The organism is Chitinophaga varians (assembly GCF_014529945.1).
GTDB lineage: Bacteria > Bacteroidota > Bacteroidia > Chitinophagales > Chitinophagaceae > Chitinophaga > Chitinophaga varians.
Genome location: NZ_JACVFB010000003.1, coordinates 807,399 through 922,741, shown reverse-complemented (window position 1 = coordinate 922,741; position 115,343 = coordinate 807,399). Strand labels below are relative to the sequence as shown.

Genomic DNA, 115,343 nt, shown 5'->3' with positions numbered 1-115,343 from the left:
TGAAGATATGGCAGAACCGCGCCACGCTTCCTGCCGTGCGTAACCTCAATACTTATTTGTACACGGCTGTCCGTAATACCGCTTATAATTACCGCACCAGCGCAGGCAGGATGCCGGAAGTACTCACGGGTGAACATATCCAGGTAGCTGTCAATGCCATGGCTGCCTCCCCGGAAGATATGCTGATCAGCAAGGAAAACCTGCGGAAGATAGAATCGGCCATCAACCTGTTGCCCGCCCGCTGTAAACTGATCTTCCGCCTGGTAAAGGAAGACGGCCTCAAATACCGGGAGGTGGCGGAAATCCTGGAGGTATCCATCAACACGGTGAACACCCAAATGGCGATCGCCCTCAAAAAGCTGGGTGAGGTAATCGATATCCGTCAGCACTTCGGCTGGATGGAATGAGAAAATAAAAAAATAAAAAAAATTTCTCCCCCGCTTCATAGTATTTCTCCAAAATACTGTCTTATCTGTTACATCACCGTAACATGTCAATTTAATGGAACAACACGAAAGGCTTTGGGAACTGATGGCCAAACGGACGGCAGGCATTTTGTCGGCCGCTGAAGAGATGGAGCTGGAAGTCTTGCTGGAAGCTGCCCCTGAGGTGGCCCGGCAACAGGAGCTGTTGGACAAAATATCCCTGCAAAGTACGGGCAAGCCCACGCTGGAAAGGAAAGAAATACTGCTGGACCGCATCATGGGTGATATGGCTGCTGCTGAAAATAATGAAACGCCACGGATACCGGAAGCAACGGAAGACAGTACGCCGGCGCCACGCCGCCGCTGGCGGGCAATGGCGGCAGCAGCATCGCTGTTGCTGTTGCTCGGTGCCGCTACGATGACGTACCTGCGCACCACTACTGCTACGGTGGTATGGAGCACGGTACAAACGCGACCCGGTTCCAAAACACGCATCACGCTTCCGGACGGCACTTTGGTGATGCTCAACGCCGGCAGTACCTTATCCTATCCTAACAATTTCGCTAAATCAGGCAGGCAGGTGAAACTCACCGGGGAGGGGTATTTTGATGTGACTAAAATGGCCAACTATCCATTTGTTATCCATACCAATACGGTCGATATAAAAGTCCTCGGCACCACGTTCAACGTACGGGCTTACGCCGATGAACCACATACAGAAACAGCACTCATCAGTGGCGCGGTAGAAGTAACCGTGAAAGATGCAGGCAAACAACATATCACGCTCAGTCCCCGGCAGAAATTACTGGTGGCCAACTCCATTATGGACACTGCGTCGAAACCACTGCCAGCGGCCCGTCCGGATGATCAGAAACCATTGATTGTGTTGGAAAGTATGGAGAAGGAGCATGCCGGCAGCCTGATAGCCGAAGCTGCCTGGGTGGAAAACAGATTTGTATACCGTAATGAGAATTTTTCACAACTGATAAAAAGAATGGAAAGATGGTATGGCATTACCATAGAATGTCACAACCAGTCATTATTACAGACTTCCTTTACCGGCAACGTACAGGGAGAGTCGCTGGACCAACTGCTGGGCATGTTAAAACAGACCAAACAATTCGAATATAACGTCACCGCGGGAAAAGTCATTATTCATTAATCAAAGTCTAAATCGGTAGTTATGAAAGTACTGTCAGGCTTCACCTGATAACCACCTGTAACATCTTTATGAAAAAAGAACGGGAAATGCGCGCACATTCCCCGTTGTCAAGCATGAGGAGACCTTTTACGTTCGAAGGTTTCAGGGACTCCTATTGTATCAACTCAACAAATCCAAGGTATGAAAAAATTTACTAAGTCGGGATCTCCCACCGTATGGGCAAGGGTCCAGCAGATGTTATTGATTATGAAGTTCACCACGTTGTTGCTGCTACTGGTAGCGCAGGCTTCGGCCAGTGTTTATTCCCAGAAAAAGATCAGTATCCGGGCAGAGGCCACGCTCCTGGATAAAATGCTGATCATGCTGGAGAAGAAATCCAATTATCGTTTTTTCTTTAATAATGATGAGTTGAAAGATGTACCCCCTGTATCTATTGATATGAGTGGGGTGACCGTGACCGAAGCGCTGGACCGCCTGCTGTTGCCCCTTAACCTGCACTATAAAGTGCTGGACAATAACGTAGTGGTGGTAACCCGCGCCGGTAATGAAATCCGCGACAAACATATCAAAGGAAAGGTGGTCAACGCCAAAGGCGAACCGCTGCCAGGCGTTACGGTAAAAGTCTCCGGTGCCAACGCCGGCGCTGTCACCAACGCTCATGGCGAGTACGAACTGAATGCGCCGGACAATGCCACCCTGGTATTTTCCTTTATCGGGCACATCCAGCAAACCGTTGCCGTGGAAGGCCGTACCACGGTGAATATCACCCTGCAGGAAGATACACAGGGCCTCAACGAAGTGGTGGTCGTTGGTTATGGCAGCCAGAAAAAAGGTGACCTCACCGGCGCTGTGGCTACGCTGGACGGTAAAAAACTGGAAAGCCGGCCACTGGTGAACCTCGCACAGGGCCTGCAGGGCATGGTGCCCAACCTCAATGTGAACCTGAACAACGGCGCTCCGGGCAAAGGCGCTACCTTCAATGTGCGCGGCAACACTTCTATCAACGGCGGTGGCCCGCTGGTACTGGTAGATGGTGTGCAGATGGACCCTAACCTCATCAATCCTGCTGACGTGGCCAACGTGACCGTGCTGAAAGATGCGGCGTCTGCGGCGATCTACGGGGTAAGAGGCGCTTACGGCGTTATCCTCATCACTACCAAAAAACCGGGTAAGGATGCGCCGCTGCGGCTGAACTATTCTACGTCTTACACCATCACCCGCCCCACCCGCATGCCCAAATACCTCAATTCGGTAGATTATATCCGCATGCACCGCGAGGCCGACCGCACCGGCCAACTCTCCGGCGGCAATGCTGCTTCAGAACCTTTTACCACAGAAGATTCTGTTCGCGCTGCAGCTTATTTTAAAGATCCGGCCAACAACCTGCCGGTATATGTGGACCCCGCCAACCCTTCCAAATACCGCTATGTAGGCAATACCGACTGGATAAAAGAACTCTATCCCGGATGGGCGCCTATGATGGACCATAACGTGTCTATCTCCGGTGGCCAGGGTAAAACAGGCTACGTGGCCTCCCTCGGTTATTTCGATCAGAAAGGACTGCTGAAAGTAGCCAACGAAGATTTTAAAAGATACAATGCCAGCCTGAAACTGAATACAGAAGCAACTTCCTGGCTGGAGCTGAATATGAAAATGATGCTCAATCGTACGGAGAGCAACAAGCCAACTCCTGCGAGTCACGGCGGCCTTTCATCCGGCTGGATTTCCGGCGACCTACGCCCCATCATGCCTGTTTATCACCCCGATGGCCACTTCTCCGGACAGGGCTCTTTCACCAACATCGTAGCCCTCGCCACCCTCAACGGCCGCACCAAAGAAACCGCCAACGACCTGTGGCTCACCGGCGGATTTGTGCTGAAACCCGTGAAAAACCTGCGTATCGTAGGTGACTATACGTGGAACAGCTATAACCTGAACAACCAGCAACATTACAAAGAGTATCAGGAGTATGGCGCCAATGGCATACTGCTCGGCACTTTCCCATGGAGTAAGCCCAGCAGCGTAAAAGAAAGCAATAACAACGACTACTATATGGCGCTGAATGCCTATGCGGAATACTCCCGCCAGTTTGGTCAGCACTTCCTGAAAGCCATGGTAGGGTACAATCAGGAAAAGAAACAGGTGAAAGGGTTTAACGTAAAAGTGAAAAACCTGATCGATCAGACCATGCCGGCCATCAACCTCAACAACGACAACAGTCCGCTGGCCGATGGTCGCCAGTACAGCTGGGCACTGGCTGGTTCCTTCTTCCGGTTGAACTATGATTACGCCAACAAATACCTGCTGGAAGTAAACGGCCGTTACGATGGTACTTCCCGTTTCCCGGCCAACAGCCGCTACGTGTTCCTGCCTTCTGTATCTGCCGGCTGGCGCGTATCTGAAGAAGGATTCTTTAAACCATTGCTGGATGTGGTCAATGACCTGAAGCTGCGTGCTTCCTACGGTACTTTGGGCAACCAGGCGCTGAACCCGGATCAGAATGCCAATACGGACATTTATCCTTACATCCCTACGATGCCAGGCGGTAAGGTCGATTATATCTTCGATGATCAGAAAGGCGTATATGTAGGCGTGCCCGGTCTGGTAAGCCAGCATTTCACCTGGGAAAAAGTGAGCACGCGCAACTTCGGTTTGGATGTAACCCTGCTGAAAAACCGTCTCAGCGCCACTTTCGACTGGTATATCCGTGATACCAAAGACATGTTGCTGAATGGTTATCCGCTGCCTGGTATCCTCGGCACGTCCGCTCCCAAAGTGAATACCGGCGAAATGCGCACCAAAGGCTGGGAACTGGGCGTGAATTGGAGAGATAAGATCAACGATGATCTTTCCTATGAAGTGAATCTGGCTTTGTCTGATTACTCCGCCACCATCACCCGCTACGATCTCAATCCCACCAAAACACTCGGCAGCAATACCTACTACGTCGGGCAGAAGCTGGACGAGATCTGGGGATATGTGACCGACGGATTTTTCCAGTCAGACGCAGAAGCAGCGGGCGCAGATCAGTCCAACCTCTGGAACGGCAAATGGCTGGCCGGCGATATCCGGTTCAAAGACCTGAACGGCGACAAAAAAATCACCAGCGGCCAGAATACCGCCGTGGACCCGGGTGACCGTAAAGTGATCGGTAACAAAACGCCCCGTTATCAGTTCGGACTGAACCTCTCCGTGCAATACAAAAACTTTGATTTTAACATGCTCATTCAGGGCGTGGGCAAACGCGACGTGATGCTGGACGGCAACACCTTCTGGGGTTTCAAAAGCGAATGGGACGTACCGATGGTATACCAGCTCGATTACTGGACACCGGAGACCCCCAATGCCTATTATCCGCGCCAGCGCTTTGGTGGCGGCGGCAACTTCCAGGCACAAACGAAATACCTGCAGCATGCAGCGTATGCCCGTATGAAAAATCTGTCGATCGGATACACGTTGCCCGCTACAGCCATGCGCGCTATGCGAATGCAGAAACTGCGTGTATACGTGTCTGCACAGAACCTGTTCGAAGTGACCAGGCTGCACAAAGCTTACGATCCGGAAATATTTGATGCGAAAGACTATCCGCTTAACAGGGCTATCTCTTTCGGTTTGCAACTGGGCTTATAATCCATCCAAAACATGATGATGATGAAAAAAATAAATATCATATATGCGTTGACGTTATCAGTGATGGCATTAGCCGGCTGTAAGCGTGATTCTTTCCTCGACCTGAATCCGGACGATGCTTTCAGTGATCCGACTTTCTTTAAGAACGAGTCTGACCTGAAGTTGTATTGTAACGGTTTTTACAATACCCTGCCCGTGATGGACAATAATTCGGACAATAACTCCGACGATATGGTGCCGCGCAGTAAAGACGCGTTTTTGTCGGGCCAGTACATAGTGCCCATCGTAAAAGATGACGATAAAGGCGAATGGAGCTGGAAGAACGAAAGGAGCGTCAACTACTTCCTGTCCCGCTACCAGCGCGCTGCCGCAGGGGATGATGTGAAAAATAAATATGCAGCCGAAGCGCGTTTCTTCCGGGCATTGTATTTCTGGCAGAAAGTAAAACGTTATGGTGATGTGCCCTGGTTCTCCAAAGACCTGAATGAAAATTCACCGGAGCTGAATCTGCCGCGTACGCCGCACAAGCAGGTGATGGACTCTGTATTGGCAGACCTGAACTTTGCCGTTGATAACCTGCCGGTGCCTGGTAGCGCAGAAAAAGGCCGCCTGCATAAATATGCTGCCGCTGCATTGAAAGCACGTATCTGCCTGTGGGAAGGCACTTACCGCAAGTATCATAACCTGAGCGACGACCAGCCGATGATACGCGAAGCGGCTAACGCCGCGCAGCTGGTAATGGCCAGCGGTATGTATGATCTGTATACTACCGGACATCCTGCTACCGATTATTACAATCTGTTTATACAGGAAGAACTGCTGGGCAATAAAGAAGCGATTATGCCCAAACGTTTTATCAAGGATGTGTTCATGCACAATCTGACCCGTCAGCTGGGAGAAGGTAATACCGGTTTCAGCAAAAGTTTTGTACGCTCTTTCCTGTGTACCGACGGCCTGCCGACTGCCCTCAGTCCGCTGTATAAAGGCGATGATTCCATCCAGGCGGAAATCACCAACCGTGATCCCCGTTTTGGACAGCTGATCGCTACCCCGGGGTTTGTGTTTCAGGTAGATGCCAGCGGCAACAAGGATATTATTACGCTGCCGCGTATAGGCACCAGCGTTACCAGTACCGGATACCAGCGGGTGAAGGGCCGTTCCTCCAGTCTGGAGCAGTGGAACGCCAATCAGTCTACGCTGGACCTGTTTATTTTCCGTTATGCGGAAGTATTGCTGGTATATGCAGAAGCCAAAGCAGAGCTCAATGAGTGTGATCAAAACGTGATCGATCAAACGATCAGCAGACTGCGTGCAAGGGTAGGCATGCCTGCCATGCAGATCGATGCGCTGGTAAAAGACCCGAAGTCCGATTTCCCTGCCTTACCGGTGCTGCTCGATGAAATCCGCCGTGAGAGAAGGGTAGAGCTGGGCGCTGAAGGTTTCCGTTTTGATGACCTGCTACGCTGGAATGCCGGCAAGCTCATCGAAAATCCTGCGTCTGTCCTGGGAATGAAACTGCGCCCTGAAGTAAAAGCCCAGTATCCTAATCAGGGACAGGTGAAAGACATCGTGCTGGATGCCAACGGCTACATCCGGGTATATCCCGACATTATTGCCAGGGTATGGAATGATAAAATGTATCTGTATCCTATTCCCACACAGGAACTGACATTGAATCCTAAGCTGCTGCCGCAGAATAAAGGCTGGTAGTCAATTACGAATGACGAGTTACGAATTTGGGGCATGTATGAACAAATGTTTTGTTCGTGCATGCCCCAAGTGGCTTTTTAAGGTCCTGTATTGCTTTTGTTTGTCCGGTTGCGTATTTTAAAGTTTTTTAAAGATCTTGTTTTATACTTTAAGCGTTTTGTTGGAGGTCATTGAATGAAAGAAAATCTCAATTCGTAATCCGTAATTCGTAATCCGTAATTCCACTTCGTAATTGGGCTAAATGTTATTTAATTATGAAATCCAGCCGCAGCGGGCATTAAAGGAAAGTGATACAAGCATCACCATATTATATTTGTGACCAAAATCTATCTGGATGACCGCCCACGAGCTACATACTGAGAACAACCTGTTCCGGGCGATTGCCAACGGAGATGAGAAAGCATTTGAGACGCTTTTTCATCAGTACCGTAATAAAGTATACACCATCGCCTGGAAGATCACCGGCTCCGAAGCGGTAGCGGAGGAGATCGTGCTGGACGTGTTTCTGAAGGTATGGTTGAAAAGAGAGCAGCTGCCGGAGCTGGAATATTTTACCGCCTGGCTGTTTACGATTACCCGTAACCGTGTGTTCAAAACCATGAAACAGCTGGCGCAGCAAGCCACCAGTCACGCTATTTCTGATCAGGAAGAGTGGTTGTTGCCGCCGGTAGCTTCTTCCAGTGAGCAGTTGCTGGAAAAAGAATACCGTCAGATATTACATGATGCCGTGTCCCGTTTGTCGCCCCAGCAGCAAAAAGTTTACCAGCTGATCAAAGAGCACGGCATGAAAAGGGAGGAGGCGGCCAGGGCGCTGAACCTTTCGCCCGAAACCGTGAAACGCCATCTGGCAGAGGCGATGCACTTCATTCGTACTTATTGTAGTTATCATCTGGGCACCTACACCACCCTGCTGATTATTAAGGAATTGTTATGAAGCAGATTTTTTCTGTTTCCCACTGACCCATTTTTCTTTTTAAGGGATTTCTTTTGATATACCCGGCACAAAACCGGTCTACAGGATGTCCCGATTTGAATCACTATTTCGCAAATCGCTGGAGAAAACCAGCACCGAGGCTGAGCAACAGGAGCTCATGCAGCTTATTGCCCGGTCGCAGCACGACGAAGCGTTGTTGCAGCTGCTGGACGAGGTGATCGCCGCTTCCGGTGACGAGCAGGTTATGCCGGAACATCGTGCCCGGGAAGTGCTGGCCATTATCCTGGAGGCCAGAACGAAGCCTGCAGCTGCCGGCAGGGCCGTGCCTATGCGCTGGTGGGCGGCCGCCGCATCGCTGCTGTTGCTCGCAGGCGCAGCGTGGTATCTGCTTCGCCGTCCCGTTGCTCATACGCCCAATACCGCTCCGGCAATAGCGATGCAGGACATACGGCCCGGTACACAGAGCGCTGTCCTTACGCTCGACGATGGCAGCCAGGTGGTGCTCGACAGCCTGCATCAGGGCAGCATCCGCAACAGCAATGGCGCGGTGGTCCATCTGGGCCGGCATACACTGGCATACAACGATCATAACGACGCCGGTCCGGCTTACAATACCTTGTCCACTCCCCGCGGAAAACTATTCCATCTCATCCTGCCTGACGGTACAGAAGTGTGGCTCAATGCCGCCAGTTCACTGCGTTATCCGGTCAGCTTCAACACCGCCGAGCGGGTGGTAGAGCTGAACGGCGAAGCCTACTTCGAGGTGAAACAAGCTGCCGCAAAGCCTTTCCGTGTGAAAACAGGAGGAGAGAGTGAGATCAGGGTGCTCGGGACTGGCTTTAACGTGAATGCCTATACCAATGAGCCGGCTGTGACCACTACCTTATTACACGGCAGCGTGCAGGTGCTGGCAGCGCGGCAGCAGCAGTTGCTGAAGCCTGGCCAGCAGGCGGCTACGGCAGGTGCCGGCATCAAAGTACAGGTGGCGGACACCAGCCAGGTGACAGCCTGGAAAGAAGGCATGTTCCAGTTCGACAACGCCGGTATTCAACAGGTGATGAACCAACTGGAACGGTGGTACGATATCACGGTCGTTTATGAAGGCGGTGTCCCGGATATCCGTTTCGGTGGTAAAATGGAGCGGGACCTGGACCTACACAGCATACTGAGAATACTGGAAATATCTAACGTACACTATCGTCTGGAGGGAAGAAAACTAGTCATCACGCAATAACGAAAAAAGATTGTCATACCAGCCATTCCTGCGCCCCGGGAGCGCAGCAGGGCATTGTATGCCTGTAATGATCCTTTAAATTCTGAAATCACCATAATGATGTCCAAACAGTTTTACGCAACAAGACCTTCTATTCCGCCGGATCCTATGCCCCGGCAGAACAACAGCCGGCAGGCACGCAACCGTGCGCTGTGGCCATGTATGCTGCTATTGTCTGCGGTGCTGTGCCTTCAGGTGCAGGCGCGCACCCTGGGCCAGTCCATCACCCTGTCGGGTAGAAACCTCTCTTTTAAAGAGATCTTTCATGCACTGGAAAAACAAACCGGCTATGTGGTCTTTTACAACACCGCTATGTTGAGCAGAACAACACCTGTCACCATCACCGTGAAAAATATGAACATCACGGAGTTTCTGCGTGCTGTCATGGCTGATCAACCGATAGATTTCGAGATCAGCGCGAAGACCATTACCATTAAAGAAAAGGCTAAAAACCTCGCGGAGGCTGCCGCAGCACAACCGGAAAACGTACCCGCCAAAGACCCGCCGGTAAAAGGGAAGGTGCTGGATAACGAAGGTAATCCTCTCCCCGGCGCTACAGTGGCTGTTGCCGGGAGTACTCATGGCGTGCAGACCAACGAGAAAGGAGAATTCACCATAACAGCCGGTAAAAATGCTTCGCTGCTCATCACTTATATCGGCTTTGAAAGAAGGGTGGTAGCCCTTGCCCATGAACAGCAACCCCTGACCATACAACTGACGCCTGCCAAAAAAGATATCAACGAGGTAGTAGTGATCGGCTACGGCGCCGTGGCTAAAAAAGATCTTACCGGCGCCGTGTCCACCGTGCGTCCTGCAGATATTGAAGGCCTCCCGGTAACCCGGGTGGACCAGATGTTGCAAGGCCGTATCGCCGGTGCGGAAATTGTTTCTGCCGACGGCGAGCCCGGCTCCGGCACCTCTGTACGCATACGCGGTACACGCTCTATCACCGCCAGCAACGAACCGCTCTACATCGTAGATGGCCTGATGGACGGTATCACCAGCCTCAATGAACTGAATCCTTCAGATATCGCTTCCATCAACGTACTGAAAGACGCTTCTTCCACCGCCATCTACGGTTCCCGCGGCAGCAACGGTGTGATCATCATCACCACCAAATCGGGCGCCAACAGGGCCGGAAAGACCAATTTCACTTTCCGCTCCGACCTGGGCAGCTCCGTATTGCCCCGCTATCTGGACCTCATGAATGCGACAGAGTTCGCGCAGCTGCAAAACGACCGTTTTTATTTCAGCAACGCCACCAATCCTACCCGGCCGCTGGAAGAATACCCGTATCCGGACCCGCTGTCGCTGGGAGAAGGCACCAACTGGACCAAAGAAATTACCCGGACAGCCCCCTATCAGAACTATACGTTATCGGCCAATGGCGGCGATAAAGCCACACAGTACTACTTCTCTGCCAATTACAACGATAACCAGGGCATCATCAAAAACAGCGGCCTTAAACGTTATCAGGTCCGTCTTAACCTCGACAGGACCATTAGCCGCTACGTGAAAGCCGGCGTACGTTTTAACTATTCACAGATTGCGCGTAAACTCAATAACGCCGACGTAGGTACGAGCACGTTATGGTACCGCTCCACCATCTTCCTGTCGCCCACCATGCCGGCTTATAAGCCGGACGGCAGCTTCAATGACTGGAACACCCAATGGTACAGCGGCACCCTGTTCGATTCTCCGCTGGCCAACGTGGAGCTCAAACAAAACGATGCATTGGAAAAAAGCCTGAGCTCCATGGGATATATTGAAATCACCCCGATAAAAAATATCCTGATCAGGTCTACCGTATCGTATACAGACTATAGCAAGAATGACAACCAGTTCACTCCTTCTACCATGCCGTCGCGCGCCAATGCCAATACCGGCGCATATGCGTATAAACGTAGCTACTACGATAACAACATCCTGAACGAGAACACCATTACCTATAAAAATACCTGGAACCGCGTACACAACTTCGATGCGATGTACGGCTTCACCGTGCAGAAGAAAAAATTCAATAACATGTCCGCCAGCGGAAATGGTTATTTTATTGATGACATCGGCACTAACGACCTCGGTGCATTACCTTCCAAAGAGACGATCAATATCGGGTCCTCATTGGAAAACCTCGGCCGTATGTCGCATCTGGCGCGTATTAACTACAACTACCGCAACAAATATTATGTAACGGCTACCGGTCGCGCTGACGGCGCCTCCAACTTCTCACAGGACCATAAGTGGGCTTACTTCCCGTCTGCCGCCGTAAAATGGAATATCGCCAACGAGCCGTTTATGCGCCGTTTCCGTGATATCAGCGAACTATCTGTGCGCCTGAGTGCCGGCACTTCCGGCAACGATGCCATTTCCAGGTACCAGTCGCTTTCCCGCCTCAACTCTACTTCTTCGGGTTATCTCTTCGGGGGCACGCAGCCGGTGGCATACTATCCCGCACGCATCGAGAACGAAGGACTCACCTGGGAGAAGACCACGTCCTACAATGCCGGACTGGATTTGTCTTTCCTCAACAAAAGGGTGGACATCTCCCTGGAAGTATATAAAAGCAACACCTCAGATTTGTTGTTGACCGTGCAACTGCCTACCCACACCGGTTTCGGTTCAAGGCTGGCCAATATCGGAAAGACCTCCAACAAAGGCATAGAGCTGACTGTAAACACGGAAAACATCCGCCGGAAAAATTTCTCGTGGTCTACCACTTTCACCATCGCGCGTAATAAACAGCTGGTGGAAGATATCGGTGGCCTGGACCGGGTATCTGTATATGATAACCCCTATGGCGCACAATACATGATGTACGGTTATGTAAAAGGCCAACCGCTGAATGCCTTGTGGGGCATGGAATACGCCGGTGTCTGGAAAAGTCAGGCAGAGATAGACCAGGATAAGAAAGATAAAAAATATGCCTCCGCAGCGGTGAGTTATTATTCACCTGGCCGTCAGCGTTACATCGATCAGAACCACGATGGCATCCTCGATAACAACGACATGAAATATCTCGGAAACGCTGATCCCGACTTCTATGGCGGTATTCAGAATACAGTGAGCTTTAAAAAGCTGATGATCTCTTTTTATTTCAACTACAGCGTAGGAGGGCAGATTTACAATCCCACCGAACTGTTTATGGGCACCGGTACTTACCTGAGTAACCAATACCGTTATATGGTGAACGCATGGCATCCTGTGCGGAACCCCAATTCCGATTATCCGAGGGCTGATTCGAAAGATGATATTCCCAACGACCGGTTTGTGCATTCCGCCACTTTCCTGCGGTTTAAGAATTTCTCCGTTGCCTATCCTTTTGATCTGAGCAAGATCACCAAAAAGCGGCTACAGTCCCTTTCCCTGTCGCTGGGCGGTAACAACCTCGTGCTGTGGAAATATTACAACGGTTACGATCCGGAAGTATCCACACAGAGTGGTAGTTCCACTATGCGCCGTATGGATAACGGCGCTTATCCATCCAGCCGTACGATCACTTTCGGTGCGGAATTAAAATTTTAAAGTATTGGGTATGAAAAGAAAACTGAATTATATCATTGCCTTGTTGTTGTTGGCCGGTGCTACCGGGTTTACCAGTTGTAAGAAATTGCTGGAAGAAGAGCCCAGCAGTTTTGTGAGCCCCGATGATTTTTTCAAAAATGAAAATCAATGTATCGCTGCGCTGAATGGTTGTTACATGCCGCTCAACAGTATCTATATCTCTGATCTGATTATTCCGCTGGAAGGTTCTACAGACCTGGCTTTTCTCAATTCCTCGCAGCTGGATGCCAAGTTCGAAATATCTCCGGCCAATCCCGGTATGGGCGATAACGTATGGACCGCCTGCTATAACGGCGTGATGTATTGCAACGCCGCTATTGATGGTATTGAAAAGGCCACCATTGCAGCAGATAAGAAGCCGCCGCTGAAAGCAGAAGGCGTGGTGTTACGCGCTTTGTACTATTACATCCTCACCAGCACTTTTAATGATGTGCCCTATTACACGCAGAATGTCAACAGTCTCACCGCCCTCAATGAAGTGATGAAGCTGGGCCGCATGAGTGCCGTGGAAACAAGGGACAAGCTGATAAAAGAACTTCTGGAATATGCGCCGAAACTGCCGCAGGCACGTACTTCCGAAGTGCCGCAGAACCGTATTTCTGCTGCTATGGCGTATATGCTTATCGGTAAGCTGGCCTTGTGGAATAAAGAATACCAGGTATGTGTAGATGCCATGGAAGCCATCCGGAAAGTGTATGGTCAGCTGGCGCAATATCCTTTGCAGGATACCTGGTTCCGTAATAAAAACACGCCGGAATCTATTTTCGAAGTACAATACACCTGGTCTGCCACCGGCCTGAAAAAGACCACCAACGTGGCTGCCTTCTTCACGCCTACCAAAGCGGCCGGTACCAGCACTTATGACGGGGTGAACATCCCCGAGCTGGGCACTAAAGCGAATCCTTTTAACTCCGTGACGCCTACTGAGTATTTCATGAAGCTGTATGATTATGCCGATCCGCGCAGGGAGATGATATTGGCCTATAGCTACAACGGCGCTTATTTCAAACGTCCGATGCAAAATAACGGTACCGGTAAAGCATGGATGGGACCTAAATTCTGGTGCCCTGCCATGGATAACATTGCAGACGGTAACAATCAGAAAGTGTTTCGTTATGCAGATGCGCTGCTCATGCTGGCAGAAGCCGCTAATGAAACCGGTGATGCCGGCCTCGCCCTGCAATGCCTGAACGAAGTAAAAGGTCGGGCTTATGATGCCCTGAAGCTCCCTGCTTATCCCGGCAAGACGGAGTTCCTGGAAGAAGTGAAAAAGGAGCGCGCCCGTGAACTGATGGGCGAATATGGCCGTAAATGGGACCTGGTGAGATGGGGTGTTTTCTACAAAGCCGTCAGCGAAACAGCCGGCGCAGAGTATGAAGTCATCAAAAATAACCTGCGGCCTTATCACGAATATTATCCGATACCGGACAAAGAAGTATTACGTTCCGGTGGTATTCTTACTAATCCAGCTTATAAATAATTGTTATCATGAATCGTTTTTTAGTATCACTGTTTTTATGTCTGTATATCGCCGGCGCACAGGCGCAGGCGCCGCTCCGCGTATTGAGCTACAACATCCTGGAAGGGATGGTGACCGACACCACCAAAGGGAAAGAGGTATTTGTACAATGGGTGAAACAATTTAATCCGGATATCGTGGCCCTGCAGGAGTGTAATAAGTTCACCCAGAAAACGCTGGAAGAGCTGGCCGCCACGTGGGGACATCCTTACGCCGTGATCGTGAAAGAGAACGGTTACCCTACCGGTCTTACCTCCCGGTACCCCATCACCAATATCCGTAAAGTGAACGAGAACATGACGCATGGCTTCATCATGGGCAATATATTGGATTATAATATTGTGGTGCTGCATCTCAATCCGCATAAATTTCGCAAGCGCCGGGAGGAGATCTCCAATATCCTGGCCAACGTAGAACAAACAAAAGATAAACGTGGCTGGATACTCATGGGTGATTTTAACTCCAACACCGCACAGGATATGGCCCGGCTGGACACTAACCGCATCAAGGTGGCACATCTCAATGCTGTGAAGAAAAATCCCAACATCGAAAATCTGGACAACGGCAACATTGATTTTGAGGTGCAACAACGTATGCTGGATGCCGGTTTTGTAGATGCGCTTTTTGAGCACGACCGGCTGGAGCGGGCTACCGGTGGAAAAGACATCATTCGCAGTACATCCCGTATCGATTATATCTACCTCAGCAAAGATCTCGCGAAGAAATTAAAGACCTGTCACTTTATCTATGATGATTTCACCGCCAAATACTCCGATCACAGGCCGGTTTATATGGAGCTGAAAAAATAAAATGTGTCATGAAAAGATATTTATGTAACTGTTATGCACTCATCGCGGCGGCTGTCTTACTGATGGTGGCAGCCTGCCGTAAAAGCGAAGACTATCGCTTTAGCACGCCGCTGGCGATCGACGCCCGTATTATCCGGTTGGGTGCTGCAGCCGATACGACCCGCTTTATCGTTTATGCCGATGGGGACTGGAAACTGGAACTGACCGAAGAGGCGCCGTGGCTGCGGCTGCAAACCACCAACGGACATGGAAAAAGCGACGCGCTGGTGGAAGTAACGGACAACAGTGGTCAGCTGCCCCGCGCGGCCAAACTGGTGGTCAAAGGTGGTGGTAAATCCGATACCATTATACTACAGCAAAAAGGGCTGACACCGGCGCTGGCCATCACGGACGAAACGGCGCAGACCATCGCCAATGGCGGCACCTACAAATCCGGTATCAATACCAACGTGCCGCTGGACCTGATGACCGTTGGCTACGGTTACGACGCTACGGGACCTGTCAACTGGGTATCCGGTCTTCAGGTAAAAGATGGCTATCTGTTCTTTAAAGTAGATACCAATCAGCTGCCAGTCGCGCGTACAGTAATGCTTCGCCTCAGTTACCTCGATGCCTTAGGCACCACCACCAAAGATAGCCTGCTGATCAGGCAGCAGCCCGGGATGAGCTATGAAGGCGCGGTACAGAAGGATTTCGCCTACGTAAAACAGGCGCTGGCCAATGGCGTGGTGAACGAGAATATTTTTGTGGAAGGTATTGTGGTCAGCGACAAAGGGCATCCTAACATGGCCCAGAACCTCAATAAATCTACCGACAAACACAGTCTTGATAAGACAGAAAACAGTATCGCCGTTTACGTACAAAGTCTGGATGGCAGCAGTGGTTTGTATTTCAAGACTAAAACTCCCGGTGATAATATCTTCAACTTCAACGACCGCGTGAAGATATGGCTGAAAGGTGTTACCGTGCAGCAATGGCAGAATCCTTCCCGTACTGTCCTCTCTGGTATTGAAGTGATACACATCATGAAAAAAGATGTGGGCACCGGTGTGCTACAGCCTAAAGAGAAGTATATCTCCGCATTGACCGACAATGATCTTTATACCTATATAAAACTGAAAGATGTGGAAATCTCTGTTCCGAGCGGAGCTTTCACCAATATCAATGAAGGGTACGTAGCGCGCATGGACTGTTATCCTACCCATATCCGTGACATACAGGGGAGTAGTATGAACCTGCTGACCAACCTCGATGTGCTGTACCGTCGTGATGGCAAACGGGTGCCGCAGGGCTCCGGCTCCATCACCGGGATACTGGTGCATGAAGAGTACGATCGTTATGGTGGCGACATCGGCAGATATTCCATCCGCCACCTGAAGCGGGAAGACATTGCGCTTAACGAAGAACGTAACAACGGTTTCTCCAATGTACTGGTAGAATGGAGTCGGTTCAAAACAGAATACGCCGCCACGCCTACCGAGTCGCAGCATCCGTTGACCCCTGATGTGGGTAGCGGCCGTATCTATCAGAGCGGCAAAAAGTACCTCGATTTCACCGCTAACGGTATCACCCCTACGACGGACTATAACGGCCTGTTACAGGAGCCTACCACCAACAAGGGCGCTGTGAGCAACGGTGGCTGGGGCTGCAAAGGCTGGTGGAACGCTACTACCAACACCGGCGAATCCTGGATTATCGAGGTATCTACGACGGGCATCAGTGCTCCGGTATCGGTACAGATAGAAGGTAACAGTGACATCGGCGGCCCACGTAATTTTGTGGCCGAATGGTCGGTGAATAATACTACCTGGAACAGTCTTGGTAATTTTACTTTTCAGGATGTGGCCAACTGGTCCAATACCTTGTTGACACAGGTAGCGGGGCAGAAGGTGCTGAATTTCCAGTTGCCACAGGCCGCATCCGGGCAAGATAAGTTGTATGTCCGGTTACGGGTGGCTAATAAAAATGCGGGTACCACCAATGCCGCAACGGGAGGTACGATATCGGCTACGGCGACGTGTAGGTTGTCGCATGTGTCGGTGAAATATAATAAGTAGGATGATGAGAAAACAAATAAAAGCCCGTCTGTTTAAGACGGGCTTTTGTTTTTGATGTATATTAGGAGACGAAATCCCCGATTACCTATACTTTATGAATGTTATCTCCGAGATACTTTTTTTAATACTGGTCAGTTTCCCCGGCGCCTTCATCCGATGGATTTTTACCGGATTTAAGCGGCCTTTTAAAGAGATTCTGTTTGAGGATGGTAATACCAATGAGAACATCGGTATTCTTATGTTCATCATCATAGTGGTCGTTGTATGCTTTCCTGTCAGGAAGGAATATACGCTTGCAGAAGGGAAAGGTTTGACCGCTCAATACTGTTCATCCTGTCATACCAAATATGAAACCAGGATGATGCATAAGCCTTCACTACAGCAAATGAGCGATATGAAAGCAGCATTTAAACATGCATACAGTCAGGCTTTAGGGGACAGTAATCATTATGTCGCTGCCAAAGAATTAACCGGAAATGAAAAGGAGATTATTTATAAATATATTGCTTCGCTGGAGCGGTCTTATGAAGATAAACGTGTACGATAAAAGTCTTAGTTGATACCTGCAATATGAACACAAACAGTCAATACTCTATGAAATCTTTTTTGCGAATCATCACTGTCTGTATTAAAAATGATAACTTATGAAGATGCGCTGTTAAAAGCGAACGGCTACCTGAATGAAATGGATCTTAATGTGTGTTTGCTTACCGAGCATACTATTGAATTTGAGTATGGATGGTTGTTTTTCTATCAATCGGCGGAATACCTGAGAACTGGTGATTATTCAGAAATACTGCTTGGTAACGCTCCGTTTATTATTAACAAGTATGATGGTAGTTTATATGTAACAGGGACTGCCTATTCTGAGGAGGTGTATATTGAAGAATATATACAAATGATGAAGCAGCAGTAATAGACGTTCAGTACAAGTAATATTTATCCTAAATGGTAAGATACGTAATCCTATGTCTGGTGCTTACTTTTTTTAACAGCGCTTGCTTAGACGCATATATGAGCGATGAAAAAAAGATAGCCGGTAACTTCTATCTCCTGAAAAATGAAAATAATGATCTCTATGTTGGAGCATCAGGTGGTGACGGGTCTTATGCTATATTAAGTAGTATGCAAGTGGTGGAGGTTTTTGTGGCCGATGCTGATCTATATGTGAAAGAGGTTAATAATTGGAACGCCGTCGATACAACCTACTATTCCATCTCAATGAATTATAGCCATGGAAATTTAATGTGCGATGTGAACACTTACGATTCTGTAAAAAATATTGTCGCTTCGCGGCATGGAATTATTATATCCGGATGGCATGTACCTAAATAAGTGCAGCCGTCGCCTCCATCCCCATCCTCCGAACTTTTCTTACCTTCGCACCATGAACGAAGAACAACTGATCTCCTGGGTGAGAAAATGTATACAGCCTATTGGCCCTATCAGCACGCGGCCAATTATGCAGGGACAGGCTATTTATCTGGAAGGTGTTCTCTTCGCTTATGTGGCGGGAGAGCAGCTTTGGTTCCGGACGGATGATGAAAGCGATCTGGTATGGGATGCAGCCGGCAGTGAATGGTTGCGGGGCACAAAGAAAGATGGAACGCCTACGTACGAGCCTTATCGCAGCGCGCCGGAATCGGCCTATACCGATGAGAAGGAGATGCGTAAGTGGGCCAAACAGGGAATGGCTGCCGGAAGACGCGGTAAAACCAAGCTATAAGGCTACAGCGGTACGTTGTAGCTGACCTTCACTTTGTCCATCACCACGTGTGTATAAAAATGTTTGAGGTTTTGATTGTCCATGAGATGTTTTTTGGAGAATGCCTCAAAATGTGCCATATCCCGGGTATGCACGATCAGCACAAAATCATATGTACCGGTAACATAATAACACTGCGCCACCTCGGCGCAGTTTTTCATGGCGGCCTTGAATTTATCTATTGACTTAGAGCTGCCTTCATGCAACACGACATCTACCACGCAGGTAATGCCTACGCCTGCTGCTAAGGGAGATACAATCGCGACATCGGCCTCGATAACTTTTTCATTTCGCAGTTTGGTCAGCCGCCGTTGTACGGCGCTCTGGCTCAGGTTCACCTCATCGGCAAGCTGCTCCGTGGTGAGCCGGTTGTTTTGTTGTAACAGGCGGAGCAACGCTTTATCGTAATCATCCAGTTGAAACATAATTTACCCGTTTATAACAGGAAAATAGGTAAAATATGCCGGTTGTGGGCAGATAATGCGGAAATTAGTCGCGCTAACGCCGGTATTTTTGCATAGAGAAAAACAATCATACCATGACTATCCATACTCCGGCGGCTACTGCGTTTTCAGCAGAAGAGATACGCCGCTTCAGAGACGAAACAACCGGTACCAGGCATGTAGTGCACCTGAACAACGCGGGATCGGGTCTGATGCCCGATGTGGTGACACAGGCGCAGCTGGACCATCTCTCCCTGGAATCCCGCATCGGCGGCTATGAAGCCTCGGCTTTACAGGCGGAGGTCATAAAGGGCTTTTACCAGCAATGTGCGTTGCTGCTGAACTGCCAGCCGTCCAATATCGCTTTTACGGCCAGCGCCACGGATGCCTATACCAGGGCTTTGTCAGCCATTCCTTTTGAAAAAGACGATGTGATACTGACAGACCGCGATGATTTTGTGTCTAACCAAATCCAGTTCCTTTCTTTAGAGAAAAGACTGGGCGTCAAAATCGTTCACATTGACAACGCGGCTATCGGTGGGGTAGACCTGGACGATCTGCAGGGAAAGCTGCATTACTATAAACCCCGGCTGCTGGCGATTACGCATATTCCCACCAACTCAGGACTGGTACAGCCGGTACAGGATATCGCCGCTATTTATGATAGTTACTCAAAAACACACCCCGGTAAAACCTGGTACATACTGGATGCCTGCCAGAGCGCGGGACAAATGAAGCTGGATGTGGAAGCGCTGCAATGCGATTTCTTAAGTATGACCTGCCGCAAGTTCCTGAGAGGGCCCCGTGGCACCGGTGCGCTGTATATCAGCGACCGGGCGCTGGAAGCCGGACTGGAGCCTATGTTCATCGACATGCGGGGCGCAGAGTGGACAACCAAAGACACGTATAAACAACAACCCGATGCGAAGCGGTTTGAGGATTGGGAGTTTGCCTATTCCACGGTAATAGGTACCAAAGCGGCGATTGAGTACTGCCTGCAGGTGGGGGAAGATCGGATCTGGCAACAGGTACAGCTGATGGCGGGCATCACCAGAGAAAAACTAGCGGCGCTGAACAAGGTAAGGGTACTGGACCGGGGACCCGAAAAAGGCGGACTGGTAACTTTTCATGTGGAGGGCGGCGATCCCGTACATATCGTAAAGGAACTGTTACAGAGAAAGATCAACGTGGTACCCAGTTACCGTGCCTTTGGTGTGCTGGACTTTGATGAGAAGGGAGTGAAATGGGCTGTCAGGGCTTCGCCGCATTACTATAATACCGAAGAGGAGATTAATTTTTTCATCGGGTCGTTAAAGGAAATCATATAAACAACAGACGGTGTCTCCACAAAAGAAGACACCGTTCTTTTTATTAAGTGTACATTTTACCCTCCCAGCGAAAAAAGTATGCGTCTTTGTTAAAATCAAATGAACAACCTATCCTATTTTTCTCCATATTTGTTATAAGATTCAACCGAAATTTAACGATCTTAAGCGAACAGAAAACAGACCACCGTGACTCCCGAAATGTGCTGTGAATCCAAAGCAGAACTGTATTTCCACTGACTGAACTAAAGCTGATCCTTGTACTGACGAGCGTTATGAAATCCTGAAGACGACCACGTTTCCACAGATTTTTTACTGACAAATGATGACTGACTGAAGATGTTTTTCCGGCTATTTTAATGCAAACGATTGCATTTCAAATAGTTAACTGCTGCTCATCTGACGGGAAAGATGGCAGTAGTCTTGCCTTTTTCGGCAGTTTTAATGCAAACGATTGCAATAAATGGACAACTATTTATCAACTATAAAACCAGTACGCATGTACGAAAATTTACCAGTACCATAATAAAACCACGACAACACTGACATCAACCAAAGCAGTTTAATTACCAGCAGGAGCTATTACAGTGCCCTGCCTGAGAGACCTATGCCCATGGCCTACGGTCTGCCTAAATAAATTTCACATGAAAAACAGCATCCTCTTTCTCCTATGTTGCATAGGCGTGTCATTGCTGGTACTCCTGCCGGGAAAGACGCCTGCACAGCAGCCAACAACAACCGGCACTGTCACGGAAAAAAGCCTTAAAAAAGAAGTGCGCGGACTGGTAACAGACACCTCCGGTTCACCCATGCCGGGTGTTACCGTACTGGTGAAAAACAGTCCCAACATCGGGACCACCACCGATATGAACGGCCGCTATATCCTCGCGGTACCGGACAACACTACCGTGATCGTCTATACGATGGTAGGCTACACGCCACAGGAAATACCACTCACCAACCGCGGTATCATCAATGTGAAACTGAAAGCGTCTTCCAGTCAGCTGAATGAAACAGTGATCGTAGCCTACGGTAAACAGAAAAAAGCTTCAGTCATCGGCTCCATCACCACCATCAATCCGGGTGAACTGAAAGTGCCGTCCAGCAACCTGACCACAGCACTGGCAGGTCGCCTCGCCGGCGTCATCGCCTACCAGCGTAGCGGCGAGCCAGGCATGGACAACGCGGAATTCTTCATCCGCGGCGCCACCACCTTCGGCTACAAAAAAAGCCCGCTCATCCTCATCGATGGTATCGAATACGATGTGACGGAACTGGCACGCCTCAACACAGACGATATCGCCAGCTTCTCTATCATGAAAGACGCCACGGCCAACGCCCTCTACGGCGCCCGTGGCGCTAACGGCGTTATCCTCGTTACCACAAAGGAAGGCAAGGAAGGTAAAGCCAAATTCAACCTCCGCCTCGAAAACTCCATCTCCGCACCCACCCGCGATGTGGAACTGGCCGACCCCATCACCTATATGGAGCTGAACAACGAAGCGGTGCTCACCCGTAACCCGCTGGCCCCGGTCACCTATCCGCAAAGCAAAATAGACAATACCAAAGCCGGTACCAATAAAGACGTATTTCCTACCACCAACTGGAAAGAAATGCTCTTCAAAAAACAGACGGTCAACAAACGCGCTAACTTCAACCTGGGCGGCGGTGGACAAATAGCTACCTACTTCGTGTCCGGCGGCTATACGAAAGACAACGGTATCCTCAATGTAGACGGCCGCAACAACTTCAACAACAACATCGATCTCACTACCTATACGCTGCGCTCCAACGTCAACATCCGGGTGACCAAATCCACCAGCGCGATGGTACGCTTGCACGGCACCTTCGATGAATATAAAGGCCCGATAGACGGCGGCGAAAAACTCTACCAGAAAATGATCTGGTCCAATCAGGTGCTCTTCCCGGCTTATTATCCCGCAGACGATGCCCACCAGTTCGTTGCCCATCCGCTCTTCGGCAACTTCAACAACGGCGAATACCTAAACCCCTACGCCGACATGGTGAAGGGATATAAACAATATTCCCGCTCCCTCATGCTGGCGCAGTTTGAAATAAAACAGGACCTGTCTTCTTTTATCACTAAAGGACTCTCGGTCCGCGCTATGATGAATACCAACCGGCAGGCTTACTTCGATGTGTCCCGCCAGTATAATCCTTTCTGGTACGCAGCCAACAACTACGATAAGCTTAACAACACCTACGTGCTGCGGGACATCAACCCCGACCAGGGTACCGACTACCTGAACTATGTACCGGGCAAAAGGACAGTAGCATCTACCTTCTATCTGGAATCTGCGGTCGACTATAACCGTACTTTTGATAAACACGGCCTGGCGGGTATGCTCATCTTCATTGCGCGCAATAATCTGCAAACGATCGACGATATCTCCAATCCGTCCGTGAACCTGTTACAGAAATCGCTGCCTTCCCGTAACCTGGGGCTGTCCGGCCGCGCTACCTATTCCTACGACAATCGTTTCTTCGGTGAATTTAACTTCGGCTATAATGGCTCCGAGCGTTTCTACAAAACAGAGCGCTACGGCTTCTTCCCCTCCGCGGGCGCGGCCTGGTACGTTTCCAATGAAAAATTCTTTAAACCGCTGGAAAGGGTGGTCAATAAGCTGAAGGTCAGAGCCAACTATGGCCTCGTAGGTAATGACGCCATCGGTAATGAAGATGACCGCTTCTTCTACCTCTCCAACGTGAACATGAACGATAGCAAGAAAGGCGCTACTTTCGGCGTGAATGGTGGCTACAACCGTTCAGGTATCTCCATCGGCCGCTATGATAACCAGGCCATCACCTGGGAGACGGCCAGAAACTCCACCTTCGGACTGGAGATCAGCCTCTTCAATAAACTGGACATCATCGCGGAATACTTCACCGAACAACGGTACAACATCCTGATGGACCGCGCTTCCACGCCCAAGACAATGGGATTGCAGGCTACGCCCAAAGCCAACGTCGGCAAGGCACAATCCAATGCGTTCGATTTTACGGCTGATTTCAATACCAACATCGGCAAAGAATTTTTCCTGACCATGCGGGGCAACTTCACATTCGCCCGGAATAAATTCCAGGCTTATGAAGAACCCCGCTACGATGAATGGTACCGTTACCATGTAGGCTACCCGATTTCTCAACGCTGGGGATATATCGCAGAACGCCTCTTTATCGATGACGAGGAAGTAAGAAGCTCTCCCCAACAGGCTTTCGGCAACTTCAAAACCATGGGCGGTGATATCAAATTCCGGGATGTGAACGGCGACGGCCAGATCACGCCCAGCGATATGGTGCCCATCGGTTATCCTACCACGCCGGAAATCATCTACGGCTTCGGCTTCAGCGCCAAATACAAAGGTGTTGACTTCTCCGCTTTCTTCCAGGGTTCCGCCCGCTCTTCCTTCTGGATTGACGTCAACGCTACGTCGCCTTTTATCGATGTGGATGATAACAGCGCGGTGACTTCTGAAACACAACTGCTGAAAGCATATGCAGACAGTCACTGGTCGGAAGAAAACCGTGACCTCTACGCGCTCTGGCCCCGCCTCAGCCCTGTGCTCAATACCAACAGCACCCAGAGCAGCACCTGGTTCATGCGTAATGGCGCCTTCCTCCGCCTCAAACAGGTGGAGCTGGGCTACACCGTACCGCAGCGCATTATACAGCGTATCCACATGTCTAATCTGCGGATATACGCGAACGCTACCAACCTGCTCACGTTCTCCAAATTCAAACTGTGGGATATCGAAATGGGCGGTAAAGGCCTTGGTTACCCGATTCAGCGTGTTGTCAACTTCGGGTTGATGGTCGGCTTCTGATAACTTAAAAAAAATCAATCATGAGATATAAAATATTGATCGCACTGGTATGGATAGGCGCTTTCTGCTCCTGCAGCAAGTACCTCGATGTGGTGCCCGACAACGTGCCTACGATCGACAACGCTTTCACCCTGCGTTCTTCCGCGGAGAAGTACCTGTTCACCTGTTTCTCCTATATGCCTAAAAACGGGCATTTCAATGATAATGTGGCTTTCAACGGCGCCGACGAAGTATGGTATGATGATCCCATCCGGGACGTGGACCCGACCAACTTCAACATCGCCAAAGGGCTGCAAAGCATGACCAGCCCGCTGGCCAACTACTGGAGCGGCTCGGCCCGCGGTACTTCCCTGTTTATAGGCATCCGCGACTGTAATACGTTCCTGGCCAATATCGACAAGGTGAGGGAGCTGCGCCAGTATGAGCGGGAGAGATGGATCGCAGAAGTGAAATTCCTGAAAGCCTATTACCATTTCTTCCTGCTGCGCTGCTATGGCCCGATTCCGTTGATCAAAGAAAACCTGCCTGTTTCCGCCGGTTCCGAAGAAGTTCAGGTATACCGTCAACCAGTAGATAGTTGCATCAACTATATCGTTCAGTTGCTGGATGAAGCTGCCGGCAACGAGTTCCTGCCGGCCAAGCTGGAAGGTACCGAGAACACCGAGCTGGGAAGGATCACTAAATGTATTGCGCTGGCACTGAAAGCCAAGGTGCTGGTCACCGCCGCCAGTCCTTTTTTCAACGGTAACCCCGATTACAGCCGGATGGTAGACAACCGGGGCATACAGCTGTTTAACCCCGGCTACAGTGCCGAAAAATGGACCCGCGCGGCACAAGCCTGCAAGGAAGCTATTGAGATGTGTCACGCTAACGGATACACGCTGTATCATTTCCCGGGTAATTTCGGCTATAAGATCAACGATACCTTACAGACGCAGCTGGATATTCGTGCAGCCATGACCGATAAACAGAACAATACCGAAGTGATCTGGCCCAATACCAACAGCACCGCGGGAGACATGCAACGCTGGTCTATGCCGCTGATCGCCAACGGCGCCAGCACCTCCGGACCTAAAGGTATTATCGCGCCTACCCTGAAGATGATAGAAATGTTCTATTCCAAAAACGGGGTGCCCATCACAGAAGATAAGAACTGGGACTATAGCAAGCGTTACACCTTGCGCACCGCTGCCGCAGCCGATAAATATTACATCAAAACCGGCGAACAGACCGTGGAACTGCACTACGACCGTGAGCCACGGTTTTATGCCGATGTGGCTTTTGACCGTGCTGTATGGTTCGGCAACTGGATATTGAATTACAACAAAGACAGCGCTCTGTATTTCGTCAAAGGCCGCGCCACTGAAATCGCTTCCAGAAGAGGTATCAGCAACTACTCCGTAACAGGTTACTGGGTGAAGAAAACAGTGAACATTGAAAGCAGCGCTGCCACGGACGGTAACATCGCCAGCGGGCTGGTAGCTTATCCATGGCCGGAAATGCGGCTCGCCGATCTGTACCTGTTGTACTCAGAAGCACTGAACGAAGTAAATGGCCCCGGCGGCGGCACTACCCAATGGATCAACCAGGTAAGAGCACGGGCAGGACTCAAATCCGTGGAAGAGGCATGGACCAGCTTCTCCAAGAACCCTACGAAATACACCACCAAAGAAGGCATGCGGGAAATTATTCAGCAGGAGAGAGGCATCGAGCTGTGTTTCGAAGGGCAACGTTTCTGGGACCTGAGAAGATGGAAAACTGCACACGTAGCCCTCAATAATCCTATCAAGGGATGGGACATCACACAGAATGCCGCGCCTTCCTACTACAAGGAGGTCCTGCTGTTCAACCAGCGCTTCGGCATGCGTGATTACCTCTGGCCCATAGAAAACGCGGAGATGATCATCAACAAAAACCTGGTGCAGAATCCGGGCTGGTAATCTTTTTCATGATGCTAAAAACTTACTGAAATGAAACGTTTTCATATCCTCTTATGGGTGCTGGCTGCATTTAGCGCCTGCAAACAAGATCACCTGGGGCCTATCTCCGATGACAAAGCGCAGCCCAACCCGGTCATGAATGCAACGGCAGTGGGCATGGCCGGCGCTGCTGAAATCTCCTATTCCCTGCCTGATGATCAGAACCTGTCATACGTGCGGGCGGAGTTTGAAATCAACGGGGTGAAGAAGGAAGCGAAATCCTCTTACTTCAAAAGATCGGTACGGGTGGAAGGTTTCGGCGACACTGCCGAACATACCGTTACCCTGTATACTGTCAGTCGTGCAGAAGTAGCTTCCACGCCGGTGCAGGTAAAGGTGAAACCCCTGCCACCAGCCATCTGGAAGGTATATAAGTCGCTGGACATAGCAGAAGCTTTCGGCGGACTGCAAGTGAAATTCAGTAACGAAGACAAAGGGAAAATCGTGATCGTGACCCTGCTGTATGATCCTGCCGCCAAAGAATGGCGTAATGTGAACAACTTCTATTACGGACTGGATTCCGGCAAATTCACCGTGCGTGGACTGCAGCCGGTAAAACAGCAGTTCGGCATTTATATCAAAGACCGCTGGGACAACAAAAGTGATACCCTCCGGTTTGAACTAACACCCATATACGAAGAAGAGCTGGATAAATCGAAGTTCGCGAGTGCCATGAAGAAAAAGTACCCGATACCACAGGTGGCGCCGCTACCGAAAACACCCGGTGTGCAGATCGTGGAGCCGGGCAATTTGTCGTCCTGGCCTATCGAGAACATGTGGAACGGCATTATCGGCAATGAAGGCTACCATACCACGGAAAATAAAGACGTCCCCATCTGGGTGCCGATTGATCTCGGTGTGAAAGCCGTGATCAGCCGCTATAAGATCTGGCAGCGGCAGGCAGGGTATATCTACAATCACGGTAACCCGCATGAATGGGAGCTGTGGGGCACCAATACCCCCACAGACGTGAACAGCTGGGTGAAGCTGGACCATCAGATCATGGAGAAACCTTCCGGGCTGCCACTGGGCCAGAACTCCAACGAAGACATCGATGCCGCTGCTGCAGGGCAGGAGTATGAGCTGCCGATTGGTTCACCGGCGGTACGGTATATCGCCTGGAAACACATCGACAGCTGGGCCGCTGTGGACGGTATCATCGGGCATCTTCATATCAGTGAGATATCCATCTGGGGACAAATCAAAAAATAATTAAAACAGTTATCATGAAACATATTAAAGACAGATGGCTGTTGGGGGCGATGTTGATATTGCTGGCAGCCTGCAGCAAAATGGACGACACCTACAAGAATTTCCTGAATGGAGGAGAGATCATTTACACCGGTAAGGTGGATTCCCTGAAGGTATTCCCGGGCAAAAACAGGGTGTTGTTGTCCTGGTACCTGATATCAGACCCAAAGATCACCAAATGCCGCGTATACTGGAATCAGCGGGGCGATTCCACCGAAGTGGCCGTAAAACGTACGGGCGGCACCGATACCATCAGGCTCCTGCTGGATAAGCTGCCGGAGAATATCTATACGTTCCAGGTGTATACCTACGACAATGCCGGCCATTCCTCGGTAAGGGAGGAGGTAATCGGTAACGCCTACGGTGACGCCTATGTGGCCACGTTGTCGAACCGGCCGGTGCGCTCCGCCAAATATGACGCCACCAAAAAGGAAACGACCATCTGGTGGTTTGGCGTAAACAGCCAGGTGCAGGCCGTGGAGGTATTGTATACCAATACCGCCGGCGTGGAAACCAGAATTGTCCAGGTAGCAGATAGCGTGCCGGCCGGTCCCCGCGATCCGCTGGAGTTCCGGGCATCCCTGAAACTGCCCAATTATCAGGCAGGCACATCCCTGAAATTCAGGACCGCCTACAAACCGGTAAAAATTGCCATTGACACATTTTATACTGCTTATGAGACGCAGGCGGTGCAATAGGGATTGGAAAAATCGAATGCCGCCGGATTGCGCGGATTATCCCGTTTGCCCGTTTCCCCGGTTCCCAGGGCTTAAGCCCTGGGCTACGATGTTGTTCAGGTTCTTTCAATGATAAGTGCTATTGTTTATGAGGGCATGTATCCGATTTTCGACTTTCCTAGTGTTTCTCCATAGACGAAAAGGACCTTAATATCAAAGAAATTGAACAACATTGTAGCCCAGGGCTTCAGCCCTGGGAACCGGGGTTTATGGATGATGCCCATGTTAATTTTGTTAAACAATTCCGTCCGGATATTGTATTTTGGAAAACCATGCTGACGGAAACCGGGAACGTCATTCGTCGTATAGCTTTTCCCGTTAGAAGCCACTGAAAAAGAAAAACAATCCACAATATGAAAGCAATGATGGCAGGCCTGTTGACACTGCTGGTGATCAACACAGAAATGGCCACAGCACAAAAGAAATCCGGTGATGCGGACCTGACGCATTTCCCCAAAGGCAGTACACCAAAGGAAATCGGCAAAAGAGTGGCCGATCGGTTTGTGGCTACGCCGCATCCCAACTTTGGAAAACCTACGCCGCCGAAGACCATCACCTATCCTGAAGTTTGCGCGTGGTATGGGGCGCTAACGTTTGCACGGGAAAGTGGTGATAAAGCGCTGGCGGGCCAGCTGGCACAGCGTTTTGAGCCGTTTTTTACCACAGAGGCTTCGCTGGTGCCTAAGGCAGACCATGTGGACCATACCGTATTCGGTGCTGTACCGCTGGAGCTGTATATGCAGACAAAAGACAAGCGTTACCTCGAGATGGGTAAAACTATTGCGGATAAACAGTGGGGGACCCCGGAAGGGCCGCATGTGAAGCCGGAATCGCAGGGGTATAAAGACCGCGGGCTTACCTGGCAAACACGTATGTGGATTGACGATATGTTCATGATCACCGCGGTGCAGTCGCAGGCCTACCGTGCTACCGGCGATAAAGAATATATCAACCGCGCTGCGCGCGAGATGGTGGTTTATCTGGATTCCTTACAGCAGCCTAATGGCCTCTTTTACCACGCGCCGGATGTACCGTATTTCTGGGGCCGCGGCGACGGCTGGATGGCTGCGGGCATGAGTGAGCTGCTGCGCTCACTGCCCAAAGATAATCCGGACCGCGGGCGCATCATGAAAGGCTATCAAACGATGATGGCCTCCCTGCTGAAGTACCAGGCGCCGGATGGCATGTGGCGTCAGTTGATCGATGATCCGGAAGCATGGCCTGAAACGTCTGCCACCGGCATGTTTGCCTTCGCGATGATCACCGGCGTGAAGAATGGCTGGCTGGATGCGGCCACCTATGGCCCTGCCGCGCGCAAAGCCTGGCTGGCGCTGGTGAAGTACATCGATGAGAATGCTGATGTGAGGGAAGTTTGTGAGGGCACCAATAAAAAGAATAACCGGCAATATTATCTCGACCGCGGCCGTATTACCGGTGATATGCATGGGCAGGCGCCGGTGTTATGGTGTGCCACGGCACTTTTAACAAAATAAAAATTTACGGATTTACGAATTTTGAGATTTTGGGATTTATTGAGCCATTTACTATTTCAGAAAATATAATCAAATGGCTCAATAAATCCCCAAATCGTAAATCAAAAAATTCGAAAATTCGTTGCCTCATCCGTAACCTCCTCCTCTTCTTTGTCTTTCTCTGCCTGCTCTGCTGCGGCATCCCTTCTGTCTTCTTCCTCCATTAATTCGTCGATTTCAAGATCGTCTTCTTCTTCATTCAGGATATCTTCGGATGTATCTGCGCTGCGTGATTGCTCGTCCTGGTTACCTCGTTGAGGTACCGGTTCCTGTTGATGATTGATGACTTCATCCGGTTGGATATCATCTTCACGCAGGGGGCCTATGGGTGTTTTTCGCGTAGTCATATTGGATAGTTTGCATGGTTACCCCCAAAGGTACGCCGTATTTTCGCAATGGTTTTTTGCTATTAATTCTAACTACGTATATAACAATTTATAATTATAACTAATACGAATTTAATTATTAAATAATAATATTTGTTACTAATTTATACGGTCGAATGAATGGCCATTGTATGAGAAACCTGGCTTTTTCTTAGCCATATAAATTGTATTCCACGGTATGATTTATATAAAAGAAAAGATATGAACATAACAGATGCTGAATTGGTTTTACGGCTCCGGGACAACGACGTGAGCGCTTTTGACAGCCTATATGGGAATTATCATCAGGCCGTATACCGCAATATTCTCAAGTTTGTAAAAGATGTTGCCGTAGCAGAAGACATCTTACAGGAAGTGTTTGCCAGATTGTGGGAAAAGCGCCGCGAAATACAGGCAGACCAGTCGGTTGGTGGCTGGTTGTTTGTGATCAGTTTTAATCTGTCTGTCAGCTGGGTGCGTAGAAAACTGAAAGAACAGGCGCTGCACAAAAATCTGCTGGACCTCGGACCGGACGATCAGCTGATGATCGACCGGAAAAATATGGACGAAGAACAGTACAGCCTGCTCGAACAAGCCATCGCGCAGTTATCTCCCAAAAAGAGGACCATTGTGACCCGCTGTAAGCTGGAAGGCAAAACCTATGATGAAGTAGCCAGCGAGCTCAATATCTCCCGCAATACCGTTAAAGAACATCTCTCTGCCGCTATGGTCAAATTAAATGACTATATGCTCCGCAATGGCGACCACAAATACATCGTCCTCTTTCTTTTTTTCTTTACCTGTCACAACGCTTCCAATTAAGTTTCTGATAAGAAATGAATTAGGATAAAATAAATATGTTTTTTCTGTGGGATTCACCCACCCACTTTTTATCAACCTGCGTATTTAAATTAAACCGTCACGATAGTGCACAACAGAAAGGAATACCTCAGACAACTGCTACATACGGATAACTGGTCTGCCACAGAGCAGGAATGGATGCTACAGTACCTGGAAGAAAACGATCTGTCTGACCTGGAAGCGGTAGCGAAAGAATACTTTCAGGCAGAAGGTCCTGAAATAAAAAATTTACTGGACGAACGGTTGTCGGCACAGCTACTGAAAAAAATACATCGTCGTGCCGGTATTTCGCAGCCAAACGTATTCACGCTCTACGGACGGAGAATAGCGGCCGCCGCCGCCGTAATACTGCTGGCAGGCACCTCCTGGTATTTGCTGGTGCGGCAACAAGTGAAACAACTGGTAATGAACAGTGGCACGCAAAATAAAACAGTGACATTGCCTGATGGCTCTTTGGTATACCTGGAAAAAAGTTCCAGCATCACCTATCCCGAGAACTTTGGAAAAAAAAACAGAACGCTGCAACTCAACGGAGAAGCCTTCTTTGACGTGAAGCAGGACAGCAAACATCCGTTTGTGATTTCTTCTGCACTCATCAACACCACCGTACTGGGCACTTCCTTCAATATGGAAGCCCGTAACAACGGTGTCGCCAAAGTAGTAGTTGTATCCGGCAGCGTACAGGTAAATACCCTTACCGGTGAAACCAACCCGCAGCATCAATTGGTGCTCAGTGCCAACAAGAGTGCCGTCTATCACGCTGCTTCCAAAGGACTGGAACTGATAGACGCTACCGATGATGCCCGCTTTTTCCGGCAGAAACAAACCGGAACATTTACGTACAAAGGACAACCATTGTCCGTGGTGCTCAACGACCTGCAACGCTTTTACGATGTGCCGGTCAGCGCCGATAAAAGAATGGAACACTGCACCTTCTTTGGAGACTTTAATACCACTGATGATCTGCAGAAGACGTTAACAATCATCGCCGTGACCTTGAACGCCAGAATTAAAAAGGATGCTAACGGAAACGGATATGTTATAGTTGATGGCAATTGCCACTGATAACCAATTAAAGAAATACCGTTAACCAAAATCAAATGCAAGATGGAAAACTTGTTTTGTAGCTATTGACCTGACTTACGTAGAGAAATAAAAGTTGTATTGCTGGTAAGCTATCCTGTGTAACTTTTAGCCTGGAAATGGTTCTCATCCCTGGTTATCTGCCATTGATTGAATACGCCTGTATTCTCTCAACAGGGCCCCTATTGCCAATACATTCCCGATATTTTTTCATTTCACAACCAAACTAAATTGCGATTATGGATCATACTGTCTCTTTCTCCTCCGGCTAATAATTGTCACATAGACACTCAAAAATAACACTGCACAGCAGAGGCCCCTCTATTGCCCGGCTTTCCAGCAAAGCCGGATAGGGATTCCTATTACCCGGAATGAAACAAACATTAATTCAATATGCATAGTAAAACCCGATACTACATTTGTTGTCTGACGCTCTTCCTGTCGCTGTTCCATCTACAGGCGGGCGCCGTGGATCTTCAGGATGCGCTCGACAAAAAGATTACGCTTCATCTGCACGATGTGATACTAAAAGATGCACTGGAGAAAATCAGCAACCTCGCTGAAGTATCTTTTGTATACGTAGGCAACGATGTACTGAATGCCAACAAAATCAGCATCTCCGCCCGCAATGAAAAAGTAGGCGATCTGCTGCATAAGATATTAACGCCCTACGCGCTGTCCTACAGCGTGATCTACGACCGTATCGTCATCAAACACGATGCTTCAAAGAAACTCACTTCCCTCACAACAACCACCACGCCACGTCAGGTTACGCCCCGCTTTACCGATGTGAAAGGCATCGTGATCTCTGAAAAGAAAGAACCGCTGCCAGGCGTGACCGTACTGGTGAAAGGATCTTCCAGAGGCGCTACTACCAACGCTAAAGGTGAATTCGAAATCCATAGAGTACCCGGCGACGCCATCCTGGTGTTCAACTTCACCGGCTACAAAATGGAAGAAGTACACTCCAGCGAATTTAAAAACGGCAGCATCACCATCGTGATGAAAGAGAAACCAACACGCCTGCAGGAAGTCGTGGTGACAGGCTTTCAGAGCATCGATAAGAGTAAATTCTCCGGTGCTGCTACCCGCCTCAAAGCCGATGATGTGAAAATGGATGGTATCACAGATGTAAGCCGCATGCTGGAAGGCCGCGTGGCCGGTGTGGCCATACAGAACGTGTCCGGTACTTTCGGCACCGCACCGAAAGTAAGGGTGCGCGGCGCTACCTCTATCAACGGCGACAACAAACCTCTCTGGGTGGTAGATGGTGTGGTACTGGAAGATGTGGTGAATATCTCCAACGACCAGTTGTCCAGCGGCGACCCTACCACCTTGCTGGGCTCAGCGGTGGCCGGCCTCAACGCCAACGATATCGAAAGTTTTGATATCCTCAAAGATGCGGCGGCTACGGCCTTGTATGGCGCCCGCGCCATGAACGGCGTAGTGGTGATCACGACTAAAAAAGGTCGTGCAGGCAAGCCCGTTATCGCCTACAGCGGCAACTTCAGCACACAGCTGAAACCGACCTACAATAATTTTAACATCATGAACTCCGGCCAGCAAATGTCTGTGCTGGCGGAGTTGGAACGTAAAGGCATCCTTACTTCGGATATCCTTTCCCGTGGTGACATAGGCGTTTTCGGTAAACTGTATGAGTCGCTGGACGCAGACGGCAACGGCAACTTCCCCGTGCAGAACGATCCCGTGGCCATGAAAGCTTTCCTGTTGCGCTACGCCAATGCCAATACCGATTGGTTCGGCCTGTTGTTCCGCAACAACTTCGTGCAGGAACACTCGCTGAGCATCTCCTCCGGTACCGACAAATCGCAGTCCTATTTCTCCACCAGTTTCTACAGTGACAACGGCTGGACCCTGGCCGATAAAGTGAACCGCTACACCCTCAATTACCGCAATACCTATAAATTCTCTGACCGGCTCACCGCCGGTTTCTCCGCTTTGGCATCGGTGCGGCAGCAAAAAGCACCGGGAGCACTCACCCGTAGCAGCAATCCGGTAGAAGGACAGTATGACCGCGACTTCGACATCAACCCGTTCAGCTATTCGCTTAATACCAGCCGTACCCTCACTGCATACGACCAGAACGGCAACCTCGAATATTTCCGGAGAAATTTCGCACCGTTCAATATTATCAATGAGCTGCGCAACAACTCCCTCGACCTGAACATGATGGACCTGCGCCTTCAGGGCGACCTGGGCTGGCGCCTCACCCGTAACATCCGTTACGAATTTACCGGCGCTATCCGTTATGTGAAATCTTCCCGCGAACATCAGATCACGGAAAACGCGAACATGGCCAATGCCTACCGCGCCGCCGGAAACGCTACCATCGCACGTAACAACAAGTTCCTCTACCGTAATCCTGATGATCCGGATGCGCAGCCCGTTATCGTGCTGCCCGCCGGCGGTTTCTATAATCGCACGGAAGATCAGCTGATGAACTTCGATTTCCGCAATGGCCTTACCTATACAGACACGTTCGCACAAAAGCATAATATCAACCTGCTGGTAGGTCAGCAGGTAAAATATGCAGACCGCCAGAGCGCCTCCAACACCGGCTACGGCTACCAATATGAAAATGGCGGAACGCCGTTCGTAGATTACCGTATCCTGAAGCAGACCATTGAGTCGAACTTCCCATATTACAGCATGGGCCGCGACTATGACCGCTTTGCGGCCTTTTATGCGTCCGGTACCTATGCTTACAACAACAAGTACAACCTCACCGCTACCGGTCGTTATGACGGCTCCAACAGGCTGGGACAGTCCCGCAAAGCCCGCTGGCTGCCTACCTGGAGCGTAGCAGGTTCATGGAACATGGAACAGGAACCTTTCCTGCAGAAAGTGGGCTGGCTCAACTATCTCACGCTGCGCGCCAGCTACGGCCTCACCGCCAGCATGGGCCCGGCCACCAATTCCAATATCGTTTTTCAGACCATCAATACCCGCAGGCCACACCTCAATGAAGTGGAATCAGTGATCAGTCTCGCGCATCTGCAAAATGATGATCTCACCTGGGAAAAGCTCTACACGACTAACCTTGGACTGGATGCAGGATTCTTTAACAACAGGCTGAACGTTTCTCTCGATCTCTATACACGTAAAAGCTTCGACCTTATCAGTATCATCAAAACATCCGGCATAGGTGGCGAAATGTATAAAGCGGCCAACTATGCTGACATGACATCCAAAGGAGTGGAGCTGCTGATAGGAGGGGATGTGGTGCGTAAAAAAGACTGGGGTTGGAAATCCAACATCACTTTCGGTTACAATACCAACAAGATCACCAATGCCAAAAATATACCGGCCATTTTTGATCTGGTAGTAGCAGAAGGTGGCAACAAAGAAGGATATCCGGTGCATAGCCTGTTTTCCTTACAATACAAAGGCCTTTCTCCGAAAACAGGCATGCCCTCCTTCGTAAATCAGGATGGTGTGGTGAGCCCGGATGTGAACCTGCAGGACCTCAAAACAGCACAGCTGGTGTACGAAGGCGCCGTAGATCCTCCGATAACAGGCGGTTTCTCCAATACTTTCCGTTATAAGGCCCTTTCACTCAATGTCTTCTTTACCTATCAGTGGGGTAATAAAATCCGGCTCTATCCGGCTTTTAAAACCGCTTATTCCGATCTGGACGCGATGCCCAAAGAGTTTTATGACCGTTGGGTAATGCCGGGAGATGAAAATACCACCCGTGTGCCCTCCATTCTGGATGCCTATGAACAGACGCTGATCCGTGGCGCCTATCCGTATAACAACTACAACTATTCCACTGAACGGGTGGCTAAGGGTGATTTTATCCGGTTGAAAACCGTGTCACTGACCTATCAGCTGCCCGTTTCCCTGATCCGGCGTGTAGGCTTCAACAGTATGTCTGTGAGCGGCGCCGCTATCAACCCATGGCTCATCTATGCCGATAAGAAGCTGCATGGCCAGGACCCGGAATTCTTCAACTCCGGTGGCGTGGCGCAGCCTATTCAGAAGCAATTCACCCTGTCAATAAAAGTTGGTATTTAAAAATGGACCTATGGAACTGAGATATATAACTGTTTCGACTACACGTTTTATAAGACCCTTTGTGACAGCCGCACTGACAATAGGCCTGCTCACACTGGGCAGCTGTCGCAAATACCTGGAGCAGGTGCCGGACAGTACCTGGACCGACCTGAGCACACCTGACAAGGTGTCTAAGCTGCTGGGCACCGCTTATCCACAGTCCTCCTACGTGACGATGTGTGAAGCGATGACCGATAATGTGGCCGACAAAGGCGCCGGTGTCATCAGTCGCCCTAATCAGGACGCATACCTCTTCCGGGACATACAATCCATTGAACAGGATTCTCCTGAAGCCTACTGGACAGCCTGTTACGTGGCTATCGCCGCGGCCAATCAGGCGCTGGAAGCCTGCGATAAGGCCACCGATAAGAAAGCATATGCCACCCAGCGGGGAGAAGCACTGGTGGCCCGTGCCTACGCGCACTTTATGCTGGTGAATATTTTTTCCAGAATGTATGATCCCGCAACGGCTGCCAATGATCCGGGCATCCCTTATGTGACCGTTCCTGAAACGGTGGTGATCAAACAATACGATCGTAAAACAGTCGCTTATGTGTATGATATGGTGGAAAAAGACCTGCTGGAAGGATTGCCACTGATCAGCGATGATTCGTATAAGGTGCCCCGTTACCATTTCAACCGCAGCGCCGCCTATGCTTTTGCCACCCGTTTTTATCTCTATAAAAAAGACTATGCAAAGGTAGTATTATACGCAGACCAGGCTTTCGCCAATAACGATGTGGCCAGCAACATGCGCGGCTGGAATACTACTTACAGCAGCCTTTCACCGGAACAGATCTTCGACCTCTATGCCAATGCCAAAGAGAATGCGAACCTGTTGCTGGTAGAAACACAATCGCTCTATGGCCGTAGTGTGGGACAATACCGCTATGACCTGGATAACGCCCGGCAGCTGCAGGTCCTGGGCTATAACGTTACCGGTGGCCGTTGGGCTTATCCAATATACTATTATGGTTCCCAGAACTATTTTGTGCCCAAGCTGACGGAGTATTTCGTGAAATCTTCTGTGAACGCCACGATCGGCCAGCCTTATGTGATGGTGCCGTTGTTCACCACCGAAGAGGTATTGTTCAATCGCGCCGAAGCCAATGCGCAGCTGGGCAAATCCGCCGCTGCCCTGAAAGACCTCAACCTCTTTGCCAGCAAACGTATCCGCAACTACGATCCGTCTGCGCACACGATTACGACTACCTCCATCAGAAATTTTTACGGTATCAGCAATGAAAAGGATGGCCTGATACATACCATCCTGGATTTCAAACGCGCGGAATACCTGCAGGAAGGCATGCGCTGGTTCGACCTGCAGCGCTATAAAATGACGGTAGTGCATACTACCCGTGAAGGAGATGTTCTGGAGCTGAAACCAGGCGATAACCGCTGGGTGTTCCAGATCCCGCAATCCGCCACTACATCAGGCATCGCATTAAATCCGAGATAATTATCAACCAAACAAAATCGCTTCATATGAAACTTTTTCTTCTCGCTTTATCCTTCCTGTTGCTGATGTCGTGCAGCAAGAAGGATGACCTGGGCAAGGTAGACGACATTCCCGGACTGGGAGGCGATACCTGGGTGAAAGGCCCGCTGGACCGGTGGCTCTTCGATACGCTCACCGTGCCCTATAACATAGCCGTGAAATACAAATGGGACCAGTTCGAATTTGAACTGAATAAAACGTTGGTGCCTCCCCGTGAGGAGAAAGTCATCCCGGTGATGAGCGCCATTAAAAAAGTATGGATGAGCACTTACATCGCGGAAGCCGGAGACCTGTTCTTCCGCCGCTACTGCCCTAAGTACTTTATCCTCAGTGGCAGCGCCAGCTGGAATGAGAACGGTACCATCACACTCGGCACCGCAGAAGGCGGCCGCAAAGTAGTGCTGTACCTGGTCAACGATTTCGTGACCCGCGACATGCCCAATTATAAACCCAGCGACTCCGCCAACGTAAAACAGATGTTCCATGTCATTGAACATGAATTTGGCCATATCCTCCACCAGACCGTGATGTATCCGGTGGAATTCAAACGGATATGCGCCGGTCTGTATACGGCCAACTGGAATAATATCGATGATATATCCGCCTACCGCGACGGTTTTGTGACACCCTATGCCATGTCTGGTTACGACGATGATTTTGTGGAGATGATATCCACCATGCTGGTAGAAGGCAGGACCGGATTTGACAAGATCGTGAACAGCATTCCTCCGGGATACAGTATTAACGGCACCCCACAGGCTGAAGCGAAGGCAAGGCTCCGCAGAAAAGAAGCCATGGTGGTCAGCTATTTCCAGACTGTATGGCATATCGATTTTTATAGCCTGCAATCCCGCACCAGAAGAGAAATCAACAAGCTATTGTATTAACTGTTTATGGGTATGAGAAAGAAACTTTTGTATTTATTACTGGTCCTTGCAGGCGTCTATTCCTGTAAGAAAGAATCAGACCCGATGTTTGACAAGTCGCCCGATGAGCGACTCAACGATACATTACAACAATATCAGCAGATACTGACCCACGCGCCTTACGGTTGGAAAGCCATGGTATATCCGGGAGGCTCTCCCAAATCGGTGTACAGCTTTTATTTCCGGTTCAATGATTCCAACCGGGTGCAGATGTACAGCGACTTTGAGCAGTCGTCTACTGTTACTCCGAGGGAAAGCAGCTGGCGTCTGAAAGCGCTGCAGCAGCCCAGCCTGCTGTTTGATACCTACTCTTACCTGCATGTGCTCTGCGATCCTGATGGAGGGCAGAATGGCGGCGACTATGGTAAAGGGCTGGGGTCGGACTTTGAGTTCTCCATTAATGGCATGACCGGCGATACGATGGTCCTGACGGGCCGTTTCAACAGGAGCCGCGCCATATTGGTAAAAGCCTCCCAACAGGAGCAGGCTGATTATTATCAGCAACATATCAACCGTAACATCGACAGTGTCCGGAAAATACTGACCTATTTCCATAAGCTCATTGTCGGCACTACCCGTTACGATGTAGAAGTGAACACGCTGACACACCGTATCACTTTTACCTGGGTGGCGGGCGGACAGGTGAAGACCGCTACTACCGGTTACTACTATACGTCTAAAGGCATTACGCTGTCACCGGCCTTTTCAGATGGTACCAATACCATCAGCAGCTTCGACAATATCAAGTTTGAAGACGGCGCTGTAAAAGGCCTGATCAACGGTCAGCCTGCCAGTATAACCGAAACCGTTAAGCCGCTGGCGATGGATATTGCCGCACCTAAGCGCTGGTACCAGTATGCGTTGGCACAACGCCGTTACTGGGTAGCGCAGGAAGGCTTTCATGTCAACGGGGTAGACGATGCTTACGGTCTGAGCACCCTTCCCGATTTTATGGCAGCCACTTTCTGGCCTGAGGCTGGCGGTCCCGGCTCCGGTATCGATGCCTTCGGCATTATCGTACCGGAAGAAGGCCAGCCGACGTTGATGTATGGCGTGATACATACCGCACCCACTTTCACCAATGATGGTCGGGTTGTCTTTCATGACAACAGGCTGTTTGGGGATCTGCCTCCGGACGCTACGCCGTTACTGCGTACCCGGTCCCTGATGGCAGATCAGACAGGTTTTTTCCTTGTACAGACCAGTGCCACCACTTACGACATGGTGAGCGCCAAAGATGGTAAAGCATGGATTACCTGGGTGTTCTGATAAAAAGATTAACCCCATCTGAAAACCTGCAAATATTTTTTCTATATGAGAAATTATACGCTTTCGTTTATTCACAAAACCATCCTCGTGGCTGGAATGCTGCTGATGCTGGGCAGCCGTCTGCTGGCGCAGACCGATATCAGCATCGGCACCAGTACCACGGGGAACAGTGATATCGGATATCCCTGTCCATTACAGGACTACTACGAGGGTAACAGGGCACAGTACCTGTATACCGCAGCAGAGCTTACCGCTGCCGGTATGGGCCCGGGATTTATCAGCGGTATCAAGTTCGTTGTTAAAAGCCTGAACAATGCCGATGTGATCGAACAATATGGTATCCGCATCGGTGGTACTACCGTGACCACCCTCAGCGAAACCAGCTGGGTGCCTGGTACCGTCTCTGTACGTACGCCGGCAGACTATACCATCCTCAGTGGTGTCAACAGCTTCCCTTTCACCAGTAACTTTTTCTGGAACGGAACAGACAACATTGTGGTGGAAGTATGTAGCGGCGCACTCGTCACCGATCCCGGTACGTTCTATTCCCACAACCCGGAAGTGCCCTATACGACCGGTTTGGCGTTTAACGGTTCACATACCTATCGCAGCGACAACGAAGATAACCTCTGCGGTACCATCGAAACCGATAATACCGGCACCATGACCACCCGTCCGGACATCACCTTCTCCTGGATACCCGCCACTGCCTGCACCGGTACTCCCACCGCCGGCACCGCGGTGTCCAGCATGAGCAGCGTATGTCTTAACGGTACTTTCGACCTCCGGCTCACCGGCGCTACCGTAGCTTCCGGACTGACCTACCAATGGCAGCAGTCGGCCGATAACCTTACCTGGACCAATATCACCGGTGCGGATAAAAGCATGCTGACAACCACGCAGACGGCTACTACCTGGTACCGCTGTATTGTTACCTGTACTGCCAGCACACAGAGCGCTACCTCCACCGCCGTCAGCGTTTCTTCGCCTACACTGGTGTCTGGTACGTTTACCATCAACAAGGCGCTGCCTACTTCAGGTACCAACTTCGCTTCTTTCAATGACGCCTATAATTATCTCAAATGCGGCATCAACGGCCCCGTGGTATTCAACGTGGTGGCCGGCAGCGGTCCCTATACGGAACAGCTCTTGCTGAAACCCGTGCCCGGCGCTTCTGCTACCAACACCATTACCTTTAACGGTAACGGTGATACGCTGAGATTCAATGCTACGTCCGCCAACAGAGGTGTTATTCAGCTGGATGATGCCGACTATTTCACCTTTAATAATCTGGTGATCAAAGCGATGGGCAGCGGCTCTTCCGGTTATGGCTGGGGCGTTTTCCTGACCAACGATGCGGACTTCAATACTATCAGTAACTCCACCATACTGGTAGACTCTACGTCTACCAGCAGCACCAACTATGCTGGTATTGTAATCAGCAGCTCGTATTCTTCACCCACTACCTCCGGTGATGCCAAATGTGATAACAACACTTTCTCCTCCAACAAAATTGTGGGTGGCTATTATGGTGTTGTACTCACCGGTAGCAGCACCATGGCTAATATGAGCAATAAGATCATCAACAATACCATTACTGAATTCTACAACTCCGGGGTAAATGCCAGCGGATCATTTAACACGTTAGTAGAGAATAATATCATCAGCAGGCCGGCGCGTGCTAACGTGTCGACCTTCTATGGTATCAATTTCTCTAATCTGAACACCAAAGCCAATATCACCCGTAACCGCATCAGCAATCCTTTTGGTGGTGCGCCTGCCAGCGTGAGCGCCAGTTACGGGATCTATTTCTCCGGCACAGACGCGTTGTCTCAACTGGAGAACGTGGTGTCCAACAACCTGATCTATAACTTCACCGGTAAAGGCGATGCCTACGGTATTTATAACTCCAGCTCAGACAACGTGTGGTACTTCCACAATACCGTTGCGCTGGATGGAACGTCCACCAGCGCCACCACGTATACGGCGCGTGGTTTCTATCAAACCTCCAAAGCCGACGGTATTGAGTTTATCAACAACCTCATCGCGGTAACGCGCGGTGGCGGCGGCAGCAAATTTGCTGTGTATTTCGGTACCACTACCGGTACCATCCATGCCAATAATAACCTGTACTATATGGCCGCACAGGGCGGTACCAGCTTTACCGGTTATTACAATGCCAATCGCAGCACGCTGCTCGACTGGCAGACGGCCTCCCAGCAGGATACCGCTTCTTTGTCGTCCAACCCGCTGTTTGCCGGTGTTGCCTCCGGCAACTATCAGCCTACCAGCGCTTCTATAGATAACAAAGGCCTGCCTGCCGGCATCCTGGTAGATATTAACAGCAATACCCGTAGCACCACTACACCAGACATCGGCGCGTATGAGTTTACGCCTGGTCCGTGTACCACACCGCCCACACCCGGCGACGCTACCGTGAGCACCACACCGGTATGTATCAACCGTAAGGTGGCCCTCAGCCTGATCAATAACAGCATCGGCCTGGGACAAACCTACCAATGGCAAACCGCTACGGCAGCCGCTGGTCCATATACCAACATCGGCAACCCGATGACCAATCCGGATACTACTGTAACGGCAACGGCTACCCTGTATTACCGCGTAGCGGTGACTTGTACCGGCAATACCGCCTACAGTAACCCGGTATTGCTGACCGTAAACCCCGCTTTCCCGGGAGGTACGTATACCATCAATAAAGGCGCGCCAGCCAGCGCGACTAACTTTGTCAGCTTTAATGCCGCCAAAGCAGCCATGGAATGCGGTATCGCCGGTCCGGTGATATTCAACGTGGTATCCGGCTCCGGTCCTTACGCCGAACAGCTGATACTGGATTCCATCGGCGGCATGTCTGCTACCAATACCATTACCTTTAACGGTAACGGCAACACGATCAAGTTTGCGCCAAACGACGATAACGAAAGAGCGGTGATCAAACTGCGCGGCGCTGACTATGTCACTTTCGACAGCCTCGTGATAGATGCCCGCGGCGGTACCAACGGTTATGGCGTACATCTGCTCGCTAACGCAGACAATAACAGGATCACGCATAACCGCATCCTTACGGACAATACTTCCTCCAGTTCCGGTATGGCCGGCGTTGTCATCAACGGCGCTGATGCCAGCACCAGCAGCGGTTCCAATAATCTCTGCGATAACAACCTGGTGCGTGGTAATAATATCAACGGTGGATATTATGGTGTGGTCCTTTACGGTACGACACCTGGTTCTCCTGCCGGTAACCGTATCGACAGTAATGCGATCAGTGAATTCTATTCCTATGGCGTATATCTGTCTAACGCAGAAAATACGGTAGTAGACCACAATGATATCTTCCGGACAGGACGCAGCAGTGTGTCTTATTCCAACTATGGCATCAGCGTGAACAGCAAAGGTGATGGTACGATTATCAGTGGTAACCGTATCCATGGCCTCTTTAACGCCGCTACCACCACTACCAACAGCTTCTATGGTATTGAGTTCAGCAGTGCTGACGCTATCGTCACCAATCCGGCGAAAGTGATCAACAACGTGATCTATGATATCCGTGGAAGTGGTACGCAGCGTGGTTTCTATAACTACAGCAGTGATTTTGTGCTGTATTACCACAATACGGTGGCACTGAACGATGCCGTTAATACCGGCAGCGCCGAAGCCACTGGTATCTATCAGTCCAGCACTGTGGCCGGCGTGGAATTCCTCGATAATATCCTCGATATCAGCCGTGCAGGTACTGGTAACAGAACAGGTATTTATATCTCCTCTTCTGCGGAATTCAAATCCAACTACAACGACATCTTTGTAAAGAGCAGCCGTAATACCGCCTACACCGGTAATAACGGTACCAACTACATAACCCTGGCCGATTGGCGCGCCGGAGCCAAACTGGACAGCAACTCCCTCGCTATTCAGCCGGTATTTGCGGATCCGTCTGTGGGTAATTTCGCACCGGTAATTTCTCCGCTGGATAACAGCGGTCGCCCGGTCGGCGTCACCATCGACATTCTGGGTACAACCCGTAGCACTACCACTCCGGACATGGGTGCTTTTGAAATCAGTATCCCTGAATGTACCTCTCCGCCGGTTGCAGGCAATGCAACGGTAGATCCTATCACGCCGATTTGTATGGGCACCGCCATTAAGCTGGACCTCGCAGGTAACAGCAAAGGTGGCCATCAGACCTACCAATGGCAGGTATCCGCCACTGCCGCCGGTCCGTGGAAATATGTGAGCGATACCCAATACGTGAGTGTTTACAACACCATCGCCGGCACGGAGAAATACTTCCGTTGCGCCGTGGTGTGTAGCAACCGCGATACCGTGTATTCCACACCGGTAATGGTCAACCTCAACGATCCATTGCTGGCAGGTACTTACACCATCAACCCGGCACAGCCTACCAGCGCTACCAACTTCCAGTCATTCTCCGCTGTGGTGTCCAAACTGGAATGCGGCATCGCAGGACCGGTATGGTTCCTCGCTGCCAATGGCACATATACCGAGCAGCTGACGATGCATCATGTCCCCGGCGCTTCCGCCGTGAACAGGGTGACCTTCAGCAGCGCCTCCGGCAATGCGGCGGACGTAACGATTACTTACGCCGGTACCGCGGCCCTGAACTACGTGTTGAAACTTGACAGCGTAGATTATGTGACCTGGCAAAAAATTACCTTTAAACCAACAGGCACTACTTACACCAGAGCAGTAGAGTTTGCGAAGAAAGCATCCTTCGACAGTCTGTCGCTGTGTGCCATCACGCTGCCTGTATCTACCTCCACCGGCACCAACAGCGCCGGCGTATACGCCAATAACTGTATTGGCCTGGGTAACGTGATCACCGGCAATACCATCACCGAAGGTGGTAATGGCGTGTATTGGGTTAACAGCTATGGCGAATTAATGTCTCCGGGTGTGACTATCGACAGCAACACCATCAACCGTTCTTATAACTATGGTGTTTATGCATCGTATGTCAACAGGCTGACGGCGCGTAAAAATATCATCACGCTGAATGGCGCTCTCGCCTCTACCGCCTATGGCATCTATGCAGGTGATTGTGACACCGCGATTACCATCGCCAGAAATAAAATCAATATCAACAGTACTGCGTCCAAAGGATATGCGATCTACCTCAGTTATTGCGATCCGGGAGCAGCTGCCCCTGGCCTGGTGACCGGCAACGAAATATTTGCCCGCACAGCCAACACCGGTGAGCTGAGAGGTATCACCATGACATCTTCCAACACTACTACTGTAAGTAACAACGTGATCAGCATTCATACGACTGCTACCAATTCGTATGGTCTTTACAGTGAGTATGGCAAGAACCTCAATTATCTTAATAATAGTATCCTGAACACTTCCACCAGCACTAACAACAACTATGCGGCTTACTTCTCGCATACGTCGTCCTCTGCTTCTCCGGTGAAAGTGAGAAATAATATCTTCTCTTCCGACGCCGGCCGTACCATGTATGTCGCTAATCCGAACTTCCTGAACAGCGATTACAATACATTGTATACTACCGGTGCTGTATTGGTAAGGCAGAACACACCGGTAGCGTCTTACGCTACACTGGCCGCCTATCGCACCGGTAGCGGACTGGATGCCAACTCCATCGTTTACAAACCGGCCTTCACAGGTACCAATGACCTGCATCCGGTACTGACCGATCCGGAAGTATGGGCTATCCATGGCCGTGGTGTGCAGGTGCCTGGCAACAATACAGACATCGACGGTAACCCCAGGCCGGTGACATTACAGGAAGGCGTGCCTGATATGGGTGCGTATGAATTCCTGCCTACCTCCGTGCCGCCGGCATTACCAGCCTTCCCGGCAGCTCCGGCAGCAGGTGTTACCCAGACATTTATGTTTGGTACCGATACCGTGACGAAGATCACCTGGAACAATGCCACACTGCCGTCTAATATGACCGTGCGTCGCTATTCCGGCGTGAAACCGCCGAATATCGCACCGGGAACGGACTTCATGTATTTCTATACAGACGTGGACGTTACACCGGCCAGCGGCGTGTACGACTTCAATATCCAGCAGTTCTACCTCGACCCATGGCAGGGTTATATCAAACGCCAGAAAGACATCCGGCTGGCGATGACCGACAGCACGGATAAGTGGAAGACCGATTCGCTGAGTAAAGTAGATGATGTCGCCAACGTGATCGTTGACAGCACCCTGCATTATTTCGACAAATTCACCGGCCTGAATGGCGGTACCAACTCACCGCAGCAGCTGCAACCGGCAGATAGCTCCAACAGAGGTACCCGCTTCTGGGTAGGCTATGGCCATCACCAGTTCTTCACCGGCGATAACAGTCAGGAAATGGTGCTGTACCTGAACGCGAAAGACTCTTCCAATGTAACGGTCCGCGTAAATGGTACCTCCTGGGTACGTACGTACCACATCCCGGCCAATAAAACCATCACGACGGAAACGCTGCCTAAAGGCGGTATGAACGACGCCCGTCTGTTGGAAGAAGGCTGGTCCGACAGAGGTATCAGCATCGAAAGTGATGTGCCCATCGTTGCCTACGCACACATCTATGGCAGTGCCTCTTCCGGCGCCACTATGCTGTTGCCCGTAGGTACGTATGGTTACGATTACTACTCGCTGAACTCCAGACAGAATTATGGTACCGATACTTATTCCTGGTTCTATGTGGTGGCGGACTACGACAATACCACAGTGGAAATTACGCCCAGCGTGCCTACACTGGCCGGCAGACCTGCCAACCAGACGTTTACCGTGACACTGAACAAAGGAGAGGTGTATCAGGTATTAGGTGCATTGATGGCGGGTTCTGAAGGATATGACGTATCCGGCTCCCATGTACGCTCCATCGTGAACAGCGACGGTAAATGTTTCCCGGTGGCCTTCTTCTCCGGCAGTAGCCGTACCGGCATCGGATGTGGTAACAGCACGGGATCTTCCGGTGATAACCTCATCCAGCAAAGCTTCCCGTCACAGGCATGGGGTAAAAAATACCTGACGGCACCTACTTCCATCGATGATGATGCCGCCAGCTTTATGACCAACATCTATCGCGTACTGGTAAAAGACCAGGCTACCATCGTGAAACGTAACGGTGTAGCATTGACCGGCCTGATCAACAACCGCTTCTATCAATATGAAAGCAATACTGCCGATTATATCGAAGCTAATCAGCCGGTGATGGTTGCCCAATACATGTCATCCAGCGGATCCTGTGATAACACCTTTGGTGATGGTGATCCGGAAATGATCTACCTCAGCCCGCTGGAACAAGGTATCAAACAAGTCGGTTTGTACCGCAATACCGTTGAGGCTATCAACACCAACTATCTTACCCTCATTATACCAACAGGCGGATTGAGTTCTTTACAGATCGATGGCAGCAACCTGTTTGACCACACTTATGCGCATCCTAACCATCCCGGCTATACGGTAGTGGTGAAAAGGTGGGATGCCGCCGCAGCACAATGTAATGTTGTTGCTGACTCAGCCTTCACCGCTATTACTTACGGTTTAGGCAGTGTGGAAAGCTATGGTTACAACGCCGGAACATTGGTGAAGAACCTCAATATCCTGCCGGCCTTCAGCAACGTGCTGAACCCGTCCAGCGGCAGCAACAACACGTATACCTGTGCGAAAACACCGTTCCGCTTCTCTATGCTGATACCGGTGAAACCCACCACGCTCACCTGGAAACTGAGCAGCGTGAAGAACCTGACGCCTGCTGTAGACGTGGTACAGAACAATCCGGTGCCTAAAGATTCACTGATAGCCAACGATCGTACTTACTATCGTTTTGTACTGCCGGATGAATATGTGTTCTCTGCACCGGGTACTTATAACATACCCATTCTGATCTCTCATCCGGATATCGAAAGCTGTAACAACAGCTTTGAGGCTATCCTCACCATGAAAGTAATACCCGCGCCGGTGGTGGACTTCACCAGTGCATACTCCGGTTGTGTGGGCGATGTGGCACAGTTCACCGGTAACGCTACTACCAGCAACAATGTGGGTATCAGCAGCTGGAACTGGAATTTCGGTGACACCACTTATGGCTACCGGAAAGACACTACCAAACAATTCAAATATCCGGGTATCCACAAAGTGAAACTCAGCATCGTAGCGGCAGAAGGATGTATCGGTGATACCACGAAAGAAGTGGAAGTATATACACCAGGCGTTGCTGCCATCGTGAAAGACTCCATGACCGTGTGCACCGGCAGTGATGTATCGCTGGCCGTGAAAGATCCGGAAGCAGGCGTGCTGTACAACTGGTACGATGCGGCAACAGGTGGTAACCTGCTCTTTACCGGCAACGTATACACGATCACCGGCGTGACTGTCAGCGGTACCTACTACCTCGAAGCCATCAACCATGGCTGTCCGGGTGCTACCCGCGCCAAAGCAGTAGTGCACGTGCTGCCCTTACTGACAGCACCTGTGGTGAGAGTAGATACCGTCGGCGTAAACCTGATTCGCTTCAGATGGGATAAAGTACCGAATGCTACCGGCTATGAAGTATCTATCGATGGTGGTCTTACCTGGACATTGCCATCATCCGGAAGAGAAGGGCTGGAACATTTGATCACTGGTTTGCAACCTTCCCAGAGCGTGAAACTCCTTGTGAAAGTGAGAGGTTGCGAAGACAAAATATCTGATCCGGCCGAAGGCAAAACCCTGCCGGATGGTATCTACATCCCTAACACGTTCACACCGAACAACGATGGTAAGAACGATGTGCTGAAAGTGTATGGTTATATCATCAACAAAATACACATCGCCATATTTGATCAGTGGGGTGAAAAAGTGTTTGAGTCCAACAGTCAGGATATAGGATGGGACGGTGCTTACAAAGGCAAAGCCATGCCTTCCGGTGTGTACATCTATGTATGTCACCTGGTACTGAAAGACGGTTCAAGTGTAGAGAAAAAAGGTGTGATCAACCTGATCCGATAATCAAAAAAAAGTGAAAGAAGATGAAGTACTTGCTTGCTTTCATAATTACAGCTGCGTTGCTGCATGGGGGAATAACCCATGCAGCAGCCCACAGCTGTCGGCAGGGAATAGACAGCCTGATTAACAGCGCCCGGTCTATCACTGCTTATCCTAATCCGGCCTCGGTAGCTGTGCACGTGAAATCAGTGAAAGACCTGCGTGAGCTGGTCATTTACGGGGTGGACGGCAGGCAGGTGAAGAGGATCGCCACACCTGGAAAAGACCATATGGTGCAGGTTTCCGGACTGGCGCAAGGGCCTTATATGTTACGGGCCTTATTTGAAGATGGGACAAGAACGTCAAAGATGATCATCAAACAATAATCATTTCAAGATGAAAAATTGTACAAGATGTTAACCAAAATCACTCATCATCCTGCCAGCCAACGGCTACAGCGATGTCTCATAACCATATCTGTGTTAGTGTTGCAGTTCGTAGCCTTTAGTTCGCACGCCCAGAATCTTTCCAATAAAGGGAAAGACTTCTGGGTTGGCTACGGACATCACCAGTTCATGGAGCCAGGTGGGGGCAATACACAGGAGATGATCCTGTACCTGAGCGCCGAACAACCCGCGACGGTAACTGTGAACATCACCGGTACCGCCTGGACACGGACTTATAACATCCCTGCCAACACGGTGATTGCTACCGACCTGATACCTAAAACAGGCGCCAACGATGCCCGCTTGTATTCACCACCGCCATCTTTCGGTGGTACGGGCGGTGAAGGCACCTTTACCAACAAATCGATTCATGTTCACAGTAATGTGCCGATTGTAGCCTATGCGCATATTTTCGGCAGTGCCTCTTCCGGCGCTACTATGCTGATGCCGGAAGAAACATGGGGCTATTCCTATATTTCTGTGAATAGCCAGCAGGACTACGCCTCCGATTGTTTTTCCTGGATGTTTGTGGTCGCCAACCAGAACAATACCGTAGTGGAAATCAAACCCTCGGTGCTGACCCGTAATGGCCGTGCTCCGGGCGTTCCATTCACCGTGACGCTTAACCGCGGTGATATCTACCAGTTGGTAGGTGCCTCCCTCGGTGGCTCGCAAGGCCGTGAATTAACGGGCACCACGGTGAAGTCTATCGGTAACTCCGCGGGAGAATGTTACCCCGTAGCGGTATTTTCCGGTAGCAGCCGTACGTCCCAATCATGTACCAATAGCGGTGGCAGCGGTGATAATAATATTCAACAGGTGTTCCCTTTCCAGGCATGGGGGAAACGTTACCTGACGGCGCCTTACTCGCATTCGGCCACCCCTACTTCCAATCAGACCTCGATGTATAAAGTAGTGGTGAAAGACCCGACGACCAATGTAAAACTGAATGGGAGTCCTATACCGGGCGGATTGATTGCGGGTTCTTACTATGCATTTAACAGCAAAACGGCGGATTATATTGAAGCCGACAAACCTGTACTGGTAGCCCAATACATGCCGTCGTCCGGCTCCTGCGGCAACACTGATCCGCTGGGTGATCCGGAGATGGTTTATCTCAGCCCGATTGAACAGGCGGTGAAAAGAACAGGTTTCTATCGTAATAACCGCGAGTTTATCACCGTCAACTACCTGACGCTGATCATCCCTACCGGCGGTCTGGGCTCCCTGTTTATCGACGGCAGTCAGACGTTCAATACCACCTATCCGCATCCCAATATGCCGGGTTATACCGTGGTGGTGAAACGCTGGAATGCCGCGCAGGCACAATGTATCGTGACCAGCGACTCGGCCTTTACCGCTACTACCTATGGACTGGGCAGCGTGGAAAGTTATGGCTACAACGCCGGTACGCTGATCAATAACCTCAACGCAGTGGGTTCTATTCACAACGAACTTGATACTTCCAAAACCAAGAATGATTTTACCTGTACACAAACACCGGTAGAGCTGTCTATCCTCATGGCTTATAAGCCCACCAAAATGGTGTGGAAACTGAGCCTGCTGGGCGCGGCCATTACACCCAACGCTGACGTCACGGTGAATGCACCGGTGCCTGTGGCTACCGTGGTGATCAACGGTATCACCTACTATAAGTATACCTTGCCGGGTTCATATAAATTCACCAACACCGGAGAATTCGATATCACGGTGATGTCTACCCACCCGTCTATTGAGAATTGTACCAATACGGAAAAAGTAGGGTATACGATTTCAGTGAAAACCAAGCCCCGCGCGATATCCAGTTATACCTACAGTGGCTGTACACTGGACAGCGCCATCTTCAAAGGAGAAAACAATCAGCCCGATTATAAGATAGACCGCTGGAAGTGGGAATTCCCCGGTCCGGCGCTGGACAGCGGCATAGAAGTACATCATGCGTTCCAGCCAGGACAAGCCAATGTGAAGCTGACAGTAATTTCTACTGATGGCTGCGTGGGCGATACCGCCTTCCAGGTGACTGCGGCGGCCAAGCCGGTAGCTAATTTTACCAGTGACGTACCAGCTTTGTGTGAAGGCGCTCCTGTGAAGTTGACCGACAATTCTACCTATGGTGGAACAGCTCCGTTAAAAGAGTGGTACTGGGATTTTGGTAACGACTCTGTGAAGAAAGCTACCACCAATGGGTCGGAGTCCATGACCTATCAGGGTTTTAAAACTTATACCGTTAAACATGTGGTGAAAGTGAGCGACCTGTGTATCAGTGATACTGCCACCCAAACCATTACTGTATACGCGAAGCCGCATGCTGCCTTCACTTTCCCCGGCAACTGTTTGCCGGTAGATGGTATCGTGCAGTTTAACAGCACCGCCACTGTGCCCGACGCGCAGACCCTCGCCGGGCACAGCTGGGATTTCGGTGACGCGAACGCTACGCCCACTAATCCAAATACTTCGCTGTTGGCATCACCTACACATGCCTATACGAAGTTTGGCACCTATACCATCAAATATCAGGTAACTACCGATAAAGGCTGTACGAAAGATACCACCGTTACCGCCAGCTTCAAACTGAAGCCTCAACTGGCGTATGCACCGGTGACCGGTGTATGCGTGAACGTGAAGGGAACTATCAAAGTGGCTAATGCCACCGTACAGAACGGCGTGACCGGCAAAGGCTACTATAAAGGCCCGGCCACCGACTCCTCCGGTAACTTTACGCCTTCCGTGGCCGGTGCGGGCACTCACAAGGTGTGGTATGTATTTGACGCCAGCACCGGTTGCTCGGACTCTGTGGCTACAGACATCGTCGTATATCCCAAACCTACGGCTGTCTTTACCGCTACGGCCAACGTCTGCCTCGGCCAGCCTGCCGTCATCACCGACCAGTCCACCATCAGTGGCGGCGTTATCAACACCTGGAAATGGGATGATGGCAAAGGCCAGCAAACACAAGCTACCAACAACAGTCCGTTTAATATCCTCTATACTGCCGATGGGAGCTATACCGTGAAGCTGGTAGCTGTCAGTGATCAAAACTGTATCAGCGATACCGCTGCCATGCCCGTAGCTGTGCATCCGCTGCCGGAAGTGAATTTCCAGTTGCCCGCTTCCGTGTGTATGCCGGAAGGTAGCGCGAAGTTCACCAACCTCACAACGATCAAAGACAACTCAGTGCTCACCTGGCAGTGGAACTTCGGTGACGGCAGCGCTACCTCCGCCTTAAAAGACCCGCTGCATAACTACACCGCTTACGGTCCTTTCGACGTGGTGCTCTCCGCTACTTCCGCCTTCGGTTGTAATGCGCAGGCCACCAAACGGATAGAAGCGTTCTTTGGTCAACCGGTGGCATCCTTTAAAGTTTCTCCGGACACGCTGTGTCAGGGAACGGACAACACATTCACAGACCAGAGCACGGATGCTAAAAGCAATATCACCACCTGGTCATGGGAGTTTGGCGATGGTTCTACCTCCACCGCACAGAACCCGGTGAAGAAATATACCTCGCCCGGCGAATACGGCGTACAGCTGAAAGTGACCAATGCCGCGGGATGTACGTCAGCACCTTTCAGCAGCAAAGTGGTGGTGTACCTGCAACCTGTTATCGATGCAGGCCAGTCGTTTGTTGTGCCGCAGGGAACAGTGATCACTTTCAGGCCTACGGCCAATGATTCCGTGAACCTGAAGTTCCGTTGGGAGCCAGCGGCCGACTTCCCGAATCCGACGTTGCTGTCGCCTTCTATCCCGGCACTGCACGATCAGATTTATACGCTGACGGCGATCGGCAAACACAACTGTACCGCTACCGATCAACTGTCTGTTAAAGTGCTGAAACCAGTGGTGCCGCCCAATGCTTTCTCTCCCAATGGCGATAATATCAACGATAAATGGGTGATCCATAACCTGAGTGATTATCCCGATAGTAAAGTGGAAGTATTTAATCGCTATGGTCAGCGGGTATACGAGTCGAGCGGTTATGCACAGCCCTGGGATGGCAGCTTTAAAGGTAATCCGCTGCCGGTAGGTACTTACTACTATGTCATCACCCTGCGTAACGGATTTGCGCCGCTGTCAGGGTATGTGGCCATCATCAGATAACGAACATTATTCACATAAAACACGGACACAAAATGAGAACTAAAATTGCAACATGGCTCATGTCAGTGACAGCCTTCTTCGCCTGCTCAAAGGTGATGGCCCAGGCTGACCCGCATTTCTCGCAGTACTATACTTACCCGTCGTGGCTTAATCCCGCCCTCACCGGCGCTTTCGACGGAGACTATCGCATCGCCGCGATATATCGCACCCAGTGGGGAAATATCAGCCCTTTTAAAACATACGGTATCACGGCGGAAGTGCCGACCGCCAAAAATATCAATTTCGGGGCCAGCGTCCTGAATCAGGCAGCCGGTGACGGTGGCTATAACTATACCACCGGTTATGTGAGCGCCGCTTATACCGGCGTGAAGCTGGACGCAGCCCATTATCATCAGCTCAATTTTGGCCTGCAACTGGGATTTATCCAACGCCGCTTTGATCCTTCCAAGCTCACCTTCGGTGAGCAATGGAACCCGGTGACGGGTTATAATCCGGGTAACCCGGTAACGGACATACTGACCAGGACTTCTTCGCTTTCTTTTGATGCCGGCGCCGGCGCCCTCTACTACGATGCTACACCGGGCAAGAAGTTCAATATCTATGGCGGCTTCTCCGTGATGCATCTCACCCGTCCGCAGGACCAGTTTGCTGCTAAGGGCGATGCACGTTTCCCGATGCGCTTTAACGTACATGGCGGTGTGAAACTAACGTTGTCGGACATACTGAGTATTACGCCCAACTTCCTGTTTATGGCGCAGGGACCGGCGCAGGAAAAGATGATCGGCGCCTATGGGCAGCTGAAAGCCGCCCCTGAAACAGATTTTCTTCTTGGGCTGAACTACCGTTACAAAGATGCCTTCACTACCCACGCTGGTTTTATTTACAAAACCATGATGCTGGGCGTGAGCTACGATATCAACACATCTGACCTGAGCAAGATGGCCCGCGGTTCGAACAGCTTTGAAGTATCACTCACATTTATCGGACGGAGGAAGGTGAAGACACCGGAAGTGGAATTTGTGTGCCCTCGTTTGTAATTCATCTCTACATGTAACAGACATCTCATGAAAAAAATATTCTTTACCGCATCCGTGTTACTGGCCACTATGACGCTACAGGCGCAGTTTACCTACGATTACCTGAAAGCCGCCGATCAGTACTATAAAAAAGAAGATTACAATTCCGCTGTACAGTATTATGAAAAATACCTCGGCACCAGAACTAAATCCTTCCGGAAGGATTCCTATAAACCTTATGCGGCAGTGAATGCCAGTCGTAAGAACATGGTACCGGTAAGCAGTGAGCAACAGGCAGTATATAAACTGGCAGAAAGCTACCGCAACCTGCATAACTATGAAAAAGCGGCGCCTCACTACGAAAATGTACTGGAAGCAGACAGAAAGAATTTCCCGCTGGCTGCCTACTATTATGCTGTTTCACTGCGTGCCCTCGGCAAATACGAGGAAGCGGAGAAGGCCTTCCATAGCTTCCTCCAGGGCTATGGCTCCAAAGACAGCTACAGTATTTCCGCCGAACGGGAAGTCAATAACCTCGCATTTATCAATGCCCAATTAAAACGGTCTGACCTTTCCCTCTATGAAATACGTAAAGCGCCGGCTGCGCTGAATACCACAGGCGCCAGCTATGCGCCGCTCTGGACAGCTGATGGCGCGTTGCTGTTTACCTCCACCCGTCCGGACCCTGCCAAAAACAAGGGGTTCATTAACAGGGTGTACACCGCTGACTATGCCGACGGGCAGGCTGCCAACATCCGGTTGCTGCCGGTTGCCCAGCCTGAATCGCTGCACCAGGGCGCTGTCAGCATCAGCCCTGATGGACAGCAGTTGTTCATCACCCGCTGGCAAATAGATCACGGGAAAAAAATCACCGCTATCTGGGTATCCCGTAAAGCCGGTAACAGCTGGGGAGAACCTGCGCCCCTGGACGCGGTGATCAATGTGCCGGGCAGCAACACGCAGCAACCTTTTGTATTGCCTGATGGCAAACACCTGCTGTATGCCAGCGACCGTCCCGGCGGACAAGGCGGCTTTGACCTGTGGTGCGCCACACTGGACGAAGCGGGTAAGCCGGTGAGCACCGTCAACCTCGGCGAAGTGATCAATACCGCAGATAATGAGCAGGCGCCTTATTACCATACCGCCACCCGCACGTTGGTGTTTTCCACAGACGGCCGGACCGGCATGGGCGGCTACGATTTTTTCAGCAGCAGGGGAGAAGTAGGCAGCTTTCAGACGCCGGTGAATATGGGATATCCGGTTAATTCTGTGAAAGACGATATCTACTTCGCCAGCCGCAGCAACAACCGCAATCTGCTCGACGACGTGCTGCTAGGCACAGACAGAGCGGCAGAATGCTGCCTCGAACTCTTCTTTCTGCATAAAACCCGTCCGGCGCGGCAGCTCAGCGGTATCGTGGTGGCTTGTAACAGCAACACGCCAGTAGCCGGTGCAGAAGTACGTATCATCGATACCGTTAGCCATCAGGTGATCACCACCCGCAGCACCGGCGCTGATGGCAGCTATGCCTTTACGTTGAACGAATACCAGCCGCTGGTAGCCGTGGCTAACGCTGTCGGTTATACGCAGGGAACACAGCATATCGGTGTGCCACAGAATGAAGATACCGTGGCCATCACAGCACCGGAACTGTGCCTTACCCCGATAGTGCCGCCACCATCACCGGTGACACTGGAGAATGTGTACTACGATTACGACAAAGCGACGCTCAAAGAGGAATCATTTGCTTCCCTGGATAAACTGGTAACCCTGCTGCAGGCCAATCCTGCCATGGAGATAGAACTGAGCGCGCATACCGACGGCAAAGGCAGCAACCGATACAACCAACGTCTCTCCGAAGCCCGTGCCAAGAGCTGCGTAGACTACCTCGTGGAAAAAGGGATAGACCCTCATCGCCTTACCCACAAAGGTTACGGTGCATCCATGCCAATAGAGCCCAACACGCTGCCGGATGGATCAGACAATCCGGAAGGAAGACAGAAGAACAGAAGGACCACTTTCACGATAACGAAGAAATAAATGCGGGCCTGTTTTTAACCTAAAACATTGAGTCATGAAAAAGTTTGTGTTAACTGGTCTGATAGGATTGATGGCGATGTGGGTGCAGGCGCAGCAACAGCCGCACTATACACAGTATATCATGAATCCTTTCATCATCAATCCTGCTGTGGCAGGAATAGAAAATTACTGGGACCTGCGCCTGAGCCACCGGCATCAGTGGGCAGGGTTGAATGGTGCGCCGGTGACTACCTATCTGACGGTGCACGGGCCGTTGCGCAAATCGGACTATAGTAATGCCTCGCCTACCGGCTTTGAAATGCCCGGTGAGAACCCACGGGGCAAAGCTTACTGGCGCGACTATACGACGCCTCCGCCACATCCCGGCGCGGGGTTGACGATCCTGAATGACAAGGCAGGGCCGCTTAACCGCTTCTCCATCAGTGCCGCCTATGCGCATCATATCAACCTGTCGCCCAGGACCAGCCTGAGCGCGGGCCTGTCGCTCGGTATGCAGCAGGTAAGCCTCGATGCCAGCAAAGTAGGGTTCCTGGACCCTAACGATCCGGCCATCGGCGGTACCGGCATCCTCAACCGCTGGCGCCCGGATATCGGCGCCGGCCTGTGGCTGTATTCAGCCGATGTTTTTGCAGGTATCTCTGCCCAGAACATCATCCCGCAGAATATCGGTTACGATAACGGAAAACTGGTCGGCGATAGCGTATACCGCGGTAAGCTGGTGCCACATCTCTTTTTCACGACAGGCTATCGCTTATGGATAAACGATGACATCAACGTGCTGCCCTCTGTGATGGTGAAGTTCATTACCGCGATGCCGGTCAGCGTGGATGTAAATGCCCGTATGATGTACCGCGACCGGCTCTGGGTGGGAGCATCCTACCGGTTGCACGATGGTGTGGCGGGCATGTTTGGGGTGAACATCAACTCCACCTTCAATATCGGTTACTCCTACGACTATACGGCGTCTTCGTTAAATACCGTCAGCAAAGGATCACATGAGATCATGATCGGTTTCCTGCTGGGTAACAAATACGGAGATACCTGTCCGCGGAACGTATGGTAAAAAATCAATCAAAATAAACACTTAAATCCAAACTGTAATGATCAAACAAGTAATGCGTTGCATGCCCTATGCACTGGTTCTTTCTGCTGTAGTATTTTTCATGTCCTGCTCTAAGGATGGTCCTGCCGGCCCTGCCGGTCCTGCTGGTAACAATGGCACGCAAGGTCCGCAAGGCCCTAAAGGTGATCCAGGTGATCCCGGTTCCGCCAATGTTATTTATTCCGGCTGGCTGGATGTTCGTTTTCAGGGGGCTCAGACATCTACGAACCCTGATGGTAGCGTGGATACTATATTGTATGCCGCGGCTATCTCTGCGCCTAAACTGGATTCGGCGGTATTGGCCAACGCCCTGGTAAATGTGTATATCAATCTGGGCACTGCTTCGCAGCAGAGCATTGTGTTGCTGCCTTATACCGATGAATACGGAACGCTGATCCGTTATGTGGCAGCTTCCAAATCCATCAGCCTTATTTCTAATGGTAATCCCAGTACCCAGACAACGTCGACTGGTAAACGTTATCAGTACCGTTATGTGATTGTTCCGGGCGGTGTAACTGCTCGTTCTGCCAGCAGTCTGGACTGGAAAAATTATAGCCAGGTTCGGCAAGCGCTGAATCTGCAAGACTAGGTTATTTACTCATAGCCTCCAGCATATAGAAATAATGGTCTCCCTGTCGAGGGAGACCGTTTCCTGAACTTATTTTTTAACGCTTGAAACCTGTGTATGAACAAGTATTCTGATTTTACCGACCACGAACTCATTCGCTTGTATATAGACGGCGATAACCATGCGTTTACGACGTTGGTGCATCGTCACAAAAACAGATTGTATACAACTATCGTACTGCTGGTACGCAACCGCGATCTGGCAGAAGATATTTTTCAGGAAGTTTTCATCAAGATTGTCAACGCGCTGCACAGTGGACAATATGCTGACAACAACCGCTTCCTGGCCTGGGCCGTACGGATTGCCCACAACTGCTGCATCAGCCATTTCCGTAAAGCCAGCGCCTGGGGTAAAACCATGGTGGCGCCCTATAATGATGAAATGGGAGATAGCCTGGACCTGATGGAACACAGCGCAGAACATCACCTGATCACACATGAAACCAATCAGGAGATAGGCGCCATGCTGGACCAGCTGCCAACGGTGCAGCGCGAAGCGGTGATCTTACGCTATTATGCAGACCTGAGTTACAAAGAGATGGCGCAAACCATCGGTATCAGTATCAATACTGCCCTGGGCAGGGTACGCTACGCGATCATGAACCTGCGGAAACAGATGTTGGTAGAAGAGGCCTGACACCCGGTATTAATTCAGTGTATTTATCAGGTTAACCACTACTTTAATCATCATGTCCATTTCGTCGGCTTTACTTTCTGCAATCATCAGCGTCATGGCTACGAGTGCGTTGTCCGCGATACGTTTGGACCCATCTCTTCGGTAGAGCAAACTATTTCTTCCCATAAACCAGACAAACAGAAAAGCAGCGATACGCTTGTTGCCATCTGAAAAAGAGTGGTTTTTCACCACGAAATATAACAGGTGCGCTGCTTTCTCTTCTACACCGGGATACAACTCCCTGCCGTCGAATGTCTGGTAAATGACCGCCAGTGAACTGCGGAAAGAATCATCTTTTTCGTTGCCAAACAGGCTACTGCCTCCAAATTTGTCCTTCAGTCCATGGATGGCTTCCATGGCTGCCGGATAGGTAATGTGGAAAAGATTGTCCGCTGTAGTGCCGATAGTCTGCAGCCGCTGATGGTCATATTGGTCGAGTATATCTAACGCGTGCGCATAATCGGTCAGCACCTGTTGTAAGGCCGCGGCCTCGTCTTGACCGGTAGGAGCGGATGGTGCCGTCTGCATCAGCCGCGTGCGGATGGTTTTGGTTACCCATGTCCGGAATTCAATGGTGCGCCTGGATCTAATACGATAAGCTACCGCAATGGCGATATCCAGCGCATAATCATCGGCACCACTATTGGTGAGGGCTTCATCGGCTTCCCCTTCCAGATAAATATCATTGATCTGAAGGCGGATATTGTCTTCAGATTGACGAAATAATATCGCTATCTGTCTTGGTGTGAGCCAGATATTGTTGTGTTTTAATTGAATCTCAACGGAAGTGAGCTCTGTGTCTGTTTGATAGACAAGGGCAGGGTTATTACCTGTGGTTGTAATGTGAAACATGGCTTTTCTCTTTTGGGTTAAAAAATATATAGATGATTTGCAAATATATATTAAGAAAATATTTATTTATGGTAGTGTGAAATGAACTGACAAGGATTCCTTGTCGGTTCAATTATGGCGGTTTACTTCATCATTTTCGTGAATCGAACTGTCAAGTATTACTTGACAGTTCGATTTTCCCTGTTTTCGGCAGGTTGAACAGGGCCTCCGCTTTGAATTTTTCGTAATGACATGGTTCGTGAATTAATATATTGTCAAGCGCAGATTTTATGGCCTTTATCAAGCCAACACAAATAAAATATTGATCTTATGCGAAAACCATGTACCCTTTTGGTATGATCAACCCGTAATTCAAATAATTCTACCTCATCACCAAGGGACTTTTTGAATTCGCTGTCGGGATAGTTGTTGCGTGAAATCTTCGTATATCCCAGCCCACTTTTATCGGTTTTACGAGAGGTGTCATAAGCCTGCTGCCAGGTGAACTTATGGAGCTTAGACTGAAAATACCAGAATGCCTTCATATCTGCTTTCCCCCAATCAGAAAAGCATTCATGGTCATGCTGAAGGAACCGTATGGACAGATGTATATGAGCATTGTTGCCTCCTTGCGACCAGTCATGCATCGAAGATGGATTGGGAATGGCATATTGATGCGCTTTTCTATGATCACCAGCCTCCCTTGAAATAATACCGCGATTAAGATGTTTTTTTCCCATTTCTTAATGCTTTATAGTAATCAATCATAGATTCAACCGTAATCACCTCTTCGGAACGCTGATACAAAGGCACCCCTTTTCTCGCCTTGATCCATGGCATCTCACGATGTGTCAGTTGTTCCAGATAACTGGCTGAGTGTTCTCCATAAATTGAATACACTTCGTTTAACAGGTCTTCTGTTTCAGAGGGAAAATTAGTCTTCTCCAGACCATTGGTATTTATCCCGATGAGGCAATCGCGGCAGTTGTCCTTAAAACGCTGATAGAGACTTGGGACAACAGGTCCATGTACCCAGGCCTGAATGGGTTCATTAAAAAGCGGTTGATTAAAAATAGCCAGATGCCATGCCTGTGCGTAATAGACCAGTTTCTGTAACTTCAGCGGTGAAATGGTATCTCCGGCGTTGGTGTCCAGCCTCGCCAGAAACCAATCCGCTATCTGATCGACAGTGTGCACCACCGGGTTTGGCTGATATGGGCTACTTCCTTTAAATCGTTTTTTCATTGAAGCCGTATTAATATGTGTTATTCTTATAAGGGTATTTTTTATGGCCAATCTTCCTCTTTCAAACAATCTGAAAAAGACAGTGGCAGATAGTAGGTTTACAAACATAATCCAGGTGTTTTTTGAGTGAATAGCCTGCAATATCCGCCAATACATCTCTCTAAATGTTAACTACTTGTAAATGATTGAAATTCGATCCAGGTGATAATTTGGGTATCATCTCCTTTACAGGGGATAAATCCATAGAACCCAATACAAACAATGAATTGTGTACCCCCATAACAGTCCATGACAGCCCGGCCCACTGATTTCTCTACTTTAGTAAAAACAGATACAAAAATTCCACATGGCTGTAATCGCAGGTATCATATTCCACTTCATAGGCGGCTTCGCCTCGGGCAGCTTCTACATGCCCTTCAAAAAAGTAAAAGGCTGGCATTGGGAATCTTATTGGCTGGCAGGAGGACTGTTCTCCTGGCTGATAGTACCACCGGTAGCGGCATGGCTTACCCTGCCGGGGTTCGGTGAATTCATCACGCAGGCATCGTGGCGCACGCTGGGGGCGACTTATATCTTCGGCCTGCTATGGGGCATCGGTGGCCTCACCTATGGACTGGGCATACGTTACCTCGGCATGTCACTGGGCAACTCGGTGATGCTGGGCTGCTGCTCCCTGTTCGGGGCACTGGTACCGGCGATATACTACAACATCGTTCCTGCTGCCGGTAAAACATCGCTGTCAGACATGCTCCACACTAGCTGGGGACAGGTAGTCCTGGCAGGTATGCTGGTATGCCTCGCGGGTATCTGCATCTGCGGAAGGGCAGGCATGATGAAAGAAAAGGAACTGCCGGAAGGGGAAAAGAAAAAGACGGTGGCGGAGTTCAATGTAGTAAAAGGACTGATAGTGGGCGTGGTATCAGGCATTCTCAGCTCCTGTTTCGTATATGGCATAGAAGCCGGAAAAAGTATGGCGGAGATGGCCGTATTGCGTGGACTGGACCCATTGTATCAAAACAACGTGACCTACGTGGTGCTGCTCTGGGGTGGCCTGACCACCAATCTGGTCTGGTGTCTGTTCCTGAATCTGCGCAATCGCTCCTACGTGGATTATACCAATAAACAAACGCCGCTGGCAGCGAACTACTTTTTCTCGGCGCTGGCCGGCACCACCTGGTTTCTGCAGTTTTTCTTTTACGGCATGGGCGAAAGCAAACTGGGCAACGGCGCCAGCTCCTGGATACTGCATATGGCTTTTATCATCCTGATCGCCAACATGTGGGGGCTGGTGCTCAAAGAATGGAAGGGCGTCAGCACCAGGGCCAGGGCTACGATCATCGCCGGTAATCTCACTATTCTCCTTTCTGTATTAATCGTTGGTTACGGAAACTCTCTTAAATAAATATTTGTATGTCGCTGGAAAGAACACAGTTTAAAAATGTCAGTTATTTATGGGATGATGCTACCGCCGCGGCCATGGCCGGCGATGAAGTAGCGCTGCTGATATACCGCTCTAATCTGCTGGGCGCCGATCTGCGTCTCACGAACTATGGCGGTGGCAATACTTCCTGTAAAGCCGTGGTGCCGGACCCGCTTACCGGCAGGGAAACGGAAGTCATGTGGGTAAAAGGTTCCGGCGGCGACCTCGGCACCCTGAAACGTAATGGCCTCGCTGCGTTGTACACTGACCGCCTCCGAAACCTGGAAAACGTATACCGCGGTATCGCCTTTGAAGATGAGATGGTGGACCTGTTTAATCTCTGTTTGTATGACCCTGCTTCCCGGCCTCCATCCATCGACACCCCGCTGCATGCGTTTCTGCCGTTTAAACATATTGACCATCTGCATCCGGATGCGGTGATCGCCATTGCTGCGGCAAAAGATGGTGAACAGATCACGAAAGAACTGTTCGGCGGCGCCATCGGCTGGGTGCCCTGGCAACGACCAGGCTTTGATCTGGGGCTGCAACTACGGAAATGCCTGCACGATCATCCGGGTATCAGGGGTATTATCCTCGGCTCCCATGGCCTGTTTACCTGGGGAGACACGGCGTATGAATGTTACCTGAACACATTGGAAGTGATCGATAAAGCGGCGGATTATATCCATGCGAAAGTATCTCAGCAGCCTGCGGTATTTGGCGGCGCGGTGATACCAGACCTGCCTGGGGAGAAACGTCGCCGCCAGGCGGCCGCGCTGGCGCCGGTGCTGCGGGGCTTCGCCTCTTCTTATCAGTCAATGGTAGGACATTTTACGGACGCGCCGGAGGTGATGGCGTTCATCAACGCGAAAGACCTGCACCGCCTGGCGCCCATGGGCACCAGTTGCCCGGACCATTTCCTGCGGACTAAAATCTCCCCGCTGGTGCTGGACATCGCTCCTGAGGAAGACCTGCACGATCTGCCAGCGGTGAAAAGCAGGATAGCGCCGCTGTTTGAAGCCTATCGCCGCATGTATGCGGAATATTATCAGCAGTGCCGGCATGATAACAGCCCGGCTATGCGCGATCCTAACCCGGTAGTGATCCTGTGGCCCGGCATCGGCATGTTTACTTTCGCCAAAGACAAACAGACAGCCCGCGTGGCGGCAGAATTTTATATCAACGCGATCCATGTGATGCGTGGATCTGAAGCAATTTCTGAGTATATTTCGTTACCAAGGCAGGAAGCTTTTAACATCGAATACTGGCTGCTGGAAGAAGCAAAGCTGCAACGGATGCCTAAGCCCAAAGCACTCAGCGGTCGCGTGGCCCTGGTGACAGGCAGCGCCGGCGGCATCGGCAAAGCCATTTCACGGAAGTTTATAGCGGAAGGTGCGGTGGTGGTCATCAGCGATAATGATGAAACACGCCTGCAGAGCGTCAGCCGCGATTTTGAGCAGCAAGTTGGTAAAGACGCTTTCACGGCTGCGTTGTTGGATGTTACCCGCCCGGCTACCATTACACAAGCTTTTGCGCAGGCTGCACTGGTATTCGGTGGGGTAGACCTGATCGTGAATTGTGCCGGCCTCTCCATCTCCAAACCGCTGGAAGCCCATACGGAGGCGGACTGGGACCTGCTCTACGACGTGCTGGTAAAAGGACAGTTCCTCGTAACACAGGCCGGCGTGGAAGTGATGAGAAAACAACAGCTCGGTGGTGATGTGATCAATATCGTCAGCAAAAATGCACTGATGAGCGGCCCGGATAATGCAGCCTATGGCTCAGCTAAAGCAGCACAACTGCATCTTAGCAGGCTCAACGCAGCGGAACTGGGGAAAGATCGTATACGCGTTAACGTTGTTAATCCGGATGCGGTCATCTCTGACAGTAAAATATGGGAAGGCGCCTGGGCGGAAGGCCGCGCTAAAGCTTATGGCATCACCGTAGCCGAATTGCCCGCTTTCTATGCCAAACGCACACTGCTGAATGAAATCATCCTGCCGGAAGATATTGCCAACGCGTGTTTCGCCCTCGCGGGCGGACTCCTCCACAAATCAACCGGTAACGTACTAAACGTGGACGGCGGTATCGCCGCTGCTTTTGTCAGATAATAAAAATTGTTTGTATGCAGATAGACCAACATCGGATCGAGGCGGGTAACGGGTCCCTCACGGCAACGCACCAACGCAGGCTTCAGTTCCTTCGACAGGAAATACCACATACAGAAGACATCATCAGCAAACTGACCGCCTTCCAGGTAGCCATCCCCAGCTGGGCCCTCGGCACCGGTGGTACCCGCTTCGGCCGCTTCCCGGGCGGCGGCGAACCCCGCTCGCTGGAAGAGAAACTGGAAGATATCGGCCTCCTGCATGCACTCAATCGCGGCAGCGGCGCTGTTTCCCTGCACATCCCCTGGGACATCCCCTCCAACGCGGCACATATCCGCGCAGTGGCCTCCCAGCTGGGACTGGCATTCGATGCCATGAACTCCAATACCTTCCAGGACCAGCCCGGCCAGGAACACAGCTATAAATTCGGCTCCCTCGCTCATACGGACAAGCATACACGTCAGCAGGCTATCGCACATAACCTGGAAGTGATACAATACGGCCGCGACCTGGGCTCCAAAGCCCTCACCATATGGCTGAGCGATGGCTCCTGCTTTCCCGGTCAGCTCAATTTCCGCCGCGCTTTTGACCATGCGCTGGAAAGCTTCGGTGAAATTTATCAGGCGCTGCCGGACGACTGGAAACTGCTGATAGAATACAAAGCGTATGAACCTAACTTCTACTCCACGACGGTGGGCGACTGGGGCCAGTCGCTCCTATATACTTCCAAACTGGGGCCGAAAGCTTTCACCCTGGTGGATTTAGGACATCATCTGCCCAACGCCAACATCGAGCAGATCGTGGCCTTATTGCTCCGCGAAGGAAAACTGGGCGGCTTCCATTTCAACGATTCCAGGTACGGCGATGATGATCTGACGGTGGGCAGCATCCGGCCTTATCAGCTGTTTCTCATCTTCAATGAACTGATAGACGGCATGGATGCCAGGCATATGCAACACGCCACAGACATGGGCTGGATGATCGACGCCAGTCATAATGTGAAAGACCCGCTGGAAGACCTGCTGCAGTCAGTGGAAGCAATCCGCATCGCCTACGCGCAGGCCTTGCTGGTAGACCGTGAGCAGCTCACCGCCGCGCAAAATAATCACGATACGGTACTGGCGCAGGAAATACTGCAAAATGCTTTCCGCACCGATGTAAGGCCGCTGATCGCAGAAGCCCGTCTCCGCGCCGGCGGCGCACTGGACCCGCTGGCTGTTTTCAGACAAACAAAAGTGCGCGAACAGCTGGTCCGCGAAAGAGGTAAAACTGCCATCGCCACCGGGTTGTAAAACATCCCGCCGTATAAATAAATTCCACATGCCCGTTCCCGTTATAGCTGTTTTTGATATAGGCAAAACCAATAAAAAACTGTTGCTGCTCAATGAACAATACCACATTGTTTTTGAGCAGCAAACCTGCATGCAGGAAACGACAGATGATACCGGCGATCCCTGTGAAGACCTGCTGTTGCTCATGCGTAATATGCAACAGCAACTGGCAGCGGTACTAGCGATGGAGAACTTTGAAGTCAGGGCGCTGAACATATCTGCCTATGGCGCCAGCCTCGTGTACGTCGATGCAGCAGGTGTGCCGGCAGGCCCTTTGTACAACTACCTGAAACCATATCCGCAAGAATTATCCAATCGCTTTTATGCGGCTTATGGTGGTCGGGAATCGTTCTCCCACCAAACGGCTTCGCCAGCCTTGGGGAGCCTGAATTCAGGTTTGCAACTCTATCGTATACAGCATTGTCAGCCATCACTGTTTAGCCGTACCCGTTACTCACTGCACCTGCCGCAGTTTCTTAGCTATCTGTTTTCCGGACAGCCAGTTTCAGAGATGACCAGCATCGGTTGCCATACAGGCCTGTGGGATTTTACACGGCAACAGTATCATGCATGGGTGGCGCAGGAAGGATGGCTCGATAAGTTACCGCCCATTGCGCCCACCACCCAAACCACTCCCGTACAGATACAACAGCACCCTCTGCGTATAGGCGTGGGCATACATGACAGCTCCGCCGCCCTGGTGCCCTACCTGCTACAGTTCCGGGAGCCGTTTGTATTACTGTCGACCGGCACCTGGTGTATCAGCATGAATCCGTTCAATCATGAACCGCTGACGACGACAGCATTGCAGGAGGACTGTCTTTGTTACGTTCGCTACGACGGGCTTCCCGTAAAAGCTTCCCGTTTGTTTGCAGGTCAGGCCCATGAAACGGCGGTACAGCAGATAGCGGCTTTTTTTAATGAAGATCCGCAGCATTTTAAAGCACTACCCTATGATCCGCAGATCACCACGCTGTTAGCACAGTCACCGGAATTTAGTATTTTGGAAATGTCGCGTTATGAAAACAGTGCGATCGCCTATCACCATCTGATCATGATGCTGGTAAGGCAGCAACAGTATGCCACCCGGTTGGTATTAGGCCATACCACCGTGAAGCGGCTTTTTGTGGATGGTGGCTTTGCCCGTAACAACATCTACATGCAGTTGCTGGCAGCGGCTTTCCCGGAGATGGACGTATATGCTGCCACCGTATCCCAGGCATCTGCCATGGGCGCCGCACTGGTCATACATGACAGCTGGAATACCCAACCCGTGCCTGCCGATCTGGTGCAACTGAAACACTATGCCTGATATGCCGATAAAAAAATATATACTGCTTTTGTTGCTCCTGGTACCGCTGGGTATCCGGGCACAGGAACGATGGACAGCCCACTGGATAGGACTGGACACGATATCCACACCCAATCAATGGATCGCCTATACGCAGAAAGCGGTGCGGAGCACAAAGGAAAAACAGGTGACTGTCCGCATCGCCACCGACAGTAAATACACGCTGGTGGTCAATTCCAGAACAGTTGTCCGGGAGGGGCAACTAAAACGTGGCCCTAATCCGCAAGACACTTATTACGACGAGATAGATATCGGCCCTTTTCTGCAAAAAGGAGAAAACGAAATTACAGTGATCACCTGGTTCTGGGGAAAAGAAGGGTTTGCCCACAAAAACAGCGGTCGTAATGGATTACTGTTTCAATGTGAGGACACTGCCTTCAACAGCAATACGTCCTGGAAAGCCCGCCGGATGACGGAATATTACAATCCGGCAGGAATACAACCCAACTTCCGCCTCGCAGAAACGAATGTGGGCTTTGATGCAGCTAAGGCAGATCATGCAGCCTGGCAGCCGGTAATGGATTTCGGTGTGCCACCGGTGGCGCCGTGGAACAAACTGGTACAACGCGACATTCCCTTCTTCCGGGAAGCTGAATTGAAAAATTATATCGGAGAACCGGTGAGAAAAGGAGATACACTGATCTGCCGTCTGCCTTATAATGCGCAGGTGACACCGGCATTTAGAATCACTGCGCCGGCAGGCGTGAAAATACAACTGCTGACGGATAATTATCTCACGGCCGGAAACCCCGAACTGGCCAGTGTTCGCACGGAATATATCACCCGGGAAGGTGAGCAGTCGTTCGAAACCCCAGCCTGGATGAATGGACATTTCGTGCAATATGTGATGCCGCGGGCCGTGAAAATCATCTCCCTGCAATACCGTGAAAGTGGCTATGATACGAAGCTGACAGGTACCTTTCATTCCAGTGATACAGCATTGAATACACTGTGGCAGAAAGCGCAACGTACGTTGTACGTTAACATGCGGGATAATTATTTCGACTGCCCCGACAGGGAAAGAGCGCTCTGGTGGGGCGATGTGGCCACTGAAATAGGCGAAACGTTCTACGCATTGGATACAAATGCCAATCAGTTATCCCGAAAGGCTATACGAAATCTGGTTGACTGGCAGGCGCCGGACAGCAGCCTCTATGCTCCCATACCGGCTGGCAACTGGCGAGAGGAACTGCCGCAACAAATGCTGGCCGCTATTCATGGCATAGACACCTACTTCCAATACACCGGCGATACCGCGACGATGCGTTACGTATATCCTGCGGTAAAAAAATATCTGTCGCTGTGGAAGACAGATGAACGCGGCATGATCATCCATCGCAAAGGCGGATGGGACCTGCCCGACTGGGGCGCCAATATCGATGCTTCATTGTTGGACAATGCCTGGTATATCGTGGCGGCAAAAGCGCTGGCCACCATGGCAATCCTGTATAACGATAACGCCTATGCTACACAATTGGAGCAGCAGATACTGCGGGTGCGTAACGCCACACGGCGATATTGCCTCCGTGAGGGTGTTTTCCGTTCGCCGGACTACCAGGGGGAAACCGACGACCGTGCCAACGCCATGGCGGTTATCGCCGGCATAGCGTATAAGGCCGATTATCCTGCCATTATCCGGTTGTTGAAGACAGCCCGCCATGCGAGTCCTTATATGGAAAAATATGTGCTGGAAAGTCTGTTTGTTATGGAGGCGCCTGAAGACGCTTTGGAGAGAATGAAGTTGCGCTACCAGGTAATGATCGATAACCACTACACCACACTCAATGAACTGTTTGATGACAATAAAGGCGGAACCAATAACCATGCGTGGTCCGGAGGACCGCTTACTTTACTGTCGCAATACGCAAGTGGTGTAACACCCCTGAAACCCGGATACGAACGGTACCTCGTGAAGCCAATGCCGGGTGGATTGTCTGCTGTCGGCTGCTCTCTTGAAACCATAAAAGGACGTATAGCCGTGCAGTATACGAAAACCGGTTACGGTGTGAAACTGGAGCTGAACACACAGCTCGGAACACAGGTGTTTGTGGCCGTTCCTTACCAGCCGGAGCAGGTAGTGAAGATAAATGGCCAGGAAGCCTTTATTGGTGGCGGTTTTGTACCCATAAGAGGTATATCCTGGATCGGTATCGAGAACGGCTATATGCTTTTTACGACGTTAGCAAAAGGTAAATATGTCTTTGAAACTTATTGAGATATGAAAGTACCCAGACTGATAGACCTGATCGTGATAGATGAGTATTCGGCTACGCCGAAATACCTGCAGCTGGCCAATTCTATTCTGAAAGGATTGGAGAACGGACAGATCAAACCAGCGGACGTGCTGCCTTCTATCAATGAATTGAGCTTTGAACTGGATATCTCCCGGGACACGGCAGAGAAAGGATATCGTTATCTGAAAAAAACAGGTGTGCTCGGCTCCGTACCGGGAAAGGGGTATTTTATTCCTGACAACGAAGTGCCGGCCATACCGCGCATATTTCTGTTGTTCAATAAACTGAGTGCGCACAAAAAAATCGTGTACGACGCTTTCATGGCCGCATTGGGCGATCAGGTGGCAGTAGATTTTTATGTCTACAACAATGATTATGCACTGTTCAAAAAATTATTGACCAATAAAAGGGAAGATTATTCCTACTACGTGATCATCCCCCATTTTACAGAAAGAGGGGAGAAAGCACATGCGATCATCAATACCTTACCCAAAGACAAACTGGTAATCCTGGATAAGAAGGTAGATGGCATCACCGGCGACTTTGGCGCGGTGTTTGAAAATTTTGAGGAAGACATCTACAATGCCCTGCGGGAGGCACGTCCGGCGCTCAGTAAGTATCATACGCTGAAGATCATCTTCCCCGATGACTGTTACATTCCGTCAGAGTTGTTGACCGGATTTACCCGCTTTTGCCAGGATTATGCATTCTCCTATAAGATCCTCCACGATGCGGCAGATGAACCGGTAGATGCCGGCGAAGTATATATTACGCTGATGGAAGATGATCTGGTAAAACTGATAGAAAAGATCAACGCTTTGGAGCTGACGGTAGGGGAGCAGGTAGGGGTGATTTCCTACAATGAAACCCCGCTGAAACGTATTATTCTCAATGGTATCACCACCATCTCCACTGATTTTCAGCAGATGGGAGAACTGGCCGCCAGGCTGGTGCTGGAGCGTTCGGTGGCGCATATGGAAGTCCCTTTCCGGCTCCGGCTAAGGGCCTCTCTCTGATATTATAGTTTGCGTGTATATACGTAATCGAAGAATGCGTATTTACAGAGCGCTTTTTGTGTTGCTGAAGCTGTAATTTCGTATCGCAGTTTCCGGAAAACAGCATACAGTTCACTTTACCCCAAAACTCCAAAAACTACAAGGTACGCCTGTGCATTACCTCGTTGTGCTTAAACCCCAACATCATGAAAAAGTTAGCAGCAAGTCTGGCTGGCGCGATAGGTTCGCGCTACCTGAAAAACAGGAACCAGCTTATCCTCGTCGAATACGGCGGCTTCATTTCCACTATTGATCTTTCTCCGGCCGCCGCTACGGTGGTATCCCAGGGCACTGTTGATATTAAAGGTACCTGGTCGTTTGACTGTGAAACCGGTACCAATGTCGCTTCCGGCGGTAACGCCGATATCTTTTGGGAACAGATCGACGCCGTTAAAAGACAAATGGTGCCTCAGGGCAATGCCCGCATTGTCAATCTGGGCGTTACCGATTTTAATCTGGTGACAGCCGCTGCCTTGCAATCCTACGCCTACAGCAACACTCCGATAATTGGTAACAACGATGCCACGAATAAACTGGTCAACGGTGACGTTTTCTGCGTGCAGACAAAAGAAGGTAACTATTGTAAATTAAAAGTGATCACCTATGGTTATAATCTGAGCGTACAATGGGTCACTTATAAGCTGAATCCCATCTACAGACATATTGGTAGCGGCTACAATCAGCCGGAAGATATCGCGGTGACCGCCAATGAACAAACCGCTTACGTCACAGAACGTACCGGTAATGTGTTAAAGGTGAATCTCGCTACAGCAGATCGTGCTGCCGCAGCGGTGGTATGCGCCGGCCTGAATACGCCACAGCAGCTGTGGCTGGACGAAGCGCATATGCAGGCTTACGTGGTGGAATATGCCAACCCCGGTAACCTGGTACGCGTAGATCTGAACACCGGCACCAAAACAGTGCTGTACAGCGGCCTTAATCTGGCCGTGGGCTTAACCCTTACAGCCGATCTGTCTACCGCCTACGTTACTGAACAGGGCGGAACACCCGGCATCAGCCGCATTACGTTGGCTACCGGTACTAAAACACTCATTGCAGGCGGATTAACAGCCCCGTTCTTCCTGACCTGGGCAGACAACACCGAAAGCCGCCTGCTGGTAGCAGAGCGGGATCCGGCCAACCGTATCTCCGCAGTAGATGTTACCAAAACCAGCGGTAATGTCAACGTATTCATTGGCGGCACTGCCCCGCGTCCGTCCAGCATCGCGGTGATACAGCCGGGCAACTACTGCATCTGTTGCAATGATGAGGTGGACCAATACACGCTGACCGCCACTTCGGGCAACTGGCTGTACAAAGGCATCGGTTATGTGCCCTGGAACCTGATCACTGCTGCCGGAAAGGCCGATACCACTACACAACCTGCTTATCCTTTCCAGTTCCCGAAAGATTCTCCTTTCGGAGGCACGTTGCCGGTGAATATCGATCATTACAATGCCTGGAACAACAACGTACGCTACTACAAAGTGTTGATCGATGGTAGCCCGCGTTTTGATTCCTGGAATGATCTCCGCCTCAATCCGGTGAACGGACATTACGATATCATCGAGCTGCAAAAGCCTGATATCAGTGGGTTCTACAACATCCATAATCCGGCTTTCGTATACTATAATACCGACCTGGGGTGCCTGTTGAACAGTTTATCAGTGCCCAATGGCGCACATACGCTCAAACTGGAATTTTACGACGGGGCACATGTGCTCGTGTCTTCCATGAGCAATGCGCTGCTGGTAAATAATGATCAGTGTATCGCCAGCATGGACATACCGTTGTTGAATATAACACCGGCAGATCCGAATTGCGGTTACCTGAAATACACTAATACGGCAGATATTGTGAAGCTGCATTGGACCGCTTCTCACCCACAGGGATTTGCTACCTGGTCTTTTGGTATCATCAAAGGTGCCCATGGTTATTTTGGCACGTCCGGCGCGTTATTCCCGGCTACCTTCCACACAGAAACGTTTACCAAAAGCGTGGCAGACATGCTGGGCGCCTGTCCTGGTGTAGCAGCATTTGCTGAATCTTTGTATGTGGCGTCCACAGTAATTAACGGTGTGGGCCGTCAGAGCCAGTATGATGCATCTGCATCTATTGCTTTCTGTCTGGCTCCATGAGGATAGGATTGTTTTGATTTAACCAATCCGGCTACGATATTTACCAGTTGAGCTACTTTTTGAAAAGAAGCGTGATGGAACTTTGTATCGTAATTGGATTGGTTAAATCAAATAATCAGGTCACATATGCTCTATCAAATCAAAGGAAAAGTTGTCGTCATTACCGGAGCAAGTAGCGGCATCGGAGAGGCCACCGCACTGACATTAGCCGCCAACGGCGCGAAGGTGGTGCTGGGCGCCCGCAGGACAGCACAACTGAAAACATTGACGGATACCATTAATAATAAAGGTGGCGAGGCGGTGTTTTTAGAAACAGATGTAAAATGCAAAGACGACTTGCAGCGTCTGGTGGATTTCGCAGTAAATGAATATGGAAAATTGGATGTGATGGTGAACAATGCCGGCGTTTGTCACCTTGGCCGGATCGATGAGTTAGACGTAACAGGCTGGGAGGAAATGATCGACATTAACCTGAAAGGTGTTTTATATGGTATGGCGGCCGCCATCCCTGTTTTTACAAAACAACAATCAGGACATATCGTGAATATTATCTCCACTGCGGGAATTAAGATTGTCCCCACACAAGGTGTGTATGCAGCGACCAAAAACGCTGTCCGCACCGTCGCTGAAGCATTCCGCCAGGAATCGGACGGTGCTGTAAGGATCACCGGGATCTCACCCGGCTTTGTCAAAACAGGATTTATCGGAAACATCAGGGATGAAACATTAAAAGCCGCCATGCAGCGGGATATGGAGCAGCGCGCGATTCCGCCGGAAGCTGTTGCCAATGCGGTTATGTATGCTATTAGTCAGCCTCAGGAGGTGGAAATTGGTGACATCATCATTCGTCCTTCAGCACAAAAATAAGTACATTTAGTATGGTGAAAAGATGAAGGATAAATCCGATACATATCATTTTAGCAGCATTTCCCAGTTGATGCGTTACCTGGGACAACCTGCACCGTTACATCCGTTGATTGGATGGGTAGATTATAGTAAAGGAGTAATCAACACTTTTGAAAAAGGAACCAAAATCAGCCTCGATTTTTATAAGATTTCTTTTAAAAAAGAATTCAGCGGACAGGTAAAATATGGGCAGGGATATTATGATTTTGAAGAAGGCGGCCTGGCTTTTCTAAAGCCTAAGCAAATCGTCATTTCTTCCGGTACCACAGATAGTTATGAAGGATGTGTGTTGTATTTTCACCCTGACTTTATCAGAAATTATCCATTGGGCCAGCAGATCAGTCAATACGGCTTTTTCTCCTATGACGTGGCGGAAGCCCTGTTTTTATCTGCAAAAGAAAAAGATATCATCGGGAATTTGTTCGCCACCATCGCCGGTGAGCTGGAAACGAATATCGACCAATTCAGCCAGGATATCCTGGTGGCGCAGATGGAGTTGCTATTGAGCTATAGCAACCGGTTTTATAATCGGCAGTTTATTACCCGAAAGACGGTTAATCACCAGCTGATAGCTTCTTTGGACCAGCTGCTGGATGATTACTTTAACGGAAACAGTGGATTGAAGGAAGGGCTGCCATCAGTGCAGCTCATCAGTGCCCGGCTGAATCTGTCGCCACGGTACTTAAGCGATATGTTACGTTCCCTTACCGGGTTGAATACACAGCAGTATATCCAGAACAAGATCATTGACTACGCGAAGGATTTACTCAGCGCCACTGCGCTTTCCGTAGCGGAGATAGCCTATAGACTGGGTTTTGAGCATCCGCAATCATTTAGTAAGTTATTCAGGACCAAAACCGACCATACACCCCTGGCATACCGGCGTTCATTTAGCTGAAGCGAAGGTTGCTTACTGAATAACAGCCGGAAGCCCTTCATATTCTACCCGTGCAATGACGGTTTCATCATCTGGTTTCACTTTACGAACGGAATTTACCGGCCAGTATTCCAGCTGTGCTGCCGGATATTCATGTTGTATGATATTACGTATATCCGTATCGGTTAGATCTTTTTTGATCCATTGCAGGGCCAGTTCATCCGGCAGCATCAACGGCATTCGGCCGGCATTATCGCCGCCGTTGTGTATCTGTTGCATCACGGAATTAGCCGCCCGGGTGAGCAGGGTAAAAGTGGGGATACGTTCAGGTTTGTCCACATCCCAGGAATTGGAGTAGGCCCACAATCCGGCGATGAAGAAAATATCCTGTTCACGGGAATGGATATAATAAGCTACTTTGTTTTTCCATCCGGGTATCTGCCGGTATTCAAAGAAGCCGGTGACGGGCACCAGGCAGCGCTGGTGACGGATAGCGTTCCACATGGTGCCGCTTTCCGGTACTTTTTCGCTGCGGGCGTTCAGGTACATTTGCCGTTGCCTTTTCACTTTTTCGGCGGTGTCCAGCAGTTTGGGAATAGGGCCCCAGGTGAACCTGTCCAGCTGCAGGCCGTTGTTATCCACGATAACAGGCCACTGTGGAAAAGACATCCCTATTTTATGATAAGTGGCGGCAAAGTCAAAATCCAGGTTGATGCCTGTCTGCAGCAGGGGGATCCGCTTCAGGATCTTTTGCAGGTTGGCATTCAGTGCGATATCGTAACACATTATTTAGTAGCTTTCTATTGCCGGTAAAGGTACTTTTATTTCTTCATCTCCATATTTCAGAGAGAGATATAATTCCCCGTATTGCAGTGCGTATTGAATCAGGATATCTTCCGTTGGCCAGGTGGTGTATTGACTGATGTAATGTTTTACATGCTGCACCAGTTGCGGGGCTGGTGTTTCGTGTTCCGGATCTATCAGTGCCACATATATTTTGTAGCCTGTCGGCTGCGCGGCTGCCTGGCGGAGTTTTTCCACTTCTTCCGCATGAATGGTCTGGTAGATATACTTGCGCCGGTCGAACCGGATATGCTGAAAATGTGCGTTGGCGCTGGCAATGTCTTTATATGGTGTGATCAGAAATGCTTCCCGGATATGGGCATCAGCGGTGGATATGCCCGCAGGATAAGACTGGCGGACAAAAAAATGATATTCTTCCTGTAGCAGCGCGGATAACAGCGCTGCCGACAATAATGTTAACGGATGATGCATAAGTTGTCGTTTCGCTATTTACGCATGTCCACAATTACCGCCGTTACAATGCCCCATACCTGGAAATCCGCGTCGTCCGTGATCACCACCGGTTTATGGAACGGATTCTCCGGATGTAATACCCAGTTACGGCCCGCTTTTACCAGCCGCTTGATGGTGAACTCACCGTTCAGCGTGCCCACGATAATGTCACCGGTAGAAGGCCGGATAGACCGGTCCACTACCGCAAGGCAGCCATCAGGAATATGCGCCTCGCTCATGCTGTCACCTTTCATCCTCACAATAAAGGCATTGCGGGCATCAGTGGGTATGATACGGGAAAGATCAATGGTTTCCTGTTCGTTGTCAAAGGCAGGTGAGGGAAGACCCGCGGCAATACTGGTATCAAAATATGGCAGGGTCATGTTAGGCTCACTCCACTTCAATGCTTCCATACAACTATCGCTTTAAATGAATACTAATATTATTAGCAAATTAACGCTAAATAATTTAGTTTAAAAAATACATTAACAGATCATTTGCAAAGGCCGGAACCCTCATTGGATGCTAACTGCCGGCAAATCAACCGGATGAATAAAGTGATGGCTAAAACAGCCGCATGGAAATTTTTTTCCGCTGAAAACAGGCAGCACCCCGCTGCGAAAGCGTTTCAGAATAGGGGAACTATTTCTATATTTGCTACAACCTAACCAACACCCCATGGCTTATATAATGGTAGATGTAGAATCAGACGGCCCCATCCCCGGAGATTATTCCATGATCTCTTTCGGTGCCGTACTGGTGGAAGAAGGCCTGAACACCACGTTTTACGGACAGTTAAAACCCATTTCAGATAATTATGTCCAGGAAGCGCTGGCCGTGTCCGGCCACACGCGGGAAGAAACCCTGCAATTCGATGATCCCCAAAAAGTGATGTCAGCCTTTGCTGCCTGGATTAGCCAGCACTGTAAAGATAGGCCCGTTTTTATCAGCGATAACAATGGATTCGACTGGATGTTTATCTGTTGGTATTTTCATCATTTCACCGGCAGCAATCCCTTTGGCCACAGTTCCCAGAACCTGGGCAGCCTGTATAAAGGGCTGGTGAACGATACCTTTAAGAATTTCAAACACCTGCGCCGCACCAAACATACCCATCATCCGGTAGATGACGCCATCGGCAACGCGGAAGCCTTGCTGACACTTAAAAAAGAATATGGCCTGAAAATTAAATGGTGATTAACAAAAAAATAAGTTTGATTTCCCGATTTACTTATTATTTTTGTCCCGACATTATGATTAGCAACGTACATATCCATCATCACCATCATTCTTACCGGGCAGGTAGGCTGGGATGATAATGTGTATACAACCATATTAGATTCATCATCAGGGGCTTACCAACCGGTAAGCCCCTTTTTTATTTTTTACACATCATGAAACTAAAGATCGCCATCCAGAAATCCGGCCGCCTGCACGATGATTCCATCAAATTGCTGAAGGAATGCGGCATCGACATTAACAATGGTGTTAACAAACTGAAAACGGAAGCCAGCAACTTCCCGCTGGAAGTGTTCTTCCTCCGTGATGATGATATTCCGCAATACATCGAAGATGGCGTGGCTGATATCGGCATCGTCGGCGAAAACGTAGTGCTGGAGAAGAAAAAACAAGTGAACATTGTTGAGAAATTAAACTTCGGCAAATGCCGCCTGTCCATGGCGGTGCCTAAATCCTTTGAATATAATTCTGTAAAGGATTTGGAGAACACCCGCATCGCTACCAGCTACCCGGTGATCGTACAGGAATTCCTGCAACGCAACGGTATCAAAGCTGAAATCCACGAGATCAGCGGCTCCGTGGAGATAGCCCCCGGCATCGGCCTCGCAGACGCTATCTGCGACCTCGTCAGCAGTGGCTCCACCCTCTTCATGAACGGCCTGAAAGAAGTGGAAACCGTCCTCAAATCTGAAGCGGTACTCGCTGCCTGCCATCACCTGCAACCGGAACAACAACAACTGCTCGATAAACTGGTATTCCGTATTCAGGCGGTGAAAAGAGCGAAGAACACCAAATATATCCTGCTCAACGCACCCAATGAAAAACTCAATGACATCATTGGACTGCTGCCAGGCATGAAAAGCCCTACGGTACTGCCATTGGCCCAGGAAGGATGGAGCTCAGTTCACTCTGTGCTCAATGAAAATGATTTCTGGGATATCATTGAAAGCCTGAAAGCCGCCGGTGCACAGGGTATCCTCGTAGTGCCTATCGAAAAAATGGTGATCTGATAAAAAGCGAAGCAAACATGCAAACAATAAAATTTCCCGATAAAGCTACCTGGAACACTTTGCTGCAACGCCCGGTGATGGATACTACCGCGCTGGAAGCCAAAGTGGAAGCCATTCTCCGCGATGTGCAGGGGAACGGTGACCAGGCGGTAAAAAAATATGCTGCTGAATTTGATAAGGTGCAACTGACCGACCTGGAAGTGAAACCGGAAGCATTCACCGCCGCGGAAGCAGCACTGGAACCTGCGCTGAAAGCCGCTATTCAGCAGGCAGCTAAAAACATTACTACCTTTCACAAAGCGCAACAGGAAAAAACACAGATCATCGAAACGATGCCCGGCGTACAATGCTGGCGCAAACCAGTGGGCATCGAAAAAGTGGGACTGTATATCCCCGGTGGCTCTGCGCCGCTGTTCTCTACCATCCTGATGCTGGGTATCCCCGCTACCATCGCAGGCTGTAAGGAGATCATCCTCTGTACGCCTTCTTTACACCCGGCTATCCTGTATACGGCTCAACTGGTGGGCATCTCCCGGGTATTTACCATCGGCGGGGTACAGGCTATCGGCGCGATGGCCTATGGCACGGAGACCGTGCCCCGGGTATATAAGATCTTCGGTCCGGGCAACCAATACGTGACCTGCGCCAAGCAGCTGGTCAACAAAAGAGGAGTAGCAATCGATATGCCGGCCGGTCCTTCAGAAGTGGCGGTGCTCGCAGACGATAGCTGTGTACCTGATTTTGTGGCGGCCGACCTGCTCTCTCAGGCTGAACACGGTCCGGATAGCCAGGTGGTACTGGTCACCATCAGCGAAAAAGTGATCGCCGACGTGGAAAAAGCCCTGCAGGCACAGCTGGACAAGCTGCCCCGCAAGTCCATTGCCACGGCAGCGCTGGACAACAGCAAGATGATCCTGGTACAGGATATTGATACCGCCATGGAGATGCTCAACGCTTATGCGCCTGAACACCTGATCCTGGCCTGCCGTAACGAACTCAACGTGGCAGAGAAGGTGACCAACGCGGGTTCCGTGTTTCTCGGCAACTATACGCCGGAAAGCGCAGGAGACTATGCCTCCGGCACCAACCATACCCTGCCCACCAACGGCTATGCTACCGCCTACAGCGGCGTGTCTTTGGATAGTTTTGTAAAGAAAATTACCTTCCAGCAGATCACACCGCAGGGCCTGCAGCAAATCGGTCCCACTATTGAGGCGATGGCTGCAGCAGAAGGACTGGATGCACATAAAAATGCCGTTACGGTCAGACTTCAGTAAACTAATATCAAAATATCAAAATATTAAAATGTTTAATTTGGACTCCCTGCTCAGGGAAAATATAAAGAGACTGGTGCCGTATTCATCCGCCAGAGATGAATTCAAAGGACAGGCATCTGTATTTCTGGATGCCAACGAAAACGCCTTCGGATCACCGCTGCCGGTGAATTACAACCGCTACCCCGATCCGATGCAGTGGCCGCTGAAATATAAACTGGCTGAAATCAAAGGCGTGCCGCCGCAGAACATCTTCCTCGGCAATGGCAGCGACGAGCCTATCGATCTGCTGTACCGCGCTTTCTGTAATCCCGGTGGCCGCGATAACGTGGTGCTGTGCCCGCCCACGTACGGCATGTATGAGGTGAGCGCTCACATCAACGATGTGACCATCCGTAAAGTAAGCCTTACACCGGATTTCCAGCTGGACCTCGAAGGGCTGCAACAGGCAGTAGATGAAAATACGAAGCTGGTATTTATCTGCTCTCCTAACAACCCTACTGGTAACTCCATCAATCGCTCCGATATAGAACTGCTGTTGAATAATTTCGACGGTATTGTGGTGATCGATGAGGCGTATATTAATTTCTCCCGCCGGAAATCTTTTATACAGGAGTTGACGGAGTATCCTAATCTGGTAGTGCTGCAAACCCTGTCCAAAGCATGGGGACTGGCCGGCCTCCGCGTAGGGATGGCTTTCGCCGGCGAAGACATCATCAATGTTTTTAATAAGGTAAAACCGCCTTACAATATCAGCCAGGCTACACAGGAACTGGCGCTGCAGGCGCTGGACAATGTGGCGCGCGTCAATGAATGGATACGCGACATCGTGGTAGAACGGGACCTGCTTTCTGCCGGACTGGAACAGCTGCCGCAGGTGCTGAAGGTATATCCCAGCGATGCCAACTTTATCCTGGTACAGACTACAGATGCCAAAGGTATCTATCAGTACCTCACCGAACGGGGCATTGTGGTGCGCGACCGTTCCAAAGTAGAGCTCTGCATGGGCTGCCTCCGCATCACCGTCGGTACGCCGGAAGAAAACGTGCAGCTCCTCGATGCTTTAAAATCTTTTAACCTGAAAACTGAAACACCGGTATCTGCATGAAACGAGTGCTCTTTATAGACCGCGACGGTACCCTCATCAAAGAAGTGCCGCCTACCTACCAGATCGATAGCCTGGATAAAGTAGAGTTTTATCCAAAAGTATTTGTGAACATGGCCCGTATAGCAGCTGAGCTGGACTATGAGCTGGTGATGGTCACCAATCAGGACGGACTGGGTACAGCTTCTTTTCCGGAAGATACTTTCTGGCCGGCACAGAACATGATCCTCAAAGCGTTTGAAAACGAAGGCGTGACGTTCTCTGAAATATTCATTGACCGCAGCTTCCCGGCAGACAATGCGCCTACCCGCAAGCCCGGTACCGGTATGCTCACCCGCTTTTTCTCCGATGGTTATGACCTGGCCAATTCTTTCGTGATCGGTGACCGTATCACCGATGTGCAGCTGGCCAAGAACCTCGGTGCGAAAGCTATCTGGCTCAATGAGGGCAATAACCTCGGTGGCACAGAAATCAGTGATACGCTGCAGGCGCTCGAATCCGTGATCGCACTGGAATCTACTGACTGGGACCGGATCTATGAATTCCTGAAACTGGGTCTTAGAACGGTAACGCACGTACGAAAAACGAACGAAACCGATATCAGCATCAGCCTTAATCTGGATGGCAGCGGTAAAGCCAATGTACACACCGGTCTTGGGTTCTTTGATCACATGCTTGATCAGATCGCCCGCCACGGCTCCATCGACCTCAGCATCACCGCCAAAGGCGATCTGCATATCGACGAACACCATACCATTGAAGATACAGGCATTGCCCTCGGGGAAGCCATCGCCAAAGCACTGGGCGATAAACGCGGCATCGAGCGCTATGGCTTCTACCTGCCGATGGATGACTGTCTGGCGCAGGTGGGCATCGACTTCGGTGGCCGCAACTGGCTGGTATGGGACGCAACATTTAAACGCGAGAAGATAGGAGAGATGCCCACCGAAATGTTCTTTCATTTCTTTAAGTCCTTCTCCGATGGGGCCAAAGCCAATCTTAACATCAAAGCGGAAGGGGAAAACGAACATCATAAGATAGAAGCGATCTTTAAATCTTTCGCCAAAGCGATCCGGATGGCGGTAAAACGTAATCCATATAATATGCAGCTGCCGAGCACCAAGGGTATGTTATAGTCACGCAAAGACGCTAAGCAGCAAAGACGCAAAGGTGATATAATCGAGCTACCTTAAGAACACAATAGACATAAAATTTGATCTTTACATCTTTGCTTTCTTATTTATCTTAAAAAATCTTAGCGCTCTTTGCTGCTTTGCGCCTTGGCGAGAAAAAAAAATTTGCATTTGTTATAAAAATGTTCCAATTTTGTCTCGCTATGAATAATAACATGACAAATAAACATTGGTGGTGGCACGGAATCAATTCCTGATCTGTGTTACAGTGCCATGTTTCGTCTGAAATATACTTGGAAAGGCTCGCTGTTACACAGCGGGCCTTTCGGCTTTTTAGGCACATCCTTTTTCTAACAAACAGCAAACACTTTCACCCTGAATATCATGCGTACCATTCAAGTAAAAACGAGATCCAAACAGATGCTGGCGGACATCTTCACGCCGGTGGGCATCTATCTGCGGTTGCGCGACAAGTTCCCCGGTTCTATCCTCCTGGAAAGTACGGACTACCGCGCCAGCGAAAACAGCTATTCCTATATCTGTATCAAGCCCATTGCAGGCATCGAAGTAACTTCCACCAGCCACTTTGAATTTAAATATCCCAATCTGCCGGTGGAAAAGAAGGAACTGAAAGATACCCAGAAAGTGCTGGACGAATTACAGAAGTTCCTCGGTAGTTTCTCCTTCAACGGCAATCACCCGGTACCTCTTGCCCAGACGCTCTTTGGATACAGCACGTTTGATTCGGTACAGTTCTTTGAAACACTCGAATTCGATAAAAATAAAAGCGGCGGTAATGCACAGATACCCCTGATGCGATACCGGTTTTATCAATATGTGATCGCCATCAACCACTTCAAAGATGAACTTTACCTCTGCGAAAATCAGATAGAAGGCCTCGACAGTGAGTTTGATCTGGTAGAATCACTCATCCGCCACAAAGATTCTCCCGGCTATCCCTTCGCCACCACCGGGGATGAAACCAGTAACATGACGGACGCGGAATATATGCAGATGGTGGAACAGGGCAAACAACACTGTTTTCGCGGAGATGTTTTCCAGGTAGTTCTTTCCCGCGCCTTTAAACGGTCTTTCTCCGGTGATGAATTCAACGTATACCGCGCGCTCCGCTCCATCAATCCCTCCCCCTATCTCTTCTTCTTCGATTACGGCGATTATAAATTAATGGGTTCTTCTCCGGAAGCACAGATTGTGATCAAGGACGGTACTGCTGCTATCCACCCGATTGCAGGCACTTTCCGCCGTACCGGTGACGATAAGCAGGATAAATTGCTCGCAGATAAACTGCTGCAGGACCCGAAAGAAAATGCCGAGCACGTGATGCTGGTAGACCTGGCCCGCAATGACCTCAGCAGAAATGCCACGGATGTGGAAGTGTCTACCTACCGTCAGGTACAGTACTACTCTCACGTCATACACCTGGTGAGCGAAGTGAAAGGGAAAGTAGACCCCGCCACCAATCCTTTTAAATTGCTGGCTTCCTCCTTCCCGGCAGGCACCCTCTCAGGAGCGCCCAAGTACCGCGCCATGCAGATCATTGACCAGCTGGAACCAACGCCCCGTGGCTTCTATGGCGGCTGTATCGGTTGGGTGGGCTTTAACGGCAACTTCAACCACGCTATTATGATCCGATCCATCCTCAGTAAAATGAACACCCTTTACTATCAGGCCGGAGCCGGCGTAGTAGCCAAATCGGTGGCTTCTTCAGAACTGGAAGAGGTCAACAATAAACTCAATGCATTAAAACAAGCCATCCTGCTGGCACAAACCATCTGACATGAACATCCTCGTTTTCGATAATTACGACTCTTTTACCTATAACCTCGTTCACCTCGTGGAGAAGCTGGTCAACGGCAAAGTGACCGTTGTCCGCAACGATGAAATCCCACTGGAGAAAGTGAACGCTTACGACAAGATCATCCTGTCGCCCGGCCCCGGTATTCCGGAAGAAGCCGGCCTGCTGCTGCCGCTGATCAAAGAATACGCGCCGTCTAAATCCATCTTCGGCGTATGCCTCGGCTTACAGGCGATCGGACAGGCATTCGGCGGTTCGCTCATCAATCTCAGTGAAGTATACCACGGCGTAGCGACCAACGTGAAAATCGTGTCCGATCAGGGCCGCCTCTTCAAAGGCATGCCCCGCGAGATACAGGCCGGTCGTTATCACTCCTGGGTGATCGACAAAGCCACCCTCCCCGCTGATTTAACCCTGACGGCAGAAGACGAGGAAGGCTTTATCATGGCGCTGCAACATAACAAGTACGATGTAAGCGGTGTACAGTTCCACCCGGAAAGTGTACTCACGCCACAGGGAGAGCAGATCCTGAAAAACTGGCTGGAACTATAATACCACCGCCGTTTTCCACCTTCTCTTTGATCATTTTAAATACATCATTTTGGTATGAAAAAGATACTTAACTACCTGTTTGAACATAAAACTTTTACCCGCGAAGGGGCTAAAGATATACTCATTAACATCTCCAAAGGCATGTACAACGAGAGTGAGCTCGCTGCTTTCATGACCGTATTCCTCATGCGCAGCATCACCATCGATGAGTTGCTGGGCTTCCGCGACGCCCTGTTGGAGCTGTGTATCCCTGTAAAACTGAACGGCTACGATGTACTGGATATCGTAGGTACCGGCGGGGATGCAAAAAATACCTTTAATATTTCTACCTTGTCGTGCTTTATCGTGGCCGGCGCAGGTGGTAAAGTGGCGAAACACGGCAACTATGGCGTGTCTTCCATCAGCGGCGCTTCCAACCTTATGGAACTGGTAGGCTACAAGTTCAAAGCCGACGATGCCAAACTCCGTACTGAACTGGAAGAAGCAGGCCTCTGTTTCCTGCACGCACCATTGTTCCATCCGGCCCTGAAAAATGTGGCCGGTATCCGCCGCGAACTGGGCATCCGCACGTTCTTTAACATGCTGGGACCATTGGTGAACCCGGCTTTTGCCCAACATCAGCTGATTGGTGTGTATAGCCTCGAAATGGCCCGGGTATATAACTACCTGTTCCAGCAGACCGACAAAAAATTTGTCATTGTACACAGCCTCGATGGTTACGATGAGATATCGCTGACCGCGGATACCAAAGTCATCACCAACCAGGGTGAACAGGACTGGACCCCTGAACAGCTCGGTAAACGTAAAGTACATCCGGAAGATATCTATGGTGGCAACACTGTGGAAGAAGCGGCGAAGATCTTTATGAAAATACTCAAAGGCGAAGGCACATGGGCACAGAACTCTGTGGTGCTGGCCAACGCCGCTATGGGCCTCTACAGCTTAGGTAAACACAGCTCTTACGATGAAGCCTTTACTGCTGCTGTGGAATCCCTCGAATCCGGCAATGCCCACAAAGCATTCAAAAAACTGATTGAATTACAATAACGCTGATGAAAAATATATTAGCAGAAATAGTCGCCCATAAACAGGTGGAAGTAGCGGCCCGCAAGTTACAACGCAGCGCAGCTGAACTGCAACAGACCTCCGTGTTTGATCGTGAGCCGCTGTCGCTCCGCAGTTTCCTGCAAAACCCGGATAAGACCGGTATCATCGCGGAGTTCAAACGGCGCTCTCCCTCCAAAGGACTGATCAACGGCGAAGTAACGGTGCAGCAGGTCACTACGGCCTATACCCGCTACGGCGCCTCCGGCCTCTCCGTACTGACGGACGAGAAATATTTCGGCGGTTCTTCCGATGACCTGCAACAGGCACGCAGCTTCAACCAGATACCTATTCTGCGCAAAGATTTTGTGATCGATGAATACCAGATCCTCGAAGCGAAAGCTATCGGCGCCGATGTGATACTGCTCATCGCGGAATGCCTCGATGCCGCACAGGTAGCGCACCTGTCTCAGTTTGCGCATAACCTCGGCCTCGAAGTGCTGCTGGAAGTACACAGCGAAGCACAACTGGAAAAGGTAACGGACCACACACACCTCGTGGGCGTGAATAACCGTGACCTGATCACTTTTCAGGTAGACTTTAACCGGTCCTGTGAACTGGCGCCGAAAATTCCGGCCGACAAAATCAAGGTGGCGGAAAGCGGTATCAACGACCCCGCAGCGATCGTGACGCTTAAAGCGGCCGGCTTCCAGGGGTTCCTGATCGGTGAACACTTCATGAAACAGGAAGATCCTGCCCGCGCCTTTGAAAATTTTGTACAGACATTAAACGATCTGCAGGCTAAATAATCACATCATGCGTATCAAAGTTTGCGGGATCACCAGAGCGGCCGATTTACAGGGACTGACAGATAACCAGGTGGACTACGCCGGATTTATCTTTTATGAAAAGTCGCCCCGTTTCGCTGCCAATAAAATAGATGCCCGTACCGTGCGGGAAACCGCCGGGATCCGTAAGGTGGGCGTGTTTGTAAATGCCTCGGCAGAACAAATACAACGTACCGTGGCCGACTATGCGCTGGACATGGTGCAGCTGCACGGCGACGAAACACCGGCGTTCTGCGCAACCGTCCGGGAAACAGTGCCGGTGATCAAAGCCTTTCGGATAGGTGACCATGCAGACTGGGAAACGCTGCTGGCGCCTTATATACCGGTAACGGATTATTTCCTCTTCGATACTGCGTCTGCAAAAGGTTATGGCGGCACCGGAGAACGGTTCAACTGGGAGCTGCTGACGCAATATCCTTTTGATCATCCGTTCCTGCTGAGTGGCGGCATTACGCCGGAAGACGCGGAGGTTATCCGTGAACTGGACCTGCCCGCGTTGTTTGCCGTAGATATCAACAGCAAATTTGAAGAGGCTCCCGGCATCAAGAATATGGAAAAGGTGAAGTTGTTCGTTACCGCAATGAAAAAATGAAAAAATAACAAAATAACTAAATAAAAATATTCTCCATGGACATTGCAATTGACACCAGCAAATCCAGGTATCAGGTAGACAAGAATGGCTATTATGGCAGATTTGGTGGCGCCTATGTTCCTGAAATGCTGTTCCCCAATGTGGACGAACTGCAACGCAGGTATATGGAAGTGCTCAGCGATCCCACTTTTCAGCAGGAGTTTGAAGCGCTGCTGCGTGATTATGTAGGTCGCCCTTCACCACTGTACTTCGCTAAACGCCTGTCTGAAAAATACAAGGCGAAGATTTTTCTCAAAAGGGAAGATCTGAACCATACCGGCGCCCATAAGGTGAATAACACCATCGGGCAGATACTGCTGGCAAAGAGACTGGGCAAAAAACGTATCATCGCTGAAACCGGCGCCGGTCAGCATGGTGTGGCCACCGCCACCGTATGCGCGCTGATGGGGATGGAATGTGTGGTATACATGGGTAGCATCGATATCGAAAGACAGGCGCCCAACGTGTCCCGCATGAAAATGCTCGGCGCCACGGTAGTAGCCGCCACCAGCGGCAGTCAAACGTTAAAAGACGCTACCAACGAAGCGATCCGCGACTGGATCAACAATCCGGTAGACACGCATTATATCCTCGGCACCGCCGCTGGTCCGCATCCTTATCCCGATATGGTGGCCCGCCTCCAGTCGGTGATCAGCGAAGAAATCCGCAAGCAGCTGCTCGAAAAAACCGGCAGTGAACTTCCGGACTACGTGGTAGCCTGTATCGGTGGCGGCAGTAACGCCGCCGGCGCATTCTTCCACTACCTCGACGAAGAAGCCGTGAAGCTCGTTGCCGTAGAAGCCGGTGGTAAAGGCGTACATAGCGGTCACTCCGCTGCCACTACTCAACTGGGTAAAATAGGTATCATTCACGCTGCCAAAACATTGCTCATGCAAACAGAAGATGGCCAGATCACAGAGCCGTATTCTATCTCCGCCGGACTGGACTATCCCGGTATCGGGCCCCTGCACGCGCATCTGTACGAAACAGGCCGCGCCCGGTTCCTTGACGCTACCGACGATGAAGCCCTGGCCGCCGCTTATGAGCTGTGCAAACTGGAAGGTATTATCCCCGCGATGGAATCGGCCCATGCGCTGGCCAAACTGAAAGACCTGCCATTCAACCCCGATGATGTGGTGGTGGTGTGCCTTTCCGGCCGCGGCGATAAAGACCTGAATACCTATATCCGTCACATGAATAAATAATCTGGAGTATGCAAAATCGTATTGACCAATTGTTTGCAACCAAACAAAATGGTGTGTTGAATATATATTGCACCGCCGGGTATCCGCAACTGAACGACACCCTGCCGGTGATGACGGCCCTGCAACAACATGGTGCAGACCTCATCGAACTGGGCGTGCCCTTCTCCGATCCGCTGGCCGACGGCCCCGTGATCCAGGACAGTGGCACCCAGGCACTGAAAAACGGGATGAGCCTGCATAAACTTTTTGAACAGCTGGACGGTTTCCGGGAACGTATACACGTCCCCGTTATCCTCATGGGTTATTTCAACCCGGTGCTGGTGTACGGTGTGGAAGCCTTTGTGAAAAAATGTGCGGAAGTAGGCGTGGATGGCGTCATTCTGCCTGATCTGCCGAAGGCAGAATATGAAGCGGAATACAAACCCATTTTTGAACAATACAATGTGAGCCTGATTTTCCTGGTAACACCGGAAACCAGCGACGAACGTATCCGTCAGCTGGACAGCCTCAGCAAAGGGTTTCTATATGCGGTGTCTTCTTCTTCCACTACCGGGAAAGACAAAGACATGTCGCATCAGCAGGCTTATTTTGAACGGCTGCAGCAGCTGAAACTGAAAAACCCGGTACTGATCGGTTTTGGTATTAAAGACAAGGCTACTTTTGATACAGCCTGCCGATATACCAATGGCGCTATCATCGGTACTGCCTTTATTAAAGCGCTGGGAGAAGGCAGGGATATTGACGCTACAGTTCGTAATTTTATAGGATCCATTAAATAAAATGACGAGTTACGAATTCAAAGGTTGCTAAAGGCATCATGCTGATTCGAAATTCTTTATTCGTAATTCGTAATCCGTAATTCGTAATTATGAAAACAGCCATCATAAAATACAATGCCGGGAATATCCGCTCCGTGCAGTTTGCGTTGGACCGTTTAGGGGTGAATGGTATTGTAACAGATAATCCGGAAGAGATCCTGTCGGCCGACAGGGTGATTTTTCCTGGTGTAGGCGAAGCCAGTACGGCTATGCGGTACCTGAAAGAGCGCAACCTCGACAAGCTGATCACCAGCCTGCAACAGCCGGTGCTGGGCATTTGTCTGGGTATGCAGCTGCTGTGTCGCTATTCGGAAGAAAACGACACGCCGTGCCTTGGTGTGTTTGACGTGGACGTAAAACGTTTCACCTCTCCGGTGGAAAACCTGCTGAAGATACCACAGATAGGATGGAACAATATTACCGGTCTGCATAGCGTGATGTTTGAGCATGTGCCGGAAAACAGTTACATGTACTTTGTGCACAGTTATTATGCTGCACTGGGCGCAGATACGGTGGCGATCACCAACTATGTGATCAACTACAGCGCTGCCTTGCAGAAAGATAATTTTTACGCGGTGCAGTTCCACCCCGAAAAATCGGCAGAACACGGCTCCCGTATCATCGAAAACTTTTTGAACTTATAAGATGCAAATCAGAAGGATCAGCGTGGATGACGCGTTGTTGCAGGTACGCAGAGATGTATTGTACCCGCATGCAACCCTGGAGGCGGTGACGGTAGAGCATGACGCTGACGGCCTGCACTTCGGTGTATTTGAAGGTGGACAGCTGGTGACGGTAGTGTCGCTGTTTCCCGGAAAAGGAGAAGCGCAGTTCCGTAAACTGGCCACGCTGTCTGCAGCGCAGGGAAAAGGTTATGGGAAAGCCATCCTGGACCACCTGGCAGACGTCTGCCGGAAAGAAAATATCCAACTCCTCTGGTGCAACGCCCGTGAAACGGCAGTATCTTTTTACGACCGCCTCGGGTATACCACCCGGGGCAATTATTTTGTAAAAGACGGTATTAATTTCATCCGCATGGAACGATCATTGGAAAAGCCTGTAGCCAAACGTTTTGAGGTCATCCCCGCTATCGACATCATCGATGGTAAATGTGTGCGCCTCACACAAGGCGATTACAGCCAGCAGAAAGTGTATAACGAACATCCGCTGGAAGTGGCGAAAGAATTTGAAGCACTGGGCGTACGCCGCCTGCATCTGGTAGACCTGGACGGCGCCAAAAAAGGCGCGGTGGTCAACTGGAAAGTGCTGGAAAATATCGCCGGCAAAACATCGCTGGTAACGGATTTTGGCGGTGGCATTAAAACTGACAAGGATCTGGAGATCGTATATGAATGTGGAGCGGCGCTGGCTACCATTGGCAGTGTGGCAGTGAAATCGCCGGAGCTGTTTTTTAGTTGGGTAACGCGCTTTGGGGCAGATAAGATCTTCCTCGGCGCAGATGTGAAAGAGGAGAAAATCGCCGTAGGCGGATGGCTGGAAACGACCGGCCTGTCAGTGTTTGATTTCCTGGCATCCAACGTGGAACGGGGCGTACATAATATTTTCTGTACAGATATCGCGAAAGATGGCCTGCTGGCAGGTCCTTCCATCGACCTGTACAAAAAAATCATCGGTGAATTCCCCGGTATCAACTTTGTGGCCAGCGGCGGCGTCAGCCATATCGGCGATGTAGCTGCATTACAGGAAATAGGCTGCCAGGGCGTAATCATCGGCAAAGCCATTTACGAAGGAAAAATTTCAACAGCGGAATTAAAATCATTCCTCTAAAATTATTGACGTATGCTGACCAAACGTATCATACCCTGCCTGGATATCAAAGACGGCCGTACCGTGAAAGGTATCAATTTTGAAAATATCCGGGATGCGGGCGATCCTATTGAACTGGGCGCTTTGTATGCTGCTCAGGGAGCAGATGAACTGGTGTTTCTGGATATAACGGCAACGAATGAACGAAGAAAGACATTGGCGGAACTGGTGACCCGTATCGCGCGGTATGTGAACATCCCGTTTACGGTAGGCGGCGGTATTGCTGAAGTAGAAGATGTGAATGTGTTGCTGCAGTCCGGCGCCGATAAGATTTCCGTGAACACGGCGGCCTTTAAAAATCCAGGGCTGGTAGACACGCTGGCACGCGAATTTGGCAGCCAGTGCATTGTGCTGGCGATTGATACGCGCTTCGAAGATGGCGACTGGTATGTGTACCTGAACGGAGGCCGTGTGAAAACAGACCGCAAAGCATTCGACTGGGCCAAAGAAGCGGTAGACCGTGGCGCGGGCGAGATCCTGCTTACCTCCATGAACAATGACGGCACCAAACAGGGCTTCGCACTCGATATCACCGCACAGCTATCGCAAAACCTGAACGTGCCGGTGATTGCCTCCGGCGGCGCGGGCACCATGGAACATTTTGTGGACGTATTTGAAAACGCACAGGCAGATGCAGCGCTGGCCGCCAGCATCTTCCACTATAAAGAAATTGAAATCCCGGAACTCAAAACCTTCCTGTATGGGAAAGGCGTGAATGTCCGATTTTAACCACCGCTGAAATTGCTTATCATGCAAATAGATTTTGAAAAATCGGCCGATGGCCTGGTACCGGCCATCATCCAGGATGCCGCCACCGGCAAAGTGCTTATGCTCGGGTATATGAACCGCGAAGCACTGGACAAAACCCTGGCTGACAACAAAGTCACCTTCTACAGCCGCTCTAAAAAACGCCTGTGGACAAAAGGAGAGGAGAGTGGCAACTTCCTCCTGTTACAAGACCTGAAGGTAGACTGTGACTCCGATACCATCCTCGTTAAAGCCAATCCCGTAGGCCCTGTGTGCCATACCGGCGCCGATACCTGCTGGAATGAGGTGAATACCAGCAACGATTTTCTGGCACGCCTCGAAAGCATCATTACAGACCGGAAAAACAATCCCTCTGATAAATCCTATACCTCTCAGTTGTTCACCAAAGGGATCAACAAGGTAGCGCAGAAAGTAGGCGAGGAGGCCGTGGAAGTAGTGATCGAAGCCAAAGACGATAATGATGAACTGTTTCTGAATGAATCAGCCGATCTGCTGTTTCACTACCTTGTTCTCCTGCAGGCCAAAGGTTTTACCCTGGCAGACGTTATAAAGGTGTTAAAAGAAAGACATAAATAGTCAATTACAAATTACGCATTACAGATTACGAATTTGGGGCTTGCTGGTAAGCGAGAGTGCTTTACATATGTATTTTTTGTAAAGGCACTTTTTTTTACCGATAAGCCCCAAATTCGTAATCCGTAATTAGTAATTCGTAATTGTTTATATTCGTCCTACCTAACTGATTAAAATTAATTATAATGAAAGGAATTTTCCTGTTAGCCGCAGGTGCTTTATTATCTGCCGGTGTTTATGCCCAGCAGGTGTCTGGAACGGTGAAAGGCGCAAATGGCAAGAAGATATACCTGTTCGACGACCAGGATAATAACCCGGATGACTCCCTGACCATACAAAATGAGCAGTTTACCTTCAAGGTGAAAGCGGGGAAAGAACCTGCTGTGTATGCATTGATCATGCAGGATGTGAACTATCCCATGTTATTTGTGTCTGGAGGTGAACCGATCCATTTTACTACTACCATGGCCACTTTCCCGCTGGCTTCCGCGGTAAAAGGCAATGAAAATACCATGGCCATGCAGGCCTATCAGAAAGCATTCGATCCATTGATCAAACGGGCGCAGGACCTCAACCAGGAAGCCCGCGAAATCAATCCGGAAGATGAACCGGCAAAAAATGCTTTCCGTAAAAAAGCCGACCTGTTCAGCAAAGACATCGTGAAAACGGGTACCGACTTTATCAAAACGCATCCTAAAAGCATTGCCAGTATCTGGCTGATGATGAATGAGCTGCGCAGCCGCGTGGAGGTGGCAGAATTCCAGCAGCTGTTTGACTCGCTAGATAAGTCTATCCGCGAAAGCGCCTATGGCAACAGTGTGACCGCCTACTTAAAAAGCCTGAAAGCCAATGCGGTGAATATTCCTGCAGATGATTTTGCCCAGGAAGACGAGAAAGGTAATCCGGTTAAATTGTCTTCTTTCAGAGGGAAATATGTGCTCGTAGACTTCTGGGCCAGCTGGTGCGGTCCGTGCAGACAGGAGAATCCCAATGTCGTAAAAGCGTATAACAAGTATAAAGCTAAAAACTTCACCATCCTGGGGGTTTCCCTCGATAACGACCGGGACCGCTGGCTGCGGGCGGTAAAACAGGATGGACTTGCCTGGACACAGGTGTCTGACCTGAAAGGCTGGGGCAACGAAGTAGCGGTGCAGTACGGCATTCAGTCTATTCCTGCCAACATGCTGATTGGCCCTGATGGCACTATTCTGGCCAGGAACCTCCGTGGAGAAGAACTGGAGCAGAAACTCCGGGAAATCCTGAAATAAGCCGTTTATCAAAATCAGGTTGTCAATACGCGCCTGATTTACCAAATTTGTTATTCGTTTAAAAATTAAAAACCAATGAAGAGATATTTTGTGGGGATCGCCCTACTGATGCCAGCTGTAACATTGTTTGCCCAGGAGAAAAAAGCCGGTGCCACAGGTAAACCGTATACTATCCAGGGTACAATTTCAGAACAAAAGAAACCCGCTACTGTATTCCTCAGAATGCGTAAAGGCGGAGAAATGATCACTGACAGTTCGCAGATAAAAGATGGTAAGTTCACTTTCTCCGGCACGCTGGAAGAACCATTGCTGGCCAGCCTGATGCTGGTACAACGCAGTGGTGAAAAACCAGTGTCCATGGGACGTGATATGCTCGCGGTATTCCTGGATAAAGGCAACATCGTAGTCACTACCACAGACTCCATCAGCAAAGCCACCGTCAGCGGCTCCCGCGCTAACGAGGATTATAAACAGCTGCAGGAGCAACTGAAAGAAGTCAACGAAAAAGGTGCGGCGCTGCAACAGCAATACCGTGAACTGGCTAAAAATAAAGACGAAGAAGGTATCAAAAAGCTGGAATCAGCTTTCGATGCACTGGACGCAGAAGAGAAAAAGATCGAAGGCGATTTCTTCGCTAAAAATGCCGGCTCTCCCATCGCATTATACCTGCTGAACCAGGTGGCTGGTTATGATATCAAACCTGACGAAGTAACACCACTCTATAAAAAGCTGAGCAAGGAAGCGAAAAACTCTCCTTCCGGTAAAGAGTTCGCAAAACGCCTCGAGTCTGCCCGTAAAACAGCAGTAGGCCAGTCTGCACTGGAATTTGCGCAGGCAGATGCCGCTGGTAAAAATATCAGCCTGTCTTCCTTCCGTGGAAAATATGTGCTGGTTGATTTCTGGGCCAGCTGGTGCGGTCCCTGCCGTGCAGAAAACCCTAACGTGGTGAAAGCATACGGCAAATTCAAAGAGAAAGGCTTCGAAATCCTGGGCGTTTCCCTCGATGACAAGAAAGATAAATGGCTGGCTGCCGTAGATGCCGACAAACTCACCTGGACACACGTTTCCGACCTGAAAGGCTGGAAAAATGCTGCCGCTGAACTGTACGGTGTACGGGCCATCCCGCAGAATGTGCTGATCGATCCCAAAGGAAAGATCGTCGCTAAAAACCTGCGCGGCGAAGACCTCGAAAAGAAATTAGCTGAGGTACTGCCTTAATCCCTCCGAAGGTTTAAAACAAAGTATACCGGGCTGGCCTGATGAGGTCAGCCCTTTTTGTTTCTCCAGCCCACGGCCCAGGGCTATGATTTGATTCAATTTCTCCCGGTAAGCCCTCATGTTTATGATGTATAGACATCTTGCTCCATTTCATATAAACGGACAACAATAACTAAAGAAGCCCGCATAACGTAGCAATGAGTGGGCGTATCCCCATTCCTGAGAGACAATGTGCCGAAACAATCTAAACACAGAACCTAGCCCAGGGCTTTAGCCCTGGGTTTAATGGATTATTCTTATCATGAATTTATTTTTTCATCATTGATAATGAATGATTTATCTCTCCAGATCCCTATTCTCTAAAAAAATATACTTTGATTTACGAAACTTTCGTAGATTTACGAAACATTCGTAGATAGTTAAATCACGCTATATGGAAAAGCTCACACAGCAGGAAGAAGCGGCCATGCTGGCGATATGGAAAACGGGGAAAGGGTTTGTGAAAGATTTTCTGGAGAACCATCCGGCACCGGCCCCGCCGTATACTACATTGGCATCTACCATCAAGAACCTGGAAAAAAAAGGATACCTGGAAAGCAGGAAGGTGGGTAACGTGTATGAATACACGCCAGTGATCGCTGAGGGTACTTACAAGAACAAGTTCATGAGTGGTTTTGTGAAGGACTATTTTGAAAACTCCTATAAGGAGCTGGTATCGTTTTTCGCCAAAGAGAAAAAGATCAGCCCGGATGAATTGAAGGAGATTATCAAAATGATTGAAAACAGTAAATAACTAAAACCAGCGACAATGGTACCTGCGATACTGATATACCTGCTCAAAGCCAATGTGGCGCTTACCTTGTTTTTTCTGGCTTACTGGCTGGGGCTGAGGCGACTGACCTTTTATACGCTTAACCGTGTATTCCTGTTGTGCGGCATCGTCTGTTCTTCCCTGTTTCCACTGGTGTCTGTCAATACCTTTGTGGAGCGGCATGAAACTATCGCCGGCGGCATCGCCTACCTGCCAGACCTCAGCAGCCTAACGGCACCGGCTGAACATTTTTCAATATGGACAGCCCTCGTGTACCTCTTCTGGACAGGTGTAGCGGTGATGACGATACGACTGGCCATTCAACTCTTCTCCCTGTGGAAAATACACCGGCGCTCCAGTCCCGCTACGGTAGACGGTGTTACGGTAAGAGCTTTACAGCAGCAGGTGAACCCGTTCTCTTTTTTCCGAAATATCTATATCAATCCTACCCTTCACCAGCCGGAAGAAAGACAGGGTATCCTCGTTCACGAAAAAGTGCACGTACAGCAATGGCACAGCGCTGATGTGGTACTGGGAGAACTCAACAATATCTTCTATTGGTTTAATCCGGGAGCATGGCTCATGAAAACGGCCATCCGCGAAAACCTGGAATTTATTACCGACCGCCATCTGTTAAAACAGGGCCTGGATAAAACCGCTTATCAATACAGTCTGATAAAAGTCAGTGGGATCCCATATGCGACGGCCATCGCAAACAATTTCAATTTCTCACATTTAAAAAACAGGATCATTATGATGAACAGGAAACAATCATCCACCATCCAGCTGGTTCGCTATGTGGCCCTGGGCGTAGTAGTGGGAGGCATGGTATTGTCGCTCAACTACAGCAAGGCTTCCGCCACCCCGCCACAAGAGGTGAAAGCTGCCGTTGGTCAACCTATAGCCGAAGTACCGAAGGAAGTGTCTGTGCAAAAAAATAGCTCCGATATCGCTATGACCAGGGAAAAGCCTGCACCAGCCGCCAAAAACACCACGCCTAAAGCCGGCAATATCCCTGCCCCGGCTCCGCAACCCAATGCCACTCCCGCGCCGGCTCCTGCTCCTGCCCCTGCCCAACAAGCCACGCCGGTGATCACCTTGAGAAGTGCCACTGAACCCGGACCGATTTTCCTGTTGAACGACAGGCTGAGCAACAAAGCTGAAATAAATACGCTCTCTCCCGACGACATTGAGTCTGTCAACGTATTCAAAGGCGCTATGATCACTGATGAAGTAATTTCCCAATATGGTGAAGATGCGCGCAACGGTATTATAGCCGTGTATACCAAACCCTGGTTAGCGGCCTCCAATAAAAAACGTTTTGGTGGTGTGATAGCAGCGGTTGGCACCGCCGCCAAAGCCGCCACCGTTACCGCTGGTGCAGGCCAGGTGGTACGTGTGCATAATACCACTACGGGGGGCGTTTTTGTTGCCACCAGCAGCTATAGCGGTTCAGGTACCACGTCCGGCTCCGCTTCTGCAAGCAGTACAACCGGAGGTGGCAGCAACACCAAAGTAGAGACCATTGTAGTAGTCGGCCATCCAACAAAAGCTACTGTTGAAAAGGTGGTTACCACCGGCAAAAACGATGAAATCATCGTCATCGGCAGACCGGCAAATAAAGGTACCGCTGAGAAAAAAGTTACTACAAACGAAGAATAGAGCAGTCCAAGTGCCGATAAATTGAGAAGTAGAGGCAACACTGTTTATGTTAGCAAAAAGCCACGGTTCGCCACCGTGGCATTTTTGTTGAGAGACAACTTTCTCCGGGCCTCAACGTTATACTAAAGCACCCGGATAAATTGTTGTGTATGTTACAAATAGGCGATAAAGCACCCGATTTTACCCTCGCGGCATCTCCGGACAAAATGGTAACGCTTTCAGACCTCCGGGGAAAAAATGTAATATTGGCTTTCTATCCGGCAGACTGGAGTCCGGTGTGCAGCGATCAGATGGCCTTGTACAACGAAACACTTCGTTTTTTTGAGCGGCATAACGCTGTACTGTTGGGTATTTCAGTGGACGGGAAATGGTGTCATAAGGCTTTTGCAAAAGACAGGAATCTGCATTTCGACCTGCTGGCCGATTTTGAACCGAAAGGAGCTGTGTCCCGGCAATACGGTGTTTATAAAGATGGTGTCAGCCAGCGCGCACTGTTTGTCATGGATGATCAGGGAGTGATACAATGGAGTTATCTGTCTCCCATCGGCGAAAATCCGGGTGCTGACGGTATTCTGCAGGCATTGGAAACGATGACGAAAACGGCCTGATACCATTCGTAATTCGTAACTCGTAATTCTCCTTTATGCTTACACCTCCCATTACCAGCCGTGACCATGTCACCGGTAACCAGCAAGGCTCCACGGAGATTGTGGAGTATGGCGATTTTCAATGTCCCTATTGTGGAGAAGCTTTTGGCGTAGTGCGTGACATGTTGCAGGCACTCAGTAATATTAAGTTCGTCTTCCGCCATTTCCCGCTGGCGGAATCGCATGAATACGCCATGGATGCCGCGCTGGCCGCGGAAGCAGCTGCCCGGCAGCAACAGTTCTGGCAGATGCATGATGCCCTTTATCTTCACCAGCAGCAACTTTCTGATGCTTTGTTCCCCGAGCTGGCCAAACAGCTACAGCTCAATCTGGAGCAGTTTCAGGAAGACATGCAGGACAACCTGCTGGTCAGCAAAGTAGAAGCTGATTTTGAAAGCGGTATACGCAGCGGAGTAAATGGTACCCCCACTTTTTTTATCAACGGAAAGAGATTTAACGGCGATTATCGCAACTTACTGGCCGCTGTTCGCCACTGACTTCACACAACGGAAGCCCAGATTGGCCAGGCCCGATTCAGGAGTAGTCTTCATTCTGGCAGATACACGGTAGCCCCGGCAATATTCATCGCTGCACATATACGAACCACCACGGATCACATGTTTTTGCTGCCCCGGATCTTCGGGGTCAAAACCCTTTGCTGGCCCGGCAGGATTGGCTGCATCCTTTTCCACCTGCGCGTAATAGTTGGCATCATACAAATCGGCTACCCATTCCCATACGTTACCGGCCATATCGTATAATTGGTAACCATTAGGCTTATATGATTTCACCGGCGCGGTACCGGAGAAACCGTCAGTCGTCGTTGTGTCATAAGGGAAATGGCCGTTCCAGGTGTTGGCCTTGGGTTTGCCGGTAGTGAGCGCCTCGCTGCCCCAGGGATATACCTGGTTGGAAAGACCACCCCTGGCTGCATATTCCCATTCAGCTTCCGTAGGCAGGCGTTTACCGGCCCATTTGGCATAAGCCTGGGCATCGAGCCACGATACCTGCGTTACAGGATGATCTTCCCTGCCCCTGATGTCGCGCTGCGGCCCTTCAGGATGCTTCCAGCTGGCGCCGGCAACAAAACTCCACCATTGTGATACATCATTCAATGGCACCTGATGGTCCGGCGGTGTAAACACCAGCGCGCCGGCCGCCAGCATGCTACTATCGGGCTCCGGAGAACCGGGCGGCAGACTGGCTATCAGCTCTTCTTTGGAAATAGGCTTCTCAGCGGTCGTTACATAACCGGTAGCAGCCACAAAAGCGGCAAATTCCCGGTTGGTCACCTCATGTTCGTCCATCCAGAAACTATCTACTTTCACACGGTGTTTAGGGTACTCGTCGGGCATACCGGTGGTATCATCTGCTCCCATACTGAAGCTGCCCCCAGGTATCAATACCATACGGTTTAGTGTATCCGGCCCGCTGGCAACGGTCGCTACAGAATCTTTCTGAACGGGTGCTTTACCGGCCCCTCCACAAGCAGTCAGGGCTGCCGTTATGATGCTGAGATATATCAAATGCCTGGTCATCTGCACAAAATACTCTTTTCCCGCAAAGACGCAAAGCAGCAAAGAGCGCAAAGATGATATAAGCGAGCAGAGAAAGCAAAGGTGCGGAGATCACATTCGACCTCCGCACCTTTGCTTTCTTATAATTCTTACTTAATTCTTTGCGCTCTTTGCTGCTTTGCGTCTTTGCGGGAATCCATGTTAACAATAAAATAATGATTTTTTTACGCAAACTATTGTAAACTGCATCCTGATCAGGTGCAGTCCGGCTGCACTGTTTATTCAGCTAATATGCAACAAACGGCCATCCCTTTCACCCGGAAGGATTTCGGGGATGATTTTCTGTGGGGCGTCACCATCTCTGCGTTTCAGAATGAAGGCGCGCACGACCTCGACGGTAAAGGGGCTTCTATCTGGGATACCTTCTCCCGCCGCAAAGGAAAAATCCGCGATAAGACACATGCACAGGTGGCGTGCGATTTCTACAACCGTTATACGCAGGATATCCTGCTGGCAAAAATGTTGGGGTTCAATGTGTTCCGTTTCTCCCTGTCGTGGTCCAGAATTATTCCGGGCGGCACCGGCGCCGTTAATCAGGCGGGACTCGATTTTTATCACCGGGTGATAGACGCCTGTCTGGAACTGGGATTGGAACCTTATGTGACGTTGTATCACTGGGACCTGCCACAGGCGCTGGAAAACAAAGGCGGATGGTGCCATCGCGGAGTGGTATTTGCTTTCGAAAACTATGTACGCGTATGTACACAGGCGTTTGGCAATAAGGTGAAAAACTGGATCATCCTCAACGAGCCTTTCGGCTTTACAGCATTGGGGTATATGTTGGGCGTACATGCGCCCGGAAAAATAGGCCTGTCGTGGTTCCTGCCGGCGGTACATCACGCGGTGATGGCCCAGGCAGAGGGAGGCCGCGTGGTGCGCGAAGAAGTGGCGGGCGCCAATATCGGCACGGCGCTGTCCTGCTCTCAGATCATCCCGTTTACCAACAATGAAAAAGATTTGCAGGCTGCCCGTAAAGCGGATGCGCTGTTTAACCGGATGTTCCTGGAACCGGCGCTGGGTATGGGTTATCCGGTAGATGATTTCCCGCTGTTGAAGCGTATCGGCAGAAGATACGCGCTGTGGCGTGACTGGGACAAGCTGGCGTTCGACTTCGATTTTATCGGGGTACAGAATTATTTCCCGCTGGTGGTAAAATACAACGCTTTTATGCCGGTGGTCAATATATCTGAGGTAAAACCCCGCGCCCGTAACGTGCCTACTACCGCGCTGGGATGGGAAATCAACGGCAACGGCCTGTACGAAGTACTGAAACAGTTCTCTGCTTATGATGGTGTCAGGAAACTTATCGTGACAGAAGGCGGCGCCGCCTTCCCCGATTTACGCGCAGAAGACGGTGCTATCCATGATACGGACCGGGTCCGGTATTTTACCGAATACCTGGAAGGAGTGCTCAAAGCCAGAAGAGAAGGCATTCCGGTAGACGGATATTTCGCCTGGACGCTCACCGACAACTTTGAATGGGCCGAAGGATACCGCGCCCGCTTTGGACTGGTGCACATCAATTTTGAAACGCAGCAGCGTACAATAAAAGATTCCGGTTACTGGTTCAGAGAATTTTTAAATTTAGAAATTTAATCATTTAATTATTGGGGTTGCTGCATTTTCAAATCCCTACATCAAAAAATTCCGAAATCCGTAAATCCAATAAAAAAATAACCAAATAAAAAAATAACCCAATGGCGTTACTGGTTCAACCGCTTCAGGAACCAGATATCGCGCAGGCTGAAGTTAAAGACCGCATTTACATAAGTCTCCTTGATCAACCCGTTGCTGGTGCTGCCGCGCTGCCCGGCTTCCAATCCGACATAATAACGCAACTGTCCTGTTTTACTGGGAAGGGAAGCGCCCAGTGTGCCGGCCACATCGTGTATGACCGTATTCTTAATCACCAGTGGAGATTGATTGTAGCTGAATCCTGCCTGAAGGATCAGTCCCTCTATAGGACGGTTGTAGTATTGCCGGCTGATGGCGTATTCCACGCCGGTAGAAAACCGTTGCCCGTCCCGGTAGTAATAGTTCAGCCCTTTATCACCCAGATTATTCCATTGCTGGCGGCGGTAGTCTGCTACCCAGGTGATGGTGCCGTTAGTGAGGGAGAGGCCGCCGCCGAATTCGGCCGGCAGGGTGAAGGAGCCGGGAGCCAGTTGTTCGGTATAGTAGGGGATGTTATCCTGATTAACGATGTTGAGTTTCTGCTGCAATTTCATGCGGGTCTCGAAGCGGTAGGTGGCGCCGAGGCCCAGTTGCCAGTCTTTGGACAGTTTGGTCACGTATTGTGCGCCCGCGGTGAAGTTGGGCTTAAAGGTGTACTGGTTGTGTTGTGTAGCCAGGGAGTCGTTACCCACCGTTTGACTGATATTGATAGGGCCGAACAGAAAGCCGGTAGACACACCGATGGAGAAATGTTTATTGAGTTGGAACCCGTTAGAGATATAAGCCCTGTTTAATCCGCCGGTGCCGGTGGTGGTAGCGGTTACCGGATTACCGGTGCCGGTAATGAACTGGTTGTTGAGCAGTTTGTAATCCACGCTGCTGAAAGGGGTGATACCGGCGCCGATACCCCACCAGCGGGCGGCTTTGAAGCCGAGGGCCAGTCTTTTAAAATTGAGGTCGCTGGCTGTTTGTGATACCTTGTCACCGGAGTAGTTGATATACTGCGCTTTCAGGGAGGCATCGAACATAAAGTTCTGTGTCGGCAGCGCGCTATAGGAGGCCGGATTCAGCTCGTTCAGGTAGCCGCTGTTGCGTCGGCCTATGCCGGTGCTTCCGAGGCCAAAATTGCGGCTGTAATCCCTTGTTTCGAGGTCGCCGATGCCATAGGCGGAGTAAATGGAGTTGAGGCCGTGTTGTGCTTTGGCTGCGCCGGCGAAGAGCAACAGCGCGGCCACACAGGTATATATTTTTTTGCGCATAGTCATGTCCGTTATTTATACAGCAGGTAATAGACCTGTACCTTGATTTTCTTTTTAGGTGCCTGCTGGTCATTGATCACCAGTCTGTCGAAACTGTTTCTGCCGGCGCCTCCGGGCGTTGTCAGAAACAGGCCGCGGGCGCCGTTGTCGTCGGCGGTGAGCTGAGTATTGCAGTAGTTGGTGATATCGTAGGAGTAGTAGGTGTTTTCGTTATACAGATTATCCACTGTGAGGCTGCCGTAGGCAACGGTGTCGGTGACGGCGTTGGTCTTGTCTGCCTGACAGAGGGCGAGACTGGCCGGTATCTGGCTGCTGCCGTTGAACGTGCCGGCAGCGGGATATACGGTGAGTATCACTTTCATGATCTTAAAAAACTGTCCCAGCTGTTGCATGTTCTTAAGATAGGGGAGATCGATGCGGGTCCCTACACCGGTGAGTGATTGTGTGAAAGACATATTGCCGGTGGCCGAAGAGGGCAGTTCTTTTACCGGTCCCTGTAATTTTTCCAGCGGGGTGCCGGTACGATTGGTGCTGATCTGATTGAACTGCAGCTCACTGGCATTCATCTTAAAATCAACATACTTCACGGTAGTCACGATCTCATTGACGTGATAATACAGGCGCATGGTCAGCGAAGTGTCCTGTGCCAGGAAAGTCATCAGGGCGGCACTTCCGGGACCGGGTACTATTTTCAGCCCGCGGAAGAAATCCAGGAAGTTAGGCCCGGCAGAGATGTCAGGACTTTTGTCGCGCAACATGGTAAACAGCTGGTTGCCCAATGCGTTTGATAAAGGGATGCTCACGTTTTTGTCTGTCTTCGGGCGGATAATACCGGTGAAGGAGCCCAGCGGTGTGCTTTCTGTGGCGAAGTTGCTGTTGTTATATAGGCTGTAGAAGGTTTTGGCATATTGGATCGTCTGTGTTACCCGGTACACCTGCAGGCTTTGCGGTTGCAGGGAATCGCCGGCGATATAACCGGAGGGGCGCAGCAGGAGCCGCAGGGAATCGAAGCCGGAGCCGTTGACAGGGATCTCTGCTCCGGTAGGCTGTATCACCTGGAAATAAGAACCGGCGGTCACGGCCCCAAGATAGGGGTCCGACTTAGTGCCTACCAGCAGCAGGCCGGAGCCGGAGGTGGGCACGGAGTCATACTGGATGGTTTTCATGGCCACCGAAAGTGTATCGGTCAGAATATAATCGGTTTGTTGGTTATCTACCACGTTATCATAGGAAAAACCTGTCTTCTGACAGGCGCTCATTCCGGTCAGCAATAACAACAACAGCACATACCTTATGCTGCTTTGCTGCTTAGCATCTTTGCGTGAAACCCAACCGCGTAAAACAAAACTGCGGGAAACAAAACGCCTTACGTCCCTTTGCTCCCTTCTTATTCCTCTGCGTGAAAAAAAATCGTTGTTCATGGTGCGCAATTTTAGACACGATCGATACTTGCCGTTGCTGTAATATGCCAATGGGCATTATTCATCGATGAAACCATTAATCTGTTCTTTGTGCCGTCAAAAGCGCCCGTATCGCGGCTAAACGCAAAAGATTACTGCTGGCAGATGAAAAAGCGGTATCCGTCAGTTAAAAAGAGGGGAATGTCTATTTCCTGTTTGCCGGAATGCTCTCACGGATAATTTTGGCGATAGTAAAACGAACATGCGAATGCGTTATTTAAAAGGTTACAGTTTATTATTGGTCGCTTCCCTGGTGGCCTGTTCGAAGGACTCCTCCACGACTACCAAAGTCGGCAACTGGATCAAGCGTTCTGAGTTTGAAGGGGTGGCCAGAAGTGCTGCCGCTTCCTTTGTCATAGATAACAAGGCTTATGTGGGCACCGGTTACGACGGTACTAACAGGCTGCAGGATTTCTGGGTATTTGATGTAGACCTGAACCAATGGACACAGAAGGCGCCATTCCCGGGCGTAGGCCGCAGCGGCGCTGTAGGCATGGCCATGGCCGGCAAAGGTTATGTCGGTACCGGATACGATGGTCTCAACAAGCTCAACGATTTTTATCAGTATGATCCTGCTGCCAATACCTGGAGCCGTAAGGCCGACTTCGGCGGCAGTGCCCGATATGGCGCCGTCGCTTTTGCATTGAATGATAAAGGATACATCGCCACCGGATATGACGGCAACTGGCTGAAAGATAACTGGCGCTATGATCCCGCTGCCAATGCATGGACACAGGTGCAGAGCCTCACCAGCGGCAAAAGACAGGATGGCAACGCCTTTGTGATCAACAATAAGGCTTATGTGTGCATGGGTACGGCCAATGGCAGCTATGTAAGCGATTTTTATGCGTTCGACGGTGCTACCGAAACCTGGACGACCTTGCGTTCTATCGACAACGTGACCGACCAGAGCTTCGATGACAACTACAACTTCAAAGGCAGCGGCGCAGCGTCTTTTGCGATGCGCGGCCTGGGATATATCGTGTCCGGTACTAAAACGGGCTTGTCTTCTGCAGTATGGGAGTACAATCCGGGTACCGACCTGTGGGTGCAGAAAACAGATTTTGAAGGTGCTGCGCGTAACGGTGCTACCGGCTTCGCAGTGAAAGACAGAGGCTTTGTGGTGTTGGGCACAAGCTCCAGCCAACCATTTGATAATATGTTCGAATTTGACCCTACTGCCGAATATAACCAGTATGACTAAACGAAAATTATCCTGGATCATTCCTATAGTGTTGATACTGCTGTTGGTAGTGTACCGGTATTATCGGGATTCCTCACAGCGGCAGGACGACATGGTGCAGTTGACGGTGGTGCCCTTTGAAACGGGTGGAGGCTGGGGATATAAAGTAATGGTGGATAACCATTCCTACATCTATCAGGATGTGATTCCCGGTATCGCCGGCAACAAACCCTTCCGCTCGAAAGATGATGCGGCAAGGGTAGGACAGGCAGTCGTGGAAAAAATGATGGCACATCAGCGGCCGACTGTTACGTTAACTGATTTATTAAGGATGCAGGTAGCTGGCGTGCAATAAGAATGTTGTCTGTTCAGGGTTGTAGTCCCGCCTGGTTTTAAGCGATTAGAACCGGGTGGGATTCCCTATTTGTATACTTTTTAATGGTGTTCTAATACCAATTTAATTTTAACAATCCCTTATACCAGGATTAACAAACTTTAACACAAGCTATACCGGATACGGTTGTATGTTTATCGCATCAATTACAGTGATGCTCCATTTCAAACGTATATTAAAGAATCGTCCGGTCGTCGTATCCCTGCACATGCTGGCATGGGTGTGTTTTTTATTCTTTCCTTTTTTCATTTACCGCATTCAGATTCTGCATAAAACCTTTTTCATCAAGGAGCTGATTGACAACCTCTTTCTGATCGCTATTTTTTATCTGAATATCTATGTGCTGATACCACGTTACTTCAACCGGCAAAAGATTGTGAAGTATCTCAGTACGGTGATACTGCTGGTGGTGTTTATCACGATACAGCAGGCGGCGCTGGATTTTTATTTTTTCAGGAACTATATCGGTCGCCCTGCGATGATGGCCATGCGGCTGGATAAAGCAAGATTGGCGAATGATGTAACAACCAGGGCGTTTCCTCCGTTTAACCATCGGTATGAGATGAAAGACGAGGAAGGGGTGCAGTTAACGGCCAGTTCCATGGCTACACCATTAGGTAGTGCCGGACGGCATATTACAGTGATGGCCAAGCCGGTGATGTCTACGCTGCCTCTGCCGCCGCCACGTTGGTTCAGGGTTGTGGAAGGCAATGTCTCTTTCTGGGATTACCTGTTGTTCCCGGAAGTGCTCCGCCGCTCTGGCTTTTTTGCCCTGCTGATATTGTTTATGAGCGGATTCATCAAAATTGCCGTAGAGTGGTTTGAAAGTGAAAAACAACGGGAAGCGTTGAAAGTAGAAAAACTGAATGCAGAACTGAAATTTCTGAAGTCACAAATCAATCCGCATTTTCTTTTTAATTGCCTGAATACGATTTATTCGCTGGCGCACAAACAATCTGGCCAAACGGAACATGCCATCCTGAAGTTATCGACCATCATGCGGTATATGATCTATGAATCTAATGAAGACAAAGTACAGCTGGAACACGAATTGAAGTACCTACAGGATTACATTGATATACAGCGGTTGCGGTTGCCGCAGGACATAGACATCCAATACGAGTTAAAAGGCAGTGCATCGGGGTTTCTGATAGAACCCATGCTACTGGTGCCTTTTGTGGAGAATGCCTTTAAACACGGCATCAGCTATGCCGAAGAATCCTTTATCAGCATCGATATCACTATTGCAGAAAATATGATCAGATTAATTGTCAGAAACAGCCTCTTTAAAGAACGGGTATCCGAAAGAGGCGGTATCGGATTACAGAACGTACAGAAAAGACTGGACATGCTCTATCACGGAGACCATGACATCACTATCACGGAAACAGATAACCAGTTCATTGTTGATCTTAAAATAGTATTGAAAAAATGATAAAGTGTATCGCTGTGGATGACGAGCCCCTGGCCCTGGAAATCCTGGAAGACTACATCCGCAAAGTGCCCTTCCTCCAGCTGGCCGGCAAGTTTGAAAACGCTGCCAATGCCCTGCGCTTTATTCAGGAAGAACCGGTGGACCTGGTTTTTCTGGATATCAAGATGCCTGATATTACCGGCATACAGTTCCTGAAGTCCCTCAAATATCCGCCCATGGTAATTTTTACCACCGCCTACGGAGAGTATGCGCTGGATGGCTTTAACCTGGATGTGGTAGACTATCTCCTGAAACCCGTACCATTTGAGCGTTTCCTGAAAGCCGCCGCCAAAGCCAATGAGGCGTTTACCGCCAATCAGCAGAAGGCTGCCCCGCTCGATGTGGCCACTTTTGTCAATGACTACATCTTTATCAAAACGGAATACAAAATCATCAAGATCAATCTTGAAGACATTCTTTTCATTGAAGCACTCAAAGACTATACGAAAATCTATACTCCCAATCTGCCTGTGCTCACGCTGCGCAGCCTTAAATCATTCGAAACCCGGCTCCCGGCTGATAAATTCATCCGCGTGCACCGTTCTTATCTGGTGTCTCTCAATAAAATCAATTCAGTGGAGAAAAATACCGTGATGATCGCTAACCAGTCCATCCCGATCAGTGATGGCTACCGCGACCGGTTTTATGACCTGATCAACAGGAATTCATAACCATTTTTATATTTAGGTATTTTGATATTTGGATATTTACTGGTGTTATTTGAACATTCAGAATAGTATTTTACATTTTAATTTATTTAAATATTAAAATTTAATATTTAAATCGAATAAAGAATCATTTAGTTGTGAGCTCAATATTCGAGTCGTTCAATAGATAAATGACTAAATATCAAAATGTCTAAATGAATCTATTCAAATTTTTCGGAACTTTGATGCCACCATTACAAAAAGCCTTAATCAAAAACCACCAACATTGGAAAGAATTTATTTTGATAATGCAGCCACCACCTCTCTCGACCCGGTGGTATTAGATGCCATGCTGCCTTATATGACGGAAAAGTTCGGAAATCCTTCGTCTATCTACTCGTACGGAAGAGAATCCAGGCTGGGTATAGAGAATGCACGCAAATCAGTAGCTAAGATCCTGAACGCGCATCCGGGAGAAATCTTTTTCACTTCCGGCGGGACCGAAAGCAGCAATACGGCCATCAATGCTGCCATCAACGATCTGGGATGTAAACACATCATTTCTTCCCCGATAGAGCACCATGCTACGCTGCACACCGTGGAGCACCTGCATCATCATCGTGGTATCGGACTGTCGTTTGTCAACATATTGCCATCCGGCCATATCGACATGGACCATCTCCGTGAGCTGCTGCAAAACGCCGGCGGCAAATGCCTGGTGACGCTGATGCATGCCAACAACGAGATCGGCAACCTGCTCGATCTGAACGCAGTAGGCACGCTCTGCAAAGAGTTTGATGCCATCTTCCATTCCGATACGGTACAAACCGTAGGACACTATCCGTTTGACCTGCGCAATACCCCGGTGCATTTCATTACCGGCGCAGGGCACAAATTCCATGGTCCTAAAGGCGTAGGTATCCTGTACATCAACGAGAACGTGAAAATCAGTCCGTTCATCCAGGGTGGCAGCCAGGAACGCAACATGCGCGCAGGTACCGAAAACCTCTACGGTATCATCGGGTTTGCCAAAGCACTGGAACTGGCTACAGAACACCATGCGGAACACAGCGCGTATATCAACGACCTGCGGCAGTACATGGCAGCGGAGCTGGAGAAAAACATTCCGGGCGTAACCTTCAACGGCGATCTGAAAGGACGCAGCCTGTACACCGTGTTAAACGTGTCTTTCCCGAAATCAGAGAAGAGCGAAATGATCCTGTTCAACCTGGATATCAACGGTATCTGTGCCTCCGGCGGCAGTGCCTGCACATCCGGCGCCAACGCAGGTTCTCACGTGATCCGCGCTATCAACAGCAATCCTAACCAGATCGCGGTACGTTTCTCCTTCTCCAAAAACAATACAAGAACAGAGATTGACAGGGTAATTGCCAAATTGAAAGAATTAATTTAGGGATTTAGGGATTTCCTGATTTACGAATTTCGCGAAAAAAAAGACCGAGGCGAGTAAGTCGCTTCGGTCTTCTTTTTTTATCCGCGAAATCAAGAAATTCGTAAATCAAGAAATTCGTAAATCAGGAAATCCCTAAATCCAGAAATTCTACATAAATTCTTTGATGTCCTGCATGATCCTTTTGGCGATGTTGTCGGCCGTTGTCTCATTCTGGCTCTCCGCATAGATACGGATAATGGGTTCTGTATTGGAGGTGCGCAGGTGTACCCAGTCTTTGTCGAATTCTATTTTCAGGCCATCTTCCGTATTTAACGGTTGATTTTTGTATTTGCCTTTGATTTTTTCGAAGATGGTTTTTACATCTACGCCTTTGTCCAGCTCGATTTTATTTTTGGAGATGAAATAATCCGGGTAGCTATTACGCAGGGCTTTGATGCTTTTTTTGCTGTTGGCGAGATGGGTCAGGAAAAGACCGATACCGATCAGCGCATCGCGGCCGTAGTGCAGGTCCGGCACAATGATACCGCCGTTACCTTCACCGCCGATAACAGCGTTGGTTTCTTTCATTTTTCTTACCACGTTCACTTCGCCTACGGCAGAAGGGGTATACTGGCCGCCGTTTTTCAGTGTCACATCTTTCAACGCCTGCGTGGAAGACATGTTGGAAACGGTATTGCCCGGGCGTTTGCTGAGCACGTAGTCAGCCACCGCTACCAGCGTATATTCTTCCCCGAACATGCTGCCATCTTCACAAACGAAGCAGAGACGGTCTACGTCCGGATCTACCGCGATGCCCAGGTCAGCATTGGATTTATTCACTTCGTTGGACAGCGCGGTCAGGTTTTCTGCCAGCGGTTCCGGATTGTGGGCGAATTTGCCGGTCACTTCCGGAAACAGCACTTCCACTTCGTTTACGCCCAGTGCTTTCAGCAACGGGGGAACGAACAGCGCGCCGGTAGAGTTAACTGCGTCTACCACCACTTTAAAATTACGCTCCCTGATAGCAGCCACATCCACCAAAGGATAGTTCACTATAAGGTCTACATGTTTTTGCAGGTAAGAATCATCCTGTGTGTAGGAACCCAGTTTGTTCACATCCACAAAGGTGAAGTCTTCCCGTTCTGCAATGTCGAGCAGTGTTGCGCCGTCTTCGCCGGAAATGAACTCCCCTTCTGCATTCAGCAGTTTCAGGGCGTTCCATTCTTTTGGATTATGGCTGGCAGTAAGAATGATACCACCGGCAGCATTTTCCATTTTTACAGCAATTTCTACTGTTGGCGTAGTAGACAGACCCAGATCAACTACATCGATTCCCAGGCCGTTGAGCGTGGATACTACCAGGTTTTTCACCATTTCGCCGGAAATACGGCCATCACGGCCTATTACCACTTTGCGGTTGTCGGTCTGGCGGGAGAGCCAGGTACCGTAAGCTGCGGTGAATTTTACCACATCCAACGGAGAGAGTCCTTCACCGGGCTTGCCGCCTATGGTTCCGCGAATACCGGATATTGATTTGATCAGTGCCACGAGATTCAATTTTTTAAGGAAGGCAAATATAAAAAAAACCGTTCCAGATTTCCTAATTATGAAAAGATGAGGCGTCTTGCCGACAGATCGACCATTTTCCCCATTCAGTTTTCATTATATTTGCAGCTACGCTTTTAAAAAAACAGCTATACGTTGCATGCAATACTTTTGGAAGAATATACCCCGGTATATTCGTTATGTGCTTGTTCAAACGCTCTATCTCTTCCTGTTGATGGTGTTGTTCAGGCTCATTTTTTACCTGTTCTTCTTTAAAACCACCATCACCAGCAGCAGTGCGATAGCCAAAGCGTGGTATCTGGGCACCAAGTTCGACCTCCGGCTGGCGCTCATACTGGTGGTGCCGGTGGCGCTGACAGCTGTCATCGCCCGTAACGGCCTCTTTACGTCGAAGGTTATACGCAAAGCCGTGGCCATTTACCTCTTCATCGTCTTTACCGCCCTTACCTTATTATATATCCTCGATCTGGGACATTATGACTACCTCGGCATGCGGCTGGACCCGTCCATCATGCGTTTCCTCGCTAAAGGGGAGCGGGCCGACAATGCCCGGATGGTATGGCAGAGTTATCCGGTGGTACGGGGCTTCCTCGGCATCTTCGTTTTCCTGTTCCTCGTCTTCCGCCTGCAACGGCGCACCTGGAACCGTTTTGCGGCCCAGCCGTCGGTATACCTGCGCAACTGGCCCTTTACCGGTTATGTAACGGCGCTCACCCTGCTCATCGCTGCCGGTATCTATGGCAACTTTGCCTATTTCCCGCTGCGCTGGAGCCAGGCCATGTTCACCCGCGACAACGGCGTCACCAGCCTGGGACTTAACCCCATCCTGTATTTTGCCTCCAATTTCTCTGTGGAAGGAGATACCTATGATATTAATCTTACCAAAAAATATTATCCGTATATCGCCGACTACCTCAAAGTAGACAAGGCGGATGCTGAGAAACTGGAGTATGTACGCACTGTTCACGGCGATTCCACCAAACCTAAGCTCAACGTAGTGCTGGTGATGCTGGAATCCACCGGCGCCGCGCCTACCAGCATGTACGGCAATCCTATGCAGGCCACGCCCAATATGCAACGGCTGGCCGACAGTGGCATCCTCTTCAAAAATTTCTACGTGCCGGCCATCAGCACAGCGAAAACTGTTTTCGGCGTTACCACCGGTCTGCCGGACATCACCACCGTGAAAACAGCCAGCCGCCACCCTAAAATGCTGGACCAGCGTATCGTCATGGACCAGTTCAAAGGTTACGAAAAACTGTACCTCCTCGGTGGCAACACCAACTGGGCCAATATCCGCGCGGTATTCACCAACAATGTGGAGGGCATCAGTATTCATGAGGAAGGCATGTACAAGTCCGGCAAAGCAGACGTATGGGGTATCTCCGATTATGACCTGATCACCGAGGCGAGCGAGATATTCAAAGCCAACAACGATCAGAAAAAGCCGTTCGTGGCTTTCCTGCAGCTGGCAGACAACCACCCGCCGTATACCACTACCAGCGGGGCGGGCGACTTTAAAAAGCTGACCGAGAAAGACATCGACATGGCGAAATTCAAAAAATCCGGATTTGTGTCGCTCGATCAGTTTAACGCCCTGCGGTATGAAGATTACAACGTAGGCCATCTCATCGACGTGGCCCGTAAAGACGGGTACCTCAACAATACCGTCTTTATGTTCTTCGGCGACCATAACTGTATCCTCAATCCATACTCCTTTATGCCCATGCCGGAGTATGAAATGGGTACCGGTGGCGTACATGTGACCGCGTTTATGTACGGCCCCGGCCATGTGCAGCCACAGGTGATCAACACGCCCGGCAGCCTGCTGGACGTTTATCCCACCATGGCCAGCATGGTAGGCCTGCCGTATAAAAACTATACCCTGGGCACCAACCTGTTTGACAGTACCCGTACCAGCAAATATGTATTTATCAGCTACGCCCGCAATCAGCAGCCATACTACGCACTCATTGGAAACCAATACCTCAGCGAGGTGAACATGGCCACCAATGCCACAGCGCTGTACGACCTGAAAGGCGATCCGCTGAAAAATATACAGGCTCAACAGCCAGACACGGCAAAAAATTTGGATAATTTAACACGAGGCTTCTTCGAAAGCACGCGATATTTGATGTTTAATAACAAAAAGTAATATTTGCCTTTGGGCATGATTGCATCATGATGGATATAGATATAGACAAAAGCTGGTTTAAAGATTGGTTCAATTCCCCCTACTACCATCTGCTCTACAACAACCGTGACGAGCAGGAGGCTGCCGCATTTATTGATAAACTGCTGGCATACCTGCAGCCACCCGCTCATGCATCCATGCTGGACGTGGCCTGCGGAAGGGGACGTCATGCCAAGTACCTGGCAGACAAGGGGTATGAAGTAACTGGTATAGATCTCTCCATAGAAAGCATCAATGTCGCCAAAAAGCTGGAAAATGACCACCTGAGCTTTTTTCAGCATGATATGCGGTTGCCTTTCCGCGTCAACTACTTCGATGTCGTGTTTAATTTCTTCACCAGCTTCGGTTATTTCGAATCACAGCGTGATAATGACAATGCGCTGCGTACCCTGACCAACGCGCTCCGGCCCGGAGGGAAACTGGTGCTGGACTATCTCAACAGTTCCTATGTGGAAAAACACCTGGTGTACGATGAGGTAAAGGAGAAAGATAACGTGGTGTTCGACATTCAGCGGGAAGTGAAAAATCATAAATTCCTCAAAAAAATCAATATTCTCGATAAAAACCTCATGAGAAGGGCCACTTTCGCGGAGAGCGTCAACGCTTTCTCCCGCGCGGATTTTGAGCGGATGTTCGCCAAACAGGGCCTGGTGATCACTGAAATATTCGGGGACTATCATTTTAACAGCTATGACGAACAGCGTTCGCCGCGTATGGTCCTCATTGCTCAAAAACCTTAGCCATGCTTGAAAGTATCCTGAAACAGGACCTGCGCTTATTTCTACATATTAACGCGCAATGGCATAATGCTGTATTGGATGTGGTCCTGCCTTTTGTGCGGGAGCCATATGTATGGGCGCCGCTGTACCTGTTCCTGGCATTGTTCGTCACCATCAATTACGGCTGGAGAGGCTTTTTCTGGATTGTTTTTTTTCTGCTGGTATTTGGACTGGCAGATCAGAGCAGCCTATATATTAAAGAGGCCTTTGGCCGTCTCAGGCCCTGCCGCGACCCGATCGTGTCGCACTATGCGCGGGTACTGGTAGTGTATTGCCCTATGAGCGGCAGTTTTACCTCTAACCACGCCGCGAACCATTTTGCGCTGGCGACGTTTTGTTTCTTAACTTTAAAATCAGCTTTGGGCCGGTACGCCCTGTTGTTTTTCCTGTGGGCGGCTGTTATCGGCTACGCACAGATATATGTAGGGGTGCATTATCCACTGGACGTGCTGGGTGGTGCTGTACTGGGTGGCCTGATCGGGCTGCTGAGCGGTAGTTTTTTCCAGCGCCGCATAAGACTGGAGCCTGAACAAACATCATGAACTGGACATATCTGATACTTATACTGTTGGCTACGCTCGCCGGTGGGGTTATCCCCATGACGATCAGGCGTATCAATGCAAATTTTACGATTTATCTGCTGGCTTTTACCGGCGCTTTCCTGTTTGGGGTGACGATCATGCACCTGCTGCCGGAAGTGTACCATGAACTGGGCCATAGCGCAGGCATCTACATTGTGCTGGGCTTTTTCCTACAGGTATTTCTGCAGCAGCTGTCACACGGCATGGAGCATGGCCACACCCATTTACCGGGTGAAAACCATCATCATATCGCCGTTACGCCGCTGTTGCTGGGCTTGTCCATTCACGCCTTCATGGAAGGTATCCCGCTGGGATTTAAGTACGAAGACCAGTCGGCGTTGCCTTCACTGATGATGGGCGTGGCGGCACACAAGGTGCCGGAAGCACTGACCCTGATCACGGTAATGATCCATGCCCATAAATCCAAAACACAACTCTGGCAGATACTGACGGCTTTTGCCGTGGTAACGCCGGCAGCGGCCATACTGGCCTGGTGGATGGGCAACCGCTTCGATATCGTATCACATTATTTATTGTACGTGGTAGCATTGGTGATAGGGGCATTCCTGCACATTTCCACGACCATTTTTTATGAAAGTGGTACCAAACATCACGAATTAAGCAGCAAAAAAGTGCTGGCCATCGCAACAGGGTTGGTACTGGCATTTCTTACTTTAATATTTGAATAATTTTTTATTTTTAGACTTTAAATCATGGAAGTCGTCGTCATTATCCTCATCCTTATTTTAGTCAACGGCATTTTCGCAATGTCGGAGACGGCGTTGGTCTCGGCCCGCAAGAGCCGACTGGAACAGCAAGCCAATAAAGGGGATGAAAAAGCAAAGGCAGCACTGAAGCTGGCCAACAATCCGGACACATTTCTTTCTACCGTTCAAATCGGTCTCACACTTATTGGTATCCTCATCGGGATGTATTCCGGAGGTACCATCAGAAACGAGGTAATGGCCTGGCTCAGCCAGTATCCCACGGTAGCCGGCTATAGCGGCGTTCTTTCCACCATTATCGTCGTAATTGTCATTACTTATTTTTTACTGGTACTGGGAGAACTGGTACCTAAAAGGCTGGGCGCCGCCCGCCCTGAAGGTATCGCCAAAAGAATGGCCAGCCCTATGCAGGTCGTTTCCTGGCTTACCTTTCCTTTTATCTGGTTGTTAACTTCCACCACCAACGTGTTGGTAAAAATATTTAACCTGCATCCCGAAGGAGCGCAGGTGACAGAAGAAGAAATCAAAGCCATCATCAGCGAAGGCACTACTTCCGGAGCTATTGAAGAAACAGAGCAGGAAATCATTGAAAGGGTATTTCACCTGGGTGACCGTAACATCACCTCTCTCATGACTTACCGTAACGACATCACCTGGCTCGATATCAATGAAACGCCGGCAGCCTATCAGCAGAAGATCCACGAAAGCCTGCACAACGTATACCCGGTATGCGAAGGGCAGATAGATAGTATCAAAGGCATTGTGTCTATCAAAGACCTGTACGCCGTAACCGGCAAATCCACGCCACTGGCGCAGATTATCCGCAAGCCGCTGTTTGTGCCGGAAAACAACACCGCCTACCAGGTGCTCGAGAAGTTTAAGGAAACACACGTGCACGCCGCTTTCATCGTGGACGAATATGGCACGTTTCTGGGTATGATCACGCTCAACGATATTCTCGAAGCGATTGTGGGCGACATGCCGGAAACAGAAGAGGTGGACGATTATGAAATGGTGCGCCGTGATGACGGCTCCTGGCTGGTAGATGCGCAGATACCATTCTATGATTTTCTGGCCGAATTTGATAAAGAAGACTGGATGACCGAATTTGAGCAGGACTTTGACACGTTAGCCGGATTTATCCTGCATCATCTGGAACATATTCCCAAAACAGGGGAGAAGTTCCAATGGCGC

General features: G+C 50.0%; 88 protein-coding genes (2 of these 88 cut by a window edge). 76 read left to right on the top strand and 12 right to left on the bottom strand.

Annotated elements, in window-relative coordinates:
• From ICL55_RS18125 to ICL55_RS18060, 14 genes are all read left to right on the top strand, one after another.
• A protein-coding gene (locus tag ICL55_RS18125) for an RNA polymerase sigma factor (RefSeq protein WP_188099819.1) crosses the window boundary here: on the top strand, positions 1-407 show its 3' portion. It extends 151 nt beyond the left edge of the window; the window shows 407 of its 558 coding nt (coding positions 152-558); its start codon lies beyond the left edge, outside the window; it ends in the stop codon at positions 405-407.
• Positions 408-501: 94 nt separating this feature from the next.
• Positions 502-1,587, top strand: a complete 1,086-nt coding sequence (locus tag ICL55_RS18120) for a FecR family protein (RefSeq protein ID WP_188099817.1) — start codon at positions 502-504, stop codon at positions 1,585-1,587.
• 180 nt (positions 1,588-1,767) lie between these two features.
• Complete coding sequence (locus tag ICL55_RS18115; protein ID WP_223151492.1) at positions 1,768-5,217, top strand: SusC/RagA family TonB-linked outer membrane protein; 3,450 nt, start codon at positions 1,768-1,770, stop codon at positions 5,215-5,217.
• 21 nt (positions 5,218-5,238) lie between these two features.
• Entirely contained in the window at positions 5,239-6,927 is a 1,689-nt protein-coding gene (locus ICL55_RS18110; protein ID WP_223151491.1) for a RagB/SusD family nutrient uptake outer membrane protein, read from the top strand.
• Positions 6,928-7,261: 334 nt separating this feature from the next.
• A complete protein-coding gene (locus ICL55_RS18105; RefSeq protein WP_188099813.1) occupies positions 7,262-7,861 on the top strand; it encodes an RNA polymerase sigma factor in 600 nt (199 codons plus the stop codon).
• Positions 7,862-7,946: 85 nt separating this feature from the next.
• Entirely contained in the window at positions 7,947-9,095 is a 1,149-nt protein-coding gene (locus tag ICL55_RS18100) for a FecR family protein (protein ID WP_188099811.1), read from the top strand.
• Between the two features lie 99 nt (positions 9,096-9,194).
• Positions 9,195-12,656, top strand: coding sequence for a TonB-dependent receptor (locus ICL55_RS18095; RefSeq protein ID WP_246496422.1), 3,462 nt, complete (start codon positions 9,195-9,197; stop codon positions 12,654-12,656).
• Between the two features lie 10 nt (positions 12,657-12,666).
• Positions 12,667-14,175, top strand: a complete 1,509-nt coding sequence (locus tag ICL55_RS18090) for a RagB/SusD family nutrient uptake outer membrane protein (protein WP_188099807.1) — start codon at positions 12,667-12,669, stop codon at positions 14,173-14,175.
• An 8-nt stretch (positions 14,176-14,183) separates the two neighbouring features.
• Positions 14,184-15,023: an endonuclease/exonuclease/phosphatase family protein gene (locus ICL55_RS18085; RefSeq protein WP_188099805.1), complete on the top strand. Its 840-nt coding sequence runs from the start codon at positions 14,184-14,186 to the stop codon at positions 15,021-15,023.
• An 8-nt stretch (positions 15,024-15,031) separates the two neighbouring features.
• Positions 15,032-17,080 (top strand): BACON domain-containing protein, encoded by a 2,049-nt coding sequence (locus ICL55_RS18080; RefSeq protein WP_188099803.1) that lies wholly within the window; start codon positions 15,032-15,034, stop codon positions 17,078-17,080.
• Between the two features lie 94 nt (positions 17,081-17,174).
• Complete coding sequence (locus ICL55_RS18075; RefSeq protein WP_188099801.1) at positions 17,175-17,627, top strand: hypothetical protein; 453 nt, start codon at positions 17,175-17,177, stop codon at positions 17,625-17,627.
• An 87-nt stretch (positions 17,628-17,714) separates the two neighbouring features.
• Positions 17,715-17,996 (top strand): YrhB domain-containing protein, encoded by a 282-nt coding sequence (locus tag ICL55_RS18070; protein ID WP_188099799.1) that lies wholly within the window; start codon positions 17,715-17,717, stop codon positions 17,994-17,996.
• Positions 17,997-18,094: 98 nt separating this feature from the next.
• Entirely contained in the window at positions 18,095-18,415 is a 321-nt protein-coding gene (locus tag ICL55_RS18065) for a hypothetical protein (RefSeq protein ID WP_188099797.1), read from the top strand.
• 52 nt (positions 18,416-18,467) lie between these two features.
• Positions 18,468-18,806, top strand: coding sequence for a TfoX/Sxy family protein (locus ICL55_RS18060; protein ID WP_188099783.1), 339 nt, complete (start codon positions 18,468-18,470; stop codon positions 18,804-18,806).
• Positions 18,807-18,808: 2 nt separating this feature from the next.
• Here the strand turns inward: ICL55_RS18060 and ICL55_RS18055 are convergent, their stop codons facing one another.
• Positions 18,809-19,270, bottom strand: coding sequence for an Lrp/AsnC family transcriptional regulator (locus ICL55_RS18055; protein WP_188099781.1), 462 nt, complete (start codon positions 19,268-19,270; stop codon positions 18,809-18,811).
• Positions 19,271-19,383: 113 nt separating this feature from the next.
• Here ICL55_RS18055 and ICL55_RS18050 point away from each other — a divergent pair, with 113 nt between their 5' ends.
• The 6 genes from ICL55_RS18050 (at position 19,384) to ICL55_RS18025 (ending at position 29,918) form a co-directional block, all read left to right on the top strand.
• On the top strand, positions 19,384-20,616 hold the full coding sequence (locus ICL55_RS18050) for an aminotransferase class V-fold PLP-dependent enzyme (protein WP_188099778.1): 1,233 nt from the start codon (positions 19,384-19,386) through the stop codon (positions 20,614-20,616).
• Positions 20,617-21,257: 641 nt separating this feature from the next.
• Positions 21,258-24,458, top strand: coding sequence for a SusC/RagA family TonB-linked outer membrane protein (locus ICL55_RS18045; RefSeq protein ID WP_188099776.1), 3,201 nt, complete (start codon positions 21,258-21,260; stop codon positions 24,456-24,458).
• A gap of 20 nt (positions 24,459-24,478) precedes the next feature.
• Positions 24,479-26,398, top strand: coding sequence for a RagB/SusD family nutrient uptake outer membrane protein (locus ICL55_RS18040; RefSeq protein ID WP_188099773.1), 1,920 nt, complete (start codon positions 24,479-24,481; stop codon positions 26,396-26,398).
• Between the two features lie 30 nt (positions 26,399-26,428).
• Positions 26,429-27,649, top strand: coding sequence for a DUF5000 domain-containing lipoprotein (locus ICL55_RS18035; RefSeq protein WP_188099770.1), 1,221 nt, complete (start codon positions 26,429-26,431; stop codon positions 27,647-27,649).
• 14 nt (positions 27,650-27,663) lie between these two features.
• A complete protein-coding gene (locus ICL55_RS18030; RefSeq protein ID WP_188099768.1) occupies positions 27,664-28,386 on the top strand; it encodes a DUF4998 domain-containing protein in 723 nt (240 codons plus the stop codon).
• Between the two features lie 392 nt (positions 28,387-28,778).
• Entirely contained in the window at positions 28,779-29,918 is a 1,140-nt protein-coding gene (locus tag ICL55_RS18025; protein WP_343067815.1) for a glycoside hydrolase family 88/105 protein, read from the top strand.
• A 101-nt stretch (positions 29,919-30,019) separates the two neighbouring features.
• Here the strand turns inward: ICL55_RS18025 and ICL55_RS18020 are convergent, their stop codons facing one another.
• Positions 30,020-30,304 (bottom strand): hypothetical protein, encoded by a 285-nt coding sequence (locus tag ICL55_RS18020; RefSeq protein ID WP_188099766.1) that lies wholly within the window; start codon positions 30,302-30,304, stop codon positions 30,020-30,022.
• Between the two features lie 240 nt (positions 30,305-30,544).
• Here ICL55_RS18020 and ICL55_RS18015 point away from each other — a divergent pair, with 240 nt between their 5' ends.
• The 14 genes from ICL55_RS18015 (at position 30,545) to ICL55_RS17950 (ending at position 58,963) form a co-directional block, all read left to right on the top strand.
• Positions 30,545-31,144, top strand: coding sequence for an RNA polymerase sigma factor (locus ICL55_RS18015; protein WP_188099764.1), 600 nt, complete (start codon positions 30,545-30,547; stop codon positions 31,142-31,144).
• A gap of 105 nt (positions 31,145-31,249) precedes the next feature.
• Complete coding sequence (locus tag ICL55_RS18010) at positions 31,250-32,248, top strand: FecR domain-containing protein (protein WP_188099762.1); 999 nt, start codon at positions 31,250-31,252, stop codon at positions 32,246-32,248.
• A 411-nt stretch (positions 32,249-32,659) separates the two neighbouring features.
• Complete coding sequence (locus ICL55_RS18005; RefSeq protein WP_188099760.1) at positions 32,660-36,304, top strand: SusC/RagA family TonB-linked outer membrane protein; 3,645 nt, start codon at positions 32,660-32,662, stop codon at positions 36,302-36,304.
• Positions 36,305-36,314: 10 nt separating this feature from the next.
• Complete coding sequence (locus ICL55_RS18000) at positions 36,315-37,802, top strand: RagB/SusD family nutrient uptake outer membrane protein (RefSeq protein ID WP_188099759.1); 1,488 nt, start codon at positions 36,315-36,317, stop codon at positions 37,800-37,802.
• Positions 37,803-37,828: 26 nt separating this feature from the next.
• Entirely contained in the window at positions 37,829-38,728 is a 900-nt protein-coding gene (locus ICL55_RS17995) for a zinc-binding metallopeptidase (protein WP_188099757.1), read from the top strand.
• 12 nt (positions 38,729-38,740) lie between these two features.
• Positions 38,741-40,036 carry a DUF4302 domain-containing protein gene (locus ICL55_RS17990; RefSeq protein ID WP_188099755.1) on the top strand — a complete coding sequence of 432 codons (1,296 nt, stop codon included), beginning with the start codon at positions 38,741-38,743 and terminating at the stop codon, positions 40,034-40,036.
• A gap of 45 nt (positions 40,037-40,081) precedes the next feature.
• The gene (locus ICL55_RS17985) at positions 40,082-49,021 is read left to right on the top strand and encodes an Ig-like domain-containing protein (RefSeq protein WP_188099753.1); all 8,940 of its coding nucleotides are present in this window, start codon (positions 40,082-40,084) and stop codon (positions 49,019-49,021) included.
• Positions 49,022-49,041: 20 nt separating this feature from the next.
• On the top strand, positions 49,042-49,383 hold the full coding sequence (locus ICL55_RS17980) for a T9SS type A sorting domain-containing protein (RefSeq protein WP_188099751.1): 342 nt from the start codon (positions 49,042-49,044) through the stop codon (positions 49,381-49,383).
• A gap of 27 nt (positions 49,384-49,410) precedes the next feature.
• The gene (locus ICL55_RS17975) at positions 49,411-53,541 is read left to right on the top strand and encodes a PKD domain-containing protein (RefSeq protein ID WP_188099749.1); all 4,131 of its coding nucleotides are present in this window, start codon (positions 49,411-49,413) and stop codon (positions 53,539-53,541) included.
• A 32-nt stretch (positions 53,542-53,573) separates the two neighbouring features.
• A complete protein-coding gene (locus ICL55_RS17970) occupies positions 53,574-54,578 on the top strand; it encodes a PorP/SprF family type IX secretion system membrane protein (protein WP_188099747.1) in 1,005 nt (334 codons plus the stop codon).
• A gap of 27 nt (positions 54,579-54,605) precedes the next feature.
• A complete protein-coding gene (locus ICL55_RS17965; protein WP_188099745.1) occupies positions 54,606-56,597 on the top strand; it encodes an OmpA family protein in 1,992 nt (663 codons plus the stop codon).
• Between the two features lie 34 nt (positions 56,598-56,631).
• On the top strand, positions 56,632-57,660 hold the full coding sequence (locus ICL55_RS17960; RefSeq protein ID WP_188099743.1) for a PorP/SprF family type IX secretion system membrane protein: 1,029 nt from the start codon (positions 56,632-56,634) through the stop codon (positions 57,658-57,660).
• Positions 57,661-57,697: 37 nt separating this feature from the next.
• The gene (locus tag ICL55_RS17955) at positions 57,698-58,288 is read left to right on the top strand and encodes a hypothetical protein (protein WP_188099741.1); all 591 of its coding nucleotides are present in this window, start codon (positions 57,698-57,700) and stop codon (positions 58,286-58,288) included.
• A 96-nt stretch (positions 58,289-58,384) separates the two neighbouring features.
• Positions 58,385-58,963: an RNA polymerase sigma factor gene (locus tag ICL55_RS17950; protein WP_188099739.1), complete on the top strand. Its 579-nt coding sequence runs from the start codon at positions 58,385-58,387 to the stop codon at positions 58,961-58,963.
• A 9-nt stretch (positions 58,964-58,972) separates the two neighbouring features.
• Here ICL55_RS17950 and ICL55_RS17945 read toward each other — a convergent pair whose 3' ends face one another.
• The 3 genes from ICL55_RS17945 to ICL55_RS17935 all read right to left on the bottom strand — a co-directional run bounded on the left by ICL55_RS17945 (position 58,973) and on the right by ICL55_RS17935 (position 61,078).
• A complete protein-coding gene (locus ICL55_RS17945; RefSeq protein ID WP_188099737.1) occupies positions 58,973-59,854 on the bottom strand; it encodes a type II toxin-antitoxin system death-on-curing family toxin in 882 nt (293 codons plus the stop codon).
• A 254-nt stretch (positions 59,855-60,108) separates the two neighbouring features.
• Positions 60,109-60,573 (bottom strand): hypothetical protein, encoded by a 465-nt coding sequence (locus ICL55_RS17940; RefSeq protein ID WP_188099735.1) that lies wholly within the window; start codon positions 60,571-60,573, stop codon positions 60,109-60,111.
• On the bottom strand, positions 60,554-61,078 hold the full coding sequence (locus ICL55_RS17935) for a Panacea domain-containing protein (protein WP_188099733.1): 525 nt from the start codon (positions 61,076-61,078) through the stop codon (positions 60,554-60,556). Before ICL55_RS17935 ends, ICL55_RS17940 begins: the two co-directional genes overlap by 20 nt.
• A 346-nt stretch (positions 61,079-61,424) precedes the next feature.
• On the opposite strand from ICL55_RS17935, the gene rhaT reads away from it, so the two are divergent.
• From rhaT to ICL55_RS17890, 9 genes are all read left to right on the top strand, one after another.
• Positions 61,425-62,480: an L-rhamnose/proton symporter RhaT gene (rhaT, locus tag ICL55_RS17930; RefSeq protein ID WP_188099731.1), complete on the top strand. Its 1,056-nt coding sequence runs from the start codon at positions 61,425-61,427 to the stop codon at positions 62,478-62,480.
• 8 nt (positions 62,481-62,488) lie between these two features.
• Positions 62,489-64,609, top strand: a complete 2,121-nt coding sequence (locus ICL55_RS17925; RefSeq protein ID WP_188099729.1) for a bifunctional aldolase/short-chain dehydrogenase — start codon at positions 62,489-62,491, stop codon at positions 64,607-64,609.
• Between the two features lie 14 nt (positions 64,610-64,623).
• Positions 64,624-65,898 carry a sugar isomerase gene (locus tag ICL55_RS17920; protein ID WP_188099727.1) on the top strand — a complete coding sequence of 425 codons (1,275 nt, stop codon included), beginning with the start codon at positions 64,624-64,626 and terminating at the stop codon, positions 65,896-65,898.
• A gap of 28 nt (positions 65,899-65,926) precedes the next feature.
• Positions 65,927-67,249, top strand: a complete 1,323-nt coding sequence (locus ICL55_RS17915; protein WP_188099725.1) for an FGGY-family carbohydrate kinase — start codon at positions 65,927-65,929, stop codon at positions 67,247-67,249.
• A 1-nt stretch (position 67,250) separates the two neighbouring features.
• Positions 67,251-69,503, top strand: coding sequence for an alpha-L-rhamnosidase-related protein (locus ICL55_RS17910; protein WP_188099723.1), 2,253 nt, complete (start codon positions 67,251-67,253; stop codon positions 69,501-69,503).
• 3 nt (positions 69,504-69,506) lie between these two features.
• Complete coding sequence (locus tag ICL55_RS17905; protein ID WP_188099721.1) at positions 69,507-70,538, top strand: GntR family transcriptional regulator; 1,032 nt, start codon at positions 69,507-69,509, stop codon at positions 70,536-70,538.
• A 185-nt stretch (positions 70,539-70,723) separates the two neighbouring features.
• Positions 70,724-72,715, top strand: coding sequence for a hypothetical protein (locus ICL55_RS17900; protein WP_188099719.1), 1,992 nt, complete (start codon positions 70,724-70,726; stop codon positions 72,713-72,715).
• A gap of 126 nt (positions 72,716-72,841) precedes the next feature.
• Positions 72,842-73,582 (top strand): SDR family oxidoreductase, encoded by a 741-nt coding sequence (locus ICL55_RS17895; protein WP_188099717.1) that lies wholly within the window; start codon positions 72,842-72,844, stop codon positions 73,580-73,582.
• Positions 73,583-73,604: 22 nt separating this feature from the next.
• Entirely contained in the window at positions 73,605-74,519 is a 915-nt protein-coding gene (locus tag ICL55_RS17890) for a helix-turn-helix domain-containing protein (RefSeq protein ID WP_188099715.1), read from the top strand.
• Between the two features lie 12 nt (positions 74,520-74,531).
• On the opposite strand, the gene ICL55_RS17885 is transcribed toward ICL55_RS17890, so the two are convergent.
• From ICL55_RS17885 to ICL55_RS17875, 3 genes are read right to left on the bottom strand one after another with little or no spacing between them, the layout of a single operon-like run.
• Positions 74,532-75,284, bottom strand: a complete 753-nt coding sequence (locus ICL55_RS17885; protein WP_188099712.1) for an SOS response-associated peptidase — start codon at positions 75,282-75,284, stop codon at positions 74,532-74,534.
• Between the two features lie 3 nt (positions 75,285-75,287).
• Entirely contained in the window at positions 75,288-75,773 is a 486-nt protein-coding gene (locus ICL55_RS17880; protein WP_188099710.1) for a hypothetical protein, read from the bottom strand.
• A gap of 14 nt (positions 75,774-75,787) precedes the next feature.
• Complete coding sequence (locus ICL55_RS17875) at positions 75,788-76,207, bottom strand: LexA family protein (protein ID WP_188099708.1); 420 nt, start codon at positions 76,205-76,207, stop codon at positions 75,788-75,790.
• A gap of 265 nt (positions 76,208-76,472) precedes the next feature.
• Between ICL55_RS17875 and ICL55_RS17870 the strand changes: the two genes are divergently transcribed.
• The 22 genes from ICL55_RS17870 (at position 76,473) to ICL55_RS17765 (ending at position 97,740) form a co-directional block, all read left to right on the top strand.
• Positions 76,473-76,991: a 3'-5' exoribonuclease domain-containing protein gene (locus ICL55_RS17870; RefSeq protein ID WP_188099705.1), complete on the top strand. Its 519-nt coding sequence runs from the start codon at positions 76,473-76,475 to the stop codon at positions 76,989-76,991.
• A 197-nt stretch (positions 76,992-77,188) separates the two neighbouring features.
• Positions 77,189-78,043, top strand: coding sequence for an ATP phosphoribosyltransferase (gene hisG / locus ICL55_RS17865; protein WP_223151490.1), 855 nt, complete (start codon positions 77,189-77,191; stop codon positions 78,041-78,043).
• Between the two features lie 17 nt (positions 78,044-78,060).
• The gene (hisD, locus tag ICL55_RS17860; RefSeq protein ID WP_188099703.1) at positions 78,061-79,320 is read left to right on the top strand and encodes a histidinol dehydrogenase; all 1,260 of its coding nucleotides are present in this window, start codon (positions 78,061-78,063) and stop codon (positions 79,318-79,320) included.
• A gap of 28 nt (positions 79,321-79,348) precedes the next feature.
• Complete coding sequence (gene hisC / locus ICL55_RS17855; RefSeq protein WP_188099701.1) at positions 79,349-80,425, top strand: histidinol-phosphate transaminase; 1,077 nt, start codon at positions 79,349-79,351, stop codon at positions 80,423-80,425.
• Positions 80,422-81,558 (top strand): bifunctional histidinol-phosphatase/imidazoleglycerol-phosphate dehydratase HisB, encoded by a 1,137-nt coding sequence (gene hisB, locus ICL55_RS17850; protein WP_188099699.1) that lies wholly within the window; start codon positions 80,422-80,424, stop codon positions 81,556-81,558. The genes hisC and hisB overlap by 4 nt, the downstream gene beginning before the upstream one ends.
• Before the next feature lie 381 nt (positions 81,559-81,939).
• Positions 81,940-83,352 (top strand): anthranilate synthase component I family protein, encoded by a 1,413-nt coding sequence (locus ICL55_RS17845; protein WP_188099697.1) that lies wholly within the window; start codon positions 81,940-81,942, stop codon positions 83,350-83,352.
• 1 nt (position 83,353) lies between these two features.
• Positions 83,354-83,923: an anthranilate synthase component II gene (locus tag ICL55_RS17840; RefSeq protein WP_188099696.1), complete on the top strand. Its 570-nt coding sequence runs from the start codon at positions 83,354-83,356 to the stop codon at positions 83,921-83,923.
• A 54-nt stretch (positions 83,924-83,977) separates the two neighbouring features.
• A complete protein-coding gene (trpD, locus tag ICL55_RS17835; protein WP_188099693.1) occupies positions 83,978-84,970 on the top strand; it encodes an anthranilate phosphoribosyltransferase in 993 nt (330 codons plus the stop codon).
• Positions 84,971-84,975: 5 nt separating this feature from the next.
• Positions 84,976-85,776 carry an indole-3-glycerol phosphate synthase TrpC gene (gene trpC / locus ICL55_RS17830; RefSeq protein WP_188099691.1) on the top strand — a complete coding sequence of 267 codons (801 nt, stop codon included), beginning with the start codon at positions 84,976-84,978 and terminating at the stop codon, positions 85,774-85,776.
• Positions 85,777-85,783: 7 nt separating this feature from the next.
• Positions 85,784-86,407 (top strand): phosphoribosylanthranilate isomerase, encoded by a 624-nt coding sequence (locus ICL55_RS17825; protein WP_188099688.1) that lies wholly within the window; start codon positions 85,784-85,786, stop codon positions 86,405-86,407.
• A 35-nt stretch (positions 86,408-86,442) separates the two neighbouring features.
• On the top strand, positions 86,443-87,651 hold the full coding sequence (gene trpB / locus ICL55_RS17820; protein WP_188099686.1) for a tryptophan synthase subunit beta: 1,209 nt from the start codon (positions 86,443-86,445) through the stop codon (positions 87,649-87,651).
• A gap of 8 nt (positions 87,652-87,659) precedes the next feature.
• Positions 87,660-88,430, top strand: coding sequence for a tryptophan synthase subunit alpha (gene trpA, locus ICL55_RS17815; RefSeq protein WP_188099684.1), 771 nt, complete (start codon positions 87,660-87,662; stop codon positions 88,428-88,430).
• Positions 88,431-88,519: 89 nt separating this feature from the next.
• The gene (gene hisH, locus ICL55_RS17810) at positions 88,520-89,113 is read left to right on the top strand and encodes an imidazole glycerol phosphate synthase subunit HisH (RefSeq protein ID WP_188099681.1); all 594 of its coding nucleotides are present in this window, start codon (positions 88,520-88,522) and stop codon (positions 89,111-89,113) included.
• Position 89,114: 1 nt separating this feature from the next.
• Positions 89,115-90,257, top strand: coding sequence for a 1-(5-phosphoribosyl)-5-[(5-phosphoribosylamino)methylideneamino]imidazole-4-carboxamide isomerase (gene hisA / locus ICL55_RS17805; protein ID WP_188099679.1), 1,143 nt, complete (start codon positions 89,115-89,117; stop codon positions 90,255-90,257).
• A 12-nt stretch (positions 90,258-90,269) separates the two neighbouring features.
• Positions 90,270-91,025 carry an imidazole glycerol phosphate synthase subunit HisF gene (gene hisF / locus ICL55_RS17800; RefSeq protein ID WP_188099676.1) on the top strand — a complete coding sequence of 252 codons (756 nt, stop codon included), beginning with the start codon at positions 90,270-90,272 and terminating at the stop codon, positions 91,023-91,025.
• A 21-nt stretch (positions 91,026-91,046) separates the two neighbouring features.
• Positions 91,047-91,640, top strand: a complete 594-nt coding sequence (gene hisIE / locus ICL55_RS17795; protein ID WP_188099674.1) for a bifunctional phosphoribosyl-AMP cyclohydrolase/phosphoribosyl-ATP diphosphatase HisIE — start codon at positions 91,047-91,049, stop codon at positions 91,638-91,640.
• A 182-nt stretch (positions 91,641-91,822) separates the two neighbouring features.
• On the top strand, positions 91,823-92,905 hold the full coding sequence (locus tag ICL55_RS17790) for a TlpA disulfide reductase family protein (RefSeq protein WP_246496419.1): 1,083 nt from the start codon (positions 91,823-91,825) through the stop codon (positions 92,903-92,905).
• A 75-nt stretch (positions 92,906-92,980) separates the two neighbouring features.
• On the top strand, positions 92,981-94,123 hold the full coding sequence (locus ICL55_RS17785; protein ID WP_188099672.1) for a TlpA disulfide reductase family protein: 1,143 nt from the start codon (positions 92,981-92,983) through the stop codon (positions 94,121-94,123).
• Positions 94,124-94,556: 433 nt separating this feature from the next.
• Positions 94,557-94,916, top strand: a complete 360-nt coding sequence (locus tag ICL55_RS17780) for a BlaI/MecI/CopY family transcriptional regulator (protein ID WP_188099669.1) — start codon at positions 94,557-94,559, stop codon at positions 94,914-94,916.
• Between the two features lie 15 nt (positions 94,917-94,931).
• Positions 94,932-96,596 carry a M56 family metallopeptidase gene (locus ICL55_RS17775; protein ID WP_188099666.1) on the top strand — a complete coding sequence of 555 codons (1,665 nt, stop codon included), beginning with the start codon at positions 94,932-94,934 and terminating at the stop codon, positions 96,594-96,596.
• Between the two features lie 149 nt (positions 96,597-96,745).
• Positions 96,746-97,204 (top strand): peroxiredoxin, encoded by a 459-nt coding sequence (locus tag ICL55_RS17770; RefSeq protein WP_188099664.1) that lies wholly within the window; start codon positions 96,746-96,748, stop codon positions 97,202-97,204.
• A 35-nt stretch (positions 97,205-97,239) separates the two neighbouring features.
• A complete protein-coding gene (locus tag ICL55_RS17765; RefSeq protein WP_188099662.1) occupies positions 97,240-97,740 on the top strand; it encodes a DsbA family protein in 501 nt (166 codons plus the stop codon).
• On the opposite strand, the gene ICL55_RS17760 is transcribed toward ICL55_RS17765, so the two are convergent.
• Positions 97,717-98,781 carry a formylglycine-generating enzyme family protein gene (locus ICL55_RS17760; RefSeq protein WP_188099660.1) on the bottom strand — a complete coding sequence of 355 codons (1,065 nt, stop codon included), beginning with the start codon at positions 98,779-98,781 and terminating at the stop codon, positions 97,717-97,719. The two genes, ICL55_RS17765 and ICL55_RS17760, sit on opposite strands and share 24 nt — an antisense overlap.
• Positions 98,782-99,051: 270 nt before the next feature.
• Between ICL55_RS17760 and ICL55_RS17755 the strand changes: the two genes are divergently transcribed.
• Positions 99,052-100,416, top strand: coding sequence for a GH1 family beta-glucosidase (locus tag ICL55_RS17755; RefSeq protein WP_188099658.1), 1,365 nt, complete (start codon positions 99,052-99,054; stop codon positions 100,414-100,416).
• A gap of 107 nt (positions 100,417-100,523) precedes the next feature.
• Here ICL55_RS17755 and bamG read toward each other — a convergent pair whose 3' ends face one another.
• Together bamG and ICL55_RS17745 are read right to left on the bottom strand one after the other, a co-directional pair.
• A complete protein-coding gene (gene bamG / locus ICL55_RS17750) occupies positions 100,524-101,753 on the bottom strand; it encodes a BamG family beta-barrel-assembly machinery protein (RefSeq protein WP_223151489.1) in 1,230 nt (409 codons plus the stop codon).
• Between the two features lie 11 nt (positions 101,754-101,764).
• Positions 101,765-103,174: a DUF4270 family protein gene (locus ICL55_RS17745; protein WP_188099654.1), complete on the bottom strand. Its 1,410-nt coding sequence runs from the start codon at positions 103,172-103,174 to the stop codon at positions 101,765-101,767.
• Between the two features lie 247 nt (positions 103,175-103,421).
• Here ICL55_RS17745 and ICL55_RS17740 point away from each other — a divergent pair, with 247 nt between their 5' ends.
• From ICL55_RS17740 to ICL55_RS17720, 5 genes are all read left to right on the top strand, one after another.
• Positions 103,422-104,417 (top strand): Kelch repeat-containing protein, encoded by a 996-nt coding sequence (locus tag ICL55_RS17740; protein ID WP_223151488.1) that lies wholly within the window; start codon positions 103,422-103,424, stop codon positions 104,415-104,417.
• A complete protein-coding gene (locus ICL55_RS17735) occupies positions 104,410-104,751 on the top strand; it encodes a DUF4907 domain-containing protein (protein ID WP_188099650.1) in 342 nt (113 codons plus the stop codon). The genes ICL55_RS17740 and ICL55_RS17735 overlap by 8 nt, the downstream gene beginning before the upstream one ends.
• A 169-nt stretch (positions 104,752-104,920) precedes the next feature.
• Complete coding sequence (locus ICL55_RS17730) at positions 104,921-106,225, top strand: sensor histidine kinase (RefSeq protein ID WP_188099648.1); 1,305 nt, start codon at positions 104,921-104,923, stop codon at positions 106,223-106,225.
• Positions 106,222-106,935, top strand: coding sequence for a LytR/AlgR family response regulator transcription factor (locus ICL55_RS17725; RefSeq protein WP_188099646.1), 714 nt, complete (start codon positions 106,222-106,224; stop codon positions 106,933-106,935). Before ICL55_RS17730 ends, ICL55_RS17725 begins: the two co-directional genes overlap by 4 nt.
• 262 nt (positions 106,936-107,197) lie before the next feature.
• Positions 107,198-108,325 (top strand): cysteine desulfurase family protein, encoded by a 1,128-nt coding sequence (locus ICL55_RS17720; RefSeq protein ID WP_188099644.1) that lies wholly within the window; start codon positions 107,198-107,200, stop codon positions 108,323-108,325.
• Between the two features lie 147 nt (positions 108,326-108,472).
• On the opposite strand, the gene glmM is transcribed toward ICL55_RS17720, so the two are convergent.
• Positions 108,473-109,852, bottom strand: coding sequence for a phosphoglucosamine mutase (glmM, locus tag ICL55_RS17715; RefSeq protein ID WP_169228652.1), 1,380 nt, complete (start codon positions 109,850-109,852; stop codon positions 108,473-108,475).
• 157 nt (positions 109,853-110,009) lie between these two features.
• Here glmM and ICL55_RS17710 point away from each other — a divergent pair, with 157 nt between their 5' ends.
• The 5 genes in view from ICL55_RS17710 to ICL55_RS17690 are tightly spaced (at most 26 nt apart) and all read left to right on the top strand, a layout consistent with a single transcriptional unit that may run on beyond the window.
• Positions 110,010-112,025: an LTA synthase family protein gene (locus ICL55_RS17710; RefSeq protein ID WP_188099641.1), complete on the top strand. Its 2,016-nt coding sequence runs from the start codon at positions 110,010-110,012 to the stop codon at positions 112,023-112,025.
• 26 nt (positions 112,026-112,051) lie between these two features.
• Entirely contained in the window at positions 112,052-112,804 is a 753-nt protein-coding gene (locus ICL55_RS17705) for a class I SAM-dependent methyltransferase (protein ID WP_188099639.1), read from the top strand.
• 2 nt (positions 112,805-112,806) lie between these two features.
• Positions 112,807-113,385: a phosphatase PAP2 family protein gene (locus tag ICL55_RS17700; protein ID WP_188099637.1), complete on the top strand. Its 579-nt coding sequence runs from the start codon at positions 112,807-112,809 to the stop codon at positions 113,383-113,385.
• Positions 113,382-114,113: a ZIP family metal transporter gene (locus ICL55_RS17695; protein ID WP_188099635.1), complete on the top strand. Its 732-nt coding sequence runs from the start codon at positions 113,382-113,384 to the stop codon at positions 114,111-114,113. The genes ICL55_RS17700 and ICL55_RS17695 overlap by 4 nt, the downstream gene beginning before the upstream one ends.
• A gap of 24 nt (positions 114,114-114,137) precedes the next feature.
• Positions 114,138-115,343, top strand: the 5' portion of a protein-coding gene (locus ICL55_RS17690) for a hemolysin family protein (protein ID WP_188099633.1). Its footprint extends 87 nt past the window's final position; 1,206 of the gene's 1,293 nt are visible here — the first part of the coding sequence; it begins with the start codon at positions 114,138-114,140; the stop codon falls past the right edge of the window.

Coding starts and splice junctions, on each gene's coding strand:
- ICL55_RS18115 (WP_223151492.1), top strand. CDS start 1,768: ATGAAAAAATTTACTAAGTCGGGATCTCCCACCGTATGGGCAAGGGTC.
- ICL55_RS17990 (WP_188099755.1), top strand. CDS start 38,741: ATGAGAAAGAAACTTTTGTATTTATTACTGGTCCTTGCAGGCGTCTAT.
- hisC (WP_188099701.1), top strand. CDS start 79,349: ATGTTTAATTTGGACTCCCTGCTCAGGGAAAATATAAAGAGACTGGTG.
- hisH (WP_188099681.1), top strand. CDS start 88,520: ATGAAAACAGCCATCATAAAATACAATGCCGGGAATATCCGCTCCGTG.
- ICL55_RS18095 (WP_246496422.1), top strand. CDS start 9,195: ATGTCCAAACAGTTTTACGCAACAAGACCTTCTATTCCGCCGGATCCT.
- ICL55_RS17965 (WP_188099745.1), top strand. CDS start 54,606: ATGAAAAAAATATTCTTTACCGCATCCGTGTTACTGGCCACTATGACG.
- ICL55_RS18055 (WP_188099781.1), bottom strand. CDS start 19,270: ATGTTTCAACTGGATGATTACGATAAAGCGTTGCTCCGCCTGTTACAA.
- ICL55_RS18100 (WP_188099811.1), top strand. CDS start 7,947: ATGTCCCGATTTGAATCACTATTTCGCAAATCGCTGGAGAAAACCAGC.
- ICL55_RS17705 (WP_188099639.1), top strand. CDS start 112,052: ATGATGGATATAGATATAGACAAAAGCTGGTTTAAAGATTGGTTCAAT.
- hisD (WP_188099703.1), top strand. CDS start 78,061: ATGCAAACAATAAAATTTCCCGATAAAGCTACCTGGAACACTTTGCTG.
- ICL55_RS18025 (WP_343067815.1), top strand. CDS start 28,779: ATGAAAGCAATGATGGCAGGCCTGTTGACACTGCTGGTGATCAACACA.
- hisG (WP_223151490.1), top strand. CDS start 77,189: ATGAAACTAAAGATCGCCATCCAGAAATCCGGCCGCCTGCACGATGAT.
- ICL55_RS17770 (WP_188099664.1), top strand. CDS start 96,746: ATGTTACAAATAGGCGATAAAGCACCCGATTTTACCCTCGCGGCATCT.
- ICL55_RS17875 (WP_188099708.1), bottom strand. CDS start 76,207: ATGGAAGCATTGAAGTGGAGTGAGCCTAACATGACCCTGCCATATTTT.
- ICL55_RS17785 (WP_188099672.1), top strand. CDS start 92,981: ATGAAGAGATATTTTGTGGGGATCGCCCTACTGATGCCAGCTGTAACA.
- ICL55_RS17935 (WP_188099733.1), bottom strand. CDS start 61,078: ATGAAAAAACGATTTAAAGGAAGTAGCCCATATCAGCCAAACCCGGTG.
- ICL55_RS17890 (WP_188099715.1), top strand. CDS start 73,605: ATGAAGGATAAATCCGATACATATCATTTTAGCAGCATTTCCCAGTTG.
- rhaT (WP_188099731.1), top strand. CDS start 61,425: ATGGCTGTAATCGCAGGTATCATATTCCACTTCATAGGCGGCTTCGCC.
- ICL55_RS17725 (WP_188099646.1), top strand. CDS start 106,222: ATGATAAAGTGTATCGCTGTGGATGACGAGCCCCTGGCCCTGGAAATC.
- trpA (WP_188099684.1), top strand. CDS start 87,660: ATGCAAAATCGTATTGACCAATTGTTTGCAACCAAACAAAATGGTGTG.
- ICL55_RS18120 (WP_188099817.1), top strand. CDS start 502: ATGGAACAACACGAAAGGCTTTGGGAACTGATGGCCAAACGGACGGCA.
- ICL55_RS18105 (WP_188099813.1), top strand. CDS start 7,262: ATGACCGCCCACGAGCTACATACTGAGAACAACCTGTTCCGGGCGATT.
- ICL55_RS17910 (WP_188099723.1), top strand. CDS start 67,251: ATGCCGATAAAAAAATATATACTGCTTTTGTTGCTCCTGGTACCGCTG.
- ICL55_RS17775 (WP_188099666.1), top strand. CDS start 94,932: ATGGTACCTGCGATACTGATATACCTGCTCAAAGCCAATGTGGCGCTT.
- ICL55_RS17915 (WP_188099725.1), top strand. CDS start 65,927: ATGCCCGTTCCCGTTATAGCTGTTTTTGATATAGGCAAAACCAATAAA.
- ICL55_RS18080 (WP_188099803.1), top strand. CDS start 15,032: ATGAAAAGATATTTATGTAACTGTTATGCACTCATCGCGGCGGCTGTC.
- ICL55_RS18110 (WP_223151491.1), top strand. CDS start 5,239: ATGAAAAAAATAAATATCATATATGCGTTGACGTTATCAGTGATGGCA.
- ICL55_RS17895 (WP_188099717.1), top strand. CDS start 72,842: ATGCTCTATCAAATCAAAGGAAAAGTTGTCGTCATTACCGGAGCAAGT.
- ICL55_RS17845 (WP_188099697.1), top strand. CDS start 81,940: ATGCGTACCATTCAAGTAAAAACGAGATCCAAACAGATGCTGGCGGAC.
- ICL55_RS18040 (WP_188099773.1), top strand. CDS start 24,479: ATGAGATATAAAATATTGATCGCACTGGTATGGATAGGCGCTTTCTGC.
- ICL55_RS18075 (WP_188099801.1), top strand. CDS start 17,175: ATGAATGTTATCTCCGAGATACTTTTTTTAATACTGGTCAGTTTCCCC.
- ICL55_RS17760 (WP_188099660.1), bottom strand. CDS start 98,781: ATGACCAGGCATTTGATATATCTCAGCATCATAACGGCAGCCCTGACT.
- ICL55_RS17995 (WP_188099757.1), top strand. CDS start 37,829: ATGAAACTTTTTCTTCTCGCTTTATCCTTCCTGTTGCTGATGTCGTGC.
- ICL55_RS17825 (WP_188099688.1), top strand. CDS start 85,784: ATGCGTATCAAAGTTTGCGGGATCACCAGAGCGGCCGATTTACAGGGA.
- ICL55_RS17880 (WP_188099710.1), bottom strand. CDS start 75,773: ATGCATCATCCGTTAACATTATTGTCGGCAGCGCTGTTATCCGCGCTG.
- hisA (WP_188099679.1), top strand. CDS start 89,115: ATGCAAATCAGAAGGATCAGCGTGGATGACGCGTTGTTGCAGGTACGC.
- ICL55_RS17940 (WP_188099735.1), bottom strand. CDS start 60,573: ATGGGAAAAAAACATCTTAATCGCGGTATTATTTCAAGGGAGGCTGGT.
- bamG (WP_223151489.1), bottom strand. CDS start 101,753: ATGCGCAAAAAAATATATACCTGTGTGGCCGCGCTGTTGCTCTTCGCC.
- ICL55_RS17920 (WP_188099727.1), top strand. CDS start 64,624: ATGCAGATAGACCAACATCGGATCGAGGCGGGTAACGGGTCCCTCACG.
- trpC (WP_188099691.1), top strand. CDS start 84,976: ATGAAAAATATATTAGCAGAAATAGTCGCCCATAAACAGGTGGAAGTA.
- hisF (WP_188099676.1), top strand. CDS start 90,270: ATGCTGACCAAACGTATCATACCCTGCCTGGATATCAAAGACGGCCGT.
- ICL55_RS17925 (WP_188099729.1), top strand. CDS start 62,489: ATGTCGCTGGAAAGAACACAGTTTAAAAATGTCAGTTATTTATGGGAT.
- ICL55_RS18090 (WP_188099807.1), top strand. CDS start 12,667: ATGAAAAGAAAACTGAATTATATCATTGCCTTGTTGTTGTTGGCCGGT.
- ICL55_RS17870 (WP_188099705.1), top strand. CDS start 76,473: ATGGCTTATATAATGGTAGATGTAGAATCAGACGGCCCCATCCCCGGA.
- ICL55_RS17840 (WP_188099696.1), top strand. CDS start 83,354: ATGAACATCCTCGTTTTCGATAATTACGACTCTTTTACCTATAACCTC.
- ICL55_RS18060 (WP_188099783.1), top strand. CDS start 18,468: ATGAACGAAGAACAACTGATCTCCTGGGTGAGAAAATGTATACAGCCT.
- ICL55_RS17735 (WP_188099650.1), top strand. CDS start 104,410: ATGACTAAACGAAAATTATCCTGGATCATTCCTATAGTGTTGATACTG.
- ICL55_RS18020 (WP_188099766.1), bottom strand. CDS start 30,304: ATGACTACGCGAAAAACACCCATAGGCCCCCTGCGTGAAGATGATATC.
- ICL55_RS17740 (WP_223151488.1), top strand. CDS start 103,422: ATGCGTTATTTAAAAGGTTACAGTTTATTATTGGTCGCTTCCCTGGTG.
- ICL55_RS17970 (WP_188099747.1), top strand. CDS start 53,574: ATGAGAACTAAAATTGCAACATGGCTCATGTCAGTGACAGCCTTCTTC.
- ICL55_RS17730 (WP_188099648.1), top strand. CDS start 104,921: ATGTTTATCGCATCAATTACAGTGATGCTCCATTTCAAACGTATATTA.
- ICL55_RS18035 (WP_188099770.1), top strand. CDS start 26,429: ATGAAACGTTTTCATATCCTCTTATGGGTGCTGGCTGCATTTAGCGCC.
- hisIE (WP_188099674.1), top strand. CDS start 91,047: ATGCAAATAGATTTTGAAAAATCGGCCGATGGCCTGGTACCGGCCATC.
- ICL55_RS17695 (WP_188099635.1), top strand. CDS start 113,382: ATGAACTGGACATATCTGATACTTATACTGTTGGCTACGCTCGCCGGT.
- ICL55_RS17900 (WP_188099719.1), top strand. CDS start 70,724: ATGAAAAAGTTAGCAGCAAGTCTGGCTGGCGCGATAGGTTCGCGCTAC.
- ICL55_RS18070 (WP_188099799.1), top strand. CDS start 17,715: ATGATAACTTATGAAGATGCGCTGTTAAAAGCGAACGGCTACCTGAAT.
- ICL55_RS17780 (WP_188099669.1), top strand. CDS start 94,557: ATGGAAAAGCTCACACAGCAGGAAGAAGCGGCCATGCTGGCGATATGG.
- ICL55_RS17755 (WP_188099658.1), top strand. CDS start 99,052: ATGCAACAAACGGCCATCCCTTTCACCCGGAAGGATTTCGGGGATGAT.
- ICL55_RS17945 (WP_188099737.1), bottom strand. CDS start 59,854: ATGTTTCACATTACAACCACAGGTAATAACCCTGCCCTTGTCTATCAA.
- ICL55_RS17765 (WP_188099662.1), top strand. CDS start 97,240: ATGCTTACACCTCCCATTACCAGCCGTGACCATGTCACCGGTAACCAG.
- ICL55_RS17955 (WP_188099741.1), top strand. CDS start 57,698: ATGATCAAACAAGTAATGCGTTGCATGCCCTATGCACTGGTTCTTTCT.
- hisB (WP_188099699.1), top strand. CDS start 80,422: ATGAAACGAGTGCTCTTTATAGACCGCGACGGTACCCTCATCAAAGAA.
- ICL55_RS17950 (WP_188099739.1), top strand. CDS start 58,385: ATGAACAAGTATTCTGATTTTACCGACCACGAACTCATTCGCTTGTAT.
- ICL55_RS17885 (WP_188099712.1), bottom strand. CDS start 75,284: ATGTGTTACGATATCGCACTGAATGCCAACCTGCAAAAGATCCTGAAG.
- ICL55_RS17980 (WP_188099751.1), top strand. CDS start 49,042: ATGAAGTACTTGCTTGCTTTCATAATTACAGCTGCGTTGCTGCATGGG.
- ICL55_RS17960 (WP_188099743.1), top strand. CDS start 56,632: ATGAAAAAGTTTGTGTTAACTGGTCTGATAGGATTGATGGCGATGTGG.
- ICL55_RS18015 (WP_188099764.1), top strand. CDS start 30,545: ATGAACATAACAGATGCTGAATTGGTTTTACGGCTCCGGGACAACGAC.
- ICL55_RS18050 (WP_188099778.1), top strand. CDS start 19,384: ATGACTATCCATACTCCGGCGGCTACTGCGTTTTCAGCAGAAGAGATA.
- ICL55_RS18045 (WP_188099776.1), top strand. CDS start 21,258: ATGAAAAACAGCATCCTCTTTCTCCTATGTTGCATAGGCGTGTCATTG.
- ICL55_RS17710 (WP_188099641.1), top strand. CDS start 110,010: ATGCAATACTTTTGGAAGAATATACCCCGGTATATTCGTTATGTGCTT.
- ICL55_RS18065 (WP_188099797.1), top strand. CDS start 18,095: ATGAGCGATGAAAAAAAGATAGCCGGTAACTTCTATCTCCTGAAAAAT.
- trpD (WP_188099693.1), top strand. CDS start 83,978: ATGAAAAAGATACTTAACTACCTGTTTGAACATAAAACTTTTACCCGC.
- ICL55_RS17790 (WP_246496419.1), top strand. CDS start 91,823: ATGAAAGGAATTTTCCTGTTAGCCGCAGGTGCTTTATTATCTGCCGGT.
- ICL55_RS17905 (WP_188099721.1), top strand. CDS start 69,507: ATGAAAGTACCCAGACTGATAGACCTGATCGTGATAGATGAGTATTCG.
- ICL55_RS18000 (WP_188099759.1), top strand. CDS start 36,315: ATGGAACTGAGATATATAACTGTTTCGACTACACGTTTTATAAGACCC.
- ICL55_RS18085 (WP_188099805.1), top strand. CDS start 14,184: ATGAATCGTTTTTTAGTATCACTGTTTTTATGTCTGTATATCGCCGGC.
- ICL55_RS17700 (WP_188099637.1), top strand. CDS start 112,807: ATGCTTGAAAGTATCCTGAAACAGGACCTGCGCTTATTTCTACATATT.
- ICL55_RS18005 (WP_188099760.1), top strand. CDS start 32,660: ATGCATAGTAAAACCCGATACTACATTTGTTGTCTGACGCTCTTCCTG.
- ICL55_RS17745 (WP_188099654.1), bottom strand. CDS start 103,174: ATGAACAACGATTTTTTTTCACGCAGAGGAATAAGAAGGGAGCAAAGG.
- ICL55_RS17975 (WP_188099749.1), top strand. CDS start 49,411: ATGTTAACCAAAATCACTCATCATCCTGCCAGCCAACGGCTACAGCGA.
- trpB (WP_188099686.1), top strand. CDS start 86,443: ATGGACATTGCAATTGACACCAGCAAATCCAGGTATCAGGTAGACAAG.
- ICL55_RS17985 (WP_188099753.1), top strand. CDS start 40,082: ATGAGAAATTATACGCTTTCGTTTATTCACAAAACCATCCTCGTGGCT.
- ICL55_RS18030 (WP_188099768.1), top strand. CDS start 27,664: ATGAAACATATTAAAGACAGATGGCTGTTGGGGGCGATGTTGATATTG.